Genomic DNA, 95980 nt, shown 5'->3' on the forward strand with positions numbered 1-95980 from the left:
GAGTAACATCGGGCGGCCCTCATCAGTCGGCAAGGAATGAATAAACTGTCGCCATCCTATTGCGGATGTTATTACCGATAAATAGACTGAAAATATCTTCTTAAGAGACATAAGGTTTATAATCGATGGACAGCCTCACCTCGCTGACGTCCTTTGTCCGCACCGCCGAAACGCTAAGCTTTGTTCAGGCCGCCAGGCTGCTGGGCATATCTGCCTCGGCGGTGGGTAAGAATGTCGCCCGGCTTGAGCATAAACTGGGGGTCCGGCTGTTCAACCGCAGCACCAGAAACGTCAGCCTGACGGCGGAGGGGGCCGCATTTCTGACCCGCTGTCAGAGTATCCTGGAGCAGATCCAGGAGGCCGAGTCAGAGCTGACCAGCAGTCTCTCACAGCCCACCGGCAAACTGAGGATTTCACTGCCCGTCATTGGCTACCGCCTGTTGCTCCCCGCCCTCACCGCCTTTAGCCGTCTTTATCCGCAGGTTGAACTGGATCTCGACTTTAGCGACCGGCTGGTCAATCTGATCGATGAGGGAGTTGATGTCGCTATCCGCAGCGGTGAATTAGCGGACTCCCGCTTGATCGCCAGAAATCTGGGGGGTTTTCGTTTTGTGCTCTGTGCCAGCCCGGCCTATCTGGCGGAATACGGCGCCCCCGACTCGCCAGCGGAATTGGCGGCGCACAAGTGCATTTTTTTTCGCTTCCCCGCAACGGGGCTGATCCAGCCCTGGGAACTGCGCGGTATGCGGCTGACGGGAGATTTCAGGGCCGCTGCCGTGATGACGGTCAATAACATTGAGGCCGCCATTCGCTTAAGCGCGGCGGGGATGGGCATCGCTTATGTGCCTGATTTTGTCGTGCGCGAGGCAATGGATGAGGGACAACTGCAGGAGGTGTTGCCCGGGTGTTGCATCAAGGATGGGCATTTCTCGGTCCTGTGGCCCGCCAGCCGCTACCTGTCACCAAGAATACGCTGTTTTATCGATTTTATGGCTGCGGCAGAGATACCTTTGTCACCCGCATCGGCAAGCCCTACCACCTGAAAGCTTAGCGGCGGATATCCTGCCGCCCGGCCAGCGAAAGCCGGCGGCAGGTATACCACGCAAGGGAGCATCTTACCCTTTGGCAAAATTGGCCTGGATCCGCTGCTGCAGATAATCCTCGGCGCTGATGGGCGGGTACTTCCTCTGCGGCCCGAGGATCTCGACATCTTTATTGGCCTGGCAGAAAAACGCCAGGCTGTAGCGCGGCCCCTGATATTCGTGGGGCAGCGGGTTTCTCACCCGGTGGAAGTTAGACGGCAGCTGGTCGTCGCTCCAGCGCATCAGCATATCGCCGATATTGCAGGTGATCACCTCCTCGCGCGGCTCAATGCTGGTCCACTGCTGGCTTTCGCGGTCTTTACCGGGACAAACCTGCAGGCCGCCCTGGCCGGGGCGCTGGAACAGTAGCGTCAGGCAGTCAAAATCGGTGTGCGCGCCGGCCCGCCACATCCCCTGCTGCGACTGCTCGGTTGCATAGTAATGCAGCATGCGCAAGGTGCTCTGATAGGTGTCACGCTGCGGATCGTGCGCGGTGGTAAAAAACGATTCCGGAAAACCGAGCTTTAAAGCAAAGCAGGAGAGGATCTTCATCCCCAGCTGCCAGCACTGCGACTCAAACCCGAGCATTGTCTGCCGGAAGCCTGGCAGCTCCCGATCGCTGGGCCAGCGCCCGGCCATCAGAGGCCGGGTTATCTGATACGACTCTTTTTGATCCGGGGTGCGGGTCGACGGCCGAACCTGCGCTTTGCTTTCCCAGCCGGCGTTACCGGCCAGCGGATACTGGCGCTTCACCTCGTCGGGCAGGTCGAAAAACGCCTCGGTCATGCTGAACGCCTGGCGGATATCCGCCAGCGGAATACCGTGATGGCTGACCTGGAAGAAGCCAATCTCCACCGCCGCCTCCCACAGTTGTTCGGCAATGTCATTTTTTCTTGCGGCAAAGTTCGACAGGTCGATACAGCGCACTTCGCGGGCGAAGGTCTCTTCGCCCTCGGCGCCCATCAGCGCCTCTTTTTCCAGTTCCTGTAAGGCGTAGCGTTGATTCTGGGTGGTTGCGTTCATCGTCATTATCCTGTTATCAGTTACACAGCGGCGCGCTGTTGGAGGGTACGGACGGCCGCCAGCGCGTCGTGACGCATCGCGTCAAGGTCGAGACCGGGAATGGCGTCGTCTTCCACGATGGGGCGGCCATTGAGCAGTAGCGCCTTCAGCGCGGCGCGCCCACCGCAGGCCACCGGCCCAATGGCCATATCGTGCAGACCGAAGTAGCGCGGATCGTCCAGCCGGTAAATGGCAAGGTCCGCCTGCATGCCGACCTGCAGGGTGCCGCTCTGCGCTAAGCCGAGGATCTGCGCCCCGCCGGCGCTGCCCCAGCGCACTACATCCTCCACCGTGGCCGCATCGGCCCCACCCTCAAAGGTGCCCCCGGCGTAGCGCGGCTGCGCCAGCATCCCCTTGCGCGCGCGCTGCAGCAGCCATGCGGCATGGGCTTCGCTTTGCATATCCGCCGCTTCATTCGAGGCGGCGCCGTCCACCCCCAGCGAGACCGGGACCCCGGCCTGCTCTAACGCCAGCAGATCGGCGATGCCGCTGCCCAGCCGGCCGTTGCTTTGCGGGCAGTGGGCGATGCCGGTTCCGGTACGGCCCAGCAGGGCAATCTCCTCCGGCAGCAGCTTCACCAGATGGGCAAACCACACGTCATTTCCCAGCCAGTCGTGTTCCGCGCAGAACTGCACCGGCGTCATGGCGAATTTCTGCCGCGCGGCGTCGAGATAATCGACGGTTTCCGATAAATGGCTGTGCAACCGGATCCCCAGCTGGCGGGCCAGCTTCGCCATCTCCCGCAGCTGGGCGCCCGGCGCGGAGTGCAGGACGGTAGTGGGCGCCATCACCACCCGGCGCAGAGACTCGGGCCGGGGGTCGTGATAGCGGCTGACCAGCCGTTCGACATCCGCCATATAGCCGTCGAAGGTTTCCGGACGCAGCGCCACCGGCAGATCCTGTTCCACCGCCCGGCCCTGGGTCGCCCCACCCCGGCACAGGACGATGCGCATCCCCAGCGCTTCCCCTTCGCTGAAGACAATCTCCGAGGTATCGAAAGGCATATCCGGCCAGTACAGGTAGTTGTGATCCGCCACGCTGGCGCAGCCCGAGCGCAGAAGCTCCACCAGGCCAATGCGCACCGCCAGACGAAAGGTATGTTCATCGAAAGCCGCGCGAAAGCGGTACGGCGTGGCGCTCAGCCAGGCCGTCAGGATCTGGTTCAGCCCCTGCGGCTCGCCCTTCAGCAGCGACTGAAAAAGATGGTGGTGCGTGTTCACCCACGCCGGATAGATCACGCAGTCGCGGGCATCGATCTGTCGCTCTTCCGGCAGCGGCGTCAGGCTGCCGATGGCGGCAATCTTGCCGTCGCGGATGCGAATATCCGGCCCGGCCAGCCGCGCCGCCTCTCCGGGCAGACCGCTGAGGATGGCATGGGCATTTTTAATCATTAATGACATGGCGTCGCTCCTCAGGGTTTAACCTGCATGGCCTGAACAAATTCGGTAGTGTAGGCCTGTTTCCAGTCGGTGGCCGCCGCCAGCAAACCGGCGCTGACCATAAAGTCGCGGGTCTTCTGCCAGCGCGCGTCGGTCATCGTCCCCCAGCCCTGGCTGGCGGCATCCCCGCCGTCGATCAGGTGATGCTCACGGATCTGGGTCACGCCCCAGGCGAGCAGATCGTCGGTCATTTTCGGGTTGTCCTGCTTAATCAACGCATTGCCCGGCGCCGGATCCTTGAGATAGCTCACCCAGCCCTCCATTGAGGCGCGGACAAACTTCGCCATCGCCGCTTTACGCTCGGCGATGGTATCCGGGCGGGCGATAAGGATGCCGCCGTAGGGGGGATAGCCGTGCTCGGAAAAGAGGAAGAAGTTCGCCTTCACTCCGGCCTTCTGCACCTGGAACACCTCGGAGCTGACATAGGCCTGCTGGGCGACAGCGTCATCGACGACAAAGGGTTGAATATTGAAGGTATAGGGGCGAACCTGCGCGTCGCTCAGCTGGTATTGCGCCTTCAGCCACGGCCACCACGTCGCCTGACCGGAGCTGGAGACCAGCAGGGTTTTGTCTTTCAGCCCCTGCAGGGAGGTGACATCGGCATGGGTCAGCAGCCCCTGGGGATCGTACTGAAAGGGCGCGGCAATGGCTTTTGCCTGGAAGCCGCGCTGAATGCCTTCCAGCAGCTGCAGGTCGTAACCGATGATCACATCGGCCCGCTTCGACAACAGCAACTGCATGCCGTTGACCTGCGGTCCGCCGGAGCGGATCTCGACGTCGAGACCGTATTTTTTGTACAGCCCGGTGGCCTGGGCCTGATAATACCCCCCCTGTTCCGCCTGGGCGTACCAGGAGGTCAGCAGAACGATTTTCTCCTCGGCCTGAACGGCCAGCGAGACACCGCCGAGGGCCATCAGGCCCAGCCAGCGTAAACCCCGGGGAAGGCATGCGCCTGTTTTCATTATCCCTCTCCTCTTTACGCCGGGAGGGGGAGCGAGCGAATGTGGCTCAGCCTCCCATCCCGGTCAACATTGAACCGCGACATGGTGACTGAGCAATGTCCCGTATGGATAACCCGTACTGACCGCTTCTACTCACACTCAGCTATACAAAAACAATGCCAGATTTAAACGCCTGCGAGCGGCCGCGAGAAATCGCCTGCGCCGCCCCCCTTGGGCATGCAACCTTTGATTCACGCACACCAAAAACGCACCATAATGGTGCGTTAATGAATGATTTTAGTGCCTGCCTGGTCGCTCACAGCTGACTGAAGAGCATCTCCAGCTGGTTCAACATCATCGAGGCGGCAAGGGAAAGCTGGCGGGCGGGCGAGACGCACAGCGCCAAGGTGAAAGGCTTAAGCTGCGGATCGGTTAGCGGTACAAACGCCAGCTGGCCGGACTCAATCTCATCGAGAATATCCAGCCGACACAGGATGCCGATGCCCATCTGCTCTTTGATCAGGGTGCGGATCATGTGAATGTTGTTCGACACCGCCACCTCCTTCACCTCGTTGCCGCTGATGTTCACCAGCGCCTCCACCGGCTCGCTGATCATCAATGGGGCGGACGGCAGGATAAAGGGGTAGTCGAGGCACTGACTAAAGCGCACCGCGCTGCGGCTGGCCAGCGGATGGCCGGTGGGCACCACAATCCCCATATTCATCTCGGCAAACGCCCGGACCTGCAGTTCACGAGAGGTCTGGGGATTGAGCATGATGCCGAAATCCGCCTCGCCGGAGATCAGCGCCTGCTGGATGTGGATATTGTTGATGGTGGTCAATGTAAAAGAGATGTTGGGATAATGTTTATGCACCTCTTTGAGCATCGTCGAAAAGAAATGCCGGTTAATGGCATCGATGGTGGCGATGCGCACATGCCCCCGCCGCAACCCGCGCAGATCGTCCAGCTGCTCGCAGACCCGGGTAAAGTCCTTTTTCCAGTTATTGGCCGCGTGCAGGAGCAGCTCCCCGGCGGCGGTCAGCCTCAGCCCGGTGGGATGGCGCTCGAAGAGCGGCATCGCCAGCTCCTGTTCCACGCGCAAAATCTGACGGTCGATGGAAGACGCCGACACATGCAGCGCCTCTGACGCTTTACGAAACGATCCCTGACGGGCCACTTCGGTGAAATAGAGCAGAAATCGGGAGAAGGCAAACATGGTTTGGGTGCTCTCTTTTTTGCAACGGGTTGTGCGAATCAAAGCTCTGGACGCAACAGTTTTATCACAATACCGTAGCATTCATAGCGGAGAAACGATCGTTTCACCCATTTTCTTGCACGCCGGACAGTTCACCGCGAAGGGGAGTTATCTCTTCGCCGACCCTGGCCGCCCTGCAGACAGCGGAGTGAGGGAGAGAAAACGGTAATGCACAGCCACGATCTTATTTCGGTCTCGGTCGGGGAAATACGCCCCAACGGACAGGGAAATCTATCCATAATTTTGCAGACGGCGGCCGGGGAAATATTACCGGCCTACTCCGCCGGGGCGCATATCGATATTATTATTCCCGGCGTCGGTCCGCGGCAGTATTCCCTGTGCGGCACGCCTGACCGCAGTAATACTTATGAAATTTGCGTCAGGCTGACTGATGCTTCCACCGGCGGCTCACGCTATTTGCACCAGCAGCTCAAAGCCGGCGATCGGCTCGCCATTTCGCCGCCGCGCAACCATTTTCCCCTGCCGCAGGCCGGGCGCTACCTGCTGTTTGCCGGCGGTATCGGCATCACGCCTTTGCTGGCGATGGCTGAAGCGATTGCCGCCAGAAAGGGGGCGCTGGAGCTGCATTATTATGTCGCCAGTTCGCGCCAGACCGCCTTCTCCCCGCGACTGAACCAGCTGACTGCGAACGGCACGGTGGCCATTCACTGCAGCGAGGAAGGCGCGTCGTTTCGCCAGCGGGTCCCCGAATGCTTAACTGTGCCCCACCCTGATACCGTAGTAATAGCCTGCGGCCCGGAGGGTTTTATTCAGCGACTGCGGTCGGTCATGGAGGAATATCGCTGGTCGCCGTCGCAGTTCGTCTTCGAGCGTTTTACTCCCGCGGCGGAAAATAATACTGAGGCGAAAAATGCGTTTTATATTGAGCTGGCCTCCAGCGGGCAGCGCCTGCAGGTCGCCGCGGATCAAACCATTGCTCAGGTATTACAGCACGCCGGGGTGGAGGTAATGCTCTCCTGTGAACAGGGAATGTGCGGCTCCTGTATTACCGGGGTCCTCGACGGGATCCCCGAGCACCGGGACAGCGTGCTGACGGCGGAAGAGAAAGCCGGCAACGACCAGATCACGCTCTGCTGTTCGCGGGCGAAATCCCCGCTTCTGGTTTTGGATCTGTGAGGAGACTGACGATGACGTTCCCCTCCTCTTGCGCGCCGCTTGTCGGGATCAGCCGCGCCCGACTCCCGGCCTGGGCGCTGCCCGACGGCTGGCCGACGCGGGCCAACGGTGAGCCGCTGCTGGCGGACCTGGCCTTTCGCGACGGCCGGATTGCCGCATTGACCCCAACCGACCAGCCGACTCCCGGCCTGTGGGACCTGGCGGGAGCCCTGACGCTCCCCGGCCTGGTGGAACCCCATGCCCATCTGGACAAGACATTCACCATTGAACGCTGCCGTCCGGCGCAGGCCGGGCTGCTGGCGGCAATCCACGCCATGCACGAGGATCGCCGACACTGGACCAGGGCGGATATTCAACGTCGGGCGTCCGCCGCGCTGGCCCGGGCGGCAGCGAATGGCGTGACCCATTTGCGCAGCCATGTCGACTGGTTTACCGCCGACGCGCCGGACGCCTGGCAGGAGATCGCCCGCCTCGATACCGTCGGCATCACCCTGGAGCGGGTGGCGCTGGTCCCGCTGCCCCTGTTTCGCGAGCCAGCGCAAGCGGAGGCCATAGCCCGGACGGTCGCCAACAGCGGAGAGCGCTGCCTGCTGGGCGGCTTCATCCACTCCTCCAACTGGGACGCCGCCGCCATGGAAAATCTGCTGTGCAGCGCGGCCCGCTGGGATCTGGATCTGGATTTGCATATTGATGAGGAGCTCAGCGAAGTGTCTCAGGGGCTGACCTGGCTGGCGGATCATCTCTCCCGCCACCCTTTTCCCGGGCATATCTGCTGCAGCCACGGCTGCGCGCTGGCCGCCGGCAGCGACGAACAGGCGGCGCCGATCCTGCGCCAGCTGGCGGCGCACGGCGTCACCCTTATCGCTCTGCCGATGACCAACCTGCTGCTGCAGGATGCGACGTTCGGCCGCACGCCGCGCCAGCGGGGGATCACCCTGCTGCACGAGGCGCAGGCCGCCGGCGTGGCCACCCTGCTCGGCTGCGACAACGTGCAGGATGCCTTCTGCCCGGCGGGGAGCTATGACCCGCTGGACACCCTGGCCTGCGGTCTGTTCAGCGCTCAGCTCAGCGACCTGTTCGACCAGCAGTCGCGGCTGATCTGCGATCGCGCGGCGCTAACCGGTTCGCCGGCAGACGCGGCGCCCTTTGCCGTCGGGGCGACGGCCAGCGTGGTGATTTTCCCGGGTAGCGACCGTTTTATCTGGCCTTTAAACAGCGCCGCCCGTCTGGTGGTTAACCACGGCAGGTTAACCCACCGGCGCGTGTGGCAGGAGGAGATGGCACATGAGTCTTGAAGCAGGCGCCGGGGCGCCGCTGGCGCGGTATGCCGCCTGGCGCAGAGCCGGCGATTTTATCTTTCTCTCCGGCATTATTCCGGTCAATCCCCTGACCGGCACCATCGTCAACGGCTTTCAGGATGTGCCTGAGCCGGTGCGGGAGCTGCTGGGGGCGACCGGCGAATTTTCAACCGATGCGAAACAGGGCCCGATCCTCGCCCAGAGCTGGTACGTCCTGGAGAGCATCCGCCGCACCGTGGCGTCCGCGGGAGGGCAGATGAGCGACGTTATCAAACTGGTGCAGTACTTTCGCAACCTTGACCATTTTCCCTATTACAGCCGGGTCAGGAAGCTGTTTTACCCCGACCAGCCGCCCGTTTCCACCGTGGTGCAGGTCAGCGAAATGCTGCCCGACGCCACGGTACTGATTGAAGTCGAAGCGACCGTCTGGTTACCCCCGTCATTTAACTCCGAGGCACCGCGATGATTAACGGTTACATTCCTGCCGCGCGCTTTCTTCCTTTTCTGAGCTGGACGGACGTGGCCGCCCTGCCGGATAAAAGCAATACGGTTATCGTCCTCCCCACCGGGGCGATCGAACAGCACGGCCCGCATTTGCCCTGCTCGGTGGACAGCGTGATATCTTCCGGCGTGGCGGGCCATGCCCTCGCCAGGCTGCCGGCGACGATCCCGGCCTACGCCATTCCGCCGATCGTCTACGGTAAGTCCGAGGAGCATCTGCATTTTCCCGGCACCCTGACCCTTAGCGGCGATACGCTGCTGCATACCCTGCTGGAGATCGCCGAATCTCTCTATCGGGCCGGTTTTCGCAAGCTGCTGATGATCAACGGCCACGGCGGCCAGCCGCAGATCCTGCAGATCGCCTGCCGGGAAATGCGCCTGCGCCACGGGGATTTCATCGCCATCCCCCACGACGTGTTCAACGTGCCCAACTGCGAAAAACAGTTTCTCAGCCCGCATGAACAGCGGATGGCGATGCACGCCGGGCATAGCGAAACGGCGCTGATGCTGGCGCTGGCGCCGGAGTGCGTCCATATGGAACGGGCCGTCGCTAATTTCCCCCCGGAATTCCCCTGCCCAACCCTGTCGAAAGGCCGCCCGGCGGCGGCGTGGGCGTCGTATGACTTTGGCCCCAGCGGGGTGATTGGCGACCCGACCCCGGCGACGCGGGAGCAAGGCGAAGGGCTTCTCGACTCCCTCGCCGCCAGCTGGGCGCAGGCGATCATCGAGATCCACCGCATGGCCTGGGTCGAACGTCGCGAACCGACCTGGGGCAAACAGCACTGGCACGGCTTTGTGCAGTCCCTACCACCTTCTTTCGCTGCTGAATCCAGGGAGCCCTGATGAATACCAGATTGACGCCCGTTTTTACCCTGCTGACCGTGGCCGCCCTCGCGACCTCAGCCTCCTGCTTCGCGGCGGAGAAGTTTACCTTTCTCACCAACTGGTATGCCCAGGCCGAACACGGCGGGTTTTACCAGGCCCAGGCCACCGGGCTGTATCAACACGCCGGTCTCGATGTCGAAATTAAAATGGGCGGCCCGCAGATCAACGTCATGCAGCTGATGGCGGCCGGTCAGGCGGACTGCACCCTTGGCGACAACGGCCAGGCGCTGGAGACCTGGCAGGCCGGGGTGCACGCGGTGACCGTCGCCACCGTGTTCCAGCACTCGCCGACGGTGTTTATCACCCATGACAAGGTGGAGAACCCGGCGGAACTTAAAGACAAAACCTTCCTGCTCGCCACCGAGGCCTATACCTCCTTCTGGCCGTGGGCGAAAAGCGAGCTGGGTCTGGCTGGCAGCAAAGTGCGCCCCTATACCTTTAACGTTCAGCCGTTCCTCGCCGATAAAAACCTGGTGCAGCAGGGCTACGTGACCTCCGAGCCGTTCTCCGTCGCCAAAGGCGGGCAGCCGTTCTATGTCTATCCGCTCAGCGACTGGGGCTACCCGCCCTACGGCAACTCGATTATCTGTATGGCCGACACCATCCGCAAACGTCCGGCGGCGGTGGCGGCCTTCGTCAAAGCCTCCATGGAAGGCTGGAAAAGCTACCTGCGGGATCCCGCCCCCGGCAACAACCTGATCGGCAAAGCGAATCCGCAGATGGGCGCCGAGCAGATCGCCTTTGGCATTGCCCAGATGAAGCAGTACCAGCTGGTGACCGGCGGCGATGCTAAGACCGGCGGCATCGGCATCATCACCGAGCCGCGGCTGAAGAAAACCTGGGACATGCTGGTGAAAAACAAACTGATCGACGCCAGCAAGGTGCCGTTTGAGCAGACTTACACCCTGGAGATGGTCAAAGACGCCGGAGTGATGCCATGAATACCGCCCCGAAACTGACCGTGATGAGCGATACCCGCTTTATACCCGCCGCTGCCACCCCGGCCATCGAGGTGCTGTCGGCGGAGAAAATCTACAGCAACGGCACCCGGGCGCTGCTGCCCGTCAACCTGACCATCAATCAGGGGGAGTTTATTACCCTGCTCGGCCCGTCCGGCTGCGGTAAAAGCACCCTGCTGAAGATGGTCGCCGGCCTGGTGGAGCCCAGCGACGGCAAGCTGATGCTGTGGCGGCGCGACAGTCGGGAAAAGGCCCAGCATCCGCTGTCGTTCGTCTTCCAGGAAGCCACCCTGATGCCGTGGAGCAGCGTGCGCAATAACGTCAGGCTGCCGCTGGATCTGGCCGGCGTGCCGCGGGCGGAGGGAAATACCCGGGTGAGTGAAGTCCTTGAGCTGGTGGGCCTCGGCAAGTTCGCCGACGTCCTGCCGCGCGAACTCTCCGGCGGCATGCAAATGCGCGTCTCCATCGCCCGCGGCCTGGTCACCCGACCAAAGCTGCTGCTGATGGATGAGCCCTTCGGCGCGCTGGATGAAATTACGCGTAACAAACTCGACAGCGACCTGCTGCGTCTCTGGCAGGAGCAAAACCTGACGGTAGTGTTCGTCACCCACTCGATCCACGAAGCGGTGTTTCTCTCCCAGCGGGTGATCATGATGGCGGCCCGTCCCGGACGGGTGGTCGAAGATATCCCCATCCGCGAGCCGTTCCCGCGCAGCGAGGCGTTCCGCGTCAGCCCGGCCTTTTCCCTGTATGCCCGTCAGCTGCAGGACAGTCTGTTGCAGGCCAGCCAGTCCGGTATGGAGTCATAATATGAAAAATACAACCGCAACGCCGTGGATCCAGCATCCGCGTTTTCTCAAAATTCTCTATCCGACCCTCGTCGCGGTGGCGATGGTGCTCCTGTGGCAGGGCGCGGTGAGCTATTTCCGTATCCCGGCCTTTCTGGTGCCGTCGCCGCTGGTGATGCTGGAAAGCCTGTGGACGCATCTCACGCCGCTGCTGCTGGCGCTGCTGTTCACCCTCAAGATCACCCTGATCTCGTTTCTACTGTCGATTGTCATCGGCGCCGCGGTGGCGTTTATCCTGGTGCAGAACCGCTTTGTGGAAACCGCCCTGTTTCCCTACATCGTGTTTTTGCAGGTGACGCCGATCGTCGCCATCGCCCCGCTGATCATCATCTGGGTGAAAGATGCCACGCTCTCGCTGGTGGTGTGCGCCACCCTGATGGCGGTGTTTCCCATCATCTCCAATACCACTCAGGGACTGCGCAGCGTCTCCCCCGGCCTGCTGAGCTATTTTCGCCTCAATCACGCCAGCCGCTGGCAAACGCTGGTGCGGCTGCGTATCCCCTCGGCGCTGCCCTATTTCTTCGGCGCGCTGCGTATTTCCAGTGGGCTGTCGCTGATTGGCGCGGTGGTGGCGGAGTTTGTCGCCGGGACCGGCGGGACCAATACCGGACTGGCCTATCAGATCCTGCAGGCTGGCTACCAGCTGGATATCCCGCTGATGTTTGCCGCGCTGCTGCTGATCTCTCTCGCCGGGATCGCGCTGTTTGGCGTGATGTCCTGGGTTTCGCGCCGGGCGCTCAGCGCCTGGCATGAAAGCGAAACCGTGCAATCTCATTAATGTTCTGCTGACGAACAGGAAAAAGAATGATGACTGATGAACAGCGTCAACACGCGGTCGCGGCGATCCAGCAGGCACTCCCGGCGCTGGAGTGGACCTTACAGCCGGCGAAGATCAAACGGCTCTCCCGCGATTTTCACTGGTTCAGTCCGCTACTCACCGAGCAACTGGCGGGGAAACAGGCGGACGCGGTGGTTCGCCCGCGCGATGAAGAGGAGCTGCGCCAGCTGGTCTGCGCCTGCGCGCAGCACCAGCTGCCGCTGACCCTGCGCGGCAGCGCCACCGGCAACTACGGACAGCTGGTCCCCCTCGAAGGCGGGCTGCTGGTGGATATGACCGGGCTCAACCAGATCGTCGCCCTCGGCAACGGCACAGTGAGGGCCCAGGCCGGCATTCGCCTGGCGGACATCGAAACCGCCGCCCGCCCGACGGGCTGGGAGCTGCGCTGTATGCCATCGACCTATCGACTGGCGAGCCTGGGCGGTCTCTACGGCGGCGGGTTCGGCGGTATCGGCTCCATCAACTATGGGCCGCTGGCGGCGCCCGGCAATGTGCTCAGCGTCAAAGTGATGACCGTCGAGCCGGTCCCCCGCGTGCTGACCGTCCCGGCTCCCGAAGCGCTGCTCCTGCATCACGCCTACGGCACCAACGGCATTATCCTGGAGGTTGAGCTGGCGCTGGCGCCTGCGCACCAGTGGATTGAACGTCTGGACGTGTTTGACGATTTCGCCGATGCGCTGAACTATGCCAACGCCTGCGTCCGCTCGCCGGGGCTGGTGAAGCGCCAGGTGGCGCTGCTGGCCACGCCGATCGCTGACTATTTTAGCCACCTCAACGATCGTTACCATGCCGGGCAACATGCGGTTATCAGCCTGATCGCCGAGGAGAGCGAAGGACTCTGCGCCAGCCTGTTACCGCGCCATCGCGGGAGCAACGCCATCCGGCAGGCCAGCGACGAGGCCCGGACGCGCAACGGCTCGTTAATGGAATACTGCTGGAACCACACCACCCTGCATGCGCTCAAGGTGGACAATACGCTGACCTATCTGCAGACGGCGTTTGATCCGCTGCGCTATCCGCAGCAAATTTTACAGATGGAGCAGCACTTCGCCGGGGAGGTGATGTCCCATATTGAATTCCTGCGCGATATCGAGGGCAATCTCACCGCCAGCGGTCTGCAGCTGGTGCGCTATACCACGCCCGAACGTCTTAACGCCATCATGCAGATATTTCGCGACAACGACGTCAAGATTAACAACCCCCACGTGCTGCAGGTTGAGGACGGCAAACAGGGCGTGATTCGTCCCGACGTCGTGGCGGTGAAACAGTCTCTCGACCCGGCGGGATTGCTTAACCCCGGCAAGCTGCGCGGCTGGGCGCTGCGCGACCAGCTGGAACTCGACAGCAACCCGCTGACGCGGGCCACCCGCGAAAGCCCCACGACCTGATGGTCCCCGGTCCGGTTGGGCGCTAACGGGTCGCTGGCCCGTTGCCGCCCAACCTCATCCTGCGCCGGACAGTCCCGCCATATGGACGATAAGCCCTACCGCGGCGGCGGCGGCCATCGGCACCAGCCACAGCAGTATCCCGGCGCTGGTGCTGTTCGCCCTGATGGAATGGGGCCACCAGCACGTGCTGCATAGCGCGTCGCCTATTGCATTGGTGGACAGCGCCAGCGGCGAGACCGTCCATCCGGGGTTCGTCACCGCCAGCGGCAGCGTGGCGAGCCCCAGCGCACTACAGATCGTCAAAGCCGGTACCCATGCCGAAACCTGAAGAATGTATTCCTGGCACTGCTTGCCGGACGCGCTGCCTCGCCATTTTCGACCGGCCACAAAAGCCCTGGGATAGGATGAAATCTGGCTGGAAACGCGCCAGTGAAGAAAGAATATCGTCAGACGGGCAGCAGCCCCCTGCTGCCCGCCTGACGTGTGAGTGGCGTTAATTCACCCGCGCAGGCAAGGTAATTTGCTGCAGGGCATTCGCCATATTAATCTGAATCAGCTCTTTAAGACCTTCGCGCTTAATAAACTGGCTCCGGTGCTTACTTTTCACCTCTTCAATACTCTTTTTGATCTCTTGCGCCGGCAGTTTATACCAGCCGCGAGCCTGTTTCTCACCGCCCATTTCCAGCCACAGCGATGAATAACTGGCTTTCACCAGATCGCTTTTCACGTGGTAATCAGAATCGATGGCGTAGACCGTGGAGATGTTGAAATATCGCAGCAAACCATACAGCACGCTCATGATGATATTTTTCGGCCGCGCGCCATGCAGCTCTTTAGTCAGCACCTTCACTTCGTCATTGGTGATATCTTTCCCGCCCTGGATGCCGCCGATATAAGCGCGGCCATCGTCGGTGCAGGAAAAACAGACGCTATAGACGCGCCGGTCGCCAAGAAACAGCTGCAGCATCAGCTCCCCTTCCTCCTGAAACGGCGAGGCCAGCAGCTTAACGTCAAGCTTATCGCCATTTTTCAAGGGAATAGAAAACATCTCGCGGCCAAAATCCGCGACATTGTAGAGTTGCGGCAGGACATCAGGGTGAAACGTTTTCTCGATGAAATTCAGTGAACCATGGGCAATATCCAGTTTGCGTCGTTTTGACAGCCGTTTATTGAGATACGCTTTAAACGGTTTATCCTCAAAAGGCACCAGTCCTTTGGTCACCGCGGTCAACCGCGCGCACTGATATTTCGCACAAAGTCCTTGATATTCTCTGTATTTACCTCCTGCGAGCGAGAGCTCTCTGCATTTTCGTAAAATTTTTTTATAGCTTATTTTGACCTGACCGATCACTTTATTATGTTTACGCCATTCTTTGATGGCGCCTGCAACAGTATGTTCCATTGATTAAGATCCATAGATTCATCCATAATCGCGGCCATATTAACATAAAAGCGTTTCGTCAACGCTTAATTACTCCTTCGTTGTCCTTTCATTTAATATTTAGGCAGGAAATTATCCTGGCGACGTTATTTGTCGTTAAACTTATTCTGTCAACGATGAATTATGGTAGGTAACGCCCTCCGCTCAGCGACTTAACGCTCTGTGCCTTCGGCGCGAAGCGCGGCTACATCCGCTGGCGGTTATGCCCTATACTTGACCCTGATTCAAAACCAGCAACGATAGGTAACTTATGGAAATTGATCTCGACAACCTGGTCTTCAGCGGCCTGGATGAAGCGGAAGAGCGCAACGCGGAGCGTCTGGAAGAAGCGGACAAAAAAGCCCAGGCGATCGTTGCCGACGACGACTGCGGCGACGCCTGTAAAATCTGATTGTCAAACCGGCCAGCAGGCCGGTTTTTTTTGACGCCCACACCTCAGGTGGGTAAAAACCCTTTCAGCGTATCCAGCAGCGCCTGCGCCGCCTTCGACAGCGGCAGATGTCCGGCATGGATCGCGCCGACGCACTTCTCAATCGGCGGATCGCAGAGCGGGATGCAGACGGCGCCCAACGATGCCATCTGCGTTTTACACAGCGCCGGCACCGCGCTGCCCCCCAGGCCGCTGGCCACCATCCTCCCCACCGTCACCAGCTGATGACTCTCCAGCGCCACGTCCAGCTGACGTCCGCTGCGCGCCAGCGCCTCCTCCAGCATAAGGCGTACCGCCGAGGGGCGCTGCAGGGTAATAAAGTCGAGGGTCAACAGCTCCTGCCAGCTGAGCTGCTTTTTCTTCGCCAGCGGGGATTGTTGGGGAACGATCGCCACGAAGCGGTCCACCGCCAACGGGGTAAACAGCAGGTTGTGGTTGGGCGATGGCTCGAAAGCGATGCCCATCTCCACCCGCCCCTCGCGCACCATCTCGATCACCTGCTCATTAATCACGTCATGCACCGTAACGTTCACCCCGGCATAGCGGTCGCGAAAGGCTTTCAGCGCCTCCGGCAGAACGTTGGCGGCAAACGACGGCATCGCGGCGACCGAAATTTTACCCCGCTGCAGGGTAAAGCTCTGACGCATGGCCTCCTCGACGTTATCCCAGTCGGCCAGCAGCTGACGGGCCATCGGCAGAAAGAGTTCCCCCTCCTGGGTAAGGGTCACTTTGCGGGTGCTGCGCTGCAGCAGCGCGCCGCCCAGCGCCTCCTCCAACCCTTTGATGGTCAGGCTGAGAGCTGGCTGCGACAGATTCAGCCTTTCGCTGGCGTGGGCGAAATTCAGAGTGTGAGCTACCGCTAAAAACGCGCGTAACTGTTTGACACTCATTCTCATTTTTCTTCCTGTTAACTAATTGAAAAAAATTAGTTAACAGGAAATTAATTAAAATTCCAAATGAGTGAGTCACAAATTCAAAATTATCAAATCAGTCGCCTGCGCCAATGATAAGGCTATCGCAAGGCAGGAGAGACAAGATGGCAGGACTGGATAAACGCGTCGCCAGTTACGAAGCGGCGCTGGAAGGGTTAACGGACGGCATGACGCTGCTCGCCGGCGGCTTCGGCCTGTGCGGCATTCCTGAGAACTTGATCGCCGAGGTGCAGCGTCGCCAGGTGCAGGGGCTGACGGTGGTCTCTAACAACTGCGGGGTCGACGGTTTCGGTCTCGGCATGCTGCTGGAGTCGCGCCAGGTCAGCAAGGTGGTGGCCTCTTACGTCGGGGAAAACGCGCTGTTTGAACAGCTGGTGCTGAGCGGCGAGCTGGCGGTAGAACTCACCCCGCAGGGAACGCTGGCGGAAAAAATCCGCGCCGGCGGCGCTGGCATCCCCGGCTTTTACACCGCCACCGGGTATGGCACCCCGGTCGCCGAAGGCAAAGAGGTGCGCCAGTTCGACGGAAGACACTACATCCTTGAAGAGGCGATCCGCGGCGATTTCGCGCTGGTCAAAGGCTGGAAAGCCGACTGGTACGGCAACGTGGTCTATCGCCACACCGCGCAGAATTTCAACCCGCTGATGGCCACCGCCGGGCGCATTACGGTGGTGGAGGTGGAAGAGATTGTGCCGCCGGGCGAACTGCCCCCCTCCGCCATCCATACTCCGGGGATCTATGTCGACCGGCTGATCGTCGGGCAATTCGAAAAACGTATTGAACAGCGCACCCTGCGCGCCGGAGGGCACTGAGATGCTGACCCGTGAACAAATGGCGATGCGCGTCGCCCAGGAGCTGCGCGACGGCGACTACGTCAACCTCGGGATCGGTATCCCGACGCTGGTGGCCAACTACATTCCCGCCGGCATTGAAGTGATGCTCCAGTCGGAGAACGGCCTGCTGGGGATGGGCGAATTTCCCGATGAGGAAACCATCGACGCCGACATGATTAACGCCGGTAAACAAACCGTCACCGCGCAAACCGGGGCGGCGATCTTCGATTCCGCCCAGTCGTTCGCCATGATCCGCGGCGGCCACGTCGACCTGACCGTTCTTGGCGCCTTTGAGGTCGACGTCGCGGGCAACATCGCCTCATGGATGATCCCTGGAAAAATGGTCAAGGGGATGGGCGGCGCCATGGACCTGGTGGCCGGCGCGCAGAACATCATCGTGGTGATGACCCACGCCTCAAAAAACGGCGAATCCAAACTGCTGCCGCAGTGCACCCTGCCGCTCACCGGCGTGGGCTGTATTCGCCGGGTACTCACCGATCTGGCCCTGCTGGAGATTGTCGACGGCGCGTTTGTCCTGCGCGAAGTGGCCCCGGGGGTCAGCCCCGACGAGGTGATACGTAAAACGGCGGGACGGCTGATCGTCGCCGACGACGTGCGCGAAATGCGCTTCAGTTAAGGAGAGATCATGACCGATATTGCCATTGTTGCTGCAGTACGCACCCCGATAGGCAGCTTTCGCGGCGCCTTCGCCCCTCTTTCCGCCGTCGACCTCGGCGCGGCGGTGGTGCGCGGCCTGCTTGAACGCTGCCAGCTGCCCGCCGCAGCGGTCGACGAACTAATTTTCGGCCAGGTGCTTACCGCCGGCTGCGGGCAGAACCCGGCGCGCCAGACCGCGCTGCGGGCCGGCCTGCCGGTCGACACTCCGGCGGTCACCGTCAATCTGGTGTGCGGCTCCGGACTGAAAGCGGTTCAGCAGGCGGTGCAGGCGATCCGCTGCGGCGACGCCGGGATCGTTATCGCCGGCGGCCAGGAGAGCATGAGCAATGCTCCCTATCTGATGCATGGCGCCCGCGACGGCCTGCGTTTCGGCCACGCCAGCCTGCAGGACAGCATGATCCAGGACGGCCTGTGGGACGCCTTCAACGACTACCACATGGGCATTACCGCCGAGAACCTCGCCGACGCCTTCGACATCAGCCGCGAGCGCCAGGACGCCTTCGCCGCCAGCTCCCAGCGCAAAGCGGCGGCTGCTATCGCCGCCGGGCGCTTTCGCGAGGAGATCGTCCCGGTCAGCGTCCCGCAGGGCAAAAAGCCGCCGCGAGTCGTGACTGACGATGAGCAACCGCGCCCGGAGACCAGCGAGCAGCAGTTGGCCCAGCTGCGCCCGGCGTTTCGCCCGGCTGACGGCAGCGTCACCGCCGGGAATGCCTCGTCGCTGAACGACGGCGCAGCGGCGGTCCTGCTGATGCGTGTCGATAAAGCGCGCGAGCTTGGGCTGCCGGTGCTGGCGCGCATTGTCAGCTCAGCGGTCGCCGGGGTCGACCCGTCGGTGATGGGCATCGGCCCGGTGAGCGCCTGCCGCCAGGCGCTGCAGCGCGCCGGCTGGACGCTGGACGAGGTGGACCTTATCGAAGCCAACGAGGCTTTTGCCGTCCAGGCGCTGGCCGTCGGCCAGCTGCTTGAATGGGACAGCGAGAAGGTCAACGTCAACGGCGGCGCCATCGCCCTGGGCCATCCCATCGGCGCCTCCGGCTGCCGGATCATCGTCAGCCTGGTGCATGAGATGCAGCGCCGGGGCGCCAGCAAAGGGCTGGCCACCCTGTGCGTCGGCGGCGGCCAGGGCATCGCCATGACCCTTCAACGTTAACAGGAGCCACTATGTTTACACCACGCCTGGCGGTACTCGGCGCGGGACTGATGGGCGTCGGTATCGCCTGCCATTTCGCCCGTCACGGTCACGCCGTCCGCCTGTATGACACCGACCCGCAGCGTCTCGCCGAGGTGCCGGCGGTGGCCAGCGCCATCCTGTGCGAGCTGGAGGCCAGCGGTCAACAGGATCCCGCCGACCGCGACGCGGTGCTGGCCCGTCTGACCCCCACCCCGACGCTGAATGCCCTGGCCGATGCCACGCTGCTGATTGAAGCGATCCCCGAACGGCTGGCGCTGAAGCACGCCCTGTACGCCGAGCTGGAAACGCTGATCGCCGACGAGGCGATTATCGCCAGCAACACCAGCGGCCTGCCGCCGGATCGGCTGGCGCAGGGCATGCGCCTCCCGGAACGGCTACTGATCGCTCATTTCTGGCATCCGCCGCACCTGATCCCGCTGGTGGAAGTGGTGCCCGGGAGCGCCACGCTGCCTCATCTGGCGCGCGAGGTGAGCGACTTTTGCGCCGCCTGCGCGCTGGAGGCGGTGGTGCTCAACCGCGCCGCGCCGGGCTTTGTCGGCAACCGGCTGCAGTTCGCCCTGCTGCGCGAAGCGCTGCATATCGTCCACAGCGGCATCGCTTCCCCGGAGGTGGTGGACCAGGTGATGCGCGCCTCGCTGGGCCGCCGCTATGCGATGGTCGGCCCGCTGGAGGCTGCGGACATGACCGGCCTGGCGACGGTCCAGGATATCTGCCAGCACCTGCTGCCGGAGCTGGCCAGCGGCACGGAGATGATGTCGCTGGTGGCGGAGAAAGTGGCGCGAGGCGACACCGGCGCCGGCAGCGGGCAAGGCTTTTACCGCTGGGACGAGGCCCGGCACCAGCGCATCCAGTCGCGCCGGGAACACCAGCTCCGCTTCGCCCTGAAACCCTAGTATCGCGTTCTGTACCCCTACAATAACAATGAGAGTGAGACGTCGTGATGAGTGTGATAATAGCCCTGGCCGCGCTGGCGTTACTGATGCTGGCAGCCTACCGTGGATACAGCGTGATCCTCTTTGCGCCGATCGCCGCCCTCGGCGCGGTGCTGCTCACCGATCCGGGCGCGGTCGGCCCGGCCTTTACCGGCCTGTTTATGGAAAAAATGGTCGGCTTTGTGAAGCTCTATTTCCCGGTGTTTCTGCTGGGCGCGGTATTCGGCAAGCTGATTGAGCTGTCGGGATTCTCACGTTCGATTGTCGCCGCCGCCATCCGCATCCTTGGGCGCCGCCACGCGATCCCGGTGATCGTGCTGGTGTGCGCCCTGCTGACCTACGGCGGGGTGTCGCTGTTTGTGGTGGCCTTTGCCGTCTACCCTTTCGCCGCCGAACTATTTCGCCAGAGCGGGATCCCCAAACGGCTGATCCCCGCCACCGTCGCCCTCGGGGCATTCTCGTTTACCATGGACGCCCTGCCCGGCACGCCGCAGATCCAGAATATTATTCCCACCAGCTTCTTCGGCACCAACGCCTGGGCGGCCCCCTGGCTGGGGCTTATCGGCTCGCTGTTCATTATCATCTTCGGTTTGCTGTGGCTGGAGCGTCAGCGCCGCAAAGCGCAGGCCCGCGGCGAAGGCTATGGGACCGACCTGCAAAATGAGCCGGAGACCCCGGATGACATCGATCTGCCGCATCCGCTAATCGCTATCGCCCCGTTGCTGCTGGTGGGGGTGCTGAATTTGCTGTTCACCCACTGGATCCCGCAGTGGTACGGCGCCAGCCATGAGCTCAACCTGCCGGGCCTGGCGAAGCCTGTCGTCACCGAAGTGGGGAAAATCACCGCCATCTGGGCGGTGCAGGCGGCGCTGCTCTCCGGCATTGTGCTGGTGCTGGTTTGCGGCTATCGCAATATCCGCGGCCGGCTGGCGGAGGGAAGTCGGACGGCGGTGGGCGGGGCTATTCTCGCGGCGATGAACACCGCCTCTGAGTATGGCTTCGGCGCGGTTATCGCCGCCCTGCCGGGTTTCCTGGTGCTGTCAAAAGCCCTCGCGGCCATTCCCAATCCGCTGTTAAACGAGGCGATCAGCGTCACGGTGCTGGCCGGGATCACCGGCTCGGCCTCCGGGGGGATGAGCATCGCCCTGGCGGCGATGTCCGAGACCTTTGTCGCCGCCGCCCACGCCGCCAATATTCCGCTCGAGGTACTGCACCGTGTCGCCGCCATGGCCAGCGGCGGCATGGACACCCTGCCGCACAACGGGGCGGTGATCACCCTGCTGGCGATCACCGGCCTGAGCCATCGCCAGGCCTACGGCGGCATTTTCGCCATCACGGTGATCAAAAGCCTCGCGGTACTGTTTGTCATTGCCACGTTCTATGTGACCGGCATTGTCTGATACCAGATTGAAGGAGTAATAAAATGAACTTACACGGTAAAACGGCGCTGGTCACCGGCTCCACCAGCGGCATCGGTTTAGGGATCGCCAAAGTGCTTGCGCAGGCAGGCGCCCAGCTGGTGCTCAATGGCTTCGGCGACAGCAGCCACGCCCGGGCTGAAGTCGCCGCGCTGGGCAAGATCCCCGGCTATCACGACGCCGACCTGCGCGACGTCGGGCAGATCGAGGCGATGATGCGCTATGCCGAAAGCACCTTCGGCGGCGTCGATATCGTGATCAATAACGCCGGCATCCAGCACGTGGCCCCGGTGGAGCAGTTCCCGGTGGACAAATGGAACGATATTCTCGCCATCAATCTCTCCAGCGTCTTCCACACCACCCGCCTGGCGCTGCCGGGTATGCGCCAGCGCAACTGGGGGCGCATCATCAACATTGCCTCAGTGCATGGCCTGGTGGCGTCGAAAGAGAAATCGGCCTACGTCGCCGCCAAGCACGCGGTGGTCGGGCTGACCAAAACCGTGGCCCTGGAAACCGCGCGCAGCGGTATCACCTGCAACGCCATCTGCCCTGGCTGGGTGCTAACCCCGCTGGTGCAGCAGCAGATCGACAAACGCATCGCCGAGGGGGTCGACCCGGAGCAGGCCAGCGCCCAGCTGCTGGCGGAAAAACAGCCCTCCGGGGAGTTTGTCACCCCGCAGCAGCTGGGCGAAATGGCGCTGTTTCTGTGCAGCGATGCCGCCGCCCAGGTGCGCGGCGCCGCATGGAACATGGATGGCGGCTGGGTGGCGCAGTAAGCCGCTGGCGCCGCGAAGATCAGAACATCGCCAGAAAGCGTTTCACCGTACGCGAGCGCTCGAAGCGCCGCCAGGCGATGGCGATATCGGTCTTCAGCGGCGCCCCGCTAAGCGGGTGATAGCTGACGTTCGGCTGCTGGATGCAGGTCATCGACTGCGGAACCAGCGCGAAGCCGAAGCCAGCATTGACCATGCTCAGCGACGACGAAATTTGCGACGACTGCCAGGCGCGCTCCATATCGATCCCGGCGCGCAGACAGCTGTTGTACACCAGCTCATACAGCCCGGGGGCCACCTCCCGCGGGAAGAGGATCGGCGCCACGTCGCGCAGCTGCTCCAGGGCCAGGGTCGGCTGCGTCGCCAGCGGGTTATCGCGCGGCAGCGCGATAACCATCGGCTCCTCATCGATAATCCGCAGATTAAAGGCTTTACTGCTCTCGCACGGCAGGCGGACGAAGGCGATATCCAGCTCGGCCTCGCTCAGGGCGGTCATCAGATTGGCCATATTGTCTTCCATCTGGTGCAGGGTCACCCCGGGGTGGTCGAGCTGAAAACGGTGCAGCAGCGTGAAGATTTGCGGATGGAAAGCATCAGAACTGGTAATGCCTAGCGACAGGCTGCCGTTCATCCCGCGCGCAATGCCCTTGGCCTTCTCCAGCGCCGCATCGCTCATGGCGAGGATCTGGCGGGCATCCTCATAGAAAGACTCTCCCGCTTCCGTCAGCTCCACCCCGCGGGTTAAACGCCGGAACAGCGGGGTCCCCACCTCGCGCTCAAGCCGCTGAATTTGCTGACTTAACGGAGGCTGTGAAATACCCAGCTCCTTGGCGGCCTGGGTGAAGTGCCGCGTCCTGGCGACGGCGACAAAATAGCGAAGATAACGAAGTTCCATATCGAAAACGTCTCAAACCAGCATGGTTTCTATATTGGAACTGTGAGCTGAATCGGGTCAACATTTATTTAACCTTTCTTATATTTGTTGAACGAGGAAGTGGTATATGAATCATTCTGCTGAATGCACCTGCGAAGAGAGTCTATGCGAAACCCTGCGGGCGTTTTCCGCGCAGCATCCCGAGAGCGTGCTCTATCAGACATCGCTCATGAGCGCCCTGCTGAGCGGGGTTTACGAAGGCAGCACCACCATCGCCGACCTGCTGAAACACGGCGATTTCGGCCTCGGCACCTTTAATGAGCTGGACGGGGAGCTGATCGCCTTCAGCAGTCAGGTCTATCAGCTGCGCGCCGACGGCAGCGCGCGCAAAGCCCAGCCGGAGCAGAAAACGCCGTTCGCGGTGATGACCTGGTTCCAGCCGCAGTACCGGAAAACCTTTGACCATCCGGTGAGCCGCCAGCAGCTGCACGAGGTGATCGACCAGCAAATCCCCTCTGACAACCTGTTCTGCGCCCTGCGCATCGACGGCCATTTCCGCCATGCCCATACCCGCACCGTGCCGCGCCAGACGCCGCCGTACCGGGCGATGACCGACGTCCTCGACGATCAGCCGGTGTTCCGCTTTAACCAGCGCGAAGGGGTGCTGGTCGGCTTCCGGACTCCGCAGCATATGCAGGGGATCAACGTCGCCGGGTATCACGAGCATTTTATTACCGATGACCGCAAAGGCGGCGGTCACCTGCTGGATTACCAGCTCGACCACGGGGTGCTGACCTTCGGCGAAATTCACAAGCTGATGATCGACCTGCCCGCCGACAGCGCGTTCCTGCAGGCTAATCTGCATCCCGATAATCTCGATGCCGCCATCCGTTCCGTAGAAAGTTAAGGGGGTCACATGGACAAACAGTATCCGGTACGCCAGTGGGCGCACGGCGCCGATCTCGTCGTCAGTCAGCTGGAAGCACAGGGGGTACGCCAGGTGTTCGGCATCCCCGGCGCCAAAATCGACAAGGTCTTCGATTCACTGCTGGATTCCTCCATTCGCATTATTCCGGTACGCCACGAAGCCAACGCCGCATTTATGGCCGCCGCCGTCGGACGTATTACCGGCAAAGCGGGCGTGGCGCTGGTCACCTCCGGTCCGGGTTGTTCTAACCTGATCACCGGCATGGCCACCGCGAACAGCGAAGGCGACCCGGTGGTGGCCCTGGGCGGCGCGGTAAAACGCGCCGATAAAGCCAAACAGGTCCATCAGAGTATGGATACGGTGGCGATGTTCAGCCCGGTCACCAAATACGCCGTCGAGGTGACGGCGCCGGATGCGCTGGCGGAAGTGGTCTCCAACGCCTTCCGCGCCGCCGAGCAGGGCCGGCCGGGCAGCGCGTTCGTTAGCCTGCCGCAGGATGTGGTCGATGGCCCGGTCAGCGGCAAAGTGCTGCCGGCCAGCGGGGCCCCGCAGATGGGCGCCGCGCCGGATGATGCCATCGACCAGGTGGCGAAGCTTATCGCCCAGGCGAAGAACCCGATCTTCCTGCTCGGCCTGATGGCCAGCCAGCCGGAAAACAGCAAGGCGCTGCGCCGTTTGCTGGAGACCAGCCATATTCCAGTCACCAGCACCTATCAGGCCGCAGGAGCGGTGAATCAGGATAACTTCTCTCGCTTCGCCGGCCGGGTTGGGCTGTTTAACAACCAGGCCGGGGACCGTCTGCTGCAGCTCGCCGACCTGGTGATCTGCATCGGCTACAGCCCGGTGGAATACGAACCGGCGATGTGGAACAGCGGCAACGCGACGCTGGTGCACATCGACGTGCTGCCCGCCTATGAAGAGCGCAACTATACCCCGGATGTCGAGCTGGTGGGCGATATCGCCGGCACTCTCAACAAGCTGGCGCAAAATATCGATCATCGGCTGGTGCTCTCCCCGCAGGCGGCGGAGATCCTCCGCGACCGCCAGCACCAGCGCGAGCTGCTGGACCGCCGCGGCGCGCAGCTCAACCAGTTTGCCCTGCATCCCCTGCGCATCGTTCGCGCCATGCAGGACATCGTCAACAGCGACGTCACGTTGACCGTGGACATGGGCAGCTTCCATATCTGGATTGCCCGCTACCTGTACAGCTTCCGCGCCCGCCAGGTGATGATCTCCAACGGCCAGCAGACCATGGGCGTCGCCCTGCCCTGGGCCATCGGCGCCTGGCTGGTCAATCCTGAGCGCAAAGTGGTCTCCGTCTCCGGCGACGGCGGCTTCCTGCAGTCGAGCATGGAGCTGGAGACCGCCGTCCGCCTGAACGCCAACGTGCTGCATCTTATCTGGGTCGATAACGGCTACAACATGGTCGCTATCCAGGAAGAGAAAAAATATCAGCGCCTGTCCGGCGTCGAGTTCGGGCCGATGGATTTTAAAGCCTATGCCGAATCCTTCGGCGCGAAAGGGTTTGCCGTGGAAAGCGCCGAGGCGCTGGAGCCGACCCTGCGCGCGGCGATGGACGTCGACGGCCCGGCGGTAGTGGCCATCCCGGTAGATTATCGCGATAACCCGCTGCTGATGGGCCAGCTGCATCTGAGTCAGATTCTGTAAGTCATCACAATAAGGAAAGGAAAATGAAAAAAGTCGCACTTGTTACCGGCGCCGGCCAGGGGATTGGTAAAGCTATCGCCCTTCGTCTGGTGAAGGATGGATTTGCCGTGGCCATTGCCGATTATAACGACGCCACCGCCAAAGCGGTCGCCTCCGAAATCAACCAGGCCGGCGGCCGCGCCATGGCGGTGAAAGTGGATGTCTCCGACCGCGACCAGGTATTTGCCGCCGTCGAACAGGCGCGCAAAACGCTGGGCGGCTTCGACGTCATCGTCAACAACGCCGGCGTGGCGCCATCCACGCCGATCGAGTCCATTACCCCGGAGATTGTCGATAAAGTCTACAATATCAACGTTAAAGGGGTGATCTGGGGCATCCAGGCAGCGGTCGAGGCCTTTAAGAAAGAGGGTCACGGCGGGAAAATCATCAACGCCTGTTCCCAGGCCGGCCACGTCGGCAACCCGGAGCTGGCGGTATATAGCTCGAGTAAATTCGCGGTACGCGGCTTAACCCAGACCGCCGCTCGCGACCTCGCGCCGCTGGGCATCACGGTCAACGGCTACTGCCCGGGGATTGTCAAAACGCCGATGTGGGCCGAAATTGACCGCCAGGTGTCCGAAGCCGCCGGTAAACCGCTGGGCTACGGTACCGCCGAGTTCGCCAAACGCATCACCCTCGGCCGCCTGTCCGAGCCGGAAGATGTCGCCGCCTGCGTCTCCTATCTTGCCAGCCCGGATTCTGATTATATGACCGGTCAGTCATTGCTGATCGACGGCGGCATGGTGTTTAACTAATAAAAAAAAGCTCTGACATGGCTTGCCCCTGCTTTCGCGCAGGGGCTTTTTTTGGTTTGGGTGTAAGTGTAAGCATCCCGGAGAAACGAAGCATCGATATTTGAGGGCTTCTGGCGTTCTCACTTACGCTTCGACACGACGTGGGCAATCTGACTGGGATGAAGGTCTGATTTGAGCGAGGAGCGGAAGTTCGGGAACGGGATAGCTCCATTGATGACTTTATGCTACGTGTTAAACCACAGGTAATGGAGTTGCTGCCGGAGAAAGTAGTAGTCTTTAGACTGAGATCTTTTGAAAGGAACTGTAGTTGCTATAAAATTGAGGAACCAAATTTTTTAGCTTTTAAAAAATAAAATATTATCTCTTTTAGAAATTAGATAAGCAGGAGAAAAGCTATGATATCGATAATAAAGGATCTATTTAGTAACCAAGTGGGTTCCGCAGTCATTCTTACTATCATTGGAGCGATTACAAAAAAGTATATTCAGTTTCATCGCAGAGACTTTTTTTCACGCTCATCCTCCGAGCAGATAAAAGCAGTCGAATGGCTTAGAACCTCTTCTGTACCCATCTCCGATCCGTTAGCAAAGGCGGAACAGCAGTTCCGCCTACAGTCGTTCGGACTGCATAGAGATTGGCATTTATCTTATAAAATCATATGCTTGAGTTCCGATTATGCACAGTCATTGATTCCGTCCTTGAAGGCAGTCTTGCGTTATCAGGGCATGTACACAATTACTAACGGGAATATATACCCTCATAAATTCCATAAGTGGATAATACCTTTTGTGTTAATATCGTTGCTATTATATATCGGTGCTGAGATATACAGAGGTTCTTCACAGAGTGATGGTATAGAGATTTTGAAATCTCTATACGTCGTTATTGTGGCTTTTATAGTATGGTGTTGGGTCGCTGCTTGTGCTCTGAGAGTATCAAGCATCAGTAAAAAGCTCAATGCCTATATCCCACCCGCAAACGATTTTAAATCCAAGACATACGATTTCAGTTCAATACTCAATAATAGATATCCCTAGCCTGGCTGATCTGCTTCCCGTAAATACTGATACCTGGCAGTAAGCGAGATCCGCTTCTGGCACGGCGCGAACTGTTAACTGAGCCAAAGGTCCGCCATGAGCGAGGAGCGGACATTTTTCTTCGTCCTCTACTTCGTCCATTCTTTATGCAGTAACGCATAGATGTATGTGTCGTCATACCTTGCCTTACCCTCCTCGTTTTCAAAGGAGACAAACTCTTTAAAACAACCTTCACGTCGCATATGCAAACGTTCACAGAGTTTTTGAGAGGCCAGGTTGTAAACTTCTACCCAGGCATACAAACGTCTGGCATCTTTTACTTTAAATAAATAATCAAACAGTGCAGCAACTGACTCGCTTGCGTATCCCTGATGTTCGTAACGTTGATTAAAATGCCAGCCTACTGACCAGGTATTGCTGTCTGGTTCGTTGCTATTGTCCGCAAAAAGATGTCCGATTAACGTATCGGTTTCTTTTAGACAAACGGCAAACTGTGCTGTGTCAGAGGCTCGTTTAGCCACGTCGACCTCTGCCTCATCGAGTGAATGTAACTTTTCATCCTTAAAGCAAGGAGCACGTGGTGAAGAGAGGTAATCGAAAAGTGCTGCCGCATCCTCTTCCTTAAAATGGCGAATGATTAACCTTTGCGTGGTAATGATGTTCATAATGTCCTTGATAATGTAATGCCAGCCAGTTCAGCAAGAAGTCTGCTTTAAACTGGCCGGAACACAGGGCATAGATTAGCCGTTCCGGCTATTCCCCGGTCTGTCTTTTCTCATGCCAGTAAATCGTGTGATCGTCACGAAAAATACCGGAACAAAGAAAATGGCCAGTAGCGTTCCGCTAATCATCCCGCCGAATACACCGGTACCAATCGCATGCTGCGTGCTGTCGCTGGCTCCACTGGCAAGCATCAGTGGAACAACACCTAATGTGAAAGCCAGAGAAGTCATCAGAATTGGCCGTAAGCGTAGCTTTGCAGCCGTCAATGTCGCGTCAATAAGACTCTTTCCTTCTTTCATCAATTGTCTCGCGAACTCGATAATCAGAATCGCATTTTTGGCGGAAAGTCCAATCAGGGTTATCAGACCCACTTTGAAAAAAACGTCATTCGTCATATTCGTAACGGATACGGCCAGCACAGCGCCGAGCAGCCCCAGAGGAACAACGAGCATGACCGCGAAGGGAACTGACCAGCTTTCGTATAGAGCAGCCAGCACCATGAATACCACCAGTACCGAGAGCACAATAAGACCCGGAAGCTGTGATGCAGACTCTTTTTCCTGTAACGAACTTCCCGCCCACTCCCCGGCGAACCCCGGTGGTAAGTGCTTAGCCAGATCGTCCATTGCCGCCATTGCGGTACCTGATGATTTTCCCTGTGCGGCACTGCCGGTTATGCGTATGGCAGGATATCCCTGATAGCGTATCAGTTGCTGCGGTGCAACATTCCACGAAAGCGTTACAAAAGTGGATAACGGAAGCATCTGCCCCAGACGGTTTTTGACAAACAAAGCCAAAAGTTGTTCGGGCTGCATCCGGTATGGCGCGTCAGCCTGGACGATAACCTGCTGAACCCGACCATTATTGGTATAGTCATTAACATAATTGGAACCTGCTGCAACGGAAATGGTTTGATTTATTTCATCAAACGACACCCCCATGGCCTCCGCTTTTTCCCTGTCGATATGCAGGGAAAGGCTTGTTCCCTCACCAAGTCCATCAATATAGACATCGGCAAGGTGAGGATTATGATTTGCCTGTACAATAAGTTCATCGGCCGCCTTTTTGAGTGCCTGATAGCCTTTCCCCCCTCTGTCCTGTAAATAATAAGTGAACCCGGATGAGGTTCCCATATCAGAAATGGCCGGAGGCAGCAGACTCATCGTTACGGCGTCAGGCACGTTTGCCATTTGGGACTGAATATGGTCAGCTTCTTCCTGTGCCGTGGTTCCTTTGCGTTGTTTCCAGTCCTTGAGGGTGGTGAATGCCATGGCCGAATTTTGGCCTGATCCTGAGAAACCAAATCCCAGGATCATAATGTTACTTTCTACCGCCTGCCGGTGGGCGATCTCCTCTTCAAATGTATCGACGACCTTAAGCGTCCGCTGCATCGTGGCATCAGAAGGAAGCTGGATTGAGGACATAAAATAACCCTGATCTTCATCGGGTAAAAATGATGATGGTAAGGTGGACAGCCCGGCAAACAATGCCAAACATAATGCAGCATAGATCATCATCATACGGCCAGTACGCTTCAGTACAAATCCCAGACCAGTGGCGTAAAACGAAGTCAGGCGATGAAAGTGAGCGTTAAACCACGCTGAAAATGCGCTGCTTTTACCCTGATGAATACCATGTGGTTTGAGCAGGGTTGCACAAAGCGCAGGCGTTAACGTCAGCGCCAGGAATGCCGACAGTAAAATGGATATCGCCATCGAAATGCTGAACTGCCGATAAATAATACCCACAGAACCGCTGGCAAAGGCCATTGGTATAAACACCGCAGTGAGCACCAGCGTAATACCAATGATTGCCGGCGTAATTTCACGCATCGCTTCTCGCGTTGCATCCTGTGGAGACATTTTTTTGTCTTCCATCAGTCGTTCGACGTTCTCCACCACAACAATAGCATCGTCAACAATAATCCCGATGGCCAGTATCATTCCAAACATGGTTAAAATATTGATGGAATAACCGCTTAATAGCATTACGGTAAATGTGCCGAGCAGCGCCACGGGTGCCACAATCGCAGGAATAAGCGTACAGCGTATCTTGTGAAGGAAAAGCAGCATCACGAAAAAGACCAGAACCATGGCTTCAACAAATGTCTCAACTACCTTCAATATCGATAGCTTTACAAATGGAGCCGTATCGAAAGGCACGGTGAATGTCATTCCCTCGGGAAGCACACCGGACAGTTCTGTTAACCGCGCGCGGATACCCGACGCAGTACTAATCGCATTTGCGCCAGGAGACAACTGAATGGCGGCAGCCGTTGCAGGCACGCCATTTTCACGGATGCCAAATGCGTAACTTTGCAACCCGGATTCCACGCGGGCAACGTCTGCCAGTGTCACCCGGGCGGCTGAGACCTGTGATTTAATCGTGATATTGCGAAATTCTTCAACCGAAGAGAGCTGCCCTTTTACCGTTATTGGATAGGTCACCTCTTGACTGCTCGTCGCGGGTTCATCTCCGGTTCTGCCCGGTGAAACAATCACGTTTTGTTGACTGATGGCGCTTAATACATCCGTAACAGAGAGCCCATAGCTGTGTAATTTCATCGGGTCCAGCCATATGCGGAGTGCCTTTTCTCCGCCAAAAAGCTGGACTTTACCTACACCAGGTACGCGACGGAGTTCATCAGTAACATTCCTTGCAAAATAATCGCTTAAGTCAGCTTCCTGATAGGCTCCGCTTGGCGATTTTAACCCCACCATCATTAAAAAACCGGAATTAGCTGCCTCAACATTTATCCCATTCTGTCTTACCGACTGCGGCAGGCGAGATTCCACAATTTTAATTTGGTTTTGCAGATCCATCTGGGCGAGTTTGATGTCGGTACCGGGTTTGAAAGTTACCGTAATTGACGCCATCCCTGTCGTGTCACTGGAAGATTCAAAATAGAGTAAATTGTCAACACTCGAAATTTCACGCTCGATCAGAGACACGACGGATGTGTTCATCACTTCCGGGCTAGCTCCAGGGTAACTCACTGAAATGATAATACCGGGTGGCGCAACTTCAGGGTATTGCGCAACCGGTAAACGAGGTATGGACAACAGTCCCGTCAGAACAATAAACAGGGCAATAACCCATGCGAAGATGGGGCGCTCAATGAAAAAGTGCGGCATCAGGTGTACTTCCAGTCAACATACAAAGGGTAAAAGTTCAGCATGGTTTTCCTGATAAAGAGGTCTCATCGTCAGTCGAAACCCGTTTACCGATATCCCTGAGCTGGGAAAATTTCTCAAGAAGTTGTGGTGCGTCATCAAGGCTTGTTGCAAACATCCACATATAGGTCATGACGGAATAAATATGTCCGGCATTAATTCCGGATTCCATGCTCATCCTGATAATGGTCATGGAAAAGAGAGCAGAAACCAGAAGGCCTATTGATAAATATCCCCATGCCTCTCTGTCGGATAACACCACGCGCAGACGAGCAAGTGTGTCATAATGTCGCTTAAGAGCACCAAAAGACGCCTTATTAACATAATCGACCTCTTTCTCAAGGCGATTATTCAGCCGTCTGTAGAATGTCTCATTTTTGCTGGCATAGCTTGAGACAAAACACATCAGTATTGCCACGATGATCAAACAGGCTATACCTGTCCAGAATTCAATCCATAACAGCATAATTGCTGCGCCGAAAAGGGAAATGATCGAGGTGATCAATACGGGAAGGTGCAACTCGAAGAAATCTACAAATTCACGCGACAGAGTGACTCTCGCAGCAATAGTCGAGTGATTAAGTGAATATTTTCGCTGGGATAATACTACAGTCACAGCAAGACTTGCGTAGATACGTGCAAACGTTCGCGTATCGACACTACGTCTGGTGGCTCCCATGCACCACATGAACAGAACCATCAGGCCATAAAGGGCCGCATGTGACGTCTGTCCGCCCAGGATGGCATTTATCGCCATGCCCGCCAGAACGGGGTAGAGCAGGAATGCAACGTTTTCAGCAATAACCAGCATGAAAGTAATGCACAATTTCTTTCTGTGCCGCCAGGCAAGTCTCTTAAGTGAGATAGCAACCCCGGGGGCCATAGGTTTGTCGTTGCCTTTATAAATCATGATAAATTATATTAAACATCTGTGTGTAAAGGGTTCTGCAGTTGGTTTATTATGTCAGCTAAGTGAAACGAGACAGCAGAACAGAGCAGTCATAAATCCATGTGCTAAGTGTAACGTGATGATGTCAATCGTGAATGGATGTTTTATGGAGGATATGTGTACTCACTCCTGAGGTTATGTATCATATTGACATTGCATAATATCAAACCATTCTTATACATAAACATAAAGGTAGTCCGCAAAAGAAAACCATTAAAAAAAATTCATAATAAAAAACAAAATCATAGATATCTGGAAAAGTATTCAAAAGCAGATGTAATACAATGATGGTGTGTATAAACACTAAAACCAGACCGAATGTTATTGCAATGAAGTTTTTAAAAACTCCAGGTTTTTTCTGAATAATAAATGATAATGCTGTAATGATTATCAAAACACGAATCAGTAAAGATGAGGGTAATGTTGATTCTACTTTTTCATTAATTGAATGCACAAGGTAAAGCCAGGTAGATAGCAACCCATATGAAACGATGCAAAATAAAAGTGAGGCCATCAAATTCTCGCGCCGGAAAAAACATTTAGTCAGCACCATAAAACTCCTTAGACAAAGTACATATTGCATGCACCACTTAACCTGGTTGTAGATTATCACTTAGCGATGTTGATTAATTATTTATAAAATGTGTAGTGAATATGGAGAGTGAGTCTGGTAAAATTTTAAGAAAATTTCTTGATGAACTTTTCCAAAAAGTACCTGTCAAAAGACATCAAATTGAAAATTAATGTTTGTAATTGAGTTAAAGAGCTTTAAGCATGACGATAAAAGTGCTTTCAGGGTAAAATGCATGTTGTCATCAGCACTGTGGAAGAAAATATGAACAACAACAATCTGATTATCGTCGCAGAAGACGATGATGACATCGCTGCCATACTGACAGGCTATTTACGTAAGGCAGGTATGAAAACCTTAAGAGCCGAAGACGGTGAGCAGGCAATCAATCTTACCCGTCTGAACAAGCCTGATCTCCTGCTATTGGACATCCACCTGCCCGTGTACGATGGCTGGAATGTTCTCACCACGTTAAGAAAGGAAACGAATGTACCGGTCATCATGGTGACAGCACTGGATCAAGACGTTGATAAACTGATGGGGCTACGGCTCGGGGCTGACGACTATGTGATAAAACCCTTCAATCCATCTGAGGTTATTGCCCGGGTTGAAGCTGTGCTTCGCAGAACCAGACCGGTTGCAGAGTCTACACATTCACGGCCTTTAAGAACGCCTTTTTTAACGATTTATCCTGATGAGTTTTACGTTGAAATCACTGCACAAGGTGAGGTTTCCACGCCAGTATTAACCACCACTGAGTTTAAGCTTTTAACCTATCTGGCGAGAAACCCGAGAAAAGTCTGTTCACGTGAAGAGTTACTCGATGCGTGTTTACCTGAGGGAGACTCGCTGGATCGTACTGTAGACAGTCATATGAGTAAACTTCGGAAAAAGCTTGAACATGCCGGATTGAAGGGCATTCCGGAAAGCATCCGAGGATTAGGCTACCGGTTGGGTGACAAAAAATGAACAAAGAAACGATTCTGAGCCGTCAGATTTTGACATATATGTTGTTGTTAACGTTTGTTATTATTGCCATTGCAATACTCGGTTCCTACTTATTTTATAGTTTCCTGATTTATTACCTGCCGGGTGGAATGAACGAAGGCAGTGAAGATGCTATGACATTCCTTGACTGGATGTGGATTCTGATGGCGTCCGTTACCAGTCTGGTCGTTGCACTTTTCTTTACCGTAAAGCTGTCTGCAAGAATATTCAACCCACTGAATGACGTCGCATACAGCCTGAAACAAATCTCTCAGGGAAACCTTAGTGCCAGAGCATTTAACAGCAGTTCTAAGTTGGGAGAGATGAATAGGCTCGTCAATGACTTTAATGAGATGGCTGAAAAGTTACAGACGCTGGATGCGCAGCGAAATTTATGGAATGCTGCAATTGCTCATGAACTCCGGACGCCGGTGACTATCTTACGTGGGAGGCTTCAGGGACTGGTTGATGGCGTTTTCGAACCAGAACCGTCGTTATTCAGGAACCTTCTTAAACAAACTGAAGGTCTGACCAACTTAATTGAGGATCTCCGCGTCGTGAGTTCGTCAGGAGGCGCTGGGTACTCCTTGATGCTGAGTGAAGTCGATCTCAAGGCCACGATTTCAAATGCGCTTGATACCTTTTGGCCGGACTTTGATAAAAAGCATTTCAAAATTGTCACTGAGATTAACCAGCAGTATTGCGTTTGCGATCCCTTACGCATTATTCAGTGCCTCACCGTTCTTTTTGACAATGCCTTAAAATATTCCACATCACAAACGCTGTTAATAAAGAATGGTATTGCAGGAAACGATAATTTTATTATCGTTCAGGACCAAGGACCTGGAATTCCTGAAGAACTCCAGAAGTCCTTATTCCAGCCTTTTCAACGAGGAGAATACGCCAAAAATATTAATCCAGAGGGCTGTGGTTTAGGGTTGTCGGTAGTTAAAGCCATTATGTGCGCCCACGGCGGAGACGTTAGCTATAGTTTAACACCAGAAAATGGCTCACTTTTCAAACTCTCATGGCCTGTTTAAGGGCATGAATACACAGGCTCGATCGAACCTGTTTTAGCAAGAGACAGATCCCACATACTGCCGAGTTTTGCGTCCCAAATTGATGGGGTGATTTTAAGTTTGCCTCTTTTGGGACTTAATGTTATTTCGCTGAAATAGATATCATCTCCTTTTAGCATAAGATCGACGCGGCAGTAGTCTATTTCTTTTGCTAAGTCCTGGGCGGCAATAACGGATTTATGAAATGATTCTGGTTCATCAACCGGCAATGGCGTGTTTGGGTATTCCATCTGAAAGGGTTGTAAATTCCACGCTCTGTCATAAACGTTAATGAATTCGTTTCCATCGCTGTCAGTAAAGTCGGCCTCGATAAAACATGCCACACCGTGAAAGCAATGTATTCTTATCATTTCCGGAGTTATATTCCGGTGTTTACTGGAAAATAGATCCAGATACATTTCGCATAGGATCACGGGTGGTATGTTTTTATACTGCCATTCTCGGGTCGTATAATACATATTCTTTTTAAGAGATAGTTTTAATTTGCTTTTAACCTTAGCGGGATCAATATTCGTTTTATCCGTGCATATGACCGCGCTACCACTATCATGATTGCATTTCAAAACAAATTTTGAGGGAAGTTTGTCGAAATCAATATCATCAACTCTGTTATAAACACCTACTAAAGGAATAAGCTTGATTAAATTAGTCCGTTTCTCAACATACTCCCTGACCAGAAGTTTATCAGCAAGCATTGTATAAAATGGGTTGTGGATAAATAAAATGCGATGGCAGATTTTCTCATTAAGCGTTACAGGGTTAAGTAAATCCGGATATGTGCCAGATATTTCTCTTAACCTGTCTGCATGAAATGAAATGTCATTAGTCAAAATTGTTCTGCATTTTCTCAACAAATATTCAATGTATTTAATTTGATAGTTTATTTTGTTCATAACGCCTCCGGTTCAGAAAGGAAATTCTGACAGAGGTTTGTTGATTTATTTTTTGCAAATTATGGAGAGTATATGGACCGACTTGCTTCTTTATTAACAGAAATTAATCCGGACCATTGTCCGCGCCTTGCACGAATCGGAAAAGTTAACTGCACTGAAGATCCGCTCTGAACGAAGAGCGGATCTTCAGTGCAAAAGAACAGCAAGGCCCGCCTTTATTATTAATACTGCCTTATCTACAACTGCTGAGTTACCCAGCTACCATTTTCAGCGAAAAATACCGTCGCATCGGCTCCATTTACCAGGGATATTTGAGGAGGCATGTGACCAATATCAACATCATACAGTACGGGCACGGCAATATTCTCAAAAGCGGCTTTAAGGGCATCCAGATAATTATGTTTAGTCGGGTCGCTTACGTCGGGTGCAGCACTTCTGCCGATAAGAACACCATTTAAGTTATCAAACCAACCCTGTAATCGTAAGCTAAATAATGCGCGTGTTAATTCACAGGGAGCCATTTCCACATTTTCAAAATAGAGGATTATTCCTTGAGGGCTATTGCTCGCCTTGAACAAGGGCACATTCCCGAATGGTGTACCTGCTAACCTGGATATTATTTCGAGGCAGCCGCCGATCAGTTTCCCGCTAAATGTCAGAGAAGATGTAACACCATCAAGGCGTTTCCACTGTGTTTTTTGGGTCAGATTGAAACCTCCGTCTGACGCTGTTCCCCATTAATTTTCATCCGCTTGAAATGCTGTTGAAGAGTACTGTTTGATTACAGTTCCCCGATTCGATTCCAGAATTTCCCATACGGCCTGAGTGGTGGCATCTAACTTTTGAGCGCCAAGATCCATGAGGTTCGGTCCATGCAAAGTAGCCCAGCCCGATATCGTCATCAGTGGGAAATGAAGTGTACTAAGATCTGAAAAGCCCACAAACCATTTTGGTTTAGACCGGGACAACAGATCAAAATCAATCAAATCAAGTAATTCCATCGCCAGATCACCGCCCCAAGGTGGCATAACAGCTTTTATATCTGGGTCAGTAAGATAAGACATTAATTCTTCAACGCGAGAAAATTTAGTGGCGCTTTTATTTTTGTGCTGCGAGCGTAAGCAGCGTCCTTCGCGGACCTGGTAACCTCTTTTCTTTAGGTTTTTTATGGCGAGTTCCAGTCTGGGATGCAGATGTTCAGGTACGCCAGAAGAGGGAGCGGTTACACCAATAACATCTCCTGGAGCCAGCCTGAGTGGAAAGAGGACACTCATGGATAAATCCTTTTCAGAACATATAGAATTCCATAGCACCACGAAGCGGGAGCACAGAGTACGCTGAAGTCACGCGTGAGAAACGCTTTCCCGGGCTGAGAACCAGGAAAACCGATAACCGTCTCCGGCAAGAAATCAGGCTCCGAGCCCAACATGTTGCCGGGTGGCGCTTCGCTTACCCGGCCTACAAAGGCTACCCGCGATTTGGCGCTCTATTCGCGCCCTTCGTAGGCCCGCGCAAGCGTAGCGCCGCCGGGCAAGGACAGCGGGCACGGAGCCGATTTTTTGCCGGGTGGCGGCTGCGCCTGACCCGGCCTACAAAACCAGGGCTGACCGTACCGCCCTCGCGGCAGACCCCACGTTCAGCGCCGCCGGGCAGTTATTGCGCCTGCTGTTGCGCCTGCGCCAGCTGGCGGACAATCGCCGCGCGCCGCGCATCCCCTTCCGGCAGCCGGGCCAGTAACGCCTGCAGGGCCGCCACGGCCTCGGGGTAATCTTCATTGCGCACCGCGCTCAGGGCCAGCATCTCCAGCACCGGCAGGCTGTTCGGCTGCCGCTGATGCAGGTCGCGCAGCAGCAGCTCGCCCATCCGAACCTGGCCGCTATCTCCCGCCCGCACCAGCGCGCTGGCGTAATCGAAAGCCGCCGCCGGGTCGTCCGCCGCCAGAGCATGCGCCCGGCCAAAGGCGCCGATCGCCGTCTCGCCATCGTTTAACAACAGGCCCAGCCGCCCAAGCAGCTGCCAGCCGGCGAGGTCGTTCGGCGTATCCTGCAGGTGGCTGCGCAGGCCAAGCCGCAGCTCCGCCAGTTCATCCATTCGCAGCGGCGCCGCCGTCGGGTCCTTAACCTGCTGCAACAGTGCAGGATAATGTCGTTCAGCCTGCTGCCAGAGCAGCACCTGACCAATATCGCTGGTTTTCAGATACAGGCCCAGACTCAGGACCACCAGCAGCAGCGCGCCCGGAAGCAGCGCCCAGCGGCGTAACGGCCGTTCGCCAGACTGTGCCTGGGGCGGAATATCCGTCAGCAGGGTGCGCTGCAGTTCGACGACCAGCGCCGGGTTGTCCTCGCCGCGCTCCTGCACCAGCTCCTGCAGGCGCGACTGGTACAGGGCGCGGTTGAGGGCATCGCGGTCTACCGCCCCTTTGCCCGACCACGGGAAGTACAGCAGCCCCAGCGCGCCAGCCAGCAACAGCCCGGCGATAACTACCAACAGGCTCATCGTTCTTTTCCTTCTTTCAATAATGCCGCCAGCCGCTGGCGCTCTTCGGCGGTGAGCGCCGCGTCAGGAATGTCGCGACGGCGGGCGCGGGCGATAATCACTCCCGCGCCCGCCAGCACGAATAACCCCGGTCCCAGCCACAGCAGCACCGTGCCCGCGGTCAGCGGCGGCTCATAGCTGACAAAATGACCGTAGCGGGCCACCATATAGTCAACGATCTGCCCTTTCGTTTTACCCTGCTGCATCAGCTCGTACACCTTCTGCCGCATATCAGCGGCAATCATCGCGTTTGAGTCGGCGATGCTGTTGTTCTGGCATTTAGGGCAGCGTAGTTGGGAGGTGATCTCGCGGAAGGCCTGCTCCTGGGCCTCATCCTTAAACTGCCAGGTATCGATGGCGGCCCACGCCTGGCCGGTCAGCATCAGCGCCAGCAGGATGACCATTACCCCTCTCATCAAACCGCCCTCCGGTTGTATTGATCCCACAGCGGCTGGAGCTCCTCGCGCCACACCCGTTCGTTCAGGTCGCCGGCGTGCCGCCAGCGGATAATGCCCTGACCGTCGATGAGAAACGTCTCCGGCGCGCCATAGACCCCGAGATCCAGGCCAAGCATGCCGTTGCCGTCGTAGAGGCTCAGCCTGTAGGGATTACCCAGGCGCTGCAGCCAGCTCATCGCCTTCTGGCGATCGTCTTTGTAGTTCATCCCCACCACCCGCACGCCCTGCTGCGCCAGGCCGTTGAGAAACTGATGCTCGGCGCGACAGGTTGGACACCAGGTGGCCCAGACGTTGAGCAGCAGCGGCTTGCCGTCAATCAGCGTCCGTCGGTCCAGCGTCTGACCGGGGGTATTCAGCGCTTCAAGGCGAAATTCCGGCAGCGGTTTGCCAATCAGCGCCGACTCGAGGGTCGTCGGGTCATCGCCATCGGCGTTGCGCATCAGCTGCCAGAACAGCGCGGCGGCCGACGCCAGAAACAGCACCAGCGGGATAAACAATAGCTTCCGGTTCATGAGGCCTCCTGCAGCTTCTTACGCATCCGGTAGCGCGGATCGAGCATGCAGCACAGACCGCCGAGGGCCATCAGCACCCCGCCGTACCAGATCCAGCGAACGAACGGTTTATAGTACAGACGCACCGCCCAGCTGCCGTCGCTCAGCTCTTCCCCTAGCGCGGCGTACAGATCGCGGGTCAGCCCGCCGCTGATCGCCGCCTCGGTCATCATCATCCGGCTGGCGGTGTAAAAGCGCTTCTCAGCATACAGCGTCGCTTCCGGGCGGCCGTTGCGGGTCACGGCGATAATGCCTTCGCCGCCGGTCCAGTTGGGGCCGACGATATTGCGCACGCCGTTAAACACAAAGTGATAGCGGTGGATATCGATGCTGTCGCCGGGGCGCATCCGTACATCGCGCTCCACGCTGTAGTTCTGGCTGAAGGTGATGCCGATAACGGTCACCGCCACGCCAACGTGACCGAGCACCATCCCCCACTGGCTGCGGGTCAGAGTGCGCAGGCCGCGCCAGAAGCCGTGGCGGTGGGTGGCCCGTTCGTGAACCTCCATCAGGGCGAAGATCAGCACCCACAGGGCCATCATCAGGCCAATGACCGCCATGGCGGTGATACGGTCCTGCAGCAGCCACGGCAGCGCCAGAGAAAGTGACAACGTCACCAGCAGAGCGATAATCAGGCGCTTAATCTGCCTGACGACGTCATCGCGCCGCCAGCGGATCAGCGGCCCCAGCCCCAGCAGCAGCGCAAACGGCGCCATCAGGGCGGTGAACATGGTGTTAAAGAACGGCTCGCCGATGGAGATGCTGCCGAGGCCCAGCTCTTTATGCACCAGCGGCAGCAGCGTTCCGAGGAGCACCACCAGCATCGCGGCCATCAGCAAGATATTGTTGCCAAGCAGGAACGTCTCGCGCGACCAAAGCGTATGTTCCACCCGCGCCCGCACCCGGCCGCCCTTCAGGGCGTACAGCAGCAGCGATCCGCCGATGGCGACAATCAGCAGTACCAGAATAAACAGCCCGCGCGACGGATCCGAGGCGAAGGCATGCACCGAAACCAGCACCCCGGAGCGCACCAGGAAGGTGCCCAGCAGGCACAGGGAGAAGGCGGCGATGGCCAGCAGCACCGTCCAGGCGCGGAAGCTGCCCCGCTTTTCGGTCACCGCCAGGGAGTGCAGCAGCGCGGTTCCCACCAGCCACGGCATAAACGAGGCGTTTTCCACCGGGTCCCAGAACCACCAGCCGCCCCAGCCCAGTTCGTAGTATGCCCACGCCGAGCCCAGCACGATGCCGAGAGTGAGGAACATCCATGCCGCCTGGGTCCAGGGACGCGACCAGCGCGCCCAGGCAGTATCCAGCCGGCCCGCCAGCAGCGAGGCGATGGCGAAGGCGAAAGCCACCGAGAAGCCGACGTAACCCATATAGAGGATCGGCGGATGGAAAATCATGCCGATATCCTGCAGCAGCGGATTGAGGTCGCGGCCATCAATGGGGTACTGCGGCAGGCCGCGGCTGAACGGATTGGAGGTGAAGAGGATAAACAGCAGGAAACCAAAGGCGATCATCCCCATCACCGCCAGCACCCGGGCGACGGCGTCGAGCGGCATCCGGCGGCTGAAGATGGCGACGGCAAAGGTCCAGACGCTGAGCAGCAGAACCCACAGCAGCAGTGAGCCCTCGTGCGCCCCCCAGGTTGCCGCCACCCGATACCACACCGGCAGCGCGCTGTTGGAGTTTTCCGCCACGTAGCGGACGGTAAAGTCATTGACCACAAAGGCGTGCACCAGCAGCAGGAAGGCGCCGCCGATACAGGCGAATAGCCCACAGGCCAGCGGCCGCGCCAGGGCCATCAGCCGCCGATCCTGCCGCGCCGCGCCCCACAGGGGATAGACGCTCAGGAGCAGCGCCAGCCCCGCCGCCAGACACAATAAAAAGTTGCCCAGCTCCGGCATCATGGCTGCGCCCCCGTTTTCTCCGGCGTCATGGCGTTTTTCACCTCCGGCGGCGTGTAATTTTCATCATGTTTGGCCAGCACCTGCTGGGCGGTAATATGCCGCTCGCCGTCCAGCACGCCCTGGGCCACCACGCCCTGCCCTTCACGAAACAGGTCCGGCAAAATGCCCTTATAGCTGACGTCCACCACCCCGCGGGCGTCATACAGCTTAAAGCGCACATCGAGAGTTTGCGGGTCGCGCTGCAGGGAGCCCGGCTGAACGTAGCCCCCCACCCGCAGGCGCTGCCCGGTATGGGGTAGCGCCCGGGTTTCCGTTTTACCGTAGATAATTTCCCCCGGGGTGTAGAACAGATCGATATTGCTGCTCAGGGCGTACAGCGTCAGGCTGACGGTTAGCCCGAGGCCGGCGAGCACCGCCAGCACGATATACAGCCGGATTTTACGACGCGCTTGCATCCGCGGCCTCCTTGTCATGTTCGCGGGCGGCAGCGATCCGCCGCTCGCGCGCCTGCTGGCGTCGTACCTCATGGAACAGCGCCCGCCGCGCCCACAGAGTGTGCACCATCAGCAGGCCAAAGGCGGCGACGGTCACGGCCACCGCCAGCCAGACGTACACGGCATAGCCGCCCATATTCAGGAAGGCGGCGAAAGACGAAAAGGCGGGGCTCATCGGGCGGCTCCTTTATTCACCAGCGCCACCACCCACGGTCGACGGCGCTCCAGCTGCAGGATCAGGTTACGCAGGCGCATCAGGGTCAGGGTGACCGACAGCGTGAGGAAGGCAAAGATGCAGATCCGCAGCGGCAGACGCATGCTTGGGTCGATGGTTTGCTGCAGGTTGGTCGAGCTCTGGTGCAGGGTGTTCCACCAGTAGACCGAGTAATGAATGATGGGCAGATTGACCACCCCGACCAGCACGAGGATCCCGGCCGCGCGCCCGGCCAGCCGCCGGTCGTCAAAGGCGTGCCACAGGGCGATGACCCCGGCATACAGAAACAGCAGCACCAGCTCTGAGGTCAGGCGGGCGTCCCAGATCCACCAGGTCCCCCACATCGGCTTGCCCCATGCCGCGCCGCTGACCAGCGCCACCAGGGTGCAGACCGCCCCCACCGGCGCCAGGGCGGCGATCGCCAGATCGGCCATTTTGATCTGCCAGACCACCCCGACGAAGGCCGCGACGGCCATCGCCAGGTACAGCCCCATCGACCACATCGCCGCCGGGACGTGAAGGTACATGATCCGGTAGCTTTCCCCCTGCTGATAGTCCGCGGGGGCGAAGCCAAAGCCCCACCCCAGGCCGATGACCAGCAACAGCGCGCTCAACGCCGCCAGCCAAGGGATCCAGCATCCGCACAGGCGGTACAGCCGCTCGGGGATCGCCAGTTGATGTAACGCTTTCCACATAGACGCTTACTCACACGGTTATGATGGCCGCGCCCGCAGGCGCAGCGAGTTATCGTACGGTCAGCCGCAGCGCAGCGGCGGTGGCGAACGGACACAGGGTGGCGCTGGCGGTTAAGAACGCCGCCAGCATCGCCAGATAGCCGCCGACCGGGAGCCCGGCGGCCGCCGCCTGGCAGGCCGCGGTGGCGAAAATCAGCAACGGCACCGCCAGCGGCAGCACCAGCAGGCTCAGCAGGACGCCGCCGCGCTTCAGGCCGACCGTCAGGCCAACCCCCACCGCGCCGAGAAAACTGAGCGTCGGGGTGCCGAGCAGCAAGGTCAGCGCCAGCACACCGGCGTCATGCAGACTCATCCCCAGCAGCAGCGCCGCCAGCGGCGAGACGATCAGCAGCGGCAGGCCGCTCATCATCCAGTGGGCAACCACCTTCACCAGCACCACCGCCACCAGTGGCGTCGGCAGGAGCATCAGTTGCTCCAGGGAACCGTCCTGCCAGTCGTCGCGAAACAACCGATCCATCACCAGCAGCGCCGCCAGCAGCGCGGCGACCCACACCACGCCCGGCGCAATCTGCGCCAGCAGCTGCGGCGCGGCGCCTACGCCGAACGGAAACAGGGTGATGACGATCAGAAAGAACCAGAGCGGATTGAGGATCTCCGCCCCGCTGCGCCACGCCAGGCGCAGTTCCCGGGCCAACAGCGCACGCATCATTGCCCGCCTCCAGCCTCGCCGCCGAGGCGCAGGGTGCGCAACGGACAGCCCAGCGGCCGCAGCGGCTGGTGGGTGGTGAGGATGGCGCATCCCCCCTGCCGGGCGTGCTGCTCTAGGCGACGGGTCAGGGTTTCCATCGCCGTGGCGTCGAGGGCGGTGAACGGCTCATCGAGGATCCACAGCGGCGCGTCGGTTAACCACAGGCGGGTAAGCGCCACCCGACGCTGCTGCCCGGCGGAGAGCTGGCTCAAGGGGAGATCTTCATAGCCCGCCAGGCCGACGGCAGCGAGGGCGCTTTCCCGCTGCTGAAGGCGGCTGGCCGGAAAGAAGAAACGCAGGTTTTCATCGGCGGTCAGCGCCGCGTTAACGCCGGGTTTATGGCCCAGCCACAGCAGCTGACGGTGAAATGACTCCCGGACCTTCGCCAGCGGCTGGCCCTGCCAACTCACCACCCCGCTTTCCGGGCGCGCCAGGCCGCAGAGGATCCGCAGCAGCGAGGTTTTCCCCGCGCCGTTATCACCGGCGACCTGCAGCAGCTCGCCGGCAGCGAGGGACAGCGTCAGCGCCGCAAACAGCGGTCGATCGTCAACGATGCAGGTCAGTCGCTCTGCATGCAGCATGAAGGCAAACTCCTTGATTCAGACAGTATTTTACGTCGTCGCTAAGTATGGGGTGCGCCGCGCGGGCGACGCAACCCTGACGGTTACTGTCCGGCCCCCGGCAGCTTCGAGATATCGGCGTTGCCTAACGCCTTCTCATCATGCGCCGCGGTCTCCTTACGCACCTTCGCCACATCGCTGGCGCTGACCGCCGGCGCGTTGTTGCCCCAGCTGGTGCGGATGAAATTGACCACATCCGCCACCTGCTGGTCGTCCAGGCGCCAGCCGAACGACGGCATGGTCAGGTTGGAGACTGCATCTTTCACCGCCGGCGTGGTGCTCCCGGTCAGAACGATGTGGATAAGCGAAGTGGCATCTTCGGTCTGGACCACCGGATTGCCCTTCAGCGACGGGAAGGCGCGCTTATAGCCTACGCCGTCGGTGCGGTGGCAGGCGGCGCAGTTATCGACATACAGCGCGGCGCCGGTTTTGCTGTCGTTACCCTTCCACAGATCTTTCGCCACGCTGTCTTCCACCGGGGCTGGGGTCTGTTTGCCGCCGCGCGGCGGGAGCGACTTCAGGTAGCGGGCGATGGCGGTGATGTCGTCATCAGAGAGATACTGCAGACTGTGCTCCACCACATCGCTCATGCCGCCGAAGACCACCGATTTATCGTTGCGTCCGGTTTTGAGGAACTCGGCCAGCTCGGCTTCGCTCCAGGTCCCCAGACCGTCGCGGTTTTCGCCGCGCAGGCTGGAGGCGACCCAGCCGTCAATCGGCGCATTGCTGCCCGCCAGGTAATCATCGCCTTCGCTTTCGCTGAGCGCTTTTTCCTGCATCGTCAGGCTACGCGGGGTATGACAGGCGCCGCAGTGGCCCAGGCCTTCCACCAGATAGCGGCCGCGCTCCAGCACCGGGTCAACCTGCGGGTTGGCGACAAAGTCGCTCGGCGTCGGGGCGAAGATGCCGCGCCAGAACGCCAGCGGCCAGCGCATCGAAAGCGGCCATGGGATGTCAGTGTCCTTGTTGGCGACATTCACCGGCTCCACGCCGTGCATAAAGTAGGCGTACATGGCGCGCATGTCCGCTTCGCTGATCCGCGCGAACGAGGGATACGGCATCGCCGGATAGAGCGTGGAACCGTCTTTCCGCACGCCCTTGCGCACCGCGTCGTCGAACTCTTCGAAGGTGTACCCGCCGATGCCGTGTTCTTTATCCGGCGTGATATTGGTGGAGTAGATGGTGCCGATCGGCGTCTCCATCGGCAAACCGCCGGCGAAAGGTTTCCCTGCTTTGCCGTTGGTGTGGCAGGCGACACAGTCCCCCGCCCGCGCCAGATACTCCCCCTGCTTAATCAGATTGCTGTCCGCAGGCGCCTCTTCGGCGAAGGCCGCGCAGCTCAATGCCCCAAGCACCAGGGCCGATAACCATTGCATTTTCATCATCTGCCTTCCTTTATGCCTGCACCAGGGGACCCGGATTTTTCAGATACTGCTCACGGATCGCCTTCGCTGACCAGTAGGCCAGCGCGGCCACCGTGCCGGTTGGGTTGTAGCCCAGCCCCTGCGGGAACGCGGAGGCGCCGATGACGAAGACGTTATGCACGTCCCAGCTTTGCAGATAACGGTTAACGGCGCTGGTTTTCGGATCTTCCCCCATCACCGCCCCACCGTTCATATGGGTGGTCTGGTAGGTGGTGGTATCAAAGTGGCTGTTGGCGTTTTTTGGGCTGCCGAGGATATATTTCGGCTTCATCGCTTTGGCGATCGGCGCCATCTTATCGAACATAAACTGCGCCATCTTGATGTCGTTTTCCTGCCAGTCGAAGGTCATGCGCAGCAGCGGCTGGCCGAAGACGTTTTTGTAGTTCGGATCAAGATCGAGGTAGTTCTGCCGATAGGACTGGTGCGCGCCGTGGGCATCCATCGACAGGTGATGGGTGTAGGTATCGGCCACCGCCGCTTTCCACTTGCTGCCCCACGCCGGGGTGCCCGGCGGTACCGGGAAACCGGAGATGGGCTTGGTCCCGGCCTGGTTGACCCAGAATGGCGAACCGCCGACAAAGCCCGCCGCGCCGTGGTCGAAGTTGTCGGCGTTGAAGTCGTCGACCCCGACGCCGTTGCCGCCCGCGCCGATAAACGGGTTGGTATAGGTGTCTTTGTCGAAAATGGCCTTGATGGTGGTCATGTTCTGGTAGGCGAAGTTACGCCCCACCACCCCTTCGCCGGTCTCCGGATTGTACGGTTTGCCGATCCCGGAGAGCAGCATCAGGTGCACGTTGTGGAACTGGAAGGCGCCGATAATCACCAGGTCCGCCGGCTGTTCCATTTCGCGCCCCTGGCCGTCGACGTAGGTCACGCCGGTGGCGCGGGATTTGTCGTCGGTCAGGTTGACCTTCAGCACGTTGGCGTTGGTCCGCAGCTCAAAGCGTTTTTCCTGGCGCAGCGCCGGCAGAATGTTCACGTTCGGCGAGGCTTTAGAGTACATGTAGCAGGCGTAGCCGCTGCAGAAACCGCAGAAGTTGCACGGGCCCATCTGCGCGCCGTAGGGGTTGGTATAGGAGTCGGAGGTGTTGGCCGACGGCAGGTTATAGGGGTGATACCCCACTTCCAGCGCCGCTTTTTCAAACAGTTGCGCCGACCAGGTGTTTTTCTGCGCCGGCAGCGGGAAGTCGTCCGAGCGGTCCGGGGCGAAGGCGTTGCCGCCGCGGCCTTTGCCGACGACCTTGCCTTTGATCGACCAGGCGGTCCCGGAGGTACCGAATACTTTTTCCGCTTTATCGAAGAACGGTTCCAGCTCGTCGTAGGTGACGCCGAAATCCTGGATGATCATATCCTGGGGGATGAAGTTTTTGCCGTAGCGTTCTTCATAGTGGCTGCGCATCCGCAGCTCAATGGGATCGACGCGGAAATGGACGCCGGACCAGTGCAGCCCGGCGCCGCCCACGCCGGTACCCGGCAGGAAGGCCGCCAGCTGGCGATAGGGCACCGCCTGCTGGCTGGTGTTATGCCGGATGGTGACGGTGCTTTTCGACAGATCCTGGAACAGCTTGCGGCGGATGTTGTAGGTCAGCTCATCAATCACCTGCGGATAGGCGCCGTCCGGCCAGGTGTCGCGCATCGGGCCGCGCTCCAGCGCGACGACGTTGAGCCCCGCTTCGGTCAGCTCTTTGGCCATGATCGCCCCAACCCAGCCGAAGCCGACGATCGCGACATCGGTTTTTTTCAATACGGTGGCCATGATTACGCCCTCTCCCCATTAATTGATACCGGCGGGAAGGGGTAGCGTTCGCCCCGTTCAACCCAGTCCATAAAGTCGGCGCGCGCGCCGGGAAAATTAATCAGCGTCCAGCCGACCATGCCTTTATTGCCGCCATGGATCGGGTCGCTGAAGAACCCTTCGCGGGTGTTTTGCAGCAGATAGGTGAAGAACAGTGAGGCCGGCAGCTGTTTGAACTCGGCTTTACCCGATTCCCACAGGCCGAGCGCCTCGTCCTGCTGCTCGCTGCTCAGTTCAGCGAAGGTTTTATGATATTTGTCCTGACACCACGCCTCGGCGTCGGCGATCCCGAGGTTATAGATCTGTTTGGGCACCAACGGCAGCTGATAACCCATCTCTTTCGGCACGTCGGGATTGAAGGGCCCCTGCATATACCAGATGGAGCCGGTGGCGTAAGGGGTATTGAGCTGGCGGTCGATAAACTCCGGCACGCCGGCCTCTTTGGCGCCGGGACCGAGTTCATCCGCCGGGATTAAGCGAGCGACGGCGGCGTTGATAAACGCCCACTCACGATCGTTGAAGAACTGCGGCTTCCAGTCGCTGGCCGCCGCGGTGTTCCCGGAGGCTGGCTCTGAAGCGGGGGCCGCCTGCGCGGTCGCGCTGGTGGCCACGCCAATAGCCCCTGCTCCCGCGCCGCCGATCACCACCGTCGGGATCAGCGCCATCGATTTCACCAGGAAATCACGCCTGGAATTGTTGGTTTTCTCGCTCGACATCATCACATTCCTGTCATTGAAAATTACTGTTTTTGTCGCTGACAAAACCAGTGAATGTCGTGCTGGAACCGATACCATTGCGCTTTTAAACCGCTTAGCGTCTGGCCCGGCCCGGCAAGTCGGATAAAACATCGCCAGAGGCGATATCATTTATAGGGTTATCGTTTGGATAGTAGACGATTCTCAACGAAACGCGGGAAATCGGAGAGAAATTCACCGGTCTGTCATCGTGAGAAGAGTGCTGCCATAACCTTGAGGCGGTAAACCAGCGGCATTCACACCGCGCTGAGCTTACCCATGCGCCAAAAAAGAGTGACTTGTATCACAAATGTTATTTTTTGTTTATGGTACATGGCAGATTAAACGTCTGTAAATACTCGTATTAGGAATAATTAAACATTTTGAGCTGTTAAAAAAGTTAATAACCGTTGTTAACTATCTTGTATCTATTGTCCGGCTAGCGCCTTCAGCTGGCGATATCCCATCCACAGGAGAAGAGAAGATATGTTCGATCATGTGAAATTCGGCGTTAGCGACTATGCCGCCAGCAAAGCGTTCTTTTTGCAGGCCCTGGCCCCGCTTGGCGTAACGCTGGTTGGCGAAGGCGAACCGAGCTACGGCGCAGAGCTGGCCGGCAGCGGCGATGCTTCTCTATGCCTCTATCAAAGTGCGGAAAAACCGGCGCCGCTGCACATTGCCTTTCGCGCCGACAGCCGCGAGCAGGTCGATGCCTTCTGGCAGGCGGCGCTGGCCGCCGGAGGAAAGGACAACGGCGCGCCGGGGCTACGGCCAAACTACCACGCCAGTTACTACGCCGCGTTTGTGATTGCGCCAGACGGGCACAATATTGAAGCCGTGTGCCATCTGGCGGGGTAACGGGCGGCTACCGCTGCGGAAAAATCCACACATCCTCCGCCGGGAGCGTCAGATGGCAGTGTTCGGCATCGCGCAGCGCCGTTCCGTAGGCGCGCAGCGGAAAGTCGTCGCCTTCGGTACGGAACAGGTACTCCCAGCGGTCGCCGAGGTACATGCTGGTCAGCAGCGGTAGCTGGAGGCTGTTATCCTGCGCTGCGCCGTCAAGTCGCAGGCGCTCGACGCGGATCACCGCCGTCGCCGGCTCGCCAACGCTAACCCCCTCGCCCGCTCGCCCCCACAGGCTCCAGCTGGCGCCTTCGATCCGTGCCCTGCCGTTCTCCAGCGCCATTACTTTGCCGTGCAGGCGGTTATTGCTGCCCATAAACTCAGCGGCGAACAGCGTCGCCGGGCTGCCGTACATCTCCTGCGGGGTCCCCTGTTGCTCAATGACGCCATTGTTCAGCAGCAGAATACGATCGGAGATGGCCATTGCTTCATTCTGATCGTGGGTGACCATTAGCGCCGACAGGCCCAGCTTAATGATCAGCTCGCGCAAAAACACCCGCGCCTCTTCGCGCAGCTTGGCGTCAAGGTTGGAGAGCGGTTCATCCAGCAGGATCACCGGCGGGTTGTAAACCAGCGCCCGGCCGATGGCCACCCGCTGCTGCTGGCCACCGGAGAGCTGGTGCGGATGGCGGTTGCCAAGGTGCCCCAGCCCCAGCTGATCCAGCACACGCTGCACCCGCTCTTTTATCTCCCCCGCAGCCACTTTACGCAGCTTCAGCGGATAGGCCACATTGTCGAACACCGTTTTGTGCGGCCACAGGGCATAGGACTGGAAGACCAGGCCGAGGTTACGCTCTTCGGCCGGGATCTCGCTGCGCGGCGTGCCGTCGTACACCGTGCGGTTGCCGATGGCGATCCGTCCGCTCGTCGGTTTTTCCAGCCCGGCCACCGCCCGCAGCAGCGTGGTTTTCCCGCTTCCCGAAGGCCCCAGCAACGACACCACCTCTCCCCGGCCAAGCGTCATGGACACCCCCTTCAACACCGGGTTGTCGCCATAGGTGAGACGCAGATTTTCTACCGATAACTCAATCATGTAATTTCACTCCAAAGCGCAGGGCGATACCCAGGCCAATCACCACCAGCAGAATATTGATAAAGGAGAGCGCCGCGACGATATCGATGGCCCCCGCCACCCACAGCGACACCAGCATCGAGCCGATGGTTTCGGTACCCGGCGACAGCAGATAGACGCCGGTGGAATACTCACGCTCAAAGATAAGGAACATCAGCAGCCAGGAGCCAATCAGCCCATAGCGCGACAGCGGGACGGTCACGTGGCGGGTGATCTGCCCCCGGGAAGCGCCGGTGCTACGCGCCGCCTCCTCCAGCTCCGGGCCCACCTGCAGCAGCGTCGAAGAGATGAGCCGCAGGCCGTAAGCCATCCATACCACGGTGTAGGCCAGCCAGACGCTGAAGATAGTGTTGCGCAGGGCGCGCAGCTGCACGATAAGGTGTTCGCGCAGCCAGTCGGCCACCGGCAGCGCCGAGAGCCAGCCGTGCTTCAGCGACTGATCGAGCCACATCGGCACAAACAGGAACACCCACAGGAAGGCCAGACCGGCCAGCAGCCCCGGCACCGCACGCGGGACCAGCACGCTGTAGTCGAGAAAGCGGGTGACGTTGTCCGCTTTGCGGTGCATGGCGATGCCGACAAACAGATAGCAGATCACCGCCAGCGCGCCGCCGACGATGCCGATAGCCATCGAGTTGACGATCGCCCGCAGCAGGTTGGGCTGCTGCCAGATATTGTGGAACGTCGCCAGCGACAGCTCATCCCACAGCGACACCCCGACGCCCCAGTTGGAGATAAAGGCGCGCAGCGCCACGCCGAGCAGCGGCACGCCGATGGTCACCGTCAGCCAGGCCACTACCACCGCCCCGGCCACCCAGCGCCATTTGCCCAGCGGCAGCGCCCGCGCCTGGGACGCCTTGCCCTTCATGGTGACAAAGCGGTTGGCGGTGCGCATCAGTCGCCGCTGGAGCATCACCAGCGGGATGGTAATGCAGATCAGCACCACCGCCACCGCCGCCATCAGATGGTAGGATGGGGTGCCGAGCTTGTTGGTCAGCTTATAAAGATAGGTCGCCAGCACCATGTTGCCCTCGGGGTCGCCCAGCACCAGCATCAGACCGAAAACCTCCAGACCGAGGAAGAAGAGCAGCACGCAGGCGTAAAGGATGGATGGCCGCACCATCGGCAGACTCACCGAGGTCATCACCTGCAGCGGGGTAGCGCCGACGGTGCGCGCCGCCTCTTCCACGTCGGAACCGACGCTGCGCAGCGCCGAAGAGATATAAAGATAGGCATGCGGAACGTGAGTTAAGCCGGCGATGACCACAATGCTGAACATCGAGTAGATATTCCACGGCACAAAGCCGATCAGCTGCTGCGCCCACTGGGAAAAGAAGCCTACCGGCCCGGCGGCCACCACGTAGCCAAAGCCCAGCACCATCGGCGAGACGAAGATCGGCACCAGGATCAGCGGCTCAATGATCCGCCGGCCGGGTAAATCGGTGCGCACCATCAGAAACGCCAAAATACCGCCCAGCGGAATGGCGATAATCACCAGGCCAAAGGCCAGAATAAAACCTGACCTTAATGCCAGATAAAAATCCGGGTCGGTAAAAATAAAGGCGAAGGCTTCCAGACTCCACGATTTGGAGCGGGAAAAGAACGGTGCCGAAAGAAAACTCTGCACCACAATAAATAACAGCGGGACATAAATCACCAGCGCCGTGATGCACACCACCACGCCGCGCGGCAGCCCCTGCCACTTTCTGCGTAATACGTTCATGGTTCATCCCTTCGGTCAGGTGAATAAACCCGCCGGGTGTGAATAGGGGCATCGGCGATGCCCCAGGGGAGGATTATTTCGCGGCGGCGCTGCGCCATTGTTTAATAAACTGCAGACGTTTTTGCGGCTGTAAATAATCCAGCAGAGTTTCGTTGACCGGGATCGGTTTTAACGCTTTGCCCAGCAGCGCGGTCATGCCGTCGATATCATTTTTACCTGCAATATCGCGACGAATAGAGGGAATATCCGCCTGGCTGGCGAGGATCTGCTGGCCTTTTTCCGACAGGACATAATCCAGCCACAATTTCGCCGCATTGGGATGTTCGCTCTCCTGGCTAATAAACGAGACGCGGGAGAGCACCAGCACGTAATCTTTCGGATAGGCAATACCTAAAGAGGGATCGTTTTTCGCCCGCGCTTCGGCATAAGAGCCAAGAATGTTATAGCCGATCAGGTTTTCGCCGGAGGAGACGCGCTCCATCATTGTGCCGGTGGAAGACTGCACCGTCAGGCCGCCTTTGGCGATATTCGCCAGGTCGGCAAAATAGTTCGCGTCGGCCTGGCTGTCCTGTACCGCCAGCATAAAGCCGAGGCCCGATTTTTCGATATCGTAGGTGGTGACTTTGCCTTTAAATTTATCGGCCTGGCTGGCGATAAGTTTTGCCAGCGCGGTATGCGAATCCGGTACCTCATTCTGCGGGATCAGCCGTTTGTTATAGATAAACACCACCGGCTCATAGGTAGTGCCATAGGCTTTTTGCTGCCAGACCGCCCAGTCGGGTAATTGCTTCACCTCCGGCGAGGCATATTGTTCCGCGTATTCGGTGGCTAATTTCAGCGCGGTATCCATCGATGAGCTCCACACCACATCCCCGCTGCCGCCCCCGGCGGCCTGTTCGCTGATATAGCGGTTATACAGCTCGGTACTGTTCATGTCGTTATATTCGACTTTGACGCCCGGGTATTGCGCTTCAAATCCCTTAATTAACGGCCCGGCCGCTTTGGTATCGGTCGTGGAATAGACCACCACCTTGCCCTCTTTTACGGCGGCATCAATCGTTTTTTGATAATCTGCGGGATAGCCCGCAGGCACCTCCGCCCAGGCGGCACAGGCGAAAACGGCCGTCAGTGAAACCACTAAACCACTTATTTTCTTATACATGATACCAACCTTTAATCATCAATTAATAAACACAAATTTAACATATAGTGGTATCAGCTCCCCTTGCAACGACGGGGATGGCTTTTTTCTGGCTTTTGTGACACTGGCAGAATTTAAAAATGTGGTGTTTATGGCGTTAATTAAAACGCGATCCCGGCCCGGTTTTTTATCGTCTGTCGTATGCGCAGGCGCTGGCGCAGCGGCCTGTCGCCGGGAGACGCCGCCCTTGACCTTCTGCGCCGGGCGGCGCAGCATAAAACGGCAAACATAACAAAATAACAACAGACTACAGGAGAGAATCAGTGCCTACAGGACACCGCTTTCTGGCGACGGATCTGCATCAGTTTGTCGTCTCACTGTTTACCCATCTCGGCAGTACCCCAGGGGAAGCCACCCTCGTCGCGGACCATCTGATCGCCGCCAATCTTGCCGGGCATGACTCCCACGGCGTCGGGATGATCCCCAGCTACGTCAAATCCCACGCCGGTGGTTTTCTGCAGCTCAACCGCCACGCCACGGTGACCAAAGACGCCGGCGCCGTGGTCACCCTCGACGGCAACGCCGGCTTCGGCCAGGTGGTCGCCCACGAAGTGATGCAGTTAGGCATTGAAAAGGCGAAGCAGCATGGTATGGCGGCTATCGCCCTGCGCAATGCGCATCACGTCGGACGCATCGGCTACTGGGCCGAACAGTGCGCCGCCGCCGGGATGATCTCCATTCACTTCGTCAGCGTCATCGGCGACCCGATGGTCGCCCCGTTCCGCGGGAAGGACAGCCGCTTCGGCACCAACCCGCTGTGCGTGGTGTTTCCCCGCGCGGGCCATCCGCCGCTGCTGCTGGACTACGCCACCAGCGCCATCGCCTTTGGTAAAACCCGCGTCGCCTGGCATAAAGGCGAAGCCGTGGCCCCCGGCTGCCTGATTGACGCCGAGGGTCGACCCACTACCGACCCGGCGGTGATGCAGACCTCGCCGCTGGGCGCCCTGCTCACCTTCGCCCAGCACAAAGGCTATGCCCTGGCGACGCTGTGCGAAGTGCTCGGCGGCGCGCTCTCCGGCGGGCAAACCACCCATCAGGAGAGCCTGCAGACCAGCGTCGACGCCATCTTTAACTGCATGACCACGGTGATCCTGCGCCCGGACGCGTTCGATGCCCCGGACAGCCAGGCGCAGACGGAGGCCTTTATCGCATGGTGTAAGCAGTCGCCGCACGATGCCGATGCCCCGGTGCTGGCGCCCGGCGAATGGGAGGCCGCCAACCGCGAAGCGCGGCTGGCGCAGGGGATCCCGCTGGATGCCGGCAGCTGGCAGGCTATCTGCGCCGCCGCGCGCGACGTCGGCCTGAGCGAATCGCACTTCGACCGCTGCCGCCCTCTCGCCTAGCCGCGTTTTACTCCCGCAGAGCGTCTGACGTCGGCGCTCTGCGTCATCGTCATTAGTGACGAGGTCATGCTCCCGTCATCAATCTCTTTTCATTTTTCAATACAGATCAAGAGCTTAAATTCTGGCACAAGACCTGCATAGCGCAACAGGCCTGCGTCTGCATCACCACCAGGCGATACCGCGATCGTTGCCCGTCGGGCCCGGCGCGACAGCGATCCTCAGTTCACTGTTAACAGGTCTGTTACTGATGAAAAAAATCACGAGCGTGTGCCCCTACTGCGGGGCGGGTTGCAAACTTAAACTGGTTGTCGACAACAATAAAATCATTCGCGCGGAGGCCGCCGACGGCGTCACCAACCAGAACCAGCTGTGCCTGAAAGGCTACTACGGCTGGGATTTTCTTAACGATACGCAGCTCCTGACGCCCCGTCTTAAACAACCGATGATCCGCTACCAGAAAGGCGGCGCCTTCACGCCGGTCAGCTGGCAGGAGGCGATTCGCTATACCGCCAGCAAGCTCAGGGAGATCAAAGAGAAGCATGGCCCGCGCGCCATCATGACCACCGGCTCCTCGCGCGGCACCGGCAACGAAACCAACTATGTGATGCAAAAGTTCGCCCGCGCGGTGCTGAACACCAATAACGTCGACTGCTGCGCCCGCGTCTGCCACGGCCCCTCCGTCGCCGGGCTACAGCAGGCGCTGGGCAACGGGGCGATGAGCAACTCGATTAGCGACATCGAAAACTCGAAGTGCCTGCTGGTCTTTGGCTACAACTGCGCCGACTCCCATCCCATCGTCGCCCGCCGGGTAATCAAGGCCCGGGACAACGGCGCCAAAATCATCGTCTGCGATCCGCGGCGCATTGAAACCGCGCGCATTGCCGATCGTCATCTGCAGCTCAACAACGGCAGCAACATGGCGCTGGTAAATGCCTTCGGCTATGTGCTGCTGGAGGAGGAGCTGTACAACAAAACCTATGTCGAACGCTATACCGAAGGGCTGGATGCTTACCGCGAGGCGGTGAAGGATTACGCCCCGGAAGCGGTGGAAGGGATTGTCGGGGTCAGCGCGCGGGAAATCCGGGAGGCGATGCGCATGTTCGCCGCCGCCCCATCCGCCACCATTATGTGGGGCATGGGGGTCACCCAGTTTGGCCAGGCGGTGGACGTGGTGCGCGGCCTGGCAAGCCTGGCGCTGCTCACCGGCAACCTGGGACGGCCCAACGTCGGCGTGGGGCCGGTCCGCGGGCAAAACAACGTACAGGGCGCCTGCGATATGGGCGTGCTGCCGAACCTGTTTCCCGGCTATCAGGAGGTCATCGACCCCGCCGTGCGGGCGAAATTCGCCGCCGCCTGGGGCATCGACCCGGCGCTGATGGACGACCAGGTCGGCACCCGCATCACCGAGGTGCCGCATAAAGCGCTGACCGGCGAGATCAAAGCCTATTATATCATGGGCGAAGATCCGCTGCAGACCGAAGCCGACCTCGGCCTGGTGCGCAAAGGCATCGAGGCGCTGGACTTCGTGGTCGTGCAGGACATCTTCATGACCAAAACAGCGGAAATGGCCGATGTCCTGCTGCCGGCCACCTCCTGGGGCGAGCACGGCGGCGTCTTCACCTGCGCCGACCGCGGGTTCCAGCGGTTTGAACAGGCGATCCCTCCGGCGGGGAATGTGAAGCGCGACTGGGAGATCATCAGCCTGCTGGCCAGCGAATTGGGCTATCCGATGCACTATGAGAACAACCAGCAGATCTGGGACGAGATGCGCGAGCTCTGCCCGCTGTTCTACGGCGTGACCTGGGAGAAAATGGGCGATATGGGCCATGTCCAGTGGCCGTGCCCGACCCTCGATCATCCCGGCACGCCGTGGCTGTATAAAGACAACCGCTTCGACACCCCCTCGGGTAAAGGGCAGCTGTTCGCCACCGCCTGGCGCGCGCCGGCGGAGCGCCCGGATGACGAGTGGCCTCTGGTGCTCTGCACCGTGCGGGAAGTCGGGCATTATTCCTGCCGCTCGATGACCGGCAACTGCGCCGCGCTGCAGTCGCTGGCCGACGAGCCGGGACGGGTGCAGATGAATCCCGCGGATGCGCAACGAATGGGGATCGCCGACAAACAGCTGGTGTGGGTCAGCTCCCGGCGCGGGAAGGTGATCTCCCGCGCCGACCTCAGCGATCGCATCAATCCGGGGGCGGTCTATATGACCTATCAGTGGTGGGTGGGCGCCTGCAATGAGCTGACCCAGGATAACCTCGATCCGATCTCCAAAACGCCGGAAACCAAATACTGTGCGGTGAAAGTGGAAGCGATTGCCGACCAGCAATGGGCGGAGCGCTATGCCTGGACGGCCTACAGCGACATGAAAGCGCGACTGAAAGCCGCTGCCGACGTCTGACCTCAGGGAGCGCAGCGCGCTCCCTCTGCCGCTGCCGGTGGGTTACGCCGCCGGCAGCTGTTTCTCCACCAGCCCCACCCACATGGCGACGCCGGGGCCGATCAGCGCATCGTTAAAGTCATAGCTTGCGTTATGCAGCGGCTTCGACGGGGTTTCGCCGTCGGTGCCTATCCAGAAATAGGCCCCCGGACAGGCCTCCAGCATGCAGGCAAAATCTTCGGAGGCCATCGACGGCGCCTGATTCCAGCGCACCGCTTGCGCGCCGAGAGTGGCGACGGCCACCTCGCGCACCTGCTGCGCCTGCAGCGCATGGTTTTTGGTCACCGGATAACCAGGGAACCAGCTAATCTCGCCCTGCACATCGGACACCTGCGGCTGGGTCGCCACATAGCTTTCGATGAGCTCCCGCACGCGGGCGCGAACGCGATTGCTCAGGCAGCGGAAGGTACCGCGCAGCACCACGGTGTCCGGCAGGACGTTGATCGCCTCGCCGCCGTTTATCTGGGTGATGCTGACCACCGCGGAATCCTGCGGCGACAAGCGGCGGGAAGGAATGGTCTGCAGCGCCATTATCAGCTGCGCCGCCGCGACGATCGGATCGGCCCCGCTCTCCGGCATCGCCGCATGACAGCTCTTTCCGCGCAGGGTTATCTCGAAGGCGTCCAGTGAGGCCATCATCGCGCCATCGCTGAGCGCCACTTCGCCAAGAGGGATCCCCGGCCAGTTATGCAGCGCGTAGATGGCGTCCATCGGGAAGCGCTCAAACAACCCCTCCTCCACCATTTTGCGCGCGCCGCCGAGGTTCTCTTCCGCCGGCTGAAAGACAAAGTGGACGGTGCCGCTGAAATGGCGGGTCTGCGCCAGATGGGCGGCGGCCGCCAGCAGCATCGCGGTATGGCCATCGTGGCCGCAGGCGTGCATCACCCCGGCGCGGCGTGAACGGTAGCTGACGCTCCCCAGCTCGGTGATCGGCAGGGCGTCCATATCGGCGCGCAGGCCGATAACCGGCCCGGGGCCGTTCTCCAGCGTCGCCACGACGCCGGTGCCGGCCAGCCCGCGATGCACCTGCAGCCCAAACGAGGCCAGCAGCTCCGCAACGCGGCGCGAGGTCTCCTGCTCCTGATATCCGAGCTCAGGCGCGGCGTGAAATTCACGTCGCCAGCCAACGGCTTCGGCGATCAGTGACGGCGATACGGCCATGTATTACTCCTTTCCTGCATAGCGTAATGCTGAATAATCGGTCATGCGTCGCGTTTTCCCCGTCGCTCACCGGCGTCGGGGCGCTACCGCTCCCTCCGTTATATCCTGTCGTTACCACGCTGACAACGTCATGAAATGCGGCGGCGGCGCGGCGTACAGCCCCCCTGCCGCCCTGCGGCCCTTTTTTGGTAGTGATTTCAACGGTGACAACGGCCAGTCGATTAATTATTATGCAACTCAGGACGGCAATTTGCCGAAGGATCCACTACTGACCTCTCCGTCATCGGAAATAAAATGTTTAACCCAGACCAGAATCGTCTTGCCCCCACGCTGGCGATGATCATGGCCGCGTCGCTTGTGGGATTTATCACCGGCTATACGGTGCCGTTAATCAGTCTTGAGCTGGCGCAGCAGCAGATCGCGCCGCTGTACGTCGGCCTGCTGGCCGCCCTGCCGCCCGCCGGCATGATGATCTCCTCTTTCCTCTCTCCTGCGCTGTGCCGGCGCGTTGAAATGGGCGTGCTGCTGAGCGGCAGTCTGATCCTGCTGGCGCTGACGACCATCGCCTCATGCATGACTACCGATATGACGCTGCTTTTGCTGCCGCGCCTGCTGACCGGCCTGGCCTCCGGGGTCATTATCGTACTCGGCGAAAGCTGGATCACCGGCGGCGCGGCGGGCAGCCAGCGCGCTACCCTCACCGGTCTCTACGCCTCGGCCTTTACCGGCTGCCAGCTGGCCGGGCCGCTGCTGATCTCCGTCGGCCCAGCCTGGCAGACCTCAGCGCTGATAGCGATTGTCGCGGTCACCGCCGTCTGCCTGCTGATGCTGCGCCATCTGCCCACCGGCACTCGTGAAAGCCTCGGGGAGCGCGCCAGCTGGCGCAGCCTCGGCGCCTTTCTGCCGGTACTGGCCTCCGGGGTCTTCTGCTTCGCCTTCTTTGACGCCAGCATCCTCGCCCTGCTGCCGCTGTACGGCATGGACAAAGGGCTGAATGAAGGGCTGGCGGTGCTGCTGGTCACCGTGGTGCTTACCGGAGATGCGATGTTCCAGACCCCGCTCGGCTGGCTGGCCGACCGGGTCGGGATTCGCCGCGTGCATCTGAGCTGCGCGGTGGTTTTCAGCCTGTCGCTGCTGGCCCTGCCGCTGATGCTCGGCTCGCGCATTCAGCTGATGGCCATTTGTCTGCTGCTGGGCGCCGCGGCGGGCGCACTTTATACCCTGTCGCTGGTGCGGGCGGGGAAAACCTTCAATGGGCAGAAGCTGATTATGATTAACGCCCTGTTCGGCTTTTTCTGGTCCGCCGGCAGCGTTGCCGGGCCGGTAGTCAGCGGCATGCTGATCGGCATCACTGGTTACGATGGCTTGATCGTCACCCTGGTGGCCAGCGGCGTACTGTTCCTGTTGATTCAGTGTCTGTGCAAAAACGAGAAAACCCTGCTTGCCAGTGAGCAGGAAGATGACATGGACGAGGCGACGGAGTCCGCACGGTAGTCCTCACGGGCTGGCCTGGCGCCAGCCCTTTTTTATGGCCCTCACCGGAGGGTATCCTGTTCTTGCTGGCTCACTGCTGTTAACCATTGCCGGCCCCCCAGCCGAGAGGAAATCCCATGGAAAGTAATACCTTACATCGTGGCAGATTGATCGATCATATTCTGCTGGTTGTCGAAGACTTTGAGGCAAGCAAAAACTTTTATACCGCCGTACTGTCGGCGCTGGAGATCCCGGTTATCACCACCGCCAATGAATACTTGCTGGCCGACGAACTGGTGGTGGCCTCACGCCACAGCCCGGAGGCTGCCGGGAAACTGACTGGGCGCCACCACCTGGCATTCCAGGCCAGAGATCGTGACATGGTGGACGCTTTTTACCATGCGGCGCTGACCCATGGCGGACGTGATAACGGCGCGCCTGGCGAACGACACTATCATCCTGGTTACTATGCCGCTTTTGTGCTGGATCCACAGGGGAATAATATTGAGGCGGTGTACCATGGCAAGGCTGAGCGCAGCGCCGGGTCTGTTGCGATCAGCTTCACGCAGTAAGCGGGCGAAAGTCACATTTTCTTACCTGCGCAATTCCCATAATAAATGTGGGTGTTATCATTTCCTTAATGAATAATTCATACCCATAGCTGAGGCGTCGATGCAGGAAAACCTAATCATCTGATAATCAGACTTCCGACCATCACTGGCCGGACTGATTATCACTGCGCTGAAATCGAATGCGGACACTGGCGAGTGTTCGCCTATTTTGCCCATGATGATGACACAGGTTTCCCGGTATGAATGTTTCCCCTCAGGAGCAAGCGACTTTATTCATTCTCGTCCCCTGCGGACAAACGCTCCACATCCACGCGATGGCAGCGAGACCCCTCCCTCTGCATGCCGTTGCGTTGCCTTACCCAATGACAGTCGCCAGGCGAATTTTATCTTTCGGTTTGTCATTCCGCGGCCAGCCTGTGACGACAGCCGCAAGGGATCCACATCAACCAGGCCCCGATACCAGGGAAACCGTCACCGACCAGGGAGTCTTCGCGTATGAAATTAGCGTTGGGACCGTACATCCGTTTTAGCAGAATCTTGTTATTTCCGCTGGCGATGGTTATCTATGATTTTTCTGCTTATCTGACTACCGATCTCATTCAGCCGGGTATTATCCACATCATCCGGGAATTTGAGGCTGATGTTGCGTTAGCCCCGGCCTCCGTCAGCCTCTATTTAGCCGGGGGGCTGGCATTACAGTGGCTGCTGGGGCCGCTCTCCGACCGCATTGGTCGCCGCCCCGTACTACTGACCGGAGCCATCATCTTTGCTTTGGCCTGCTTCAGCATGATCTTTGTCACGTCGATTGATCAATATCTTATCGCCCGTTTTATCCAGGGAACCAGTATCTGCTTCATTTCGACAGTCGGTTATGTCTCCATCCAGGAGGCTTTTGATGAAAAAGAGTCTATCCGCATTATGGCGGCGCTGACATCCATCGTTTTGCTGGCGCCGGTAATCGGGCCCCTGGCGGGCGCTGGCCTGATGAATTTCCTGCACTGGAAGTTATTGTTTGCGATCATCGGCGCCATGAGCTTGCTGGCCTGGGCGTTACTGATTTTTAACATGCCAGAAACGGTCACCTCTCAGGGCCGGGGGTTTCGTCCGGGAGAGGTATTTTCCGAGTTTGTCCGCGCCTTTAAACAGCCGGTGGTGCTCACGGGCGCGCTGGTGTTGTCATTCAGTAACCTGCCGATAATCACCTGGGTAGCACTCTCTCCGGTGATCCTGATCGATGACGGCGGGATGTCGCGCGGCGCCTATGCCTGGACCCAGGTGCCTGTCTTTGGCGGCGTTATTATTGCCAGCATCATCGTGGCCCGTTTTATCAAGGATCCGACCTCTCCCCGCTTTATCTGGCGCACTATCCCGATACAGCTGACCGGGTTGTTGGTATTACTGGCGGGAAATATTGCATGGCCCCATACCTGGTGGTGGTCCGTTTCAGGAACAAGTCTCTATGCCCTCGGAACAGGCCTGTTGTTCCCCGTATTATTCCGTTTTGCGCTTTTTTCCCACTCCCTGCCGAAAGGGACGGTTTCAGCCACCATCAACATTGTGGCGCTCAGTTTTATGGCGGCCTCGGTGGAAGTAGCGCGCTGGGTTTACTTCCAGGCTGGCGGCAGAATTGCTTTTCACTGCCTGGCGCTGATAGCAGGAATCGTCGTCATCATGCTGGTCTCGCGCTTGTTAAAACTCCGTCAGCAACATCTCCTTCAGCCAGCCTGAAGGTTTAGGCCTTTTTGCCCGCAACAGGAGAACACTATGTTTCATACATGATGCTGGGAACGAACGATCTGCCACGCGCCATCAAGTTCTATGACCCGTTAATGGCGCTGCTGGGGCACGTCAAAGCCGGCCGTAACGAACAGGGGGCGTCCTGGGGCACCTTCAACGGCAATCACACCTGCGGGCTGTGCGTGGGCGTTCCTTTTGACCAACAGCCTGCCGGGGTGGGTAATGGAACGATGGTGGCGCTTAACGCCCGCTCCGTCGCACATATTGCGGAACTGCATGCCCTCGCCCTGCAACTCGGCGGACGTGACGAAGGCGGTCCCGGTCACCGGCCGCAGTATGGCGACGGTTTTCACAGCGCCTACGTCCGCGATCCCGACGGCAATAAGCTGGCGTTTGTTTACTATGCGTCTGCAGATTGAATGGCTGCAGCGGAGGTGGCTTTTGCAGGCGGAGATAAGGGAGTCAGGACGGCCAACTTCGCCGTCCTTATTCACCGAGGAATAAAAAAGCCAGCAGCTCAAGCGCTGCGGCTTATCTTCCCGGCAAGTTATCTACCGCAAAGTGATAACGTAATCCGGCGTCGCGCATACAGCGTTTCCGCCGCCAGCTGAAAATCATATTCCATCGCCTTCAGCTTTTTCGTCTTGAGCTGTTTTAGTGGAATACCCTCGATATGCCCTGTAGCGACCAACCACCGGATTTCAGCCGTACTCAGCTTGAGCTGTTTTTTTCAGTATTGATAGCAGGCTGATGCGAAATGGCTGACTGACTCTGACGCGCACCGTTATCCGCTGACATGCCATCAACGTAACCGACCATTGCTCGTGAATACGAAAATCAGGTTGCCCCGACGGCTCGGCGCGGTTGCGCTTCAGCGTCGCGAGGTCAGCGGCATAATAGTGAACCATGGCTGCATCGTTCTGCAGCAGGCGCTGAAGCAGTTCACGGTTTATCTTGCTGACGTGCAGCCTGGAAAACAGGGCGATATTCCAGGTGTAATCGCAGTGCGTGCATTTATAGATGCTCCAGATATCCAGCAGCTTCTTTTGCGAATTCACCCGGATGGCGCCGGAAGGCGCAAAGTCGCGTTTTACATTGCAGGCGGGGCAGCGTTTGGCAATGTGCTGATACCCCACGGGCGTGACCGTCCATGTAACTGTCATAACGTACCTTTTTTAACCCATACGAAACCGAGTCCGTGATTAACGGACCATGATTTTTGGCGTATGAAAAATAGTTAATCGCTATTTTTCAGTGGGTTAAAAAAAGATTTCCAACGTTATTTCCCTGGAGAAGTCCTAATCGACACCCTGAGATTAACAAAGGGGTTATCGCGGGATATATGAGCCCAGTCAATGTTTGTGCGGATGATTAAAAGCTTCGTCAATACACCCGGAATGCTCAGCGGGCTGGCATCGCGCCAGCCCGCCCGGTTTACAGCACCTTGCTGAGGAACGCGGCGGTGCGTGGGTTGGTCGGCGCGCTAAAGATCTGCCCCGGCTTGCCCTCTTCCTGAATGACGCCCTGGTCGATGAAGATCACCCGGTCGGCCACTTCGCGGGCAAAGCCCATTTCGTGGGTCACGATCACCATGGTCATCCCCTCGCTGGCGAGGTTTTTCATCACCTCCAGCACGTCGCCCACCAGCTCCGGATCCAGCGCCGAAGTAGGCTCATCGAACAGCATTATCGACGGCTTCATCGCCAGCGCGCGGGCGATGGCTACCCGCTGCTGCTGGCCGCCGGACAGGCTCGAGGGCCAGGCGTCGCGCTTATCGCTTAAGCCCACCTTCGCCAGCAAGGCTTCCGCCAGGTCGACCGCCTGCTGGCGCGGCATATTGCGCAGATTCATCGGCGCCATGATCAGGTTTTCCAGCACCGTCATGTGCGGGAACAGGTTAAAGCGCTGGAACACCATGCCGACGCTTTCGCGCATCTTGTTGAGGTCGGTGGTCCGGTCGTGGGCGGCAAAGCCGTTAACCACCACCTCGCCTTCGCTGACCGTCTCCAGGGCGTTCATACAGCGCAGGAAGGTGCTTTTCCCCGAGCCAGACGGGCCGATGATGCACACCACTTCCTGCGGTTTAATATCGCAGCTGATGCCGCGCAGCACGTGGCTGTCGCCGAAGCGCTTATGTAAGTTATTAATGTGAATCACTTTTGCCAAACCTCTTTTCCAGACGGTTAACCAGCTGCGCCAGCAGGAAGGTGATCACCCAGTAGACCAGAGAGATGGTCAGGTAGGGTTCCCAGTAGGTGGCGTAGGCGCCGGAGACGGTGCGCGCGGCATAGGCCAGATCGGCCAGGCCAATCGCCGAGGCCAGCGACGAGTCTTTGACAATGGCGATGGCGTTATTGCCCAGCGGCGGCAGAATACGGCGAAACGCCTGCGGCAGGATCACCTTGCGCATGGTTTTCCACCACGGCATGCCCAGCGCGCGGGAGGCCTCCATCTGCCCTTTGTCGATCGACTGGATGCCGGCGCGGAAAATCTCCGACACATAGGCCCCGGCGTTAAGGGTGATCGCCACGATGCAGGAGAGGAACGCCCCGTAGCTGGCGCGCAGCTCGCGGGCAAAGTCGGCGCTCATCAGGCCGCTGGTCACCAGCAGGCCGTCGCGCGGGTTGATAAACAGCGGCACCAGCGCAAAGTGCACCACCATAATCTGCACGAACAGCGGCGTGCCGCGGAAGGCGCTGACGTAAAAGCGCACCGGAAACTGCACCAGGTAGCGGAGAATATATTTCCACGGCCCGTGCTCGGCCTTCGCCATCCGCCCGAGACCGAGAGTTAACCCCCACAGCGTCCCGAGGATCACGCAGATAATGGTACATTTAATCGTCATCAGGGCGCCGTCCACAAACAGCGGGCCGTACTCCTCGATGATCTCCCAACGGAATCCCGTCATAGTCCTTCCCTAAAAAATACGGCTATCGCCTGGGCGATAGCCGTGGTCACTGAAAAAGGTGGATTATTGCGCTGGCAGCGTCGGCACGTTGTCGTCGAACCAGGTTTTATAGATTTTGGCGTAAGTCCCGTCAGCAACGATCTTTTGCAGCCCGGCGTTGATTTTGCCCAGCAGTTCACTGTTGCCTTTCGCCACCGCAATACCGAAATACTGACGCTCAAATTTAGCATCCGGCACCAGCTTGAACTGCTTCTCCGGGTGCTGTTTGATGTAGTACTTCACTACCCCGACGTCGCCTACCGCGGCGCTGACGCCGTCCTCAAACAGCTCCTGGAGCATCAGCGGGGTATTGTCGAAGCGCTTGATCGCGGTGCTGTTTTTACCCAGCACCTCAGAAACCACGATATCGCCGGTGCTGGAGTTCACCACCCCGACCTTCTCGTTTTTCAGGGCCGCCAGCGAATCCACCTGCGAGTCCTGAGCGACGACGATAGACTGTTCGGCCGGGAAGTACGGCGCGGAGAAATCGACCATCTGTTTGCGTTTATCGGTGATGGTGATCCCGGAGATGATGATGTCGCGGTCGCCGGTGTTCAGCGTGGCGAAGATGCCTTCCCATGGGGTATTGACCAGCTTAACATCAAAGCCTTCGGCTTTGGCGATGGCTTTGATGATGTCGATGTCGAAACCTTCCAGCTGTTTCTGGCTGTTTTCAAATTCAAACGGCCGGTAGGTGCCGCCGGAGCCGACGGTATAGGTTTCCGCAGCCGCCTGTCCGGCAGCCGTCAGCGCGGCTATCATGCAACACGCTTTGAGCAAATTCTTGACCATGAGATTTCCTTTTTATGCATTTATTTTGCATAAAAATACACACACTCACTTTTATATGCAACCGGAAACCTTCCCGCTGGTGAATTATCTTCTCAATGGCCCCGTTTACCGCCGGATTTACCGATAGCCCGATGCAGATCGTTGATTCGTTTCAGGGATTTCACCGTTTTTTGTGGCGTGGTAGAGGCCACCGACAGGACAATCATCTCGAGACAGACCAGCACCGTACCGTGCAGCGGCATCCGGCTACTGTCCCCGCCGCGCGGGACGTCGATCACCACCTGCGCCTCCTGGCTGAAGCGCGAGTCCACCGCCTGGGTCAGCAGGATGGTCGGAATACCCAGCCGCTTCGCCTCGCGCAGGGTGGTCAACCCTTCGCGATGGGGGGATTTTTGCCCCATCATGATCAGCACATCGCCGCGCTGCAGGCCGATAAGCTGTTCGGCAAGGCTAAAGCCCGTGCGGTTCATCACGTACGCCGGCAGGCCAATACGGCTGAACAACCGGGCGGTGTATTCGGCGAGGATCCCCGAGGCGCCGATACCGAAGATCCCCACCTGGCGCGCGTCGCTGAGCAATGCCACCGCCTGAGCCACCGCCGCGCGGTTGTCGGCCCGCGACAGGACCTCGCACACCCGCTGATGGCCTTCAAGCACAAAATCAATACTGGAGTTGACGTCGCTGGAGAGCGCGGTAACCGTCGAGCGCATCTTTTCCGCCGAGGTGACCGAGGTGCCGAACCAGCGCTCCATGGTCTGCTTAAGCTCGCGCAGCCCGGCGAAGCCCAGCGCCTGGATGGCACGCACCACCGTGGCGTCGGAGGTCTGGGTCGCGGTGGCGATCTCCATCGCCGTATGCTCCAGCACCACCTCGCGGTTGTCGTTGATATAGCTGACCACCGCCCGCAGCCGGGGGGAGAGCTGGTGCGCCCGGGCGCGATAGCGTTCGCCGAACAGATCGACTTTGCCCTTCTCTTTTTTTACCGCGCTTTTCATTTGGCCTCCGCCGGGATCGGCCTGCCGGCAATATGCGACTGCACCTGGGCCACCATCAGAGACAGCGCGGCGTAGGAGTTGGAGATCACCTCTTCCCGCGGCAGTAAAATATAGTGCCCGGTGCGGCAGGCGCGCATAAAGTCGCACCAGCCGGGCATCACGCCCTCCATCGCCTGCAGCTCATCCTGCGGCTTACCGCCGGTATCCGACCGCCAGGTGGCGAAGACAAAATCAGCGTCCAGCTCCGGCAGCTGTTCCGCGCTGACGTCAATGCGCTGACCATCGGGGATCCGCTCAATCAGCGGCGGAAAGCGGAACCCGGCGTCGCGCAGCACCCGGCCCAGCGCATGATACGAATGATGCACCGTGACCTTGCCGTTGTTCGCCTGGATCACTGAGACGCTGTACTGCGGTGGGTTGACCATCGCTTTCAGCTGTTTAATTTGTTCCTGATAGCGGCGCTCGAGGATCGCCAGCCGCGGCTGGGTGCCGGTCAGCTGCGCCAGCTTGCGGTAAATCTCCGGGGCGCTGCCCTGCAGATGGTCGATGCTCACCGTCGGGGCAATCTTCTCCAGTTGCTCCACTGACACGTGGCGACTGGGCTCGGTGATAATCAGATCCGGCCTGGCGGCGGCTACCGCTTCCAGATCGATATCGGCGGTGCCAATAAAGCGGATATCGCTGTTGTCGAAATCGACGCCGGTGAGCTGGGCGCTGGATCGCAGGTAGTGGCTGCCGTCCGGGCGCGTCCGGCCGTGGCTGGCGATCGGCGGCGCCCCGAGCTCAATCAGCGGAATGGTAATGTCGAGATCGTGCATCGAAACGATACGCTGCGGATGCAGCGGGACGGTGACGGTGCGGCCTAAATCATCGGTGAAAGTTTGAGTTTGTGGGTCGGCGGCGCTGACGGCCCCCGTCAGCAACAGCAGCAATGAGACGAACCAACGCATACTACCTTCCTGGTTAAAGGGCATCACGGCGACGCCAGAGCAAGATAACGAAGAACGGGCAGCCCACCAGGGCAATGACAATCCCCGCCGGGATCTGCAGCGGGGCAAACGCCAGCCGGCCAAGGGTATCGGTCGCCAGCACCAGCAAGGCGCCAATCAGCGCGCTGCCGCACAGCAGCGATACCTGGCCGCCGCGCAGCACAAAACGCGCCATATGCGGCGCCATCAGGCCCACAAAGCCCAGGCTGCCGACGCAGGAGACGCTGGCCGAGGTCAGCAGCACCGGTGCGAAAAAGCGCAGCATCGTCAGCTGCTGCAGACGTACGCCGAGGCCGACAGCGGTCCGGTCGCCCAGCAGTGCCACGTCCGCCGCCCGGGCGGTACAGAACAGGATGATGGCCCCGGGCAGCGCCCAGCAAAAAGCCACCGCCAGCAGCGGCCAGGTGGCGGTCTGCAGGCTGCCCGCCAGCCAGATCATCGCCGTCTGCACGTCGCGTACGTCGGCGGTGGTCATAAAGATGCCGACCGCGGCCGCCAGGCTCCAGGAGACGCCGATGCCAATTAAAATAAAGCGCGGCCGCGAACAGTCGCGGGCCAGCGTCAGGACCAGCAGGGCCACCGCTATGCCGCCGACCATCCCCGCCAGCGGCCGCCAGACCAGGCCTACCGCCGGGAAAAACAGCACCAGCGCCAGAACCACGATGCTTGCCCCCTCTTTGACGCCGATCAGCCCCGGGTCGGCCAGCCCGTTACGGGTGATGCTCTGCATCGCCGCGCCGGCCAGCCCCAGCATGGCCCCGCACAGCAGCGCCATCAGGATCCGCGGCAGGCGGATATCAAACAGAATAAAGCGCGGCTGCTCGCCCATCTCCTGCGGCGCCAGCAGGGCCCGCGCCAGCGTCGACGCGGGCAGCGGATAGCTGCCGCGGCTGAGGCTGTACAGCCCCAGCGCCAGCAGCGTCAGCACTATGCTGGCGGCAATTTTTAACGCCGCAGGACGCAGCAGCAGATGACGGGAGGCGAAAGCCAGCGGCCGAAAACCGGCCCGGTGAACGGCGCGCGTCATTTAAAAAACCTCGCGGCGATAAAGATAAACAACGGCGCGCCCACCAGGGCGGTCATCGCTCCGGTGGCCAGCTCCTGCGGCGCGACCAGCGTCCGGGCGGCGATGTCCGCCAGCACCAGCGCCAGCGCCCCCACCGGCGCCGCGAGCGGCAGCGCCAGGCGGATATCTTCCGTCACCAGACGGCGCACCACGTGCGGCACCACCAGCCCGACGAAGCCGATCGGCCCGGCCACCGCCACCGCCGCGCCGCAGAGCAGCGCAATCGCCAGCAGGCCCAGCAGCCGCGTCTGGACGAGATTAACGCCAAGGCCCAGCGCCACCTTATCCCCCAGCGCCAGCACGTTGAGGCGTGGGGCAATGAGCAACGCGACGCCAAGGCCGATCAGCGCCGGGACCAGCGCCGTCTGCAGCGTGCTCCAGTTCATTCCGGCCAGGTCGCCGGCCAGCCAGGTGCGCATCGCCAGCAGCGTCTGTTCATCGAGAATCAATATCGCCGCCGTCACCGCCGACGCAAACCCTGACAGCGCCACTCCGCACAACGTGATGCGCAGCGGCGTCGCCCCGCCGCGCCCGGCAGAGGCCAGCGCCATCACGCCACCAAACAGCAGCCCCGCGCCGCAGGCGGCGGTCAGCGGGCGCCCGGCGGGGAAAGCGCCGAAGGACAGGCCCAGCGCCGAGGTCGCCACCACCGCCAGCGAGGCGCCGGCGTTAAGCCCGAGAATATGCGGCTCGCCAAGCGGGTTACGGATCACCGTCTGCAGCAGCAGCCCGGCGACGCCGAGCGCTGCGCCGGTCAGCAGCGCCGCCGCCAGCCGCACCAGACGCAGATCGATGATAATCCGCTGCTCAAAGTTGCGCGGATCGTACTCCAGCAGCGCTCGCAGCACCGTCTGCGGGGCGATCCAGCGGGCGCCTAAGCCAAGATGCACCAGCGAGGCGGCGATAAGCAGCAGCGTTAGCAGAAGCAGCGTCAGCCGGGGGCGGGGGCGACGCCGCGCGGAAAGCAGGATGGCCACGCTCATTGTGCCGCTGCCTGGCGGGCGCGAAACGGCATAAAGAAGGGTTTGCCGGTTTGCGGGTTAATCGACATCTGCACGTCAACGTCAAACACGCGTTTAATCAGCTCAGGGCTACAGACGTCGTTGTCGCTAATCGTGCCGGCGATGCGCCCCTGTTTAAGGAATACCAGCAGATCGGCGTAGTTCACCGCAAAGTTAAGGTCATGGAGCACCGTCACCACCGTGCGGCCATGTTCGCGGGTGAGGGTCTGGAGCAGCTCAAGGATATCGACCTGATAGCGCAGATCGAGCCAGGTGGTCGGCTCATCGAGCAGAATGGTGGCCGTTTGCTGGGCCAGCGCCATGGCGATCCAGCAGCGCTGACGCTGGCCGCCGGAGAGGCTGTCCACCGGCAGATGGGCGAATTCGGCGGTACCGGTTAAGCGCAGCGCCTCCTCTACCGCCAGCTCATCGGCCTCGGACCACTGGCGCATCAGCCCCTGCCACGGGTAGCGCCCGCGCGAGACCAGCTCGAAAACGGTCAATCCTTCCGGGGTCAACGGCGATTGCGGGAGGATGCCCAGCTGGCGCGAGACGGCTTTCGTCGGCATCTGGTGAATGGCTTGCCCGTCCAGACGCACACAGCCGCCGAGCGGTTTCAGCATTCTGGCGATGGTCGAGAGCAGCGTGGATTTGCCGGATCCGTTCGCCCCGGCCAGCACCGTCATTTTGCCGGTGGGAATGGTCAGGTTGATATCGTCAACGATCAGGGTCTGGCCGTAGCCGGCCGACAGGGCATCCAGTACGATCCCCTGCTCTGCAGGTTTCACCCGCTGTGGCATAACTCGCTCCTGCGCCGCAGCGTTCCAGGCGATAGCTGGACATTCTGCAGTCAAATCAAAATAAATCTCATTCTCTTTTGATCATGACGGGGATGAATGTAGTAGTCAATACTCGCCATCGTCTTCAGACGGGGACGCTGACTACAGCGAGACTGTGCCAACGCAATATAATTAAAATAAAATAATATCAGATAGATAACTACAGAACATTCCCTACTGGAGGTGTTTAAAACGTCCTGTTCCTCGCCGCTGAATTTTTATCTTGCATAACGTTTACTACTACATCCCTTCATGATTGAATGATTCTCAATTACACATCTGAAGGCGCATTCAGACGCTAAACAGAGTGCTTTTATTATTCAGGGCAATGATTTTATTGGCTTAATCTGACCGCAAAGGCAGATTCGTTCACGAGAAACAGATAATGACTCAACCCCATGTCGCCTGCAGGACGTTGCCAGGGCGCGCGCTTTTTTCGCTTCTTTTTTTAGCCTCACCGGGATTAATGGCCGCCGACAATCGCGCGGCGAAAAGTACTAACGACGCGGAAGAGACCATCACCGTAGTGGCCGACGGCGCGCAGCAAAGCGCCACAAGCGGCTATCAGCCGCTCAGCTCCGCCACCGCGACGCTAACCTCGATGCCGCTGCTGGATATTCCCCAGGTGGTCAATACCGTCAGCGATCGGGTTCTCGAAGATCAGCACGCCACCTCACTCGATGAGGCGCTGTATAACGTCGCTAACGTGGTGCAGACCAACACCCTCGGCGGTACCCAGGACGCCTTTACCCGCCGCGGCTTCGGCGCCAACCGCGACGGCTCGATCATGACCAACGGCCTGCGCACCGTGCTGCCGCGCAGCTTTAACGCCGCCACCGAACGGGTGGAAGTCCTGAAGGGGCCCGCCTCGACGCTGTACGGTATCCTCGACCCCGGCGGGCTGATCAACGTCATCACTAAACGGCCGGAGCGGCAGTTCTCCGGTTCGGTTTCCGGGACCTCCACCAGCTTTGGCGGCGGCACCGGCAGCGTCGACATCACCGGCCCCATCGAAGGCACAAATCTGGCGTACCGACTGATCGGCGAATATCAGAATGAGGATTACTGGCGCAATTTCGGTAAAAACAAAAGCAGCTTTATCGCCCCTTCCCTGACCTGGTTTGGCGAGCGGGCAACGGTGACCGCGTCCTATTCGCACCGCGACTACAGCGTCCCCTTTGATCGCGGCACTATCTTCGATCTGAATACCGGCCATGCGGTTAACGTCGATCGCAAAACCCGCTTCGATGAAGCGTTTAATATTACCGATGGCTATTCCGATCTCGCTCAGCTCAACGCCGAGTATCGCCTTAACGACGCCTGGACCGCGCGCTTCGATTACAGCTACAGCCAGGATCACTATAACGATAACCAGGCGCGGGTGATGGCCTATGATTCGGCGACCGGCAACCTCACCCGCCGGGTCGATGGTACCCACGGTTCAACGCAGAAGATGCACTCCACCCGCGCCGACCTGCAGGGCAACGTGGTAGTGGGCGGCTTTTATAACGAGCTGCTGACCGGCGTCGCCTATGAGAATTACGATCTGCTGCGCACCGATATGCTGCGCTGTAAGAACGTCAAAGGCTTTAACATCTATCATCCGGTCTACGGCACTCTCGACACCTGTAATACCGTCTCCGCCTCCGACAGCGACCAGCGGATCCAGCAGGAGAGCTATGCCGCATACGTGCAGGACGCGCTGTACCTGACCGACAACTGGATCGCCGTCGCCGGCGTGCGCTACCAGTACTACACCCAGTACGCCGGTAAAGGCCGACCGTTTAATGTCAATACCGACAGCCGCGATGAGAAATGGACGCCGAAAGCCGGCCTGGTCTACAAGATCACGCCGAACGTCTCCCTGTTCGCCAACGTCGCCCAGTCGTTTATGCCGCAGTCGTCGATCGCCAGCTATATCGGCGAGCTGCCGCCGGAAGAGTCCACCTCTTACGAAGTGGGCGCCAAATTCGACCTGTTAAACGGCATTACCGCCAATATCGCGCTGTTTGATATTCACAAGCGTAACGTGCTGTACACCGAGAGCATTGGCGATGAGACGGTGGCCAAAACGGCGGGCAAAGTGCGTTCCCAGGGCGTGGAAGTGGATCTGGCCGGGTCCATCACCGATAACCTCAGCGTGATCGCCAGCTACGGCTACACCGACGCCAAAGTGCTGGAAGATCCGGATTACGCCGGGAAACCGCTGCCAAACGTACCGAAACATACCGGTTCGCTGTTCCTGACCTATGACATTCATAACGTCTATAACAGCAATACCCTGACCGTCGGCGGCGGCGGCCATGCGGTCAGCAAGCGTTCCGGCACCAACGGCGCGGATTATTATCTGCAGGGCTATGCGGTGGCGGATGTGTTTGCCGCCTATAAGATGAAGCTGCAGTATCCGGTGACGCTGCAGGTGAATGTGAAGAACCTGTTTGATAAGACCTATTACACTTCCTCGATCGGCACCAATAACCTCGGCAACCAGATTGGCGACCCGCGCGAAGTGCAGTTCACGGTGAAGATGGATTTTTAAGCCGGACCATGGCGTCGCGCCGGATATTCATTGCCGGGCGGCGCTGCGCTTGCGCCGGCCTACCTTTCCGTGACATTTGTCGCAGCGCCACCGGGGAATGCGTTCAGCTTACCAGTCCGCCTCCTGGCCGAGGATGCGCAATATATCCTGACGATGCTGCAGCAGCTGCGGGTTATCGCGATGACGGGGAAAAGCCAGCGGCAGCGCAAACTCGGCGATAATCCGCCCTGGACGCGGCGACATCACCAGCACCCGCTCGCACAGCAGCAGCGCCTCTTCGATATCGTGGGTCACCAGCAGGCTGGTATACCCCTGCTGCTGCCAGAGGGCGATCAGCTCCCGCTGCATACTGATGCGGGTCAGCGAATCGAGTTTGCCCAACGGCTCGTCGAGCAGCAGCAGACGCGGTTCGTTCAACAAGGCGCGCGCCAGCGCCGCACGCTGCGCCATCCCTCCGGACAGCTGCCGCGGCCACGCCTCGCTGAAGGCCTGCAGCCCGATGCGGTCAATCAACGCGTCTGCCTTCGCCTCCAGCCCCTTTTTCCCCTGCGCCTGCGGGCCCAGCAGCACGTTCTGCCGCACCGTCAGCCACGGATAGAGCGTCGGATCCTGAAACACCAGAATTCGCTCCGGCCCCGGGGCGCCGAGCGCCGCGCCGTCGATCTGCATCTGTCCGCTCTGCGGCGCTTCCAGCCCCGCCAGCAGCCGCAGCAGGGTTGATTTACCGCAGCCGGAAGGGCCCAGCAGCGCCACGCTTTCCCCCGGGCGCAGCTGCAGGCTAATATTCTCCAGCACCGGTACCGTCTGTTTGCCAAGCGTAAACGCATGATGAAGATGGCTGATGGATACCGCCGCGCCGCGCGCTATCGTCTCGGTTACCATTGCATCCCTCCTCGCTGCCAGCTCAGCAGACGGTCACGCAGCATAAATAATCCGCTTATCAGGCCGGAGCATAACAAGGCCATCACCAGCAGCGCGGCATACATATTAGGATAGGCCGCCCAGCCCTGGGCCCACTGGAGGTAAAAGCCGATCCCCGACTTCACCCCGACCATTTCGGCGACAATCAGCACCGAAAACGACGCGCCGAGCCCCATAAACAGGCCGACAAAGACGTTCGGCAACGCGGCGGGGATCGCCACCCGCAGGATCAGGAAACGCTGGCTGGCGCCGAGGGTCCGCGCCACGTCGTACCACGCCTTATCAATGCCCATCACTCCGGACCAGGTCAGCACCGTGACCGGGAACCAGGTGCTCAGCGCGATCAAAAACACGCTGGCGCCGAAGCTCGAGGGAAAAATAAACAGGCACAGCGGCAGCAGCGCGGTGGACGGCACCGGCCCCAGCAGACGTAACACCGGATGCACCCAGTAGCCAATCCGTTGCGACCAGCCGATGGCCAGACCGGTGATGAACCCGCTGCTGGTACCCAGCAGCACACCGAGCCCCAGCAGCCCCAGGGAGTGCAGCAGGCTGTCGAGCAGGCGCGGCCAGTCGTCGTGCAGCACCTCGATCAGCGCCTGCGGCGGCGCGAAGAATGGTACCGGCAACACGGCAGTTTTGGCGGTCAGCCCTTCCCAGACAGCAAACAGCACCGGCAGCAGCGCCAGCCACTTGCCGGCATGCAGCACACGCGCGCCGCGCGCCCGCCAGTAGCGATAGCTCAGCGCCAGCATCAGCAAGCCGCCGCCGAGGGTGAATTGCGCCAGCGCCCAGCCTTCGCTAAACGGCCAGCGCCGCCCGGCGTCGGGCCAGGTAAGAGTAAACAGACCGCCCAGCAGCCACAGCGCGGCGGCCAGCAGCCCTTCTCCCCACAGCGGCGCGCGGCCGGTGGGGCGCGCCAGAGCCTGCTCAGGCGAATACGTTGGCATAGATTCTCTCCGCGAACTGATGGGGATCGGTACCCGGCTTGATCACCTGTACCCGCTGCAGGTCGACCGCATACTGCGTCAGCTCTTTCACGAACGCTTCGCCCACCGCGTGATGGCCGTGGCCCTGCCCGTGCAGGATGCCGCTCACCTCCGCTTCACTGGTATTCAGGGCATGGGCGAGGAAGAATTGCGCCACGCTTTCCGGATGCGCAGCGGCATAGCTGTGCGCCTCAAGGATCGCCTGGGTGAGCGCCGCGGCGGCCGGTTTATGGTCCCGCGCCAGTCTCCCGCTCACCCCCAGCACGCAGCAGCTGAGGTTGGCATAATCCCCGGTCATATTGCTGGCGATCAGCTGATACTTGCCGGTCTCCAGTAGACGATAGCTGAACGGCTCGCTGCCGCTGATGGCGGCGATTTCGCGCTTGTCCAGCGCCACGCTGAGCAGATCCGCCGGGTAGACTTTCCACTGCACGTCGCTGATCGGGTCGATACCGTGGCGCTTAAGCAGAATGGCGAAGAAGTTTTTATCCGGTCCGGCCATGTCGGTGACGCCGATGGTTTGACCCTTCAGGCTCTCGAGGCCGCCGAACGGCGAGTCTTTAGCCGTCAGCAGGTTCAGACAGCCGCCGTGGGTCCCGGCGGTGAGCTTGACGTCAAAGCCCTGCTCCAGCGCCTTCAGCCAGCGCAGCGCCATCCCCACCCCGGCGTCGGCCTTACCGGTGGCGATCGCCTCCAGCAGCACATCGGTGGAGTTGCCGAAGTTAACAAACTCAACGTCGAGGTTGTATTTACTGAATATCTTCTGCTGCTCGGCGACGGCGACCGGCGCGAGGCATACCGCGCTTTTGTTGATCGCCAGCTTGATCTTGTAGGGCTGCGGCAGGCGCAGCGCCGGATGGGTATCGCCGCCGGCCATGTCCGCCATATCATGAGCCCACAGCGGCAGAGAGACCCCGGCCAGCGCCAGGCCGCCGCTGAGCTGTAAAAAACGGCGGCGGGAAAAAGGGGTTCTGGTCATGGTGTCACCTCGGCGGCGGGTACGCTAAAACGGCGGTCAAAGGTCGGCTTCACGTCCAGCCGGGTGCGGATCAGGCCGTTGGCGAGATAAAAGTCCGCCGTTGCCTGCTGTTGGGCCACTGTTTCCTCGGCCAGCGGCTGCCACTGCGACTGGCGGTTGGCAAACTGCGCGCGGGCGATCTCCGCCGGGAAGCGGATGATCTCCCCCAACGTTTTGCCGTAGCTGTCGAGATTGGCGTAGGCCCAGCGCTCGGCGCCGGCCAGGCGCTGGAGATAATCCTGCAGCGCGGCGCGTTTTTGCGGATCGTTAAGCGCGGAATCCGTTGCCGCGAGGAAGGTATTCCCCGGCAGCAGCCCTTTGCCGCTCACCAGGATCTGCCCCTCGTTGGTCTTCACCATTTGGGTGGTGTAGGGCTCCCAGGTCGCCCAGGCGTCCACCGAACCGTTTAGCAACGCCACTTTGGCGTCCACCGGGCCGAGGAACACCCACTGCACCTCCTTCGGTGAAATCCCCGCCTGCTCCAGCGCTTTCAGCGCCACGAAATGACCAATCGACCCTTTACCGGTGGCGATGCGTTTGCCTTTTAAATCAGCGCCGCTTTTTAACGTGCTGCCGGGTGATACCAGCACCGCGGTCCCCGCCGGGTTGCTTTTATCCACGGCAATAGCTTTGACCGGCGCACCGTTGGCCAGGGCGAAGAGCAACGGCGCATCGCCGATGATCCCCGCGTCCACGGCGCCCGCGTTGAGGGCTTCCGCCAGCGGCGCGGCGGCCGGGAACTCGGCCCACTTAATGTCGTAAGGGAGATTTTGCAGGGCGTTGGCCGCCTCCAGCTGCGAACGCATGCCGCCTTTTTGATCGGCGATACGCAGGGTAAGCCGCTCCTGCGCTGTCGCGTAGCCGCCCAGCGCCAGCAGCATCAGCGCGGCCGCCACCCGGCCTGAAAATGATAGACGCATCGTGATTATCCTTGTGATTGAAAGACGAAGTTGCCAGCTGCCAGCCAGGCGCTGTCGCTCTGTGGGGTATGTACCCGTCCGCAGAGCACATTGCGGTAGTGGCGTTCCAGCGGGTTTTGTCGGCTGAGACCATGATTGCCGGTCAGCTCGAGCGCGATATTCACCGCCTGAATGGCGTTGTCGGTGATGGTGACTTTCGCCAGATTGGCCTCGATGGCGGAAAAGCGCAGCGCGGCGGCCTGCTCCAGCAGGCTGCGGTTGACCAGCAGCAGCCCGGCGATCTGCCCGACTTTCTCCTGCACCCGTGGCAGACGAGAGAGCGGATGGCCGAGACCGGCGGGCACCCGCCCCGCCAGCCACCTCACCAGCCAGTCGTGAGCGGCGTGGGCAATGCTGTCATAGATCGCCGCCAGCAGCGCCGTCTGCCGGTTGGCGAACAGGCGAAACGGTTCGGCCTGGGCGGCGGGTGGCGCATCGGCCGGCCAGACATCCACCGCGTGCTCTGCCGCCACCCGAACGTGGTTAAAAATAACTTCATGGCTGCCGGTGGCCCGCATCCCGGCGTGATCCCAGCTCTTCACCACCGTGATACCCGGGCTGTCGCCAGGCACCAGCCAGGTACCCACCAGCGGCGGGTTATCATCGCTTCTGGCCCACACCGCCAGCCAGCGCAGCCCTTCAATGCCGGTGGTATAAATTTTATGGCCGCTGATGTCCCAGCCCTCCGCGCGACGGGTCGCCACGGTGTCCGGCAGGCCGCCCCGCGCTGGGGAGCCCAGCTCCGGCTCGACGCGCAGGCTGTTAATGAGGCCACCGTGTTCGACAGCATCGTGAAAAACCTGCTGGCGCAGCGGCGCGTGCCAGGCGTCATTTTCCGCCAGCCGCAAATGGTGGAGATACTGCATGCAGACGATCAGCGCTGTCGCCGGCTCTCCCCAGGCGATGGCGGCGATGACCTGCTGCAGCTGGGCCAGACTGGCGCCCGCGCCGCCGCAGGATGGCGGCACGGCGAGACTTAACCAGCCCCCCGCACGCAGATGGTCGATATTAGGCCAGGGAAACTCGCCGCTGGCGTCAAGGCTGGCTGCCTGCTCCGCCATCTGCTGGCGGAGCGCCGTCAGCTGCCGGGCCCAGTCGTCGCGCTCAGGATGGATCACGATGCGCGCTCCGCCACCGCACGCCGGGCGGCTTTTTCCCGGGCGATCGGCAGCAGCGCCCGGCCATAGTCGGCCGCGTCGTTCAGCGGATCGAAGCCGCGGATCAGAAAGTTACGCACGCCGAGGTCGTAGTAGTCGAGCAGCGCATCCGCCACCTGCTCCGGGGTGCCCACCAGCGCGGTGGAATTATGTCCGCCGCCCACCAGCTGGGCGATGCCGGTCCACAGACGTTTGTCTACCACTCTGCCCTGCGCCGCGGTGGCCCGCAGCCGCTGGGCGCCGATGCTCTCCGGTTTGGCTTTGAACCCGCCTCCGCGCTGCGCCGCCTGCTCGGTGGCGACGTGCAGGATATGCTCGGCCTTCTCCCAGGCTTCGGCTTCGCTGTCGGCGATAATCGGCCGGAACGAGACGCTGAAGCCGATATCACGCTGGTGTTTCGCCGCTTCGGCGCGCACCCGCTGGATGGTCTCGCCGGTTTGCGCCAGCGACTCGCCCCACAGCGCGAAGACGTCGGCATGTTTGCCGGCGACGGCGATGGCCGCTTCCGACGAGCCGCCGAAGTAGATGGGAAGATGCGGCTTTTGCAGCGGGCGAATGGCGGACCAGGCCTGCTCGGCCTGATAGAAATCGTTGTGAATATCCACCGGCTGCTCGCTGGTCCACACCTGGCGCACGGTGTCGAGGAAGGCGTCGGTGCGGGCGTAGCGCTGGTCGTGGTCGAGATAATCGCCATCCCGGCGCTGCTCGGCATCGTTGCCGCCGCTGATGATATGCACCGCCAAGCGGCCCCCCAGCAGGTGCTCAAGGGTAGCGAATTTGCGCGCGGCAAGGGTTGGGGAAACAAAACCGGGACGATGGGCCAGCAGGTACTGAATTTTCTGCGTCGACAGTCCCGCCAGGGCCGTCACCAGAAAGCCGTCGGGTTGATCGGACCAGTGGCCGACCAGCAGACGATCAAACCCGGCGGCTTCATGGGTTTGCGCAAAGCGAACGATATAGTCGCGGTCAAAGATCGGCCCCACCGGGGCAATCGTTTCGGAAGAGAGGCGGTGGCCAATCATGCCGAGAAACTGAATGCTCATGAACAACTCCTTGCGTCAGGGTAATGGAGTGGCCGCGACAGCGGCGCTGGTCATTACCCTATACAGAGCGTGTTAATGAGCAAAATGCATTTTTATCATATCTTAATATGCTTAATTAGCATTAAACAAAAATGCATAGTGCTTTCAGTCGGATACGGTCAGCTGCTGAACCACTTTGCTGGCAAAAAAGGTCAGCGGCGGCTGCAGGTTCGCCAGATACTGGGCGTGGATCAGCCACAGTGAGACCGCAGGCTGAAAATCGCTGAGGCTGAGGACCGCGACCTCGTCCCGCCACGGGCTGCTGGCCAGCGCCGCCCTCGGCACCAGACCCAGCCCCAGCCCCTGCGCCACCAACGCTATCTGCAGCTGCGCGCCCGCGCTCTCGACGTTGAGCGTCAACCGCAATCCCTGGCTCTGCAGCTCGCGAATGAGCCCGGCGCGCAGGCCACAGCCGTCGGGGTTAAGGATCCAGCCCCGTTCGGCGCACTCCCGCAGGGATGACGCGCGCAAATTCAAACGCCGGCCGACGATCGGCACCACCTCCAGGGGACACAGCAGGCGCCCGCTGTAGCCCTCGGCGAAGCTTTGCTGGGCGGGCCCCATCGCCAGCATGCCGTCCAGCTCGCCGTTTTCCAGCCGGCGCTGCAGCTGTCCGCTCCAGCCGCAGGTGATCTGCGGCGACAGTCCGGGAAACTGCTGGCTCAGCGCCGACAGCGCCGCCGGCAGGGCAATCTCGCTGAGACTCTGCGGCACGCCGAGACGCAGCGCGCCGCGCGGCTCGCCTTGCGGATCCAACAGGCTGTAGAGTTTTTTCGTCTCACGCTTAATGCTCAGACACTGCTCGTACACCCGGTGTCCGGCGGCGGTCAGGGTCAGCGGGCGGGTCTGGCGCTCTAACAGCGTGACGTTCAGCTCCTGTTCCAGACGCTGCAGGCGCCGGGTGATGGCCGACTGGGTGATCCCCAGATATTCCGCGGCCTGATTGAGGGAGGAAAACTGCACCGTGGCCAGCAAAGCGTCGATATCGTCAATGCGCATAGGAACCTTATGTGAAATTTGCATATTAATATATGCGTAAATTGCATTTAAATAATATTAACGCCTCTGTTAGCGTTTTGACCAGTCCCTCTGACAGGAACCGCACATGACTGCACCACGACTGGAAAAATTACGCCATTTCATTCATGAGGTAGACCGCCTGCACCGCGAACACCACCAGACCGCCCCGCTGCTTGACGCCGTGGCGCAGCGGCTGGCGGCGCTGGTGCGTTACGACGACTGGCTGCCGGAAGAGTACACCCTGCCGCATCCGCACCATTACCAGCAGTATCTGCTGCATGCCGACTCCGGGGAGCGCTTCTCGATTGTCAGCTTCGTCTGGGGACCGGGGCAAGCGACGCCGATCCATGACCACCGGGTGTGGGGGGCCATTGGGATGCTGCGCGGCGCGGAGGAAAACCAGCGCTACCAGCTGGATGCCGATGGCATACCGCGCGCGCTGGGCGCCGCCACGCTTCTGGAAGCAGGCCAGGTGGAGAAAGTCTCCGCTGACGATGGCGATATTCATCGCGTCAGCAATGCGCTGGCGGATCGCGTCTCTATCAGCATTCATGTCTACGGCGGCAATATCGGCGCGGTGAAGCGCGCCGTGTATACCCCGGAAGGGCAGCAGAAACCGTTTATCTCCGGCTACTCTAACCGCCATTTACCCAATATCTGGGATTCCTCCCGCGAACATCAAGGATAACCACTATGTCCACCTACGCTTATCGCCAGGCCGCCGGGATCCGCCAGGCGCTGCTCGACCGTCGTGAACTGGCGCTGATCGACGTCCGTGAAGAGGCCGATTTCGCCACCGCTCATCCGCTGTTTGCCGTCAATCTGCCGTTCAGCAAACTGGAGCTGGAGGTCCGCCGGCGGATACCGCGCTTCACCACCCCGCTCACCGTCTACGACAACGGCGAGGGTCTGGCGGAGATCGCCGTCGAACGGCTGCGGGCCTGGGGCTATCAGGATGTGGCCCTGCTGGCCGAGGGTCTCGCCGGCTGGCGCCGCAGCGGCGGCGAGCTGTTTCAGGACGTCAACTCCGCCAGTAAAGCCTTTGGCGAGCTGGTGGAAAGCGTGCGTCACACACCGTCGCTCAGCGCCCAGGAGGTTCAGGCGCTCATCGACAGCCGGCAGGAGGTGGTGATCGTCGACGCCCGGCGCTTCGATGAGTACCAGACCATGAGCATCCCCGGCAGCATCAGCGTGCCCGGCGGCGAGCTGGCCCTGCGGGTAGAGAGCCTGACGCCCTCCCCGCAGACGCCGGTTATCGTCAACTGCGCCGGACGCACCCGCAGCATCATCGGCACCCAGTCGCTGATCAACGCCGGCGTGCCAAACCCGGTCCATGCCCTGCGCAATGGCACTATCGGCTGGACGCTGGCCGGCCAGACGCTGGCGCACCAGCAACAGCGGCAATACGATCCCTCCGCCCGCGCCTCCGGCGCCCGGGCCGCTGAGGTGGCGCATTTTGCCGAACGTGCCGGGGTGGCGGTCATCGATGAGGCCACGCTGCTACGCTGGCTGCAGCAGAGCGACCGCACCACCTTCCTGTTTGATGTCCGCAGCCCCGAAGAGTACGCGGCGGGTCACTATCCCGGCAGCCTGAGCGCGCCAGGCGGCCAGCTGGTGCAGGAGACCGACCACTTCGCCAGCGTACGAGGGGCGCGCATTGTGCTGTTGGATGACGATGGCATCCGGGCGGCGATAACCGGCTCGTGGCTGGCGCAGATGGGCTGGGAGACGGCGCGGCTGAGCGCGCTGTCGGCCAGCCAGTTGAGCGAACGCGGGGTGCCAGCCGCCGAGGTGCCGCCCGGCCCGCAGGCGGAGGAGATAAGCCCGGCGCAGCTGGCGCAACAGCTGGAAGAACCCGGTACGGTGGTGCTCGATTTTACTACCAGCGCCAACTTTGTCGCTCGCCATATCCCCGGCGCGTGGTGGCTGACGCGCTCGCAGCTGCGCCAGGCCCTGGAAGCAATCCCTCCCGCCCAACGTTACGTGGTGACCTGCGGCAGCAGTCTGCTGGCCCGCTACGCGGTGCCGGAGGTGGCGGCCTTGACCGGTAAACCGGTGCAGTTGCTTACCGGCGGGACGCTGGCGTGGATCGCCGCCGGTCTGCCGCTGGCGCATGGCGACAGCGGCCTCGCCGTCGAGCGCCGTGACCGCTATCGTCGTCCGTACGAAGGAACCGATAATTCCGCCGAGGCCATGCAGGCCTATCTGGAGTGGGAGTATGGCCTCGTGGATCAGCTGGCCCGCGACGGCACCCACGGTTTTCGGGTGCTCTAGCGCGAGCCCGCCTCAGGCTTCGCGCATGATCCACGAATACTGAAAGCTCTTCGGCGCCGGAAAATGGGTCCGGCGCCGGTAGGAGCCCAGCGACTGCGGGGTGCAGTAGGTACAACTCCCCAGCCATTCAACGCTCGCCGGCGCCACCCCCGCCTCTGCGAAGATCGCTTCGGCAAAGGCGCGCAGATCAAACCACAGATTATCGCTGCCGCGTGCGGCGGCTTTGAGCGGATCGCTGACCGGGCCCGAACGGGAGTGGAACAGCCGCTGGCGATGGCGGGCCACCCGGTCACCGCCGGGCTGGTCCAGCAGTTGCTGATAGAATCCGGCGGAGACTTCGTAACAGCAGGGGTGAATATGCGGCCCCACGGCGATGACCAGATCGGCCAATGCCACCCCCTGCTGGCGAAAACAGGCCAGACTGTTGTCGACAATACCGCTGACCAGCCCCTGCCAGCCGGCATGCACGCTGCAGACGTAGCGACCGTCGCGCGAGGCGATCAGCAGCGGCAGACAGTCGGCGGTCACCACCCCCACCTTTTGCCCGGCTACCGCGGTAAACACCGCGTCGGCGCGCGGGCGCGTCGGCAGCGGCTGCTGATAATGATGAACCTCATTACCATGCACCAGCTTCACCGGAGCCAGCTCGGCATAGGGAAAGGCGGCGGTTTCATGGACATCGAGAAAAGCGTGGCGGATGCCAGGGATCGCATTGAGCAAACGGGAGGTGTAAGCCATAGGGACGATAAGCGTCAGGGAATGATGTCTTACCTTAGGCCAGGGGACGCGGACAGGCAAGGCGGCGGCCCGGCATTTTTTTACCAGATCGCCGGATGCATATCAGACCATGGCCGCGCGCTGCTGGCGATGCATCAGCCAGAACACCGCCACGCCGGCCAGCACAATGCCCGGCGCCGAGGCCGCCATCACCCCGACGGTGCCGGTGCCGAGGGCCAGCATCTTGCCGGCCAGCAGCGGGCCGCTCATCGCCCCAAGACGCCCCACCGCCACGGCGGTGCCCACCCCGGTGGCGCGGATGGCCGCGGGATAAAAAAGCGGCGCCAGAGCGTAAAGCACACTTTGTCCGCCGGTGGCGAACAGCCCGGCGACAAACCCCGCCAGCAGCATGCCAGTCAGCGACGACGCGCTGCCCAGCGCCAGCAGCGACGCCAGAATGCCGCTGTAGATCAGGAGCGACATCCGCAGCGGGGTGAGCTTATCCATTAGCGCCCCCAGCAGCAGCGTGCCGCAGGCGGCGCCGATCTGCAGAGAGAACATCACCCCCGCCGCCTGGCTGGCGCGGAATCCCTGGCCCACCAGCAGCATCGGCAGCCAGTTGATCAGCATATAGACCACCAGCAGGGTGAAAAAATAACCCAGCCACAGCAGCAGCGTAGCGGCGGCCTGGCCCGGGGCAAACAGGGTGCGCAGCGGCACACTGGCCTCCGCGCGCTGAAACGCCTGCGACTCCGGCAGCCAGCGCATCAGCAACGGGATCAGCAGCAGCGGGACCACGCAGCCAATCCAGAAAATAATCTGCCAGGCCGCGGCGAGACCGGAAAAGCCCAGCGCTGCCGCCAGCGCGGCGCCAATGGGTACGCCGCAGTACATCAGGCTTACCGCCCGGCCGCGGAAACGTGAGCCAGCGGCTTCCGAGGTTAAGGCAATCAGGTTCGGCAATGCCGCCCCGAGCCCGACGCCGGTGAGCAGGCGCGCCAGCAGCAGCGTCGGGAAGCTCCATGCCAGCGCGGTGGCCAGCGAGAACAGGCCAAACAGCAGCACCGACCCCAACAGAATGCGCTTACGCCCGTGGCGGTCCGCCAGCATGCCGCCCACCAGCGCGCCGGGCAGCAGGCCGAGGATCCCAGCGCTGAAGATCCAGCCCATCTGCATTTTATCCAGCGCAAAGGCCTGCGCCATGCCGACGGCGGCGATCCCCGCCGCCTGCAGATCCAGCCCTTCCATCAGGGCCACCATAAAACAGAGCCCGATGGTGACCACCAGGCGCGAGGGGGTTGCAGTCGTTATCTTGGTCATAGGGTACCTTAGCGATAGCCGAACAAACGGAGCAGGTGACTGGCGGCTGATGCTTTGTCAGCCGCACGTTCTTAGTTATTTATTGCGGTTAAGCAGATCCAGCGCGACGTCGACGATCATATCCTCCTGGCCGCCGACCATCCGCCGCTTGCCCAGCTCGACGAGAATATCCACCGCGCTGAGGCCATAGCGCTTGGCCGCCGCTTCGCTGTGGCGCAGGAAGCTGGAGTAGACTCCGGCGTAGCCCAGCGCCAGCGTTTCGCGGTCGACACGCACCGGGCGATCCTGCAGCGGCCGCACCAGCTCATCGGCCGCGTTCATCAGGGCGTAGAGATCGGTGCCATGCTGCCAGCCGAGCTTGTCGGCGGCAGCAATAAACACCTCCAGCGGCGCATTGCCCGCCCCCGCCCCCATCCCGGCCAGGCTGGCGTCAATGCGATCGCACCCCTCTTCCACCGCGACGATCGAGTTCGCCACCCCGAGGCTCAGATTATGATGGGCATGCATCCCGGTGGCGGTCTCCGGCTTCAGCACCGCCTTCAGGGCGCGGAAGCGGTCGCGAATGTCGTTCATGTTCATCGCCCCGCCGGAATCCACCACATAGATACAGGTCGCGCCGTAAGATTCCATCTTCAACGCCTGCTGCGTCAGCGCCTGCGGGGAGATCATATGGCTCATCATCAGAAAACCGACGGTGTCCATTCCCAGCTCGCGGGCAAAGGCAATATGTTGCGCCGCGACGTCCGCTTCGCTGCAGTGGGTGGCGACCCGCACCACCCGCGCTCCGGCCTGATACGCCGCTTTCAGATCGTGCAGCGTGCCGATGCCCGGCAGCAGCAAGGTGGCGATTTTCGCCTGGCTCACGACATCCGCTGCCGCTTCAATCCAGGCGATGTCGCTGTGGGCGCCAAAGCCATAGTTGAAGCTGGATCCCTGCAGGCCATCGCCATGGGCCACTTCGATGGAGTCGACCCCAGCCTTATCCAGCGCGCTGGCGATCTGCTGCACCTGCGCCAGGGAATACTGGTGACGAATAGCGTGCATACCATCGCGCAGCGTCACGTCCGAGATATAAAGTTTTTTACCGTTCATGCTGTCGCTCCCGCCGCGCTGTGCATTGCCCCGGCCATTTGCTCCGCCGTCGCCAGCGCCGCCGAGGTCATAATATCGAGGTTGCCCGCGTACGCTGGCAGATAGTGCGCCGCCCCTTCCACTTCGAGGTAAACCGCGGTTTTCAGGCCGGAAAAACAGCCGACGCCGGGCAGGTTGACCGGCCTGTCCTCGGGGATAACCTCAAACTGCACCTGCTGCTTCAGCCGGTAGCCTGGGACGTAAGCCTGCACTGCCGCCGCCATTTCGACGATCGAGGCGGCAATGGCCTCCTGCGACGCCAGCTCGCTCAGGACGTAGACGGTATCGCGCATCATCAGCGGCGGCTCCGCCGGGTTCAGTACAATAATCGCTTTGCCCTTGCCCGCCCCGCCGACTTTTTCAATCGCCTGCGAGGTGGTTTCGGTGAATTCGTCAATATTGGCCCGCGTGCCCGGCCCGGCGGATTGACTGGCGATCGAGGCCACAATCTCCGCGTAATGCACCTTCGCCACTCGCGAGACCGCGGCGATCATCGGGATGGTCGCTTGCCCGCCGCAGGTCACCATATTGACGTTGCCCTGATGGAGATTGTCCGCGAGGTTGACCACCGGTACGCAGTACGGGCCAATCGCCGCCGGCGTCAGGTCGATAACGCGGATCCCCGGCTTCGCTTCGCGCAGCGCGGCATCGTTTTTGATGTGCGCCCCGGCGCTGGTGGCGTCAAAAACAAAATCGATGTCGGCAAATTCCGCCATCTGCATCAGGCCGCCCACCCCTTCGTGAGTGGTCGCAACGCCCAGGCGCCGGGCGCGGGCCAGGCCATCCGACTGCGGGTCGATGCCGACCATCACCGCCATCTCCAGATGCTGGCCGTGGCGCAGGATTTTAATCATTAAATCGGTGCCGATATTCCCGGAGCCGATAATGGCGACTTTACGTTTACGCATCACGATCTCCTTCTCCGGCGGCAACGAAGCGTGCCGCGACTGAGCCAATACCTTCGATATGGGCGACAAAGCTGTCCCCCTCGTTAATCGTCACCATCGGGCCTAACGCCCCGGTCAGCACGATATCCCCCGCCCGCAGCGGTTCGCCGAGACTCGCCAGCTTGCGCGCCAGCCAGACTGCGGCGTTCAGCGGATGCCCCAGACACTCGCTGCCGCGGCCGCTGGAGACCAGCTCCTGGTTGCGGGTCATGTGCATGGCGCACTGCTTCAGATCCAGTCCCGCCGGACGCTGCGCCGGGCCGCCAATGACGTACAGGCCGCAGGAGGCGTTATCGGCGACGGTGTCGACAAAGCCGATTGACCAGTCGCGAATGCGGCTGCCCACCACCTCCAGCGCCGGCAATACCCATTCGATGGCGTTATACAGTTCATCAAAAGTGGTATCGGCATGCGGCAGATCCTGCTTCAGCACCAGGGCGATCTCGGCCTCCACCTTGGGCTGCAGCACGCGGCCAAACGGCACCTCGGCGTTGTCGCCGTAGCACATGTCGGCAAACAGGGTGCCGAAGTCCGGCTGATTGACGCCCAGCTGCTGCTGCACTTTGGGATGGGTCAGGCCCACCTTGCGGCCCACCACCCGCCGGCCATGGGCCACATGGTGCTGGACGTTCAGGCGCTGGATGGCATAGGCGGCGTCGGCATTGTCGACGCCGAGAATATTGCGCAGCGGGGCGATCGCCTGGCCGCTCTGTTCCGCGTCGCGGAGCTGCCGGGCCAGCGCGTCAAGAGAAAAAGTCATCATTTACTCCTTAAGCCCGTGCGAGGAAATTGAGCACCAGCTGATTAAAACTGTCGGCATGTTCCCACTGCGCCCAGTGGCCGCAGTCGCGGTAAATATGCAGTTCCGAACCGGCGATCCCGGCGAGCAGGCGCAACCCGGCGTCCATCGGCACGAAGCGGTCATTGCGTCCCCAGACGATCAGAGTTGGCGCGCTGATTTCGCCCAGCCGCGGGCCAAAGTCAGGAAACTGCTTCGGGTTGGCTTCCAGGCTCTGGACGAAGTTGTCCAGATGGTCGCGGCGCGACAGCATATTGTTGAGACGCGCCTCGAACAGCGCCTCGGTGAGGTCGCGGGTGTCGAAGACGAAGATGCTCATCATCTTTTTGAGGTTTTCAATGGTCGGCTCGCGGTACAGGGCGTTCAGCAGCTTGATGCCCTCGGTCGGCGTCGGTGTGAACAGGCTCATGCCGCCGGTCCCCCCGCCCATCAGCACCAGCTTAGCCACCCGCTCCGGCCAGCTCAGGGTGAAGGCCACCGCGCTATGGCCGCCCATCGAGTTGCCCAGCAGATGGACTTTATCGATCCCCAGCTGATCGACCACGCTTTTCAGAATGCGGGCGTTGAGGTCCGAACGCGAGCCGCTGTTGACGATAGCATCGCTTTTGCCCCACCCCGGACAGTCGAGGAGCAGCACGCGATAGCCCGCCTCGACCAGCGGGTCAATATTGCGGCTGAAGTTGGCCCAGCCGGTGGCCCCCGGCCCGGAGCCGTGCAGCATGACCACGGTCTCTTTCCCGTCGCCGCAGTCATTGATATGGATGCGCAGCGTGCGGCCCCCCTCGTCGACATTGAGGAATCGGCTGGTGGCGGCTTCAGTTTGCGGTTGATAGCTCATGTTAGTCTCCCGGTTAATCAAATCTCGGTGGTGGCGCTCAGCGAGCCGAATCCGGCGATCCACTCGGGGATCGGCCGGTAATAGCGGCCTTCACTGCGCCAGCGGCCAAAAGCGGATAGCGCGGCAAAAGCGGCCACCCAGGTCTTAATTTCGTGCGTCGATTTGCCGGCCATCGCCGACAGCTCGTCATTGCCGATCGCGTCCAGTTCGCTCAGCCGCCCCTGCTCCAGCAGGCTCATAAAGCGGTTGTCCCAGACCGGGTTGAGGGGATGGAGCGAGTGCGGGTCTTCGGTAAACCGTCGGGCGGCGCTGATCACCCGCTGCTGGCGCAGCGCACGTTCGTCCGGCGGCAGCTGTTTGCCGCCGCCGAGCAGACGGTCACGCAGATGGGCGTCGGCCTTCGCCAGCTCCGGCACCGGCGGCTGGTGCGAGAGTCCGCCCGAGCCGAGGATCAGCACCCGCTTATTGAGGGTATTGAGAAAGCGGCCCATCGCCTCGCCCAGCAGCCGGGTGCGTTGAAAACCCGGCAGCGGCGCGGCGACGCCGTTAATAAACACCGGCAGCACCGGCACGCGGTCCAGGCCACCCAGCAGAAACTCCAGCGGCTGGGCGAAGCCGTGGTCCACCTGCATGTTGTACGACACCGCCAGGTCGATACCGCTGTTGATCACGGCGTGGGCGCAGGCTTCCGCCAGCTCGGTCGGCACCGGCAGGTCGCCGGCGGCGCTGGCGAAGTCGCCGATGGCGGTGGCGCCGACGCCGAGGCAGAACGGCGGCATCACGTCATAGAAAAAACCGTTGTAGTGATCGGGAGCGAAGAGCACTACCAGCTCGGGATCGAATTCAGCGATCCGCCGCCGGGCGTCGGCAATCACCCGGTTCACTTCATCAAGGACCGCCTGCTCCGGGTCTACGAATCCCACCAGCGGGGTGTGGGAGAGACAGTGCAAATAGGCATGCATATCAGGCCACCTTCTCTTCAGCGTGGGCGGTATCCCCGGTTGCGAGGGCCATTTTTTCCGCCAGAGCGGTCAGCTGCGCGCCGAGGGTTTGCGGGATGGCGAGAGCGGCGACAAAGCGGTCCGGCCTGACCACGGCGATGGCGGTGTTATGCAGTGCAAACCAGCTTTTGAGGCGGTTTTGCGTATCGCCCACCCGCAGCGTGCCGGGGGCGTTATCCTGCTCGCGATGGATCTGCACCTCGGGCACCACCTGGATAAAGCGCACGCCAATCGCGCGCCAGCGGGCGATCTGCCCGGCGTCGAGCCCCCACTGCGGGTTGCAGCCCCAGCCGATAATGGCGAAATTCGCCCCGATAACCTCGTCGAGCAGCACGCTCTCGCCGCTCTCCAGCGTCACCTGCGGTTGAATAAACATTTTGCCCACCGGCGAGGTTTTGCCGGCGCCGTCGGTCAGCAGCGCCCCCTCGCGGTACTGCGGCATCGGCTTAAAGCGCATCTCGAGGAAGTAGCGTTTCACCGGCGGCAGGTAATTCAGCAGCCAGGAGAGGCCGTCGCGCGCGGCCCCCTGCCAGCGCTTCGGCGGCGCCAGTACATGGCCGGCGGTAACCGACAGGTCAATCATCGCTTTCGCGTGGTCGCGGCGCTCCTGCTGGTAGCTGTCGAGCAGCGTCTCTCCCGCTTTGCCATTGACCACCAGCGCCAGCTTCCACGCCAGGTTGAAGGCGTCGCGCATGCCGCTGTTATATCCCTGCCCCTGCCAGACCGACATGATGTGCGCCGCGTCGCCGGCCAGCAGCACGCGGTCGATGCGAAAGCGCTCGGCAAGGCGGGCGTTATGCGTATAGACCCGCTGGCGGATCAGCTCGACGCGATCCGGGTCCGGCAGCACTTTGCTCAGCAGGCGGCGCATATTGTGCGGTTCGCTGAGCTGAGCTTCGGTTTCGCCGGGCATCACCATAAATTCAAAGCGGCGCACGCCGTGGGGCAGCGCGGCGGAAACGTAGGGTCGCACCGGGTCGCAGCACAGGTAAACGTGCGGGGTGGCCAGCGGGTCGTTAGCGATATCGATGACGATCCACTTATTCGGCGCGGTTTTACCTTCGAAGGGGATGTTCAGCGTACGGCGAATAAAGCTGGCGCCGCCGTCGCAGGCCACCAGCCAGTCCGCGCGCACCGTCTCCCGCTCGCCGTCCGGTCCTTTAAGATTTAACGTGACACTGTCACCGGTCTGGCTAAAGGCTTCCACTTCGCGGGAGAAGAGGCAGCGGACCTGCGGGAAACGCTGCAGACCGTGATACATCACCGCATCGACCTGCGGCTGAATGAAGGCGTTGCGCCGCGACCAGCCAAACTCATCGGTCATCGGCTGGATATCGGCAAAGCAGCGGCCTTTTGGGGTGAGAAAACGCATGGCGTGCCACGGCGTGGTATGCGGCAGCACGTCATTCACCAGCCCCACCGCCTGCATCGCCCGCAGGGATTCATCGTCAATGCCGATGGCCCGCGGGTAATCGATCAGTGTGGCGAGCTTTTCCACCACCAGCACGCTGATGCCCATCTGGCCAAGGTAGTTGGCCATCATCAGACCAACCGGACCGGCGCCAACGATGGCGACCTGAGCGGTATGCTGCACGGCGGGTTGAATATCGGGTGTAGATGTTGTCATTCTCAGCGACCTCACGACTCGGAAACTGCCCGGCTGACAGGCAATTTGTTAATCATGTGTAAACGTTTTTTTATAATGGGCTGAGTATAGGGCGGGGGTTTTCGGCTACAATCAAAACATCATCGAATGTGCACCAGGTGCACCACACTGTTTTTAAAGCATTTTAAGGGAGGGTTTATGCGTGACGATGGGTCCGCAGCGTACAAAACGGTGCGCGGATTAAGCCGGGGTTTATTGTTATTAAAATTGTTAAATAAATTCGACAGCGGCGCGACACCGGGCCTGCTGGCGGAGTTTAGCGGCCTGCATCGCACCACCGTGCGCCGGCTGCTGGAGACGCTACAGGAGGAGGGTTTTGTCCGCCGCAGCCGCTCCGATGACAGCTTCCGGTTGACCATTAACGTCCGCCAGCTGAGCGATGGATTTCGTGACGAACATTGGATTTCTGCCCTCGCCACGCCGCTGCTCGGCGAGCTGCTGCGCGAGGTGCAGTGGCCAACGGACATCACCACCCTCGACGTCGACGCCATGGTGGTGCGCGAGACTACCCACCGCTTCAGCCGACTGTCGTTTCACCGCGCGATGGTCGGACGGCGGCTGCCGCTGCTGCTCACCGCCTCCGGACTGACGTGGCTGGCCTTTGCCCCCGACGCGGAACGCGACGCCATCGTCAGCATGCTGGCCGCCCGTCCGGAAGCTGAGTATCAGTTGGCCCGCGAACCGGAACGGCTGGCGGCGATCCTCGCCCGCACCCGCCAGAACGGCTATGGCGAAAACTTCCGCAGCTGGCGGCAGGAGGAGAAAATCGCCTCGATCGCCGTGCCGGTCTGCAGTCAGCAGCGGGTTATCGGCTGCCTGAACCTGGTCTATATCGCCAGCGCAATGACCATTGAGCAGGCGGCGCAGAAGCATCTCCCCGCGCTGCAGAGGGTGGCGAGGCAGATAGAAGCCCGCATGGAGGATGAAGAAGTGTGGTACGAAATGCCCTGATCGTGATGAGGGTAAATGCGATCGCCCATTGCGCCCGGCTTCGTTATATAATTTAATACACAACGAATTTTCACGCCATTCGGGCCACACCATGTCAAAACACCCCTTACTGCTGGGCCTGACGCTGCTCAGCGCCAGCCTGTTCACCGGCCAGGCCTTCGCCGACCGCACCGTCACCGACCAGTTGGGTCGCCAGGTCACCCTCCCCGACCACGTCACCCGCGTTGTGGTTCTGCAGCATCAGACGCTCAACCTGCTGGTACAACTGCATGCCGCCGAGGATATCGTCGGCGTCTTAAGCAGCTGGCAGAAACAGCTCGGGCCGCAGTTCGCCCGCTTTATGCCGAAGATCGCGCAGCTGGCGACCCCGGGCGATCTTACCCAGGTCAATATTGAAAGCCTGTTGGCGCTGCGTCCGCAGGTGGTTTTCGTCGCCAACTATGCGCCGCCGGCGATGATCGCGCAGATCCAACAGGCCGGGATCCCGGTAGTGGCCATCTCGCTGCGCCACGATGCCGCCGGGGAAAAAAATAAAATGAACCCCACCATGGCTGACGAAGAGCAGGCCTATAACGCCGGGCTGATGGAGGGGATCCGCCTTATCGGCGAGGTGGTCGAGCGCCAGCCCGAGGCCGAGGCGTTGATTCACTACACCTTCGAGGCGCGCAAGCAAGCCAATGCGCCGGTGGCCGATATTCCCCAGAACCAGCGGGTGCGGGTGTACATGGCCAACCCCGATCTGAATACCTATGGCGCTGGCAAATACACCGGGCTGATGATGGCGCACGCCGGGGCGCTGAACGTGGCGGCCGCCAGCGTAAAAGGCGCCCGCCAGGTGTCGCTGGAGCAGGTGCTGGAGTGGAACCCCCAGGTGATCTTCGTCCAGGACCGTTATCCGCAGGTGGTCAAACAGATAGAGAACGACCCGCAGTGGCAGGCGATCGATGCGGTGAAACATCACCGCGTGTGGCTGATGCCGGAGTACGCCAAAGCCTGGGGCTATCCCATGCCAGAGGCCCTGGCGCTGGGTGAGCTGTGGATGGCGAAAAAACTCTATCCCGCGCGCTACCAGAGCATCGATGTGGACAGTAAAGCCAGCGATTACTATCAGCGTTTTTACCGCGTGGCGTGGACGCCAGATGCCCGCTAACCATCATCCCTGGCTGGTGCAGGGTAGCCTGGCGCTGGTGACCCTGGCGATCGCGGTCGCCTCGCTCTGTTTCGGCCAGTACCCGTTAAGCCTGAGCGCCGTTGGCCACACTCTGGTCCATCTGCCGCCAGGAGAAGGGGTGATCGGGCAGATCGTCTGGTCGGTTCGCCTGCCGCGCGTGGTGATGGCCCTGCTGGCCGGGGGCGCGCTGGGGCTGTGCGGCGCCACCTTGCAGGGCGTGTTCCAGAACCCGCTGGTGGACCCGCACATCATCGGGGTAACCGCCGGCTCCGCCTTCGGCGGCACGCTGGCGATCCTGTTGGGCGTCGGCAGTCTGCTGATGATGGCCTCGACCTTTTTCTTCGGCCTCGTCGCGCTGGGGCTGATTTACGCCCTCGCCGCCCTGCAGGGGCGGGACAGCACGCTGGGGCTGATTCTGTCCGGGATCATTCTCAGCGGCTTCTTCGCCGCGCTGGTCAGCCTGATGCAGTACCTCGCCGACAGCGAAGAGACGTTACCGAACATCGTTTTCTGGCTGCTCGGCAGCTTCGCGACCGCCAGCTGGCATAAGGTACTGCTTATGTCCCTGCCCCTGGCGGTGGCTGCCGGGGCGCTGTGGAAGCTGCGCTGGCGTATCAACCTGCTGGCCCTGGAGGAACGGGATGCCCGCAGTCTTGGCGTTCCGGTGGCCGCGCTGCGTCGCGGCGTGCTGGTTTGCTGCGCGGTGCTGGTGGCAGCCCAGGTGGCGGTCAGCGGCAGCATCGCCTGGATGGGTCTGGTGGTCCCGCACCTCGCCCGTCTGCTGGTAGGGGCTGACCATCGTCGCCTGCTGCCCACCGCCTTCTGGCTCGGCGCCGCGCTGATGCTGGTGGTGGACGATCTGGCGCGCACGCTGACCCAGGCGGAGATCCCGATCGGGATCATCACCGCCCTGCTCGGGGCGCCGCTGTTTACCGTGTTGCTGGTGCAATCCCGACGCCGGAGTACGACCCGATGAACAGCTCATTATCGCTGCAAGCGCTACGCTACGGCCACCGTCAGCCGCTCTTCGCCCCGCTCACGCTGGCCTGCCGGCCCGGTGAGATCTGGGCGGTGCTGGGCGCCAATGGCCGGGGAAAAAGTACCCTGCTGGATACCCTGACCGGCGTGTTGCCGCCGCTGGGCGGCGAGATGCAGTGCGAGGGCGGCGTGGCCCTGGTTCCGCAGTCGTTTCGTCCCGCTTTTCGCTGGCGCGTGAGCGATGTGGTGCTGATGGGCCGGGCCCGTCACGTGGATCTCTTTGCCCAGCCGGACGAGGAGGATGCCCGGCGGGTTGAGCAGGCGCTGGCGCAGCTGGGGATTGCCGCCCTGGCCGAAGATGACTTCGGCGCCCTCTCCGGCGGCCAGCAGCAGCTGGTGTTGATTGCCCGCGCGCTGGTCAGCGCCAGCCAGAATATCCTGCTGGATGAGCCCTGCTCGGCGCTGGACCTCGGTAACCAGCAGGTGGTGCTGCAGCTGATCGGCGACCTCGCCCACCGCCAGGCGCGCACCGTCCTGTTCACCACCCATGATCCCAACCACGCCCTACAGGTGGCCAGCCATACGCTGCTTCTGCTGCCGGAGGGCCGGTGGCTGGCGGGCGAGACCGCCGACGTGCTGAGCGAAACGCATCTCCGGCAAGCGTACGGCCTGCCGGTACGCCTGATCCGCCATGCCGCCTCCGCGTTCCCTCTGCTGGCGCCGGGGTTTACGCTGCGTCGCTGAACGGCATAAAACCCGCCTGCCGAAGATACCCCTGGCCAACGTCGCCGAGGATAAAGCGATACAGGGCCAGCGCGGCGGGATCGGCCCTGAGACGCGCCAGCTGGTAATCGCAGCGAATATTCCACGGCGCCGGGATGGTCAGGGTACGCAGATCGTCGCAGGTGGCCAGCGCGGGGCCATAGTGCGCATAGCCGATAAACAGATCCGCCAGATTCTGGCGAATAAGCCACGCGCCGGCTATCTCTCCCGGCGGCACGCTCAGTGAGTCTCTGCCGCCGACCAGCTGCTGCGCCCGCCCGGCCATCGCGTTGCCCAACCCTGGATAGCGTGCCTCAATTCGGGCGAACAGCTGCCAGGTATAATCTCCCGACGGATCGCAGCCCGGCGTGGAGGTCGCCAACCGCAGGCGGGGCGTGCTGAGCAGCGCCAGCCAGTCCAGGCCATCATTGTCCGGTGAGCGCCGGGCGGTCAGCATCAGCTGGTTGCCGGCAAATCCCTGGCATTCCTGCGCCAGACCTGCCTGCAGCAGCGCCTGCGGGTGCGCCGCATTGGCGGAAGCAAAAACCGCGCACGGTGCCCCGGCTTCGATTCTCTCGCGCAGCAGGCCGGCAGGGCCAAACTGCGCATCAACCGCCAGGCCAGTGTGCTGCCGAAAGTGCGCCACCAGCGGCAGGAAAGCGCTTCTCAGGCTTCCCGCCGCCAGCAGCGTGAGAGTGGTGTTTGTCATAAGAGGTCGCTATAAACCGGATAATATAGCGTTATATTACCCGGTTTGCCGTCGCGTCAGTAGCGAATTTCTGCCAGGGTCCGCAGCTGCTCGGGGGTGGCTACCGGTAGGTCAAAAAAGCGCAGATAGGCAGGGATCATTTCAAACAGCATGTCGGTCCCGCGCTGGATGTGGCACTGTCGTGCCTGAGCGGCCCTCAGCAGCGGGGTGTACTCCTGAGTCATGACGACTTCCCCCACCCAGGCGCCTGGCGCCAGACGGTCAACGTCCAGCGGCAGCGGATCGCTGGCCTTCATCCCCAGCGGGGTGGCATTGACCACCAGCTCGTGTCCGGCAGGATCGGGCTGCATCAGGGTGATATCGAGCTGCGGATAGTGCTGATGCAGCCGCCCGGCGAGGGCGTGCGCCACCCCGGGCCGGGTATCGTACAGGGTCAGGGCGCTGACCCCCGCCGCCGCGAGGGAGGCGGCGATAGCCGATCCCACCCCGCCGCTGCCAACCACCAGCGCCCGCGTCCCCTGCGGGTTAAACCCTTTACGACGCAGGCCCAGCACAAATCCCTCGCCATCGAACATGTCTCCGCTCAGGCTACCGTCAGCCTCGCGGCGGATGGCATTGCAGGCGCCAGCGATGGCCGCCGTCGGGCTCAGGCGCTGCACCAGAT

The 95980-nt window shown here is 60.3% G+C and carries 88 protein-coding genes and 4 pseudogenes; 37 read left to right on the plus strand and 55 right to left on the minus strand.

From position 1 onward, the window contains the following. Positions 1 to 125: 125 nt before the first annotated feature. Positions 126 to 1043: a LysR family transcriptional regulator gene (locus KHQ23_RS07715; protein WP_032434664.1), complete on the plus strand. Its 918-nt coding sequence runs from the start codon at positions 126 to 128 to the stop codon at positions 1041 to 1043. 72 nt (positions 1044 to 1115) lie between these two features. Here KHQ23_RS07715 and KHQ23_RS07720 read toward each other — a convergent pair whose 3' ends face one another. The 4 genes from KHQ23_RS07720 to KHQ23_RS07735 all read right to left on the minus strand — a co-directional run bounded on the left by KHQ23_RS07720 (position 1116) and on the right by KHQ23_RS07735 (position 5740). Beyond that, entirely contained in the window at positions 1116 to 2105 is a 990-nt protein-coding gene (locus KHQ23_RS07720) for an isopenicillin N synthase family oxygenase (protein WP_002907927.1), read from the minus strand. A gap of 20 nt (positions 2106 to 2125) precedes the next feature. Continuing rightward, complete coding sequence (locus KHQ23_RS07725; protein ID WP_047694745.1) at positions 2126 to 3544, minus strand: amidohydrolase family protein; 1419 nt, start codon at positions 3542 to 3544, stop codon at positions 2126 to 2128. Between the two features lie 11 nt (positions 3545 to 3555). Beyond that, positions 3556 to 4545, minus strand: a complete 990-nt coding sequence (locus KHQ23_RS07730) for an ABC transporter substrate-binding protein (RefSeq protein WP_023283829.1) — start codon at positions 4543 to 4545, stop codon at positions 3556 to 3558. Between the two features lie 295 nt (positions 4546 to 4840). Then, positions 4841 to 5740, minus strand: a complete 900-nt coding sequence (locus KHQ23_RS07735) for a LysR family transcriptional regulator (protein ID WP_002908057.1) — start codon at positions 5738 to 5740, stop codon at positions 4841 to 4843. 207 nt (positions 5741 to 5947) lie between these two features. Here KHQ23_RS07735 and KHQ23_RS07740 point away from each other — a divergent pair, with 207 nt between their 5' ends. The 9 genes from KHQ23_RS07740 (at position 5948) to KHQ23_RS07780 (ending at position 13961) form a co-directional block, all read left to right on the plus strand. Further along, a complete protein-coding gene (locus KHQ23_RS07740; protein WP_032434667.1) occupies positions 5948 to 6916 on the plus strand; it encodes a PDR/VanB family oxidoreductase in 969 nt (322 codons plus the stop codon). 11 nt (positions 6917 to 6927) lie between these two features. Then, positions 6928 to 8211 carry an amidohydrolase family protein gene (locus KHQ23_RS07745; RefSeq protein ID WP_032434668.1) on the plus strand — a complete coding sequence of 428 codons (1284 nt, stop codon included), beginning with the start codon at positions 6928 to 6930 and terminating at the stop codon, positions 8209 to 8211. Then, positions 8201 to 8680, plus strand: a complete 480-nt coding sequence (locus KHQ23_RS07750) for a RidA family protein (RefSeq protein WP_002908128.1) — start codon at positions 8201 to 8203, stop codon at positions 8678 to 8680. Before KHQ23_RS07745 ends, KHQ23_RS07750 begins: the two co-directional genes overlap by 11 nt. Continuing rightward, entirely contained in the window at positions 8677 to 9558 is an 882-nt protein-coding gene (locus tag KHQ23_RS07755; RefSeq protein ID WP_004151186.1) for a creatininase family protein, read from the plus strand. Before KHQ23_RS07750 ends, KHQ23_RS07755 begins: the two co-directional genes overlap by 4 nt. Further along, complete coding sequence (locus tag KHQ23_RS07760; protein ID WP_032433161.1) at positions 9558 to 10541, plus strand: ABC transporter substrate-binding protein; 984 nt, start codon at positions 9558 to 9560, stop codon at positions 10539 to 10541. The genes KHQ23_RS07755 and KHQ23_RS07760 overlap by 1 nt, the downstream gene beginning before the upstream one ends. Beyond that, the gene (locus KHQ23_RS07765) at positions 10538 to 11368 is read left to right on the plus strand and encodes an ABC transporter ATP-binding protein (protein ID WP_004180245.1); all 831 of its coding nucleotides are present in this window, start codon (positions 10538 to 10540) and stop codon (positions 11366 to 11368) included. The genes KHQ23_RS07760 and KHQ23_RS07765 overlap by 4 nt, the downstream gene beginning before the upstream one ends. A 1-nt stretch (position 11369) precedes the next feature. Further along, complete coding sequence (locus tag KHQ23_RS07770; RefSeq protein WP_211776862.1) at positions 11370 to 12185, plus strand: ABC transporter permease; 816 nt, start codon at positions 11370 to 11372, stop codon at positions 12183 to 12185. Between the two features lie 26 nt (positions 12186 to 12211). Beyond that, positions 12212 to 13633 (plus strand): FAD-binding oxidoreductase, encoded by a 1422-nt coding sequence (locus tag KHQ23_RS07775; protein ID WP_029884560.1) that lies wholly within the window; start codon positions 12212 to 12214, stop codon positions 13631 to 13633. A 79-nt stretch (positions 13634 to 13712) separates the two neighbouring features. Continuing rightward, a complete protein-coding gene (locus tag KHQ23_RS07780; RefSeq protein ID WP_031590058.1) occupies positions 13713 to 13961 on the plus strand; it encodes a hypothetical protein in 249 nt (82 codons plus the stop codon). A 165-nt stretch (positions 13962 to 14126) separates the two neighbouring features. On the opposite strand, the gene KHQ23_RS07785 is transcribed toward KHQ23_RS07780, so the two are convergent. Beyond that, positions 14127 to 15035, minus strand: coding sequence for a DUF535 family protein (locus KHQ23_RS07785; protein ID WP_004180248.1), 909 nt, complete (start codon positions 15033 to 15035; stop codon positions 14127 to 14129). A gap of 289 nt (positions 15036 to 15324) precedes the next feature. Here KHQ23_RS07785 and KHQ23_RS07790 point away from each other — a divergent pair, with 289 nt between their 5' ends. Continuing rightward, a complete protein-coding gene (locus KHQ23_RS07790) occupies positions 15325 to 15465 on the plus strand; it encodes a hypothetical protein (RefSeq protein WP_002908189.1) in 141 nt (46 codons plus the stop codon). Between the two features lie 44 nt (positions 15466 to 15509). Here KHQ23_RS07790 and KHQ23_RS07795 read toward each other — a convergent pair whose 3' ends face one another. Further along, on the minus strand, positions 15510 to 16400 hold the full coding sequence (locus tag KHQ23_RS07795) for a LysR family transcriptional regulator (protein ID WP_004898701.1): 891 nt from the start codon (positions 16398 to 16400) through the stop codon (positions 15510 to 15512). Positions 16401 to 16540: 140 nt separating this feature from the next. Between KHQ23_RS07795 and KHQ23_RS07800 the strand changes: the two genes are divergently transcribed. From KHQ23_RS07800 to KHQ23_RS07825, 6 genes are read left to right on the plus strand one after another with little or no spacing between them, the layout of a single operon-like run. Beyond that, positions 16541 to 17248: a CoA transferase subunit A gene (locus KHQ23_RS07800; protein WP_004175762.1), complete on the plus strand. Its 708-nt coding sequence runs from the start codon at positions 16541 to 16543 to the stop codon at positions 17246 to 17248. A 1-nt stretch (position 17249) separates the two neighbouring features. Then, positions 17250 to 17906, plus strand: coding sequence for a CoA transferase subunit B (locus KHQ23_RS07805; protein WP_002908192.1), 657 nt, complete (start codon positions 17250 to 17252; stop codon positions 17904 to 17906). A gap of 9 nt (positions 17907 to 17915) precedes the next feature. Continuing rightward, positions 17916 to 19097 carry an acetyl-CoA C-acetyltransferase gene (locus KHQ23_RS07810; RefSeq protein ID WP_004898705.1) on the plus strand — a complete coding sequence of 394 codons (1182 nt, stop codon included), beginning with the start codon at positions 17916 to 17918 and terminating at the stop codon, positions 19095 to 19097. A gap of 11 nt (positions 19098 to 19108) precedes the next feature. Then, the gene (locus KHQ23_RS07815) at positions 19109 to 20032 is read left to right on the plus strand and encodes a 3-hydroxyacyl-CoA dehydrogenase family protein (protein ID WP_032434671.1); all 924 of its coding nucleotides are present in this window, start codon (positions 19109 to 19111) and stop codon (positions 20030 to 20032) included. A 44-nt stretch (positions 20033 to 20076) separates the two neighbouring features. Then, positions 20077 to 21471, plus strand: coding sequence for a GntP family permease (locus tag KHQ23_RS07820; protein ID WP_020323796.1), 1395 nt, complete (start codon positions 20077 to 20079; stop codon positions 21469 to 21471). Positions 21472 to 21494: 23 nt separating this feature from the next. Then, a complete protein-coding gene (locus KHQ23_RS07825) occupies positions 21495 to 22265 on the plus strand; it encodes a 3-hydroxybutyrate dehydrogenase (protein ID WP_002908202.1) in 771 nt (256 codons plus the stop codon). Between the two features lie 19 nt (positions 22266 to 22284). Here KHQ23_RS07825 and KHQ23_RS07830 read toward each other — a convergent pair whose 3' ends face one another. After that, the gene (locus KHQ23_RS07830) at positions 22285 to 23157 is read right to left on the minus strand and encodes a LysR family transcriptional regulator (RefSeq protein WP_004145376.1); all 873 of its coding nucleotides are present in this window, start codon (positions 23155 to 23157) and stop codon (positions 22285 to 22287) included. A 106-nt stretch (positions 23158 to 23263) separates the two neighbouring features. Here KHQ23_RS07830 and budA point away from each other — a divergent pair, with 106 nt between their 5' ends. The 4 genes from budA (at position 23264) to KHQ23_RS26290 (ending at position 27563) form a co-directional block, all read left to right on the plus strand. Next, entirely contained in the window at positions 23264 to 24043 is a 780-nt protein-coding gene (gene budA / locus KHQ23_RS07835) for an acetolactate decarboxylase (RefSeq protein WP_002908205.1), read from the plus strand. Between the two features lie 9 nt (positions 24044 to 24052). After that, a complete protein-coding gene (gene alsS / locus KHQ23_RS07840; protein WP_032434673.1) occupies positions 24053 to 25732 on the plus strand; it encodes an acetolactate synthase AlsS in 1680 nt (559 codons plus the stop codon). Between the two features lie 23 nt (positions 25733 to 25755). Next, complete coding sequence (locus KHQ23_RS07845; RefSeq protein WP_004151179.1) at positions 25756 to 26526, plus strand: (S)-acetoin forming diacetyl reductase; 771 nt, start codon at positions 25756 to 25758, stop codon at positions 26524 to 26526. Positions 26527 to 26921: 395 nt separating this feature from the next. Continuing rightward, on the plus strand, positions 26922 to 27563 hold the full coding sequence (locus KHQ23_RS26290; RefSeq protein WP_004145379.1) for a hypothetical protein: 642 nt from the start codon (positions 26922 to 26924) through the stop codon (positions 27561 to 27563). 128 nt (positions 27564 to 27691) lie between these two features. On the opposite strand, the gene KHQ23_RS07850 is transcribed toward KHQ23_RS26290, so the two are convergent. The 4 genes from KHQ23_RS07850 to KHQ23_RS07865 all read right to left on the minus strand — a co-directional run bounded on the left by KHQ23_RS07850 (position 27692) and on the right by KHQ23_RS07865 (position 32961). Beyond that, positions 27692 to 28228 (minus strand): GNAT family N-acetyltransferase, encoded by a 537-nt coding sequence (locus KHQ23_RS07850; RefSeq protein ID WP_032434675.1) that lies wholly within the window; start codon positions 28226 to 28228, stop codon positions 27692 to 27694. Between the two features lie 75 nt (positions 28229 to 28303). Next, entirely contained in the window at positions 28304 to 31420 is a 3117-nt protein-coding gene (gene kexD / locus KHQ23_RS07855) for a multidrug efflux RND transporter permease subunit KexD (RefSeq protein ID WP_038990921.1), read from the minus strand. A 37-nt stretch (positions 31421 to 31457) separates the two neighbouring features. Then, positions 31458 to 32342: an ABC transporter six-transmembrane domain-containing protein gene (locus tag KHQ23_RS07860; protein ID WP_073553348.1), complete on the minus strand. Its 885-nt coding sequence runs from the start codon at positions 32340 to 32342 to the stop codon at positions 31458 to 31460. A 229-nt stretch (positions 32343 to 32571) separates the two neighbouring features. After that, positions 32572 to 32961 (minus strand): transporter, encoded by a 390-nt coding sequence (locus KHQ23_RS07865; RefSeq protein WP_004219658.1) that lies wholly within the window; start codon positions 32959 to 32961, stop codon positions 32572 to 32574. A gap of 282 nt (positions 32962 to 33243) precedes the next feature. Here KHQ23_RS07865 and KHQ23_RS07870 point away from each other — a divergent pair, with 282 nt between their 5' ends. Then, the gene (locus tag KHQ23_RS07870; RefSeq protein WP_004151175.1) at positions 33244 to 33948 is read left to right on the plus strand and encodes a response regulator; all 705 of its coding nucleotides are present in this window, start codon (positions 33244 to 33246) and stop codon (positions 33946 to 33948) included. Then, positions 33945 to 35006 carry a HAMP domain-containing histidine kinase CrrB gene (ccrB, locus tag KHQ23_RS07875; protein ID WP_032434677.1) on the plus strand — a complete coding sequence of 354 codons (1062 nt, stop codon included), beginning with the start codon at positions 33945 to 33947 and terminating at the stop codon, positions 35004 to 35006. The genes KHQ23_RS07870 and ccrB overlap by 4 nt, the downstream gene beginning before the upstream one ends. On the opposite strand, the gene KHQ23_RS07880 is transcribed toward ccrB, so the two are convergent. The 14 genes and pseudogenes from KHQ23_RS07880 to KHQ23_RS07945 all read right to left on the minus strand — a co-directional run bounded on the left by KHQ23_RS07880 (position 35003) and on the right by KHQ23_RS07945 (position 48101). Continuing rightward, a complete protein-coding gene (locus KHQ23_RS07880; protein WP_021469713.1) occupies positions 35003 to 35938 on the minus strand; it encodes an ATP-grasp fold amidoligase family protein in 936 nt (311 codons plus the stop codon). The two genes, ccrB and KHQ23_RS07880, sit on opposite strands and share 4 nt — an antisense overlap. 236 nt (positions 35939 to 36174) lie before the next feature. Next, positions 36175 to 37212, minus strand: a pseudogene (locus KHQ23_RS07885) (S66 peptidase family protein). Positions 37213 to 37591: 379 nt separating this feature from the next. After that, positions 37592 to 38434 (minus strand): c-type cytochrome biogenesis protein CcmI, encoded by an 843-nt coding sequence (ccmI, locus tag KHQ23_RS07890; RefSeq protein WP_032434679.1) that lies wholly within the window; start codon positions 38432 to 38434, stop codon positions 37592 to 37594. Beyond that, positions 38431 to 38877, minus strand: a complete 447-nt coding sequence (locus KHQ23_RS07895; protein WP_072196948.1) for a cytochrome c-type biogenesis protein — start codon at positions 38875 to 38877, stop codon at positions 38431 to 38433. Before KHQ23_RS07895 ends, ccmI begins: the two co-directional genes overlap by 4 nt. Positions 38878 to 38888: 11 nt before the next feature. Next, a complete protein-coding gene (locus KHQ23_RS07900; protein ID WP_032434681.1) occupies positions 38889 to 39443 on the minus strand; it encodes a DsbE family thiol:disulfide interchange protein in 555 nt (184 codons plus the stop codon). Next, a complete protein-coding gene (locus tag KHQ23_RS07905) occupies positions 39440 to 41392 on the minus strand; it encodes a heme lyase CcmF/NrfE family subunit (RefSeq protein ID WP_032432488.1) in 1953 nt (650 codons plus the stop codon). Before KHQ23_RS07905 ends, KHQ23_RS07900 begins: the two co-directional genes overlap by 4 nt. Further along, complete coding sequence (gene ccmE / locus KHQ23_RS07910; protein ID WP_021312418.1) at positions 41389 to 41847, minus strand: cytochrome c maturation protein CcmE; 459 nt, start codon at positions 41845 to 41847, stop codon at positions 41389 to 41391. Before ccmE ends, KHQ23_RS07905 begins: the two co-directional genes overlap by 4 nt. Further along, positions 41831 to 42061 (minus strand): heme exporter protein CcmD, encoded by a 231-nt coding sequence (gene ccmD, locus KHQ23_RS07915; RefSeq protein WP_032421437.1) that lies wholly within the window; start codon positions 42059 to 42061, stop codon positions 41831 to 41833. Before ccmD ends, ccmE begins: the two co-directional genes overlap by 17 nt. Next, a complete protein-coding gene (locus KHQ23_RS07920; RefSeq protein WP_016531818.1) occupies positions 42058 to 42795 on the minus strand; it encodes a heme ABC transporter permease in 738 nt (245 codons plus the stop codon). The genes ccmD and KHQ23_RS07920 overlap by 4 nt, the downstream gene beginning before the upstream one ends. A gap of 49 nt (positions 42796 to 42844) precedes the next feature. Continuing rightward, positions 42845 to 43504 (minus strand): heme exporter protein CcmB, encoded by a 660-nt coding sequence (gene ccmB / locus KHQ23_RS07925; RefSeq protein WP_004151166.1) that lies wholly within the window; start codon positions 43502 to 43504, stop codon positions 42845 to 42847. After that, a complete protein-coding gene (ccmA, locus tag KHQ23_RS07930) occupies positions 43501 to 44124 on the minus strand; it encodes a cytochrome c biogenesis heme-transporting ATPase CcmA (RefSeq protein ID WP_004898745.1) in 624 nt (207 codons plus the stop codon). Before ccmA ends, ccmB begins: the two co-directional genes overlap by 4 nt. Before the next feature lie 83 nt (positions 44125 to 44207). Beyond that, positions 44208 to 45548 carry a cytochrome c gene (locus KHQ23_RS07935; protein ID WP_004184337.1) on the minus strand — a complete coding sequence of 447 codons (1341 nt, stop codon included), beginning with the start codon at positions 45546 to 45548 and terminating at the stop codon, positions 44208 to 44210. Between the two features lie 10 nt (positions 45549 to 45558). Beyond that, the gene (locus KHQ23_RS07940; protein WP_002908285.1) at positions 45559 to 47343 is read right to left on the minus strand and encodes a GMC family oxidoreductase; all 1785 of its coding nucleotides are present in this window, start codon (positions 47341 to 47343) and stop codon (positions 45559 to 45561) included. A gap of 2 nt (positions 47344 to 47345) precedes the next feature. Further along, the gene (locus tag KHQ23_RS07945) at positions 47346 to 48101 is read right to left on the minus strand and encodes a gluconate 2-dehydrogenase subunit 3 family protein (RefSeq protein ID WP_004175724.1); all 756 of its coding nucleotides are present in this window, start codon (positions 48099 to 48101) and stop codon (positions 47346 to 47348) included. Between the two features lie 501 nt (positions 48102 to 48602). Here KHQ23_RS07945 and KHQ23_RS07950 point away from each other — a divergent pair. Then, the gene (locus KHQ23_RS07950; protein ID WP_002908289.1) at positions 48603 to 48974 is read left to right on the plus strand and encodes a VOC family protein; all 372 of its coding nucleotides are present in this window, start codon (positions 48603 to 48605) and stop codon (positions 48972 to 48974) included. A 7-nt stretch (positions 48975 to 48981) separates the two neighbouring features. On the opposite strand, the gene KHQ23_RS07955 is transcribed toward KHQ23_RS07950, so the two are convergent. The 3 genes from KHQ23_RS07955 to KHQ23_RS07965 all read right to left on the minus strand — a co-directional run bounded on the left by KHQ23_RS07955 (position 48982) and on the right by KHQ23_RS07965 (position 52976). Further along, positions 48982 to 50052 carry an ABC transporter ATP-binding protein gene (locus tag KHQ23_RS07955; protein WP_020804512.1) on the minus strand — a complete coding sequence of 357 codons (1071 nt, stop codon included), beginning with the start codon at positions 50050 to 50052 and terminating at the stop codon, positions 48982 to 48984. Next, a complete protein-coding gene (locus KHQ23_RS07960; RefSeq protein WP_211776863.1) occupies positions 50045 to 51814 on the minus strand; it encodes an iron ABC transporter permease in 1770 nt (589 codons plus the stop codon). The genes KHQ23_RS07955 and KHQ23_RS07960 overlap by 8 nt, the downstream gene beginning before the upstream one ends. A gap of 73 nt (positions 51815 to 51887) precedes the next feature. Beyond that, positions 51888 to 52976 carry an ABC transporter substrate-binding protein gene (locus KHQ23_RS07965; RefSeq protein WP_004148645.1) on the minus strand — a complete coding sequence of 363 codons (1089 nt, stop codon included), beginning with the start codon at positions 52974 to 52976 and terminating at the stop codon, positions 51888 to 51890. Positions 52977 to 53278: 302 nt separating this feature from the next. Here KHQ23_RS07965 and KHQ23_RS07970 point away from each other — a divergent pair, with 302 nt between their 5' ends. After that, positions 53279 to 54358: a malate/lactate/ureidoglycolate dehydrogenase gene (locus tag KHQ23_RS07970; RefSeq protein WP_073553354.1), complete on the plus strand. Its 1080-nt coding sequence runs from the start codon at positions 53279 to 53281 to the stop codon at positions 54356 to 54358. A gap of 247 nt (positions 54359 to 54605) precedes the next feature. Next, positions 54606 to 56756 carry a formate dehydrogenase subunit alpha gene (fdhF, locus tag KHQ23_RS07975; RefSeq protein ID WP_032434688.1) on the plus strand — a complete coding sequence of 717 codons (2151 nt, stop codon included), beginning with the start codon at positions 54606 to 54608 and terminating at the stop codon, positions 56754 to 56756. A 42-nt stretch (positions 56757 to 56798) separates the two neighbouring features. On the opposite strand, the gene KHQ23_RS07985 is transcribed toward fdhF, so the two are convergent. After that, positions 56799 to 57956, minus strand: a complete 1158-nt coding sequence (locus tag KHQ23_RS07985) for a M20 aminoacylase family protein (RefSeq protein WP_004180310.1) — start codon at positions 57954 to 57956, stop codon at positions 56799 to 56801. 294 nt (positions 57957 to 58250) lie between these two features. Here KHQ23_RS07985 and KHQ23_RS07990 point away from each other — a divergent pair, with 294 nt between their 5' ends. The 4 genes from KHQ23_RS07990 to KHQ23_RS08005 all read left to right on the plus strand — a co-directional run bounded on the left by KHQ23_RS07990 (position 58251) and on the right by KHQ23_RS08005 (position 62157). Further along, entirely contained in the window at positions 58251 to 59450 is a 1200-nt protein-coding gene (locus KHQ23_RS07990; protein WP_032434689.1) for an MFS transporter, read from the plus strand. Between the two features lie 116 nt (positions 59451 to 59566). Next, on the plus strand, positions 59567 to 60001 hold the full coding sequence (locus KHQ23_RS07995) for a VOC family protein (protein ID WP_004175720.1): 435 nt from the start codon (positions 59567 to 59569) through the stop codon (positions 59999 to 60001). A 495-nt stretch (positions 60002 to 60496) separates the two neighbouring features. Next, positions 60497 to 61729, plus strand: a complete 1233-nt coding sequence (locus KHQ23_RS08000; RefSeq protein ID WP_004200205.1) for a multidrug efflux MFS transporter MdtM — start codon at positions 60497 to 60499, stop codon at positions 61727 to 61729. Between the two features lie 47 nt (positions 61730 to 61776). Continuing rightward, positions 61777 to 62157 carry a VOC family protein gene (locus KHQ23_RS08005; protein ID WP_032434691.1) on the plus strand — a complete coding sequence of 127 codons (381 nt, stop codon included), beginning with the start codon at positions 61777 to 61779 and terminating at the stop codon, positions 62155 to 62157. A gap of 128 nt (positions 62158 to 62285) precedes the next feature. Here KHQ23_RS08005 and KHQ23_RS08010 read toward each other — a convergent pair. The 9 genes and pseudogenes from KHQ23_RS08010 to KHQ23_RS08050 form a co-directional block, all read right to left on the minus strand. After that, a pseudogene (locus KHQ23_RS08010) lies at positions 62286 to 62874 on the minus strand (DUF1062 domain-containing protein). Positions 62875 to 63172: 298 nt separating this feature from the next. Then, the gene (locus tag KHQ23_RS08015; RefSeq protein ID WP_004189541.1) at positions 63173 to 63895 is read right to left on the minus strand and encodes an amino acid ABC transporter ATP-binding protein; all 723 of its coding nucleotides are present in this window, start codon (positions 63893 to 63895) and stop codon (positions 63173 to 63175) included. Continuing rightward, the gene (locus tag KHQ23_RS08020; protein WP_004151161.1) at positions 63882 to 64646 is read right to left on the minus strand and encodes an amino acid ABC transporter permease; all 765 of its coding nucleotides are present in this window, start codon (positions 64644 to 64646) and stop codon (positions 63882 to 63884) included. Before KHQ23_RS08020 ends, KHQ23_RS08015 begins: the two co-directional genes overlap by 14 nt. A 63-nt stretch (positions 64647 to 64709) precedes the next feature. Continuing rightward, positions 64710 to 65477 carry a basic amino acid ABC transporter substrate-binding protein gene (locus KHQ23_RS08025; protein ID WP_002908376.1) on the minus strand — a complete coding sequence of 256 codons (768 nt, stop codon included), beginning with the start codon at positions 65475 to 65477 and terminating at the stop codon, positions 64710 to 64712. A gap of 92 nt (positions 65478 to 65569) precedes the next feature. Next, positions 65570 to 66503, minus strand: a pseudogene (locus KHQ23_RS08030) (MurR/RpiR family transcriptional regulator). Beyond that, positions 66469 to 67446, minus strand: coding sequence for an ABC transporter substrate-binding protein (locus KHQ23_RS08035; protein ID WP_009486104.1), 978 nt, complete (start codon positions 67444 to 67446; stop codon positions 66469 to 66471). The pseudogene KHQ23_RS08030 and the gene KHQ23_RS08035 overlap by 35 nt, the downstream one beginning before the upstream one ends. After that, the gene (locus KHQ23_RS08040; protein ID WP_009486103.1) at positions 67436 to 68488 is read right to left on the minus strand and encodes an iron ABC transporter permease; all 1053 of its coding nucleotides are present in this window, start codon (positions 68486 to 68488) and stop codon (positions 67436 to 67438) included. The genes KHQ23_RS08035 and KHQ23_RS08040 overlap by 11 nt, the downstream gene beginning before the upstream one ends. Beyond that, the gene (locus tag KHQ23_RS08045; RefSeq protein ID WP_032434693.1) at positions 68485 to 69510 is read right to left on the minus strand and encodes an iron ABC transporter permease; all 1026 of its coding nucleotides are present in this window, start codon (positions 69508 to 69510) and stop codon (positions 68485 to 68487) included. Before KHQ23_RS08045 ends, KHQ23_RS08040 begins: the two co-directional genes overlap by 4 nt. Next, positions 69507 to 70328 (minus strand): ABC transporter ATP-binding protein, encoded by an 822-nt coding sequence (locus KHQ23_RS08050; protein ID WP_002908416.1) that lies wholly within the window; start codon positions 70326 to 70328, stop codon positions 69507 to 69509. Before KHQ23_RS08050 ends, KHQ23_RS08045 begins: the two co-directional genes overlap by 4 nt. Positions 70329 to 70833: 505 nt before the next feature. Between KHQ23_RS08050 and KHQ23_RS08055 the strand changes: the two genes are divergently transcribed. Beyond that, positions 70834 to 72906: a TonB-dependent siderophore receptor gene (locus KHQ23_RS08055; RefSeq protein ID WP_073553358.1), complete on the plus strand. Its 2073-nt coding sequence runs from the start codon at positions 70834 to 70836 to the stop codon at positions 72904 to 72906. A 108-nt stretch (positions 72907 to 73014) separates the two neighbouring features. Here KHQ23_RS08055 and KHQ23_RS08060 read toward each other — a convergent pair whose 3' ends face one another. The 7 genes and pseudogenes from KHQ23_RS08060 to KHQ23_RS08090 all read right to left on the minus strand — a co-directional run bounded on the left by KHQ23_RS08060 (position 73015) and on the right by KHQ23_RS08090 (position 80031). Then, the gene (locus KHQ23_RS08060) at positions 73015 to 73788 is read right to left on the minus strand and encodes an ABC transporter ATP-binding protein (protein WP_002908439.1); all 774 of its coding nucleotides are present in this window, start codon (positions 73786 to 73788) and stop codon (positions 73015 to 73017) included. Next, entirely contained in the window at positions 73782 to 74777 is a 996-nt protein-coding gene (locus KHQ23_RS08065; protein ID WP_073553360.1) for an ABC transporter permease, read from the minus strand. Before KHQ23_RS08065 ends, KHQ23_RS08060 begins: the two co-directional genes overlap by 7 nt. Then, positions 74758 to 75795 carry an ABC transporter substrate-binding protein gene (locus tag KHQ23_RS08070; protein ID WP_032434696.1) on the minus strand — a complete coding sequence of 346 codons (1038 nt, stop codon included), beginning with the start codon at positions 75793 to 75795 and terminating at the stop codon, positions 74758 to 74760. The genes KHQ23_RS08065 and KHQ23_RS08070 overlap by 20 nt, the downstream gene beginning before the upstream one ends. Then, positions 75792 to 76754 (minus strand): ABC transporter substrate-binding protein, encoded by a 963-nt coding sequence (locus tag KHQ23_RS08075; protein ID WP_004175710.1) that lies wholly within the window; start codon positions 76752 to 76754, stop codon positions 75792 to 75794. Before KHQ23_RS08075 ends, KHQ23_RS08070 begins: the two co-directional genes overlap by 4 nt. Positions 76755 to 76759: 5 nt before the next feature. Further along, positions 76760 to 77911, minus strand: a complete 1152-nt coding sequence (locus tag KHQ23_RS08080) for an acyl-CoA dehydrogenase family protein (RefSeq protein ID WP_032434698.1) — start codon at positions 77909 to 77911, stop codon at positions 76760 to 76762. Beyond that, positions 77898 to 78993, minus strand: a pseudogene (locus KHQ23_RS08085) (LLM class flavin-dependent oxidoreductase). The gene KHQ23_RS08080 and the pseudogene KHQ23_RS08085 overlap by 14 nt, the downstream one beginning before the upstream one ends. Positions 78994 to 79137: 144 nt before the next feature. Further along, positions 79138 to 80031 (minus strand): LysR family transcriptional regulator, encoded by an 894-nt coding sequence (locus tag KHQ23_RS08090; RefSeq protein ID WP_004151833.1) that lies wholly within the window; start codon positions 80029 to 80031, stop codon positions 79138 to 79140. 106 nt (positions 80032 to 80137) lie between these two features. Between KHQ23_RS08090 and KHQ23_RS08095 the strand changes: the two genes are divergently transcribed. Both KHQ23_RS08095 and KHQ23_RS08100 read left to right on the plus strand, forming a co-directional pair. Next, positions 80138 to 80740, plus strand: coding sequence for a cysteine dioxygenase (locus KHQ23_RS08095; protein WP_002908526.1), 603 nt, complete (start codon positions 80138 to 80140; stop codon positions 80738 to 80740). A 5-nt stretch (positions 80741 to 80745) separates the two neighbouring features. Then, positions 80746 to 82326 (plus strand): rhodanese homology domain-containing protein, encoded by a 1581-nt coding sequence (locus KHQ23_RS08100; RefSeq protein ID WP_023328541.1) that lies wholly within the window; start codon positions 80746 to 80748, stop codon positions 82324 to 82326. Between the two features lie 12 nt (positions 82327 to 82338). On the opposite strand, the gene KHQ23_RS08105 is transcribed toward KHQ23_RS08100, so the two are convergent. The 8 genes from KHQ23_RS08105 to KHQ23_RS08140 all read right to left on the minus strand — a co-directional run bounded on the left by KHQ23_RS08105 (position 82339) and on the right by KHQ23_RS08140 (position 90706). Beyond that, positions 82339 to 83064 (minus strand): polyphenol oxidase family protein, encoded by a 726-nt coding sequence (locus KHQ23_RS08105; RefSeq protein ID WP_047694753.1) that lies wholly within the window; start codon positions 83062 to 83064, stop codon positions 82339 to 82341. 102 nt (positions 83065 to 83166) lie between these two features. Further along, a complete protein-coding gene (gene mhpT, locus KHQ23_RS08110; RefSeq protein ID WP_032434700.1) occupies positions 83167 to 84363 on the minus strand; it encodes a 3-(3-hydroxy-phenyl)propionate transporter MhpT in 1197 nt (398 codons plus the stop codon). Positions 84364 to 84438: 75 nt separating this feature from the next. Continuing rightward, complete coding sequence (gene mhpE, locus KHQ23_RS08115; protein ID WP_032434702.1) at positions 84439 to 85455, minus strand: 4-hydroxy-2-oxovalerate aldolase; 1017 nt, start codon at positions 85453 to 85455, stop codon at positions 84439 to 84441. Continuing rightward, positions 85452 to 86402: an acetaldehyde dehydrogenase gene (mhpF, locus tag KHQ23_RS08120; RefSeq protein WP_014343168.1), complete on the minus strand. Its 951-nt coding sequence runs from the start codon at positions 86400 to 86402 to the stop codon at positions 85452 to 85454. The genes mhpE and mhpF overlap by 4 nt, the downstream gene beginning before the upstream one ends. Then, positions 86395 to 87201, minus strand: a complete 807-nt coding sequence (gene mhpD, locus KHQ23_RS08125; protein WP_032434704.1) for a 2-keto-4-pentenoate hydratase — start codon at positions 87199 to 87201, stop codon at positions 86395 to 86397. Before mhpD ends, mhpF begins: the two co-directional genes overlap by 8 nt. Positions 87202 to 87211: 10 nt before the next feature. Next, positions 87212 to 88078, minus strand: a complete 867-nt coding sequence (gene mhpC / locus KHQ23_RS08130) for a 2-hydroxy-6-oxonona-2,4-dienedioate hydrolase (protein WP_032434706.1) — start codon at positions 88076 to 88078, stop codon at positions 87212 to 87214. A gap of 17 nt (positions 88079 to 88095) precedes the next feature. Beyond that, on the minus strand, positions 88096 to 89040 hold the full coding sequence (gene mhpB, locus KHQ23_RS08135) for a 2,3-dihydroxyphenylpropionate/2,3-dihydroxicinnamic acid 1,2-dioxygenase (protein WP_020317046.1): 945 nt from the start codon (positions 89038 to 89040) through the stop codon (positions 88096 to 88098). A gap of 1 nt (position 89041) precedes the next feature. Then, on the minus strand, positions 89042 to 90706 hold the full coding sequence (locus KHQ23_RS08140) for a bifunctional 3-(3-hydroxy-phenyl)propionate/3-hydroxycinnamic acid hydroxylase (RefSeq protein ID WP_211776864.1): 1665 nt from the start codon (positions 90704 to 90706) through the stop codon (positions 89042 to 89044). Between the two features lie 177 nt (positions 90707 to 90883). Here KHQ23_RS08140 and KHQ23_RS08145 point away from each other — a divergent pair, with 177 nt between their 5' ends. The 4 genes from KHQ23_RS08145 (at position 90884) to KHQ23_RS08160 (ending at position 94589) form a co-directional block, all read left to right on the plus strand. Continuing rightward, positions 90884 to 91696 carry a DNA-binding transcriptional regulator gene (locus tag KHQ23_RS08145; protein WP_032434710.1) on the plus strand — a complete coding sequence of 271 codons (813 nt, stop codon included), beginning with the start codon at positions 90884 to 90886 and terminating at the stop codon, positions 91694 to 91696. Positions 91697 to 91787: 91 nt separating this feature from the next. Beyond that, on the plus strand, positions 91788 to 92846 hold the full coding sequence (locus tag KHQ23_RS08150; RefSeq protein ID WP_032434712.1) for an ABC transporter substrate-binding protein: 1059 nt from the start codon (positions 91788 to 91790) through the stop codon (positions 92844 to 92846). Next, positions 92836 to 93843, plus strand: coding sequence for an iron ABC transporter permease (locus KHQ23_RS08155; protein WP_004180352.1), 1008 nt, complete (start codon positions 92836 to 92838; stop codon positions 93841 to 93843). Before KHQ23_RS08150 ends, KHQ23_RS08155 begins: the two co-directional genes overlap by 11 nt. Beyond that, complete coding sequence (locus KHQ23_RS08160; protein WP_004151841.1) at positions 93840 to 94589, plus strand: ABC transporter ATP-binding protein; 750 nt, start codon at positions 93840 to 93842, stop codon at positions 94587 to 94589. The genes KHQ23_RS08155 and KHQ23_RS08160 overlap by 4 nt, the downstream gene beginning before the upstream one ends. Here the strand turns inward: KHQ23_RS08160 and KHQ23_RS08165 are convergent. Next, a complete protein-coding gene (locus KHQ23_RS08165; protein ID WP_032434716.1) occupies positions 94573 to 95316 on the minus strand; it encodes a substrate-binding domain-containing protein in 744 nt (247 codons plus the stop codon). The two genes, KHQ23_RS08160 and KHQ23_RS08165, sit on opposite strands and share 17 nt — an antisense overlap. Before the next feature lie 56 nt (positions 95317 to 95372). After that, a partial coding sequence (locus tag KHQ23_RS08170; protein ID WP_211777049.1) for a shikimate dehydrogenase occupies positions 95373 to 95980 on the minus strand: 608 nt, incomplete at its 5' end.

It is taken from the genome of Klebsiella sp. 64, from assembly GCF_018223915.1.
Lineage (GTDB): Bacteria > Pseudomonadota > Gammaproteobacteria > Enterobacterales > Enterobacteriaceae > Klebsiella > Klebsiella pneumoniae.

Excerpts from the sequence above, each read along its gene's own strand:
- KHQ23_RS07815 (WP_032434671.1), top strand. The coding sequence starts at position 19,109 with ATGTTTACACCACGCCTGGCGGTACTCGGCGCGGGACTGATGGGCGTC.
- KHQ23_RS08005 (WP_032434691.1), top strand. The coding sequence starts at position 61,777 with ATGATGCTGGGAACGAACGATCTGCCACGCGCCATCAAGTTCTATGAC.
- KHQ23_RS07920 (WP_016531818.1), bottom strand. The coding sequence starts at position 42,795 with ATGTGGAAAGCGTTACATCAACTGGCGATCCCCGAGCGGCTGTACCGC.
- KHQ23_RS07785 (WP_004180248.1), bottom strand. The coding sequence starts at position 15,035 with ATGGAACATACTGTTGCAGGCGCCATCAAAGAATGGCGTAAACATAAT.
- KHQ23_RS07845 (WP_004151179.1), top strand. The coding sequence starts at position 25,756 with ATGAAAAAAGTCGCACTTGTTACCGGCGCCGGCCAGGGGATTGGTAAA.
- KHQ23_RS08095 (WP_002908526.1), top strand. The coding sequence starts at position 80,138 with ATGACTGCACCACGACTGGAAAAATTACGCCATTTCATTCATGAGGTA.
- KHQ23_RS07745 (WP_032434668.1), top strand. The coding sequence starts at position 6,928 with ATGACGTTCCCCTCCTCTTGCGCGCCGCTTGTCGGGATCAGCCGCGCC.
- KHQ23_RS07985 (WP_004180310.1), bottom strand. The coding sequence starts at position 57,956 with ATGGCCGTATCGCCGTCACTGATCGCCGAAGCCGTTGGCTGGCGACGT.
- KHQ23_RS07945 (WP_004175724.1), bottom strand. The coding sequence starts at position 48,101 with ATGATGTCGAGCGAGAAAACCAACAATTCCAGGCGTGATTTCCTGGTG.
- KHQ23_RS07900 (WP_032434681.1), bottom strand. The coding sequence starts at position 39,443 with ATGAACCGGAAGCTATTGTTTATCCCGCTGGTGCTGTTTCTGGCGTCG.
- KHQ23_RS07880 (WP_021469713.1), bottom strand. The coding sequence starts at position 35,938 with ATGAACAAAATAAACTATCAAATTAAATACATTGAATATTTGTTGAGA.
- KHQ23_RS07750 (WP_002908128.1), top strand. The coding sequence starts at position 8,201 with ATGAGTCTTGAAGCAGGCGCCGGGGCGCCGCTGGCGCGGTATGCCGCC.
- KHQ23_RS07965 (WP_004148645.1), bottom strand. The coding sequence starts at position 52,976 with ATGTATAAGAAAATAAGTGGTTTAGTGGTTTCACTGACGGCCGTTTTC.
- ccmA (WP_004898745.1), bottom strand. The coding sequence starts at position 44,124 with ATGCTGCATGCAGAGCGACTGACCTGCATCGTTGACGATCGACCGCTG.
- KHQ23_RS07905 (WP_032432488.1), bottom strand. The coding sequence starts at position 41,392 with ATGATGCCGGAGCTGGGCAACTTTTTATTGTGTCTGGCGGCGGGGCTG.
- KHQ23_RS08090 (WP_004151833.1), bottom strand. The coding sequence starts at position 80,031 with ATGCGCATTGACGATATCGACGCTTTGCTGGCCACGGTGCAGTTTTCC.
- KHQ23_RS07740 (WP_032434667.1), top strand. The coding sequence starts at position 5,948 with ATGCACAGCCACGATCTTATTTCGGTCTCGGTCGGGGAAATACGCCCC.
- ccmB (WP_004151166.1), bottom strand. The coding sequence starts at position 43,504 with ATGATGCGTGCGCTGTTGGCCCGGGAACTGCGCCTGGCGTGGCGCAGC.
- KHQ23_RS07770 (WP_211776862.1), top strand. The coding sequence starts at position 11,370 with ATGAAAAATACAACCGCAACGCCGTGGATCCAGCATCCGCGTTTTCTC.
- KHQ23_RS07795 (WP_004898701.1), bottom strand. The coding sequence starts at position 16,400 with ATGAGAATGAGTGTCAAACAGTTACGCGCGTTTTTAGCGGTAGCTCAC.
- ccmE (WP_021312418.1), bottom strand. The coding sequence starts at position 41,847 with ATGCAAGCGCGTCGTAAAATCCGGCTGTATATCGTGCTGGCGGTGCTC.
- KHQ23_RS07950 (WP_002908289.1), top strand. The coding sequence starts at position 48,603 with ATGTTCGATCATGTGAAATTCGGCGTTAGCGACTATGCCGCCAGCAAA.
- kexD (WP_038990921.1), bottom strand. The coding sequence starts at position 31,420 with ATGCCGCACTTTTTCATTGAGCGCCCCATCTTCGCATGGGTTATTGCC.
- KHQ23_RS07955 (WP_020804512.1), bottom strand. The coding sequence starts at position 50,052 with ATGATTGAGTTATCGGTAGAAAATCTGCGTCTCACCTATGGCGACAAC.
- KHQ23_RS07940 (WP_002908285.1), bottom strand. The coding sequence starts at position 47,343 with ATGGCCACCGTATTGAAAAAAACCGATGTCGCGATCGTCGGCTTCGGC.
- KHQ23_RS08075 (WP_004175710.1), bottom strand. The coding sequence starts at position 76,754 with ATGCGTCTATCATTTTCAGGCCGGGTGGCGGCCGCGCTGATGCTGCTG.
- KHQ23_RS07730 (WP_023283829.1), bottom strand. The coding sequence starts at position 4,545 with ATGAAAACAGGCGCATGCCTTCCCCGGGGTTTACGCTGGCTGGGCCTG.
- KHQ23_RS08105 (WP_047694753.1), bottom strand. The coding sequence starts at position 83,064 with ATGGCTTACACCTCCCGTTTGCTCAATGCGATCCCTGGCATCCGCCAC.
- KHQ23_RS07850 (WP_032434675.1), bottom strand. The coding sequence starts at position 28,228 with ATGAACATCATTACCACGCAAAGGTTAATCATTCGCCATTTTAAGGAA.
- KHQ23_RS07715 (WP_032434664.1), top strand. The coding sequence starts at position 126 with ATGGACAGCCTCACCTCGCTGACGTCCTTTGTCCGCACCGCCGAAACG.
- KHQ23_RS07865 (WP_004219658.1), bottom strand. The coding sequence starts at position 32,961 with ATGGTGCTGACTAAATGTTTTTTCCGGCGCGAGAATTTGATGGCCTCA.
- KHQ23_RS07870 (WP_004151175.1), top strand. The coding sequence starts at position 33,244 with ATGAACAACAACAATCTGATTATCGTCGCAGAAGACGATGATGACATC.
- KHQ23_RS07760 (WP_032433161.1), top strand. The coding sequence starts at position 9,558 with ATGAATACCAGATTGACGCCCGTTTTTACCCTGCTGACCGTGGCCGCC.
- mhpB (WP_020317046.1), bottom strand. The coding sequence starts at position 89,040 with ATGCATGCCTATTTGCACTGTCTCTCCCACACCCCGCTGGTGGGATTC.
- KHQ23_RS08160 (WP_004151841.1), top strand. The coding sequence starts at position 93,840 with ATGAACAGCTCATTATCGCTGCAAGCGCTACGCTACGGCCACCGTCAG.
- KHQ23_RS07935 (WP_004184337.1), bottom strand. The coding sequence starts at position 45,548 with ATGATGAAAATGCAATGGTTATCGGCCCTGGTGCTTGGGGCATTGAGC.
- KHQ23_RS07725 (WP_047694745.1), bottom strand. The coding sequence starts at position 3,544 with ATGTCATTAATGATTAAAAATGCCCATGCCATCCTCAGCGGTCTGCCC.
- KHQ23_RS08100 (WP_023328541.1), top strand. The coding sequence starts at position 80,746 with ATGTCCACCTACGCTTATCGCCAGGCCGCCGGGATCCGCCAGGCGCTG.
- KHQ23_RS08050 (WP_002908416.1), bottom strand. The coding sequence starts at position 70,328 with ATGCCACAGCGGGTGAAACCTGCAGAGCAGGGGATCGTACTGGATGCC.
- KHQ23_RS07775 (WP_029884560.1), top strand. The coding sequence starts at position 12,212 with ATGATGACTGATGAACAGCGTCAACACGCGGTCGCGGCGATCCAGCAG.
- KHQ23_RS08035 (WP_009486104.1), bottom strand. The coding sequence starts at position 67,446 with ATGCCCTTTAACCAGGAAGGTAGTATGCGTTGGTTCGTCTCATTGCTG.
- KHQ23_RS07895 (WP_072196948.1), bottom strand. The coding sequence starts at position 38,877 with ATGGTCATCCTGCTGGCGCTGATGCTGACCGGCCAGGCGTGGGCCGCC.
- mhpT (WP_032434700.1), bottom strand. The coding sequence starts at position 84,363 with ATGACCAAGATAACGACTGCAACCCCCTCGCGCCTGGTGGTCACCATC.
- alsS (WP_032434673.1), top strand. The coding sequence starts at position 24,053 with ATGGACAAACAGTATCCGGTACGCCAGTGGGCGCACGGCGCCGATCTC.
- mhpE (WP_032434702.1), bottom strand. The coding sequence starts at position 85,455 with ATGAACGGTAAAAAACTTTATATCTCGGACGTGACGCTGCGCGATGGT.
- KHQ23_RS08155 (WP_004180352.1), top strand. The coding sequence starts at position 92,836 with ATGCCCGCTAACCATCATCCCTGGCTGGTGCAGGGTAGCCTGGCGCTG.
- KHQ23_RS08150 (WP_032434712.1), top strand. The coding sequence starts at position 91,788 with ATGTCAAAACACCCCTTACTGCTGGGCCTGACGCTGCTCAGCGCCAGC.
- KHQ23_RS08070 (WP_032434696.1), bottom strand. The coding sequence starts at position 75,795 with ATGACCAGAACCCCTTTTTCCCGCCGCCGTTTTTTACAGCTCAGCGGC.
- KHQ23_RS07800 (WP_004175762.1), top strand. The coding sequence starts at position 16,541 with ATGGCAGGACTGGATAAACGCGTCGCCAGTTACGAAGCGGCGCTGGAA.
- KHQ23_RS07810 (WP_004898705.1), top strand. The coding sequence starts at position 17,916 with ATGACCGATATTGCCATTGTTGCTGCAGTACGCACCCCGATAGGCAGC.
- KHQ23_RS07995 (WP_004175720.1), top strand. The coding sequence starts at position 59,567 with ATGGAAAGTAATACCTTACATCGTGGCAGATTGATCGATCATATTCTG.
- mhpD (WP_032434704.1), bottom strand. The coding sequence starts at position 87,201 with ATGACTTTTTCTCTTGACGCGCTGGCCCGGCAGCTCCGCGACGCGGAA.
- KHQ23_RS07805 (WP_002908192.1), top strand. The coding sequence starts at position 17,250 with ATGCTGACCCGTGAACAAATGGCGATGCGCGTCGCCCAGGAGCTGCGC.
- KHQ23_RS07825 (WP_002908202.1), top strand. The coding sequence starts at position 21,495 with ATGAACTTACACGGTAAAACGGCGCTGGTCACCGGCTCCACCAGCGGC.
- ccmD (WP_032421437.1), bottom strand. The coding sequence starts at position 42,061 with ATGAGCCCCGCCTTTTCGTCTTTCGCCGCCTTCCTGAATATGGGCGGC.
- KHQ23_RS08000 (WP_004200205.1), top strand. The coding sequence starts at position 60,497 with ATGAAATTAGCGTTGGGACCGTACATCCGTTTTAGCAGAATCTTGTTA.
- fdhF (WP_032434688.1), top strand. The coding sequence starts at position 54,606 with ATGAAAAAAATCACGAGCGTGTGCCCCTACTGCGGGGCGGGTTGCAAA.
- KHQ23_RS08040 (WP_009486103.1), bottom strand. The coding sequence starts at position 68,488 with ATGACGCGCGCCGTTCACCGGGCCGGTTTTCGGCCGCTGGCTTTCGCC.
- KHQ23_RS07990 (WP_032434689.1), top strand. The coding sequence starts at position 58,251 with ATGTTTAACCCAGACCAGAATCGTCTTGCCCCCACGCTGGCGATGATC.
- KHQ23_RS08045 (WP_032434693.1), bottom strand. The coding sequence starts at position 69,510 with ATGAGCGTGGCCATCCTGCTTTCCGCGCGGCGTCGCCCCCGCCCCCGG.
- KHQ23_RS07735 (WP_002908057.1), bottom strand. The coding sequence starts at position 5,740 with ATGTTTGCCTTCTCCCGATTTCTGCTCTATTTCACCGAAGTGGCCCGT.
- KHQ23_RS07860 (WP_073553348.1), bottom strand. The coding sequence starts at position 32,342 with ATGGCCCCCGGGGTTGCTATCTCACTTAAGAGACTTGCCTGGCGGCAC.
- KHQ23_RS07720 (WP_002907927.1), bottom strand. The coding sequence starts at position 2,105 with ATGAACGCAACCACCCAGAATCAACGCTACGCCTTACAGGAACTGGAA.
- KHQ23_RS07960 (WP_211776863.1), bottom strand. The coding sequence starts at position 51,814 with ATGAACGTATTACGCAGAAAGTGGCAGGGGCTGCCGCGCGGCGTGGTG.
- ccmI (WP_032434679.1), bottom strand. The coding sequence starts at position 38,434 with ATGAGCCTGTTGGTAGTTATCGCCGGGCTGTTGCTGGCTGGCGCGCTG.
- KHQ23_RS08025 (WP_002908376.1), bottom strand. The coding sequence starts at position 65,477 with ATGGTCAAGAATTTGCTCAAAGCGTGTTGCATGATAGCCGCGCTGACG.
- KHQ23_RS08065 (WP_073553360.1), bottom strand. The coding sequence starts at position 74,777 with ATGCCAACGTATTCGCCTGAGCAGGCTCTGGCGCGCCCCACCGGCCGC.
- KHQ23_RS07830 (WP_004145376.1), bottom strand. The coding sequence starts at position 23,157 with ATGGAACTTCGTTATCTTCGCTATTTTGTCGCCGTCGCCAGGACGCGG.
- KHQ23_RS08020 (WP_004151161.1), bottom strand. The coding sequence starts at position 64,646 with ATGACGGGATTCCGTTGGGAGATCATCGAGGAGTACGGCCCGCTGTTT.
- mhpC (WP_032434706.1), bottom strand. The coding sequence starts at position 88,078 with ATGAGCTATCAACCGCAAACTGAAGCCGCCACCAGCCGATTCCTCAAT.
- KHQ23_RS08060 (WP_002908439.1), bottom strand. The coding sequence starts at position 73,788 with ATGGTAACCGAGACGATAGCGCGCGGCGCGGCGGTATCCATCAGCCAT.
- KHQ23_RS07755 (WP_004151186.1), top strand. The coding sequence starts at position 8,677 with ATGATTAACGGTTACATTCCTGCCGCGCGCTTTCTTCCTTTTCTGAGC.
- budA (WP_002908205.1), top strand. The coding sequence starts at position 23,264 with ATGAATCATTCTGCTGAATGCACCTGCGAAGAGAGTCTATGCGAAACC.
- ccrB (WP_032434677.1), top strand. The coding sequence starts at position 33,945 with ATGAACAAAGAAACGATTCTGAGCCGTCAGATTTTGACATATATGTTG.
- mhpF (WP_014343168.1), bottom strand. The coding sequence starts at position 86,402 with ATGCGTAAACGTAAAGTCGCCATTATCGGCTCCGGGAATATCGGCACC.
- KHQ23_RS26290 (WP_004145379.1), top strand. The coding sequence starts at position 26,922 with ATGATATCGATAATAAAGGATCTATTTAGTAACCAAGTGGGTTCCGCA.
- KHQ23_RS08165 (WP_032434716.1), bottom strand. The coding sequence starts at position 95,316 with ATGACAAACACCACTCTCACGCTGCTGGCGGCGGGAAGCCTGAGAAGC.
- KHQ23_RS08140 (WP_211776864.1), bottom strand. The coding sequence starts at position 90,706 with ATGACAACATCTACACCCGATATTCAACCCGCCGTGCAGCATACCGCT.
- KHQ23_RS07790 (WP_002908189.1), top strand. The coding sequence starts at position 15,325 with ATGGAAATTGATCTCGACAACCTGGTCTTCAGCGGCCTGGATGAAGCG.
- KHQ23_RS07765 (WP_004180245.1), top strand. The coding sequence starts at position 10,538 with ATGAATACCGCCCCGAAACTGACCGTGATGAGCGATACCCGCTTTATA.
- KHQ23_RS08145 (WP_032434710.1), top strand. The coding sequence starts at position 90,884 with ATGCGTGACGATGGGTCCGCAGCGTACAAAACGGTGCGCGGATTAAGC.
- KHQ23_RS08055 (WP_073553358.1), top strand. The coding sequence starts at position 70,834 with ATGGCCGCCGACAATCGCGCGGCGAAAAGTACTAACGACGCGGAAGAG.